The organism is Kaistia terrae (assembly GCF_026344005.1).
GTDB lineage: Bacteria > Pseudomonadota > Alphaproteobacteria > Rhizobiales > Kaistiaceae > Kaistia > Kaistia terrae.
On sequence record NZ_JAPKNH010000001.1, the window covers coordinates 55,146 to 169,891 of the forward strand.

Sequence of the window (114,746 nt, forward strand, 5' to 3'; positions counted from 1 at the left end):
TGCCGTCGCCAGTCTTCCTCGTCGTTCGCGGCGCTTTGCGCGACAAGAATACGTTCTGCTGCAAGGACTTGCGGGATGGGTGCTGCGGCCAGCGTCGCCAGGGCGAGCGCCAAAAGTCCGATCCGATGCATGCTCATGGCAGCCTCCCGAGGGGCAGTCGCAGGAATGGCAGATGGGCTGTTGTGAACCGATGCCTACGGAGCCGCTATGACCAGCTTCACGATGTCTTTCGCGGCGGCGAGCTTTTCGATGACCGCCTTGCGGTCGGCCTCGCTCATGCTTGCCTCGCCGATCCTGAGCTTGAACAGGCCGCCGGCGCGGGGGCCGTCGATGATGGACCCGCCTACCGAGGCGATGGTTTGCTCGATCTGGGCCGCTTTTGCCTCCGGCTGGAAGGCGATCAGCAGGACGGCGCCGGCGGGGTTAACAGCCCCCGGTCCGGAGGCGGTTTGGTAGCCTTCCGTTAACCCACGGTCGGCCACCAGCCCACCGAGCGCGCCGCCAAGCACGAGCATGACGAGGGCGGCGGCGGCAGCGGACAATCCGAGCTGCGACGGGGATAGAGCGGCGATCTGCTCCCCAAGCCTGCCGAACAGGCCGGCGAGGAAGGACGGACGGGTGGAAGGCGCGGTTTTGCCGATCTCGGCGAACAGCTTTTCGGCCATGCGCGACGAGGGCAGGGGCAAGGCTTCGGCGCTCTCGATCGCCGCGATCCGCTCGCCTTCGATCCGTTTCAGATGCGCGCGCAAGAGCGGGTCGGCAGCGAGCGCCGCCTCGACCTCGATTGCCTCTTCGGCTGAAAGTTTGCCGGTGGCGTACCAGGGTAGCAGTGCCTCGATGCGTCCGGGCTCGTCCGTGTCTGGCTTCGTCATCATGGCCACCCTCTATCCAGTCCGGCTTCCCGGCAGAGTTCCGAAAGCCGCTTGCGGGCATGGAACACGCGGGTCTTCACCGTATTTTCCGGTATGCCGACAATGCGGCTGACGTCCTCGATCGACTGTTCCTGGTAGTAGACGAGGTCGATCACCTCGCGGTGCTCGCGCGAAAGCCTGTCGATGCAGGCCCGCAGGACACCGGCCTTGTCGGACTTTTGCAGCGTGACTTCCGGCGTATCGTCCTGGTCCTCGATCGTCTCGGCGAATTCGTCGTCGAGCGGGGCTTCGGTGCGCCGCCGCAGTGCCGAATAGGCCTTGAAGCGGGCGATCGACAAAAGCCAGGTGGTGACGCTGGCGCGGCCCTCGAACCGGGCCGCCTGACGCCAGACGTCGAGAAAGACCTCGGTGACGATGTCTTCCGCGATATCCTCGCGCCGGACGAGCCGCAAGACGAACCGATGGACGCGCATGTTATGCGCGGTGAACAAAGCCCGCATCGCGGCCTGGTCGCCCTTGGCGATCCGGGCCAGGTGCTGTTCGTCTTGGCTGCCGAGCATTGGAGGCCCCGTCCATCCCGCCATCTGACCGGGGAGGGTGGCGGGTTGCCGCGCCCCGGTCAACTCTCGTGGCGGTTGCCAGGCGGAGGCGGGATTGGCGCCCGTCGCCGCCTGGCTTGATCCGAGCATCGCTGCGATCACTCGCAGACCACGACCCGCTTCCAGACCCGGCCGACGCCGGGGACGAAGACACGCTTGCGGACCTTGTAGCATTCCTGGCTGGCGCCGACGAAAGCGGGGATGCCGATGTAGATGCCGCCGCCCCAGCGCGGGCCGCCCCAGCCGCCATGACCACCATGGCCGCCGTGCCCACCATGTCCGCCGTGGCCGCCGCCGTGACCGCCGCCATGGCCACCACCATGCCCGCCATGGCCGCCGCTGAAGCCGCCAGGTCCGCCGAAGCCGGGGCCGGCATTGGCGCTGCTCGTCGTGGCGAGCGAGGCGACGGAGAACGTTGCGATTGCCAGCGCTGCGACGGTGGCGGTGGTGCGGATCGTCTTGAGAATGGTCATCTTGTTTCTCCCTCTGGAACCTTTGGGACTGCCCTTTGCGGCCCCGATGACCATTGGTCGCGGCGAGACGGGAAAAGGTTCACGCGGTTCGACGATTTTTTCGGAGTTTTTTTGAATCCACCCGAAAACCGCAATTTCGCTGCGATTTTCCGCTTCGTTCGGCGTTGGGGCTTGACCGGGTCGCCCGTATCTTCAACGTGGGCGTCCACTCTTCATCGAGAGCGGCGACATGGCGCCTCGCGCCGCCGACCGCCGCTTCCGAGCAAAACCGACAATCGAGATTCACAGGTCTTCTGGATGTCTTCTTCCGAAACGATTGCAGCCTCGGCTCCCGGCGCTGGCGAACAACTCTCGACGCGAGTTGCCTTTTTCATCGCCGGTTTCGGCATGGCCGCCTGGGCGCCGCTGGTGCCCTTCGCCAAGGCGCGCGCCGGGCTGGACGATGGCATGTTGGGATTGCTGCTGCTCTGCCTCGGGGCCGGCTCGCTCGTTTCCATGCCGCTGTCGGGCGCTCTCGCGGCCCGCTTCGGCTGCCGTCGCATGATCGTTGCCGGCGCGACGATGCTGTGCATCGCGCTGCCTTTGCTCGCCAGCGTTTCCAGCTTCGGCCTGCTAATCCCGGCGCTGCTCTTGTTCGGCGCGGGCGTCGGCCTGGTCGATTGCGTCGTCAATATCCAGGCGGTGATCGTCGAGCGCGCCAGCGGCCGCACGATGATGTCCGGCTTCCATGGGCTGTTCAGCGTCGGCGGCATAGCGGGGGCGGGCGGCGTCAGCGCCATGCTGGCCCTCGGTGCCTCGCCCTTCGCGGCGGCTCTGGTCGTTGTCGCGGTGGTCGCGGCGGCGCTGGCCTTCGCCGCGCCGAACCTGCTGCCCTATGCCAGCCAGGGCAGCGGTCCGGCCTTTGCCGTGCCGCATGGCATCGTGCTGTTCATCGGTGCGCTGTGCTTCATCGTCTTCCTGACGGAAGGCGCGGTGCTCGACTGGAGCGCCGTGTTCCTCAGCTCCGTGCGCGGCGTCGATCCGAGCCATGCCGGGCTTGCCTACACGGCCTTCGCCATCACCATGACCATCGGTCGCTTGACGGGCGACCGGATCGTCCGCGTCGTCGGGCAAAATCGCATTGTCGTCTTCGGCGGCCTTTGCGCGGCGATCGGCCTCGCCATCGCGACGCTGGTGCCGTTCTGGGAGGCGTCATTGCTGGGATATGCGCTCGTGGGCGCCGGCTGCTCCAACGTCGTTCCTGTGCTCTACAGCGCGATTGGGCGGCAGAAGGTGATGCCGGAGCATATCGCGATCCCGGCCGTCACCACGCTTGGCTACGCCGGCATTCTGGTGGGCCCGGCGGCGATCGGATTCGTCGCGCAGGTCACCAGCCTGTCGGTGGCATTCCTCATTGTGGCTGTGTTGCTGGTCGGCGTTGCCGCCAGCAGCCGCTGGCTGCGCTAAAGCGTCTTCAAGCGAAACGGGTATCGGTTCGCTTGAAGAAAATCAGCCGATCAGCTCTTCGTCGACGTTGAGCACGGCGGCGATGGCGGCGCGTTCCTCGGGCATCAGGTCGCTGCCGCGTTCGGCCAGCATGATGATGATCAGGTCGACGCCGGACTGTTCCGAGAGTTCCCAGCAGGTCAGGCTGCGCCAGTGGCGTAGCGCCGCGAGGGCGGACGTGCCATTGGCAACGTCTGTCATGACCCCATCCGGCAGATAGCCATACGAAACGCGTCCGATTGTATGGGACGGGCTTAAGGCTGCGTTATGCGAGTGAGTTGGCATGGAAAAGCACCTCCTGCCTTTCCCAATGCGTGATCCGGGCTTTGGATCCATCCATCGTTAAGATCTTGTTTACCACGATGCGAAGCGGTGCTTTCTGGCCAGGCCTCATGGCGCATGGCCAGCAAGCGGGGCGGGCGGCCGAAGCGCTATCCCGCCCAATTCAGCGTGATGGCGGCGAGCACGAGATAGCGCCCCACCTTGGCTGTCGTCACCAGGGCCAGGAACACCGGCATCGGCTCGCGCAGGACGCCGGCGATGACCGTCAGCGGGTCGCCCACGATCGGCATCCAGCTTAGCAGCAGCGACCACTTGCCATAGCGGCGATACCAGCCTTCCGCCCGCGCCAGCCCGTCCGGACCGACGGGAAACCAGCGCCGGGATTGGAATTGCGCGATCCCGCGTCCCAGATACCAGTTGATCACCGAGCCCAGCACATTGCCGATGCTAGCCACCAGCACCAGCCAGAAGGGCGAATAATCCGCCAGGAGAAGGCCGACCAGCGCGGCCTCCGATTGCATCGGCAGGATGGTCGCGGCGGCGAGGGCGGCCAGGAAAAGACCGGCATAGACGGCGAGATCCGTCATGCGGCGCGCCGATCGGTGCCGGGCCATGAGGGCAGGATCGGCAGCGGGGCGATCCATGCATTCGATCCGAAAAACTTGGGCGCTAAAGTTTTCGTTTTGTATTCTTCAGAGTAAGTATGGTTGGCTTCCAATATATCCTCATTGGCGAAAATGCCGTGTGCTGGATGCTCTCGGTGGACTTTGGCCGAGAAAGCTCTGTTTGGGCAGAAATCCCGGCTTCTCATTTTCGCCACAAAATGGACGGATTTCCTTACATTTCTGCCGTATTTATCGACGCATTCCTTCCTAGGGTGCCGCTCCCGGCAACGAATCTGCCGTTTTGGCGTTGTCGATCCGGGTTCCGCGTCGGTCATGTCGATTCAAGCTGAGGCTGTGTCCAATGCACAACAGTAATCTGGATTGACTGTGATATACGTCGCTTAACATATTCGAAATGGAGTTCCCCCCAAATGAACGCTCTTCGCCTTGCTACCCTGATCTCGGCTTCGGCCCTCGCCCTCGGCGTTACCGCTGCCCAGGCTGCTGATCTCACCTACGAGCCCGCTCCCGCTCCGATCGTCGAAGCTGCCCCGGCTGCCTTCAACTGGACCGGCTTCTACCTCGGCGTCCACGCTGGCGCAGCGCTGCTCGATGGCGACTACAATGACGTCGACTTCGGCGGCTTCAGCGGTGACAACACCGGCTTCATCGGTGGCGTCCAGGCTGGTTACAACTGGCAGTTCGACAACATCGTCATCGGCGCCCAGACCGACTTCGCCTACACCTCGGCCAAGATCTCGGACGACGCGTTCGGCGCCGAGAACAAGCTTGAGTGGCTCGGCAGCACGACCGCTCGCGTCGGTTATGCCTTCGACAACTTCCTCGTCTACGGCAAGGGCGGTGTCGCTTACGGCCAGTCCAAGATCGACGACGCTGTCCTGTCCGTGAACGACTCGCAGTGGCACGTTGGTTGGACCGCTGGCGTCGGCGCTGAATACGCCTTCACCCAGAACATCACCGGCCTGCTCGAGTACAACTACGTTGACCTCGGCTCGCAGGATTACTTTAACGACGCCGTCAGCGCAGACCTGACGACCAACGTCATCAAGGCCGGCCTGAACTACAAGTTCTAATCGGCTCTAGAGCACGAGTTGGAGAAGGCGGCCCATTGGGTCGCCTTTTTCGTTTGGGACTTTGACGGAAACGGCGGAGCTCGGCGGTTTGCCGCGCCGATGTTCGGGCGCGGTGTGTGTCGTAGGGGCAACGGTATTCCAGCAGGGCTTCTGCTAGGGTCTTTGCAACAATAGATATGGAGTTCCCCCCGTGAACCTTCGTCTTTTCGCATTGGCTTCCGCTTCGGTCCTGGCGCTCGGCGTTGTCGGCGCCCAGGCAGCCGACCTGACCTACGAGCCCGCTCCCGTCGTCGAGGCGGCGCCGGCCGTCTTCAACTGGACCGGCTTCTATCTCGGCGTCCATGCCGGCGCTGCGCTGGTTGATGGCGACTACAGCTTTGACGGCTTCGGCTTCAGCGATGACAACACCGGCTTCATCGGTGGCGTCCAGGCCGGCTACAACTGGCAGTTCGACAACATCGTCATCGGTGCGCAGACGGACTTCGCCTACACCTCGGCCAAGCTTTCGGACGACGCGATCCCCGCCGAGAACAAGCTTGAGTGGCTCGGCAGCACGACGGCTCGCATCGGCTACGCCTTCGACAACTTCCTCGTCTACGGCAAGGGCGGTGTCGCTTACGGCCAGTCCAAGATCGACGATATCGACTTCGCCAACGACTCGCAGTGGCATGTCGGTTGGACCGCTGGCGTCGGCGCTGAATACGCCTTCACCCAGAACCTCACCGGCCTTCTCGAGTACAACTACGTCGACCTCGGCTCGCAGGATTACTTCGATGATTTCGTCAGCGCAGACCTGACGACCAACGTCATCAAGGCCGGCCTGAACTACAAGTTCTAATCGGCTTCGAAGTACGGTTTGGAGAAGGCGGCCCGTCGGGTCGCCTTTTTCGTTTCGGGCTCCGACGAAGAGGGGGGCTGAGGTTTTGCCGTCCCGATGAGCGGACGCTCCGATTCAGACTTCGGGTGTGTCGTTCGAGCCACGGTATTTCATCCGGACGTCTGCTAAGAGTCCCATAGCATTTGATATGGAGTTCCCCCGTGAACATTCGTCTTTTCGCACTGGCTTCCGCTTCGGTCCTGGCTCTCGGCGTCGTCGGCGCCCAGGCAGCTGACCTGACCTACGAACCCGCTCCCGTCGTCGAGGCAGCACCGGCTGCCTTCAACTGGACCGGCTTCTACCTCGGCGTGCACGCCGGCGCCGCGCTGTTCGATGGCGACTACAACTACGGCGGCTACCAGCCGAGCGACGACAACACCGGCTTCATCGGTGGCGTCCAGGCTGGCTACAACTGGCAGTTCGACAACATCGTTATCGGCGCCCAGACCGACTTCGCCTACACCTCGGCCAAGATCTCGGACGACTTTGTCGGCGCCGAGAACAAGCTGAACTGGCTCGGCAGCACGACCGCTCGCGTCGGTTATGCGTTCGACAACCTGCTCGTCTACGGCAAGGGCGGTGTCGCTTACGGTCAGTCGAAGATCGAGACCGTCGGCTTCGGCGACGATTCGCAGTGGCATGTCGGCTGGACCGCTGGCGTCGGCGCTGAATACGCCTTCACCCAGAACATCACCGGCCTGCTCGAGTACAACTACGTCGACCTCGGCTCGCAGGATTACAGCTTCGCAGGCAATAACGCTGCCAGCGCGGACCTGACGACCAACGTCATCAAGGCCGGCCTGAACTACAAGTTCTAATCGGCTCCAAGGCACGATTTGGAAAAGGCGGCCCATCGGGCCGCCTTTTTTCGTTTTGGGCCTCCGGCGGTGACGGCGGACCTCCGCGGCTCCGCCGTGCTGACGAGCGCTCAGTCTCTCCGTTCGCGCTATTGGTGTGTCCCCTGAGCAACGGTATTTCCGTCGGACCTCTGCTAGAACTGCCTTAGCAATTCATATGGAGTTCCCCGTGAACATTCGTCTTTTCGCACTGGCTTCCGCTTCGGTCCTGGCGCTCGGCGTCGTCGGCGCCCAGGCTGCTGATCTGACCTATGAGGCTGCTCCCGTCGCTGCGGCTCCGGCTGCCTTCAACTGGACCGGCTTCTACCTCGGCGTGCATGCCGGCGCAGCGATCACCGATTTCGAGTTCAGCTCGCCGCAGAACCTCGGCCCGGACTTCAGCGACAACAACACCGGCTTCCTCGGTGGCGTCCAGGCTGGCTACAACTGGCAGTTCGACAACATCGTCGTCGGCCTCCAGACCGACTTCGCCTACACCTCGGCAAAGGTATCGCTCGGCGACATCGGCGCGGGCGAAGTCGAGCAGAAGCTCGAATGGCTCGGTAGCACGACGGCTCGCATCGGCTATGCCTTCGATAACCTGCTTGTCTACGGCAAGGGCGGTGTCGCTTACGGCCAGTCCAAGTTTGAACTCCCCGTCGGCGGTGGCCTCTCGCTGCAGGATTCGCAGTGGCACACCGGTTGGACGGCTGGCGTCGGCGCCGAATACGCCTTCACCCAGAACCTCACTGGCCTGATCGAGTATAACTACGTCGACCTCGGCTCGCAGGACTACAACTTCCTGTTTGCCAATGCCGACGTCGACCTGACCAGCAACGTCATCAAGGCCGGCCTGAACTACAAGTTCTGATCGGCTCTGCAGTACGATTTGGAAAAGGCGGCCCAGTGGGCCGCCTTTTTCGTTTGTTGGACCCGGCTGGGAGTCCGAGAAGCCTGGTTTCCGCCGGCAGGCCAGGCCCGCCGGCGGAGGTAAGGTTCAGGTTGGCGGGACCGGGATGCCGCTGATGGTCAGCGTTGCTGCGGCAGCCTGCTGCAGCAAGGCGGCCTTCACGAGTGCCGGCTTCTCATAGGTCTTCTTCATCGTATTCCCCGTATGATTGCGTATGACGCAGCGTATTGTGGCATTGGCCCAACCTTGCCGTCGAGGGTACCGGCGCAACACACCCAGGCTATCCACGGTTGCTCCAGGGGAGATCGAAGGCGGAAACGCGTTGTCCTTGACCGGCGCCGAGCCCTTGCCTGCCAACGGATGCCGGATTTTGCGTGAAAAGGTTGCTCGCCAAGCCGTGCAACAGTATCCCTCTTGTCGACAAGAGGGATGTTGAGATGACGAAAAAGCCAGAGGTCAGCCGATCCACGGAGCGCAAGCGCGGTTCGGGCGTGAAAATGGTTTACGATCTGCTGCGCGACGAGATCCTTGATCTCGTCCTTTCTCCCGGCAGTCCGATCGATGAGGTCCAGCTCGCGGAACGGTTCAACATGTCCCGGACCCCGATCCGGGAGGCCCTGGTGCGGCTCGCGGGGGAGGGGCTGATCCAAACCCTTCCCAATCGCTCGACCATGGTGTCGAACATCGATTATCTCAACGTCTCGCCCTATTTCGACGCCATGGTATTGATGTACCGCGCAACGACGAGGTTGGCGGCGGAGAACCATCGCGAGTCGGATCTGGCGGCGATCCGCGGCCACCAGGCGGCGTTCGCGGCGGCGGTGCAGGCGCAGGATGCCCTCGCAATGATCGCGACCAATGCCGCCTTCCATTCGGCCATCGCCGAGGCCGGGCGCAATCCGTATTTCCTCGCCCTGTTCAACCGCATCCTCGATGAGGGGCGCCGTTTCCTGCGTCTCTACTATCAGTCCTATGAGGATCGGCTGCCGCAGCGTTTCGTCGATGAGCACGAAGCCATGATCGACGCGATCGTCGCGCGGGACGCGGATACCGCGGAGCAATTGGCAAGGGCCCATGCCAACCAGATCGTCGATCAGATCCGGAGCCTCCTGATCAGCGAGCGCCGTCTGGAGATCGCGCTTTAGGCGTTGTGGATTTTTTGTCGACAAACAGTATACAACGCGATATAAGGGGCGTCGACGGTAGGTTCGATGCCTTCGTAGGGCTGCGATCCTGCCATTCCGATCGGCAAAGCAGAGGAGTCCGATATGAAGGCCCAAATTTTTTCCGGTGTCATTCCCGCGTTGATGACTCCATGCAAGGACGACCGTAGCCCGGATTTCGACGGGCTCGTCCGCAAGGCCAAGGAACTGATCGCCGCCGGCATGTCGGCCGTCGTCTATTGCGGTTCGATGGGTGATTGGCCGCTGCTGACGAACGCCCAGCGCATGGAAGGCGTCGAGCGCCTGGTCGGCGCCGGCATCCCGGTCATCGTCGGGACCGGTGCGGTCAATTCGGCATCCGCCGTCGCCCTTGCGGCCCACGCCCAGAAGGTTGGCGCGAAGGGCTTGATGGTGATCCCGCGCGTGCTCTCTCGCGCCTCGGTCGTCGCGGCCCAGAAGGCGCATTTCAAAGCGATTCTTGCCGCTGCGCCCGACCTGCCGGCCGTGATCTACAACAGCCCCTATTATGGCTTTGCCACCCGCGCCGACCTGTTCTTCGCCCTGCGCGCCGAACATCCCAATCTCGTCGGCTTCAAGGAATTCGGCGGCCCGGACGACATGCGCTATGCGGCGGAAAACATCACCAGCCGTGATGATGGTGTCTCGCTGATGGCCGGCGTTGATACGGCCGTGTTCCATGGCTTCGTCAATTGCGGCGCGACCGGCGCGATCACCGGCATCGGCAACGTCCTGCCGAAGGAAGTCATTCACCTGTGCAAGCTGGCGCAGGCGGCGGCTACCGGTGATGTCGACGCGCGCCAGCGTGCGCTGGAACTCGAGCAGGCTCTGGCCGTGCTGTCCTCGTTCGACGAGGGCCCGGAGCTGGTCCTCTACTTCAAGTACATGCTGGTGCTGAAGGGCGACAAGGAATTCACGCTGAACTTCAACGAGGATGACGTTCTGTCGGACAGCCAGCGCAACTATGTCGAAGCGCAGCTGAAGCTCTTCAGCACATGGTATGCCGAGTGGAGCAAGCTTCCCGGCGCCGTCCAGAAGTATGCGGCCTGATCGCGCTTTAACGACAACGAACAAAAAGAGGCCCCGCGATGAGCGGGGCCTTTTTCATTTCGGCGGATGACGAGCGGGACTTTATGCGACGGCGTCGAGGCCGAGCGCCAGCAGCCTGTCGAGTTGCTCGAACTCGGATGCGGTGAGCAAAATGTCTTCCGCTTCTGACTTCGCGCGCGCCTCGAAGCGTCGCTGCGAGGGCAGCCTGGCCCCTTGCCCGACGATCGCCTCGAACAGGGTTTCGGCGCGGGCGAAGGGATCGCCGGGGCGTCCGGCAGCGAACTTCTCCGGCGAGAAGGCGAGGATGAGTTCGCCATGCGGGGGGACCAGAGTCGTGCTGCCCAAGGCTTCGAGGGCTTCCGGGCTGGTCAAGTCGCCGATCATGATGCCTGCGAGCAGTTCGATCATCGTGCCGATCGCCGAGCCCTTGTGGCCGCCGAACGGCAGCATGGCGCCGGCGAGCGCGGCATCGGGGTTGGTCGTCGGCTGCCCCGCCGCGTCGATCGCCCATCCTTCGGGCAGTGGCTTGCCGGCCCGTCGATGCAGCTCGATTTCGCCGCGCGCGGCGACGGAGGTCGCAAAGTCGAAGACGTAGGGCGGCTTGTCCCGGCGCGGCCAGCCAAAGGCGAAGGGGTTGGTGCCAAGCAAGGGCTTGTTGCCGCCCATCGGCGCCACGGACGAATAGCTTGGACACATGACGATGCCGGCCAGTCCGTGCTCCGTCAGGGCCTCGACCTCGGGCCAGAGCGCCGAGAAATGGGTGCAGTCATTGATCACGAGCGCGGCCAGCCCATAGGCGCGGGCGCGCTCGATCACGTGGGGCAGCCCGAGTTCGAAAGCCGAATTGGCGAAGCCGCCCTTCGCATTCACCTTCACGATCGCAGATGCTTCCTGCACCAGCAGTTCCGGCACGGCGTCCGGCCGTACCTTGCCGGCCTTCATCGTCCGCAAGGCGCCCTCGATCCGATAGATGCCGTGCGATTTGCAGGCGTCCCGTTCGCCGGCCACGATCACCCGCGCCACGGCGCCTGCCTGTACCGCATTCAAGCCAGCCTTGCGGAAGATCGCCTCCACGCGGTCGTTCAGTTCCTGAATCGTCAAACGGCGACTGTCTGTCATTTCCTGCCCTTCCTGGCCATGCGTACCGACACGCACCGCGAGCCGATAGATAGAATACAAAAAGTATACAAACGGTCGGAAAGTTCAATCGAATGCTTTTGCCCGCCAGCCCCAGGGCGGGGCCGCCGAAATCGGGGGCCGCCAAATCGGATCTGGACGCCTTGCCGCGGGGGGAGCGCCAGATGTGCCAAACCGGCTTTGGCTGGCGTGTCGACGGTGCCCCCGACTCTCCAATTTCGTGAACATTTGCGGAAGGTTAGGCGGGATCGGCGTGATCGTACTGTATACATAGTGTATTTTCTGGTTGATTTGATGCTGAAATCCGCAATAGTGGGGTCGTACCGTGAGAAACACGGACCAAGATAGGGAAAGAGTGTCAGATGAGGATCACCACTGCTGCATTCGGCCTTATGGCCGCCATTACAATGGTCAGCACAGCTCAGGCTGACAAACTGGATGACATCGTTGGTTCGGGAACACTGCGTTGCGCCGTCGTGCTCGACTTCCCGCCCATGGGTTCGCGCGATGCCAGCAACAATCCGGTCGGTTTTGATGTCGATTACTGCAACGATCTTGCCAAGGCGCTCGGCGTCACGGCCGAAATCGTCGAGACACCCTTTCCCGAACGTATTCCGGCTCTGATGTCCGGTCGCGTCGATGTCGGTGTCGCTTCGACCTCCGACACGCTGGAGCGCGCCAGGACGGTCGGGATGACGATCCCCTATTTCGCCTTCGAAATGGCCGTGACCGCCAACGAGAAGACGGGCATCAAGTCGTTCGAGGACATGAAGGGCAAGGTCGTCGGTGCGACCGCCGGCACATTCGAAGCCATCGCGCTTGAGAAGCAGGTCAAGGCATGGGGCGGCGGCGAGTTCCGTCCTTACCAGACACAGGCTGACGTCTTCCTTGCCCTGAGCCAGGGCCAGCTCGACGCCACGGTTTCGACCTCGACGGTCGCCCAGGCCAATGTGAAGACCGGCAAGTTTCCCGGCATCGCCGTGGTCGGCAAGGCGCCCTTCGACATCGACTATGTCGCGCTTTTCACCAACCGCGAAGAATACGGCCTGATCAACTTCCTCAACCTGTTCATCAACCAGCAGGTTCGCACCGGCCGTTACGCCGAGCTCTACGAGAAGTGGGTTGGCGGCGATCTGCCGTCGCTCACCGTCAACGGCGTCTATCGCTGATCTGACCGTTTCACCGGTGGCGCTGACCTTGGGTTCGCGCCACCGATCCACGCGAGAGGTGAAGCGGCATGTTCAAATACTCCTTCCAATGGAACCAGGCCCTCAAGGCGCTGCCGCAGATGCTGGACGGCGCCCTGGTCACGATGCAGATCGCGCTGCTGTCGATGGCGATCGGCCTCGTCGTCGCGATCATTCTCACCTTGTTTCGCCTGTCCGGCAGTCGCCTGCTTCGCGGGTTCGCCGTGGCCTGGGTCGAGATTGCGCGCAACACGCCGGCGCTGTTCCAGATCTACATGGCGCATTTCGGACTGGGTAGCTTCGGCATCCACCTCAGTCCGTTCACCTCGCTTCTGGCCGGTATCGCCTTCAACAATGCGGGCTATCTGGCCGAGAATTTCCGGGGCGCCCTCAAGGCTATCCCCGATACGCAGGCTCGTGCTGGCCGGTCGCTCGGCATGACCTCGCTGCAGGCATTCCGGTTGATCGTCGTGCCGCAGATGCTTCGCATCGCCTTCCTGCCGATTACCAACCAGATGGTCTGGGCCATCCTGATGACCTCGCTCGGCGTCACGGTGGGCATGAATACCGACCTTGCCGGCGTCACGCAGGCGTTGAACGCCCGGACTTTCCGTACCTTCGAATTCTTCGCCCTGGCCGCGGTGATCTATTACCTGATCGCCAAGGTGGTCACCCTGGCAGCCAGGCTGATTGCCTCGCGCCTGTTCCGTTATTGAGAGGGGAGAGCCATGTTCGACACGTCCCTTTCATGGGGTGATATCGTCTTCCTGGCGCAAGGCGCCGGCATGACGCTCGCGGTCACGGCGGTCTCCGTCATCGCCGGAACCATTCTTGGCATCTTTTGCGGTGTGATCCGCGTCCAGCTCGGGCCTTATTGGTCGATACCGCTGACCTTTGTGCTCGACATCTTCCGCTCTGTGCCTCTGCTGATCCAGCTCGTCCTCGCCAATGCGTTCCAGTCGATCGCGAAGCTTGGCTGGCCTCCCTTCACCACCTCCTGCGTGGTGCTGTCGCTCTATACCGCCGCCTATTGCACCGAGATCGTCCGTGGCGGCATCGACGCCGTTCCGCTGACGACGCGCCGGGCAGGGCGTTCCCTCGGTCTGAGCTGGTGGCAGGACATGCGCTTCATCGTGGCCCCGCTCGCCACGCGCGTCTCGCTGCCATCGTGGATCGGCCTCACGCTCGGCGTCATGAAGGACTCCGCGCTGGTGCTCTGGCTCGGCCTGATCGAACTCCTGCGCGCCTCGCAGATCCTGGTCACCCGGCTGCAGGAACCGCTGTTCATCCTGCTGATCTGCGGCGCGATCTACTTCCTCATCAGCTTCCCCATCGCCCGGCTCGGTGGCTATCTCGAAAAACGGTGGTCCCCCAATGATTGAGATTGAGAGTGTCCACAAATCCTTCGGCAAACTCGAAGTGCTGAAGGGGATCAACCTCACCGTGAACAAGGGCGAGGTCGTCAGCATCATCGGCGGCTCCGGCTCGGGAAAATCGACGCTTCTGACCTGTATCAACGGTCTGGAGCCGATCAACTCCGGCAAGATCAAGATCGATGGCACCGAGGTTCACGCCAAAAGCACGGACCTCAACAAGCTGCGCCAGAAGATCGGCATCGTGTTCCAGCAATGGAACGCCTTTCCGCACCTGACGGTTCTGGAAAACGTGATGCTCGCGCCCCGCAAGGTGCTCGGCATGGCCAAGAGCGATGCCGAGGCGATCGCCGTCAAGAACCTCACCCATGTCGGGTTGGCCGAGAAATTGTCGGTCTATCCAAACCGCATGTCCGGCGGCCAGCAGCAGCGCATGGCGATCGCCCGCGCGTTGGCGATGTCGCCGAAATACATGCTGTTCGACGAGGTGACCTCGGCGCTTGATCCCATGCTCGTCGGCGAAGTTCTCGATACCCTCAAGATGCTGGCGGAAGAGGGCATGACGATGATCTGCGTCACGCACGAAATGGCTTTCGCGCGCGACGTTTCCGACCGGGTGGCCTTCTTCCACCAGGGCGTCATGGCCGAGATCGGCACGCCGGAGCAGCTTTTCGGCGCTCCGCAAAATCCGGAAACTCAGAAATTCCTGGCCAGCATCCGGTGAGTTCCGATCTCGATGTCATCATTGTCGGCGCCGGCGTCGTCGGGCTTTCGGCCGCCATCGCCGCGCAGGCGCGCGGACTTTCCGTCACGGTCATCGATCGTGACGGCCCGGCCTCGGGCGCCTCGGCGGGCAATGCCGGCGCCTTCGCCTTCACCGATATCCTGCCGCTCGCTTCGCCCGGTATCCTGAAGAAGGCGCCGAAATGGCTGCTGGATCCGCTGGGCCCACTGTCGATCCCACCGGCCTATGCCCTCGGAATCGCGCCCTGGATGTTCCAGTTCTGGCGGGCCTGTTCTCCGGCCCGCGTCGCCGGATCGACCGCCGCGCAAACGGCGCTGATGGATCTGTCGAAGGCCGAACTCGAACCCTTCCTGCGCCAGACCGGCACGCTGCCCATGCTGCGCAAGGACGGCAATCTGCAGGTCTATGAGGGCGCGTCCGAGTTCAAGGCGTCGCTCGAAGGCTGGGCTGCGCGGGAAGCGCACGGCATCGAATTTCACCACCTCGACGCATCCGGCATGGCCGAGATCCAGCCCGGCCTCGCGCCGCGCTTCAGCCACGGCACGTTTACGCCCGGCTGGTTTTCCATTGCCGATCCAAAGCTCTATACGCTGGCGCTGGCCGAGGATTTTTGCGCAAAGGGCGGCCGGATCGAGCGCGCCGAGATCGTCGAATTGCGGCCTTCCGACGTCGGTGTCGAAGTTCTGGCCAGCGATGGCAGCGTCCGGCGCAGCCGGAATGTCGTCGTCGCGGCTGGGGCGTTTTCGCACAGGATCACGCGGACGCTGGGCGAGCCGATCCCGCTCGAAACCGAACGCGGCTACAACACGACGCTGCCGCCAGGCGCGTTCGATCTGCGCATGCAGGTCACCTTCGGCGGCCACGGCTTCGTCGTCAGCCGCCTCTCGACCGGCATCCGCGTCGGCGGGGCTGTCGAGCTTGGCGGACTGAAGCTGCCGCCGAACTTCCGCCGGTCGGAGGCCATGCTGAAGAAGGCGCAGGCTTTCCTGCCGGGGTTGAAGCCCGCGGGTGGCACGCAATGGATGGGCTTCCGTCCGTCGCTGCCCGACAGCTTGCCGGCGATCGGCCGTTCCCGCGCCACGTCGAGGGTTGTCTACGCATTTGGTCATGGCCATCTTGGCCTCACGCAATCGGCCGGCACCGCCCGGATCGTCGCCGATCTCCTGACCGGCCAGACGCCGGCCATCGACATATCGTCCTTCTCGCCACAACGTTTCCGATAGGGAGGCCCCCGTGGCCAATCACACTTTCTCCTGCATCGATGGGCACACATGCGGCAATCCCGTCCGCCTCGTTTCGGGTGGCGGTCCGCGCCTCGAAGGCGCCAACATGCTGGAAAAACGGGCGCATTTCCTGCGCGAGTTCGACTGGATCCGCACCGGGCTGATGTTTGAGCCGCGCGGCCATGACATGATGTCGGGCTCGATCCTCTATCCGCCGACGCGGCCGGATTGCGATGTGGCGGTGCTGTTCATCGAGACCTCCGGCTGCCTGCCGATGTGCGGTCACGGCACCATCGGCACCATCACGATGGGCATCGAGAACGGCCTGATCACCCCGCGCGAACCCGGCAAGCTGTCGATCGATACCCCTGCCGGCAAGGTCGACATCACCTACCGCCAGGAAGGCCGCTTCGTCGAGGAAGTGCGCCTTACCAACGTTCCCGGTTTCCTCCATGCCGAGGGCCTGACGGCCGAGGTCGAGGGCCTGGGCGAGATCGTGGTCGATGTCGCCTATGGCGGCAACTTCTACGCCATTGTCGAGCCGCAGAAGAATTTTCGCGATATCGCCGATCACACGGCCGGCGAACTGATCGGATGGAGCCCGAAGCTCCGGGCCGCGCTGAACGCGAAATACGAATTCGTCCATCCCGAGCATCCGCAGATCCAGGGCCTGAGCCACATCCAGTGGACCGGCCAGGCGACGCAGGCCGAAGCCCATGCCCGCAACGCCGTGTTCTATGGCGAGAAGGCGATCGATCGGTCGCCCTGCGGCACCGGCACCTCGGCGCGCATGGCGCAGCTCGCCGCCAAGGGCAAGCTGAAGGTCGGCGACGACTTCGTGCATGAATCGATCATCGGCTCACTGTTCAAGGGCCGGGTCGAGGCGGCGACGAAAGTCGCGGGTCGCGACGCGATCATCCCCTCGATCGCGGGCTGGGCGCGGATGACCGGCATCAACACCATCTTCATCGACGATCGCGATCCCTTCGCGCACGGCTTCGTGGTGAAGTGAGGCAAGCTATGGCCGCGCGCAGCATTCTGGGCGGCGTCGCCCACGGACCCGTCATCGTCGCCGGCGAGGCGCTGAGCTTCTGGGGCGGGGTCGATCCCGCCACGGGCAAGGTGATCGACGTGCATCACCCGCTTCATGGCGTATGCCTGACCGACAGCATCCTGTTGATGCCGTCGAGCCGGGGCTCCTGCACCGGCTCAGGCGTTCTGCTGGACCTCGCGCTGACCGGGCGGGCGCCGGCCGCGCTGGTGTTTTCGGAAGCCGAGGACGTGCTGACCCTCGGCGCGCTGATCGCGTCGGAACTGTTCGGCAAACGGCTGCCGGTACTGCGCCTGGCGCCCGAGGCTTTCGCGGCGCTGTCGCAGGCGAAAACCGCTACGATCAGCGATACGGCGATCGAGGCCGATGGATTGCAGCTGGCGGTCAGCCCGGCCGCCTCCGCCGCGCTCGACCTCACCGAGGCGGATCGCGCCATGCTTGACGGGCGCGAAGGCCTGGCCGTGCAACTGGCCATGCGGATCATCTGCGCCATGGCAGCCCAGCAGGGCGCGACGGGTCTGGTGGATGTCACGCAGGCCCATATCGATGGCTGCATCTATGCCAGCCCCGCCAACCTGACCTTCGCCGAAAAGATCGCCGACATGGGTGCGCGCGTGCGCGTCCCGACCACGATGAACGCCATATCCGTCGATCGCGCCAATTGGCGCGAGCAGGGCGTGCCTGCCTCGTTCGGCGACCCGGCCGCGCGTCTGGCCGATGCCTATGTCCGCATGGGCTGCCGGCCGACCTTCACCTGCTCGCCCTACCTGCTCGACAGCGCCCCCGGCGCCGGCGAGACCATCGCCTGGGCCGAGTCCAACGCGGTGATCTTCGCCAATACCGTGCTCGGCGCGCGGACGGCGAAGCACCCCGATTTCCTCGATCTCTGCATCGCGCTGACCGGGCGCGCGCCGCTCTCCGGCGTCTATCTCGATATCCATCGCAAGGCTCGCCGGGTCATCGATGTCGAACTGCCCGACGCGGTGGATGATGCCTTCTGGCCGCTGATTGGCTATCTCGCCGGCCGCGCCGCGCCCGACCGGATCCCGCTCCTGCGCGGCCTCGCCTCGGCCCATCCCTCTCGCGACGACCTGAAAGCGCTCTGCGCCGCCTTCGGCACCACGTCCGCCGCGCCGATGCTGCATGTCGAGGGCGTGACGCCCGAGGCAGAGGGAGCCGCCGCAGCGGATACCGACCGCATGGTCATCACCCGCGCGGACATGGCCGCCGCCTGGCAGCTGTTGAACGAGGGGCCGGAGGCGGTCGAACTCGTCGCCATCGGCAGTCCGCATGCCTCGATTGCCGAATGCCGCGCGTTGGCCGTGGCGCTTGGCGGCCGCAAGCGCCACAAGGATGTCGCGGTCATCGTCACGGCGGGGCATCAGGTCATCGCGGAAGCGCGCGACGACGGCACGCTCGGCCTGCTGGCGGAGAGCGGCGTGCAGGTGCTGCCCGACCTTTGCTGGTGCTCGATTTCCGAACCGGTTTTCCCGACGCGGACCCGGGCCTTGATCACGAATTCCGGCAAATACGCCCATTACGGCCCCGGTCTTTCCGGCCGCGCCGTGCGCTTCGGCAGCCTTGCCGAGTGCGTGAGCGCCGCCCTGACCGGACTGGCCCCCAAAACTCTACCCGACTGGCTTTCCTGAGGTATCCCGATGCGCTCGACCAAAGTCGTTCATGTGATCTCGGCTCATGCGGAAGGGGAGGTCGGCGACGTGATCGTCGGCGGTGTTTCGCCGCCGCCGGGCGATACGATCTGGGAACAGAGCCGGTGGATCGTGCGCGACCAGACGCTGCGCAATTTCGTGCTGAACGAGCCGCGCGGCGGCGTGTTCCGCCATGTCAATCTGCTGGTGCCGCCGAAGCATCCCGAAGCGGATGCGGCCTTCATCATCATGGAGCCGGAAGATACGCCGCCCATGTCGGGCTCCAATTCGATCTGCGTTGCCACGGTGCTGCTGGATAGCGGCATCCTGCCGATGCAGGAGCCGATTACGGAGATCACGCTGGAGGCGCCTGGCGGCCTGGTCCGTGTCCGGGCCGAATGCCGAAACGGCAAGGCCGAACGCATTTTCGTCCGCAACCTGCCGAGCTTCGCCGACCTGCTGGATGCAAAGCTGGAAGTGGAAGGGCTCGGCACGCTGACCGTCGACACCGCCTATGGCGGCGACAGCTTCGTCATCGTCGATGCGGCGGCGCTGGGCTTTTCGCTGAAGGCGGACGAGGCGCAGGATCTGGCGCAACTCGGCGTGCGCATCACCAACGCCGCCAATGCCGCGCTAAAGTTCCACCACCCCGACAATCCCGACTGGCGACATTTCTCCTTCTGTCTCTTCGCCGGTCCGGTCGAACGCACGGCAGAGGGGCTTCGCGCCGGCGCTGCCGTGGCGATCCAGCCCGGCAAGGTCGACCGCTCGCCCACCGGCACGGCGCTATCGGCGCGGATGGCCGTGCTGCATGCGCGCGGTGAGATGGTGGAGGGGGAAACGCTGACGGCGGTCTCGATCATCGGCTCGACGTTTACGGGCCGTATCCTCGGCACGACCGAGGTTGGCGGCCGCCCTGCGGTTCTGCCGGAAATTTCCGGGCGCGCCTGGATCACCGGCACCCACCAGCACATGCTCGACCCATCCGACCCATGGCCGTCGGGCTACAGGCTGGCTGACACCTGGCCCATGAAAAAATAGGCCTGCAACTTTTGTCGGAAGTGCACCGCTGATTCATCGGATCGGATAGTTCGAGCGTTCGTGGATGTGCGGACGCATCACGTCGCGAGTGCTTCGGCTGGGCGCGTGCCCTTCGCCGTTGCATCTGAAACCGCCGTGCGGTCATCTTTTTTATCGGAACGGCGCCATCGCGATCCGGAGTAAGATCGATATGCTTTGAAACGCCACTTCACCTCTCCCTGAGGCAGAGGTGAAAAGTCGGATTCGAGCCAGATGTTTCTGGCTCCAGACCAAAGGGCAGGGCCTCCTATTGCTGACTTTTCGGTTCATCCCACCCAAAGAGCTTGATCTCGGCACGACACAACCGGCTTACTCGTTGGATCTGGGCCTTTGAAAGACCTGTGACGGTATCGGAGGCGGTGCGGTGGCCAGTCTTGTGGCGCGGAAGATCGTCGACCGATATCGGAAGCCCAAGAAACTGCGCCACCTCGCCCAGTTCGCTTTTGAGGCGTCCATAATCCAAAACTTGGTCGGCGACCACCGCTCCGCCAGCATCGGCATATATCGGGAGATTCGACCAGAACTCGACCAGGGGATCGTCTTCCCCGTTCTCTAGCTTGTCGAGAAATTGATCAAAGGAGATCTCTCTACCGAGTCGATGTTGTCTCCAGGACCATAGCGAGATCAATCGATCCCATGGTTGTCGCTCTATGCTGAATTTGAAGTATTGCTTCCAGACTCGTTCTCCGACATGTCGACGAACATCCAGGGCGCTTGCGTGCTCTCCGAGCCGGAGCACTGGGCGAAAGAAACGCAGCAGTTTCTTGGCTGGACGTTCGAGTATTGGAAAGCGGGTCGTCGCGTGTGGTGTGCCCAGAACGGGCAGGTTGGCTCCCCAATTCTGCCTGCTCGTTGCCACGAAATCCATTTGACCAAGTTGAGGAATCAACCAGCCCTCAACAGAGGTGCCGGCGGTCTTTCGTGACTTCAGGAAGATGAACTCATGCTTGTGAGATACGATTGTCATTGCGACAGCAGAAGTATGAGTGGGACTTCTTTTGGAAACCTCCCACGTAGGGAGACGTCCGTCAATTGACGCACCAGGCCGTCACTGCTCCAGCATGGTAGCCTTCAGGGGAGGGCGAACGGCGCGGCGTTCTAGCAGGGCCCGCGTCCCGCTTCGGCGCCGTAGTCTTGGGGTTAAGACATGCCGGGGGGGGCAGGTGGCGCCGTGCCGCCAGCATGAAGCGATAGAGACCTGGCCCCTATGGCCCCTGGTGCGGCTGAGCCCAAGGGTCGATGGCCAGCCTCGCCCGTGTCGGTCCTATCGCTCGCGCTCGCGGTGTGGCCACGACGCCAGTTGACGAGGCGCTTCGTCGCGAAAGCCGGCCGCTGACACCGCTCTGCGGTATTGCGGCAAAGATTGCCCGCCATAATCAGCCGGCCGCTGCCATACGGTGGTGGCGGAGTCGTTTTTGTGCGTTCCCACCCATCCGAAAATCTGGGCCACCAGAACAGCCTCCCGCTACGATCCGGAACTGGAGTTTGGAGCGGTCATGGTTCGTGGGGGAGAAGCCTAGAAACAGAGACAATCTCGGGCTCGATCTTGGGCCCATGGTTCCGCCCCGGTGGGGGTAACTCAGATTTCTCAATGTTCTCGGGAAGATCGATGGTCGGAGTGGCAGGATTTGAACCTGCGACCCCCTCGTCCCGAACGAGGTGCGCTACCAGGCTGCGCTACACTCCGTGACCGCCGATGAGCCGGGTTATAGACAGAGGATTCGGTAGCCGCAAGGGGTGTTGTGCAGGTCTTGAACGACCCTGTGGATGACGGATGAAGAGGGCTGTTGATGACGGGGGTGGTGGACCGTTGCGGGCGGGCTCCCAACCGTCTATAGGACGGTCGCTGCGGTGTCTTCGGACCCGCCTGCTGGGGCGTCGCCAAGTGGTAAGGCAGCGGTTTTTGGTACCGCCATTCGGAGGTTCGAATCCTCCCGCCCCAGCCAGCGCATAAAACCGAAGAATCAACGACTTCTAGGCATATCGATCGTTGCTACGATCGATATGCAAAGGCCATCCCGAAGTTTTGGCTCCCGGCTGGCCGCCTGCTTCTATGCGCTTGGATGTTGAACGGGAACTGTAGCCTCCATCGGGCGCGTGGGCTGCTGTTGAAGTGCGGTAGCGGTTTGCGGCTATCACGCAGGCAGCCTGACTTAGTTTCCCGCCGCAATGTCGTGGGAGTTCAGCCAGGCGACGACGTGTCAGAAATGACGACGGTTTGGCCTTCAGATGGGAAAATTTGAGTGGCGTCTCGTCGCCATCGACTATTGGCCGGAGACATCTTGCGACGCCGGTCTCCTAAGGCTGACGCCGTTGTGCATCTTTTGAAGCAACCAGACCATAGATGCTTTCGTCATAAATTAGGCCACCTTATCGACTGTGCGTCAAATTTGCTTCAGCTCGGCGGTCGATTGCGAGCGCTGCTGCGCCAATGAATGCGAAAGCTCAGCCCTGTTGACCCGGCCGGCCTGCGAAAGATGGTTTGCCAGGCGGGGCGAAGCGGGAATTTTTTGCCTTATCAACTGTGGTCGCCCCGTTGCCCTTGGGGCGCCTAGGCCCGTTGGGTGGATGGTGCTATGTCATTCAGCCGGTCATTCTCTCGCTCTCTCCAGGCTAGAACTTCTCGTAAGGTTACCATGCCACTGCCAGGCAAAGTACGAAATGAAGCGCTCGGGGGCTTTCCTCGGTCATCGCAATCTGGACGACGCTGGTATGTCGCCGCGTCTCAACCGGGGCGCGAAGATGTAGCTCTTCTAAATTTGGGTCGTCAGGGCTTCGTCTCCTGGTTGCCTCGGCAGCGGCGCATGGTGCGACATGCGCGCAAAGCCTTTGAGAAATCAGTAGCTTTTTTCCCGGGATATATTTTTGTCTCATTGGACCTTGCAGCCGATCGTTGGCATCCGATCAACTCAACCATAGGCGTTCGATCGCTGATCATGCAGGGGGGGCGGCCAATGGCATGCCCGTCCGGGTTGATCGAAGGGATGCAAATTCTCGCAGATTCGTCAGGTGTAATGAATGAGCAGCAGATGTTGGCTGAGGGTAGCCAAGTGCGCGTGCTCGTAGGTCCCTTCGCTGAAATGATCGGTACGCTTACCCGGGCTGAGGGAGCTGGTCGCGTGCGTGTACTCCTTGATCTGATGCAAACTCAGGTTGCCATTCAGATGGATGCCCGTGATCTGACCGCATCCTACTGAGGCATGATCGAGAATCATGCCTCACCGCAACTTCGCGCAAATTTTGGTTTAGAAATTCACTTGATTTAATCATCTTGATAAGTGATGACTATCATCTGCTCGCGCGTGTTTCACCCGCGAGTGCGGTAGCTATGTGCCAACTCACCGATATCGACGTACGAAGCGAAGCGCTGTGTAATTTGCTGCGCTGCGTGTGATGCGTGTTTTTGTGACGCTCGCGGAATTTCGCGTTCGCTGGAGCGGTGAAATTTCTACGCTACTGCCCGCGACGATCGGAAAGATTTGGCGCGACGTTGCCAGTCGTATTTTCAGGGGGAATTCTTGGATCTGAACCACGCCAAAATCGCGGTGATTGGACTCGGCTATGTCGGCCTGCCACTAGCGCTTGCGTTTGGAAAATCGCGCGACGTCATAGGTTTTGATATCGATGCGGGCCGGAGTGATGCACTGCGTCGTGGCCATGACGCCAACCCTCGAAGCTACCGCCACGGAATTGGCTGAAGCCAAGGGGCTTCAGTTTACGAGCGAAATTGATTCTCTCAGGCAGTGTGGTGTCTTCATTGTCACGGTTCCGACCCCGATCGATCGGGCGAACCGACCCGATCTTGGGCCCCTCATTCGAGCATCCGAAGCGGTCGGACAGGTCGTTTCGGCTGGCGCTGTCGTGATCTTCGAGTCCACCGTATATCCTGTCTGCACAGAGGAAGTATGTGCGCCGATCATCGAGCGTTGCTCGGGCCTCAAACTGAACGAGGGCTTTTCCTCGGCTACTCGCCGGAGCGCATCAATCCAGGCGACAAGGCGCACCGGCCCCAGACGATCGTGAAAGTGACCAGTGGCTCGACGCCGGCGGCTGCCAATGCGGTCAATGAGCTATATGTATCAATCGTAGAGGCCGGGACCCATAGAGCCAGCAGCATCGCCGTTGCGGAAGCGGCCAAGGTGATCGAAAACACCCAGCGTGACCTCAATATTGCGCTAATGAACGAAATTTCAATCATCTTTGGCAAGCTCGGCATCGATACAAACGAAGTACTGGAAGCTGCGGGGACAAAGTGGAATTTCCTGCGCTTTTCGCCGGGCCTGGTCGGTGGGCACTGCATTGGCGTGGACCCCTATTACCTCACGCATAAGGCGCAGGAGCTTGGCTATCATCCCGAGGTCATCCTTGCCGGGCGGCGGATCAACGATGCTATGGGCCAGCACGCTGCGGATCAGACGGCTCGCCTGATGATGCAAAAAGGTATTCCGGTGGTCGGGAGTCGCATTCTCGTTATGGGTGCCGCCCTCAAGGAAAACTGCCCAGATATTCGAAATTCGAAGGTGGCCGACATTGTCGCCCGACTTAGGGAATACAACGCCGAGATTGACATCTGGGACCAATGGGTCTCGCCCGAGGATTGCTCCAGAACCCTTGGTATCACCAGTACCATTCACCGGCCCAGCAAGGCTTATGACGGCGTTGTCGTCGCCGTGGGCCATCGCGAGTTCCACGAGCTCGGTGATGAAGGCATTATGGCTCTTACGAAAGACAATTCGGTGATCTACGACGTCAAGGGCATCTATTCCCGATCGATCACGGATGGCCGCTTCTGATGAAAGTCCTGGTAACCGGCAGCGCAGGCTTCATCGGCTTCCATGTTGCCAAGCGCCTGCTTGAGCGCGGCGACGAGGTCGTCGGCTTCGACGTCGTGAATGACTACTACGACCCGGCCCTGAAGGAAATGCGGCTAGCGAAGCTGCAGGAGACCAGCCGGCAGACCAATTCGGGCTTCCACTTCGTCCGCGCCAACCTCGCGGATCGCTCCACGATCGAGCGCTGCTTCGGCGACCATAAGTTCGACCGCGTGATTCATCTCGCGGCCCAGGCCGGCGTTCGCTACAGCCTCGAAAACCCCCACGCCTATGTCGAAAGCAATATCGTCGGCTTCACTAACATCCTCGAGGCTTGCCGGCATGCCGAGGTCGCGCATCTGACCTATGCCAGCACATCCAGCGTCTACGGCGCCAATACCGACATGCCCTTCTCGGAGAGCAAGGGCGTCGATCATCCGCTGCAGTTCTACGCCGCGACGAAGCGCGCCAACGAGTTGATGGCGCATTCCTACAGCCACCTATTCCGGTTGCCGACCACGGGGCTGCGCTTCTTCACGGTCTATGGTCCCTGGGGCAGGCCGGACATGGCGCTCTTCCTGTTCACCAAGAGCATCCTTGCCGGTGAGCCGATCCGCCTGTTCAACAATGGCAACCACACGCGCGATTTCACCTATGTCGGCGACATCGCCGAGGGCGTCATTCGCGCCAGCGACCAGCCCGCGGCTCCCAATCCTGCTTGGGACAGCGATGCGCCCGATCCGGCCACCAGCAACGCCCCGTACCGGATCTTCAACATCGGCAACAACGATCCGGTGAAGCTGACAGAATATGTCGGCGCACTGGAGGAGGCGCTCGGCCTCAAGGCGACCATCGAACTGCTGCCGCTGCAGCCTGGCGACGTGCCGGACACCTTCGCTGACGTTTCCGCCCTGCAGGCCGCCGTCGGCTACAAGCCGGCGACGCCGGTGCGTGAAGGCGTCCGCGCCTTCGTCGATTGGTACCTTTCCTACTACGAGGGTGGCGTGCGCCCGTGAAGTCCCGCTCCATGATCGGCGCGCTGCGCGAAATTTTCGCGCATGTCTCGCCGCAGCGTCGCCGCCAGCTCTTTCCCGTGCTGGCGCTGATGTTGGCCGGCGCCCTGGCCGAGCTGGTGTCGATTGGCGCCATCCTGCCCTTCCTGGTGCTTGTCGCCGATCCGCAAAAAGCGATGGCCGTCGGCCCGTTGCGCAGCGTGGTGGAAAGCATCGGGCTCGACACGCCGGCCCGCGTCGTGACCGCGGCGGCGATCGTGTTCGCGCTCTCGGCCGTCGTGGCCGGAGCCGTCCGGCTGCTGTTAGTCTGGATTAGCCAGCGCTATGTCTTCGGCATCGCCAAGGAGCTCGGCGTCGCTGTCTACAGCCGCACGCTGCACCAGCCCTATGCTTATCACGCCGGCCAAAACAGCAGTGATACGCTGGCGGCGATCAACAAGGCGCAGCTCGTCAGTACGCAATTGCTCGTGCCGCTGATGCAGGCGGTCAGCGCCACCGTCATTGCGATCTTCATCCTCGCCGGCCTGCTGTTCATCGATCCGGTTGTGGCGCTCGGCTCGGGCCTCGGCTTCGGCGCGATCTACCTGCTGGTCATCGTGACGACGCGGCGCGTGATGCGGCGTAATGGCCGCATCATCGCAAAGGCGCAGGGCGAGCGGCTGCAGGCGGCGGGAGAGGGGCTTGGTGGCATCCGCGACGTCCTGCTCGATCGCTCGCAGGAGGTCTTCATTCAGCGTTTCGAGGAAGTCGAGGCGCGGTTGCGCACGGCCCAGGCGACCAACAATTTTCTAGCCCAGACTCCGCGCTTCATCGTCGAGGGGCTGGGGGTGGTTTTGATCGCAGGCTTGGCGCTGCTGCTCAGCTTTCGTGATGGCGGCCTTATCGCGGCGATCCCACTGCTCGGTGCTCTGGCTCTTGGCGCGCAGCGCCTGGTGCCACTGATGCAGCAGATCTATTCCGGCTGGGCGATGGCGCTGACCAACGGCACGATGCTCCATGACATCCTCGATATCCTGCGCTTGCCGAATGCGCCGCAATTCGAAGCGCCGCGCGACGGCGACAAGCTGCCCTTCGGCCGCGAGATCGTGCTGGAGTGTGTCGGCTTTCGCTATCCGTCCGCAGGTCGGCCGGCGCTGGAGAATGTCAGCCTCACTATCCCAAAGGGCGCTCGCGTCGGCATCGTCGGCAAGACCGGCAGCGGCAAGTCGACCCTGATGGACCTCGTCCTTGGCCTGCTATCGCCGAGCCAGGGGCGGATCCTCGTCGACGGCGTGCAAATCATTGATCCCAACCGCATCGCCTGGCAGGCGCAGATCGCCCATGTGCCTCAGGCGATCTATCTCGCCGATGCGACGGTCGCCGAAAACATCGCCTTCGGCGTGCCGAAGCACGCAATCGACCGGGCCCGCGTCGAAAGCGCCGCGCGGCAGGCGGAGTTGATGGACGTCATCAAGCGCCTGCCCGAGGGCTTTGATACCTTCGTCGGCGAACGCGGAATCCGCCTCTCCGGCGGCCAGCGCCAGCGCATCGGTATCGCGCGGGCGCTGTACAAGCAGGCGACGGTGTTGGTGTTCGATGAAGCGACGAGCGCGCTGGACAACGAGACGGAAGATGGAATCATGCAATCAATCGCGCGAATTGGCGACGATATTACGGTTTTTATCATCGCCCATCGATTGAATACAATCAGAGAAGCGACGATCCGCATCGATCTCGACCGTATTGGCAGTACCTGAGGGTGGCCATGACCAGGTATTTGCTTATTGGGTATTACGGATTCCGAAATTTCGGGGATGATTTGTTCAATGAAGCCTTAGTTGACCTCATTCAAAGACGATTTCCGGGATCGAATATTACCATCGCTTGCTCGAGTAGTATTATTTCGAAAGGTGTATCATTTGTTTCGCCAAGATGGGGGCGCTTCTGGCGGTCTGAAACAGTTCCTGCTGCGATTTTTCGGAATGTTGTCCTAGCTTATCTTGTTACCAGATCGGATGTCGTAATCATTGGCGGCGGGTCGCTGTTTCAATCTGCAAGGCCGTTTGACCGGCTTCCACTTTTGATCCGGTTTGCCAAAGCTCTCGGGCGCAAGGTCTTGGCGATTGGCGTATCCGTAGGCCCGCCAAAGCCTGGTGAAGAACTGCGCGTCGCGAAGCTTGTTAGAGGCCTTGATAGGGTTGGAGTGCGCGACGGCGCCTCTTGGGACTTCTGCGTCAGGAACAGTGTTACTTCCCGCGTGTTCACGCACGATCTGGCGATGGGATACATCTCCCCTCGCAATCATAGAAAAGGTCGGACACTGGGGGTGGCGCTTCATGGCGACCGCTATAGCGGGCAGTTCAAATCAGCGATCCTGAGGTTGGTTGGGCAGTACGACGACATCGTCCTGTTTTCGCTCGATGCGGGTTCGAGTGAGTGGGTTCACAATTGTATAGTAGATATCGCCTCCTTTCATTCCGCTGCAAAGTGTAGCGTCGTAGAATACATGGGAGATACGGGCGAGGTACTGAATGGCCTGGCGGAGTGCTCCTTGGTTGCAACTTCTAAACTTCATGGGGCGATCGCTTCATGGGCGTTGGGCGTGCCATTCCTCTTGGACGAATATCATCCAAAGTGTTCGGCCTTTCTCTCAGAAATCAATTGGTCAAACGATTTCGAGGCAGTCCCGGCACTTCTCTATGAGAAATGGGAGGATGAGGTGTCGCGTCCAGCCCCTGATGTCGTCAGGTTAGTTCAATCCGAGTTCCTTGGCGTTAAGTAGATATCATGGACTTCACTATTGTCATAACTACATTCAATCGCGCCCACCTAGTTTCCAGGGCAATACGGTCTGCCCTTGTCTGGTATACGCCTGAAATGACCATAGTAGTCGTTGACGACGCCTCGGAAGACGAAACTCAGAGTGTTATCCTTCAGTTGTTTGAGAAGGAAATCCGAAATGGCGTGATTGAATATGTGCGCCTCCCAGTTAATCTCGGAGCCTCCGGGGCCAAGAATGCCGGGGTCGAGAAGAGTAAAGGGGAATGGGTAGTTATACTCGACTCGGATGATGAGCTGATTCCAAACGCATTCGAGGTAGTTTCAAGAACTATCATAAAGCATGCCGGTGATGACGGAGTTTTTTTTCGGAGTATTGATGGCCAGACGGGGGAAAAGGTTGGTCCCCCGCAGAGCCCTATCTACCTCGGCCCGAAGGAAATATTTTCGCCCGGCTTGCCAGGAGAAACCTTACTCGTAGCAAAGCGGGCGACGCATTTGCGTTTTCCGTTTCCTGTCGAGCTCAGGGGGTGCGAAAGCCTGGCGTTCCGTAGCATGGCCGTGGGCGGGTTACGGCTAAGGCTGACCGACACGCCTGCACGAATCTACCATCAACCGAGCTTTGGCAGGCTGTCGGTTGGGGCCGGATTTCGATCGAGATACAAGTACATAGCGGTCTATCATTGGAGGAGTGCAGGCTTCTGGAGACATGCTGGTCTGAAGCACGCGGCTATTTCTTCAGCAAAGTCCGTAGTTTACGCACTGCTGTATGCCTCATGGAGACTAGATTCGTTTTGGCAGAGTAGGAGGTCCAGTGATCCAAAGGGCACCTAATCGGCCGAACGCTGCGCTCTGGATTGGTGTTTCACTATTTCTCCTCGCCGTTCTTGTCACAGCGTTCACCACGGATCTCCAGGAAAAGATAAATTCTGATATCTATTCGGATCTCTATCGATATCAGGTCGCGTTTGGGCAGATAGGCCAGTCTGGGCTCATCAATTATATTGCAACGATGCGATATGAGCCACTCTATTTGGGTAGTACTTGGGTATTCAATTGGTTGGATTTGCCGCTAACATCATTCGTTTTCTTTGTTAAAATATGTCTTGCGTGGGCGTATTACGCATTTTGTCTGCATCTGAATCGACGACCGATCGTATCAATGTTTGTGGCGGCGGCTTTAGTGATGTCGCCGCTTTTTGCTTCGTTTACGGAGAATATAATTCGGCAAGGATCCGCCTTCGCGGTCTTCTTGTACTTCTGTATTCTCTGGATCGAAGGCCGCCGGGCGGCAGCACTGGTGCTCTCACTGGTGGCCGTGTCGCTTCACTTGAGTGCGATTGTCTGGATCGGGGCGATGATCGCCGCCCTGCCGATTGCCAGAAGGTTCAAGTTTTCGACGTTGCTCGGATTTCAAATCCTTATCCTAATTGTTTATATGACTAACGTCATGGTTGGGCTGACTCCTTATCTGTCCTATATCTTGTCTTTAGTCGGATCCGATTATTATCGCTATGCCGAGTTCGGAGCAGCAACGCCCCCTAGCTATAACGTTGGATTTAAGATTAGTTTCTTTCTCGCATCATGCGCATTACTCACTGGGTTTGTCCTGAATCGTTCTAGAGGGAATTGGAGTAGCTCACTGGCCCAATTGTTCGTGTTCTCTCTCGTTATGACGTTCCTGTATGTTTGCGCCAGCGGTGTGCCCTTTTACGATCGCATAGCGACGCCGGCGTGGGCCCTTATCCCCGCGGTCTGGGGTGGGTTGCTGCTGCGACCTTGGACACGACACCCCGCTCTCCGCTCTTTTGAGCGTTTTCCAGTTCCACGTACGGTTAGGTCATGACTTTGCCCCGCAGATTAGTGTCTCGACTGGATGTGACCTCACAGCCAGCATTCGGTCTTGATGAAAGGACGGCGTGGCGGATACTACATGTGATTTCCGCTCCAGGCGGGGGCGGCGCTGAGCTTTTAGTTCGCGAATTGAATAGAATGTTACGTCTCAGGGGGATTTCAAGTGAAGTGGTCTATCTCACCAACCCCCAAGGCGTGCCGCTGGAGCCCGGAGAGGTATCATTGGATGCCGACTCGCCTCGATCGGCGATAGCTTGCGCGCGATTGGTAAAGTACTTGGGGGGGGTGGACCTCAGGGAATATATCGTCCATGCTCATTTGACTTGGCCAATATACTTCACGGCGCTTATTCTTCTGTTTAGGCGAAGGCGCGCGGTCGTGACGGAGCATAATACTCATAATCGAAGAAGAAATATTCCTGGAATGAGATGGGTCGAGCGTATCGTCTATGGACGGTACTCTCGCATATTCTGCATATCGGACGGTGTCCGGGAGAGCCTCGCAGGCTGGCTGGCGCAGCCGGCGTTGGAGCAGCGTCTGCGTTTGGCACGAAACGGCGGTCGAATTTTGACTTTCCAATCGGATCGGCGCAGAGAGATTGATCGACTGCGCATCGTTTCCGTCGGCTCCCTGACGCACAAGAAGGGCTTCGATCTCGCCCTCAATGCGATCGCTACAATCAAGGACAGTGTTTCTTCCTACTGTATAGTTGGGGAAGGGCCGCTTAGAGCTGCTTTGCAGGACCATGCGAAGCAACTGGGTCTCAGCGATATCGTCAGATTTGTCGGCTGGCAGGAAGATCCGACTACTTTTTACCACGAGGCCGATATCGCGCTCATTCCCTCGCGATGGGAGGGATTCGGGGTGGTGGCTGTGGAGGCGCTTTCGACGGGTTTGCCGATTGTAGCTTCAGACACCCCTGGACTTCGGGAGGTCGTGGAAGCAGGACCGGCCAACATTCTGGTTGATACGACGAATGCCGAAGGGATGGCGACCGCAATTCTCGAGTTGAGGGAACGAATTGGTTCCGGGGTGACTTTGCCTGGCGGTCAGAGAGTCGCGGCAGAACGGCATTCGTTGGACAGCATGGCGGATAGTTACATCGCAGAATATGCACGGATAGCATAAGTAGATTATATGTCTGACGTAATGAACAAGTCTAGGTCTTCCGAGTCAATAGATTCTGACCTTCGACCCTCGGGCATTCGGCGAGTCGCGATCTTGGCGTCGTCGCCTCAATCTTTGATTACTTTCCGAGGGAATCTAATATCGGCTCTTTCGACGAGAGGTCTCGACGTAATCGCGACTGCCCCTCTGATGGACAACAAAGTTATAGATGGCTTGTCGTTTCTAGGGGCAAGAGCGATAGGCTTGAACCTGTCACGGACAGGGTTCAATCCGTTCGCAGACCTTCAAGCCCTGATGCAGTATCGTCAGATGTTCTTGGACAACGAGGTCGATGTTGTCATTCCCTACACAATCAAGCCGGTTATCTGGGGGACTCTGGCGGCCAGGCGTACCGGTGTTATTCGTGTGGTCCCGATGATCACTGGGCTTGGCTATCCATTTTCAAATGGGTACGAGCCAAGGCGCCTTATCGCTCGGTTCTTCGCCTGCGTACTGTATCGGCTGGCGTTCTCGAGAGCAAACGTTGTGCTCTTTCAGAATCCGGATGACATGGCGTTGTTCCGAAAGTGGCGAATACTGCCTGGGAAAATGCCTGCGGCGGTGATCAACGGTTCGGGAGTGGACCTTGTCGAGTTCTCTCCGGTGCCGATGCCGATCCGGCCCGGCTTTCTGATGATTGCACGCCTTCTCCGGGACAAAGGCGTCCATGAATTGGCTGCCGCGGCGAAGTTGCTCAAAGCGCAGTACCCGGATATTGCGGTCAGGCTCGTTGGTAGCCTGGACGAGTCTCCCAACGGTATTCGTCAGTCGGAGTTGGAAGATATCACCGGATGCGGTGTCGAGTATCTCGGCCGACTTGACGATGTTCGGCCGGCGATCGCTGAGAACAGTGTCTATGTTCTGCCATCCTATTATCGCGAGGGGACGCCGCGCTCGACGCTGGAGGCGATGGCGATGGGACGGGCGGTGGTGACCACCGACGCGCCGGGCTGTCGCGAGACGGTGGTGGAGGGCGTAAACGGCTTCCTCGTGCCGCCGCGCGACGCTGTCGCACTCGCCGCCGCGATGGAAAAGTTCATCCGCGATCCCGGTCTCGCGGCGCGCATGGGCTCGGAATCGCGGCGAATTGCCGAAGAGAAATACGACGTCAACCTCGTTAATGCGGAGATCATGCGACATGCGGGCCTATAGGCAAAGTTCAGGCGCGCGGACGTGCTGAAGCGCATTTTCGATATCGCGGTGGCCTTTGCCGCTCTCGTAATTCTTGCGCCCGTGCTTCTTTTGGTCGGTTGCCTCGTCCATCTGAAGCTGGGCAGTCCGTTTCTATTCGAGCAGATGCGACCCGGCCGCGACGGGCGTCCGTTCCGGATGTTGAAGTTCCGCACCATGCTGGATGCGACCGACGCGCAGGGCCGGCCTTTGCCGGACCAGGAGCGGCTGACGTCGTTCGGTCGGCTGCTGCGCTCGAGCAGCCTCGATGAACTGCCGGAACTCTGGAATGTGCTCAATGGTGATATGAGCCTGGTCGGTCCGCGCCCGCTGCTGATGGACTACCTGCCGCTTTATTCACCCGAGCAGGCGCGGCGGCACGAGTTGCGCCCCGGTATCACCGGCTGGGCGCAGGTGAACGGCCGCAATGCGCTGAGCTGGGACGAGAAATTCGCACTCGATGCCTGGTATGTCGACAACCGCAGCTTTGGTCTCGATGTGAAGATCCTCTGCATGACGATCGCCAAGGTGTTGCGTCGGGACGGCATCAGCGCCGCCGGCGAGGCGACCATGACCCCCTTCGAGGGGCAGAAGACTACATGAAGGCTACAGTAGGGTGGATAATTCATTGAATCGTTTGGCAATTTACGGCAGCAGTGGGTTCGCGAGGGAAGTGCTTCCGTTGGTGCGACAACAGCAGGGGGGGCCGTTGGACGTCGTCTTTGTCGACGATGACGTGTCGCTATGGGGGACAGAAGTGGCCGGCATCCCGGTCGTTCCGTTCGAGAAGGCGGTCAGCGAAGATAGGAGTTTCACGCTTGCGATTGCGGACTCCGCTGCTCGCAGGAGGCTGGCGTCTCGATGCGAGGCGAGTGGTGTGAGCTTCTTCGATGTGCAGGCTAAGTCTGCAGCATCTTTTGATCGAGTTGATGTCGGTATCGGTTTGATTGCGTGTGCGAATGTCGTTCTGACATCGGATATAAGAATCGGGTCGCACTTCCACGCAAACATATACTCATACGTTGCGCACGACTGCATCATTGGTGACTATGTTACCTTTGCTCCGCGCGTAAATTGCAATGGAAATGTTCATATTCATGATGGCGCCTATATTGGAACCGCCGCGATCCTCAAGCAGGGCCGTCCAGGAAAGCCGTTGATAATCGGTGCTGGTGCGGTGGTTGGAATGGGCGCCGTAGTCACAAAAGATGTCGAAGCCGGAAGTGTGGTCGTCGGCAATCCGGCTCGCGTCCTTGCAAAGTAGCGGTTCGCGGCGCAACAACAGGTAGAGCCTTGCTCAATACATCCTTCTCCCCCTGGCCTTCCTTCGCTGTCGAGGAGGGCGATCTCGTGCGCGACGTGCTCTTGTCCAATCGGGTCAACTACTGGACTGGCGAGCATGGGCGGCGGTTCGAGCAGGAGTTCGCGGACTGGTGCGGCAGCCGGCATGCCGTCGTGGTCGCCAATGGCACGGTGGCGATCGACTTAGCTTGGATCGCGCTCGGAATCCGGCCCGGCGACGAGATCGTTGTGACTTCTCGGACGTTCCTTGCCTCCGCTTCTTCGATCGTCAATGCCGGCGCGGTTCCTGTTTTCGCGGATGTCGATCCGGACAGCCAGAACATCACGGCCGCAACGGTCGAGCGGGTTCTGACCTCGCGCACCAGAGCTATTCTCGCCGTGCATCTGGCTGGTTGGCCCTGCGAGATGGACGGATTGCGACAACTGGCGACGGCGCGCGGACTTTACCTGGTCGAAGATTGCGCCCAGGCGCATGGCGCGCGCTATCAGGGCAAACCAGTCGGCACGCTCGGCGACATCGCCGCATGGTCGTTCTGCCAGGACAAGATCATGACCACTGCCGGCGAGGGTGGCATGGTGACCACCGACAATCCGGAATGGTGGTCGCGCATGTGGTCCTACAAGGATCATGGAAAATCCTTTGAAGCCGTCTATCAGCGCGAGCACTCGCCCGGCTTTCGCTGGTTGCACGAAAGCTTCGGCACGAATTGGCGGCTGCCTGAAATCCAGTCCGCTATCGGCCGGTTTCAGCTGAAGCAGATGGATGCGTGGCACGCCGCACGAACGAGGAATGCGGAAGCGATCCTGGACGCCGCGCGGTCATCGGCGGTGTTGCGTGTCCCGGTCATGCCGAACCATATCGAGCACGGCTGGTACAAGTGCTACGCCTTCGTGCGTCCCGAGCGCCTGAGCGCGGATTGGTCGCGCGACCGGATCATCGCCGAGATCGTGGCGCGCGGCGTGCCCTGCTATTCGGGGGCGTGCTCGGAGATCTATCGCGAGAAGGCGTTTGACGGGACTGGCTGGCGCCCGACGCAGCCATTGCCCGTCGCAAGGGAACTCGGCGAAACCAGTCTGATGTTTCTGGTCCATCCGACGTTGACCGCGGACGAGATTGAAAAGACCCGCTCCACGATCCTTGAGGTCAGCGACCTGTCGTTGCGCTAGGTCGCGCGGCGACTGCCTAGGCTTCGTCGGATGAATCTTAGTCCCGCAAATTCATAGTGTCGCGCACGTTTCCCGAAAGAGTGGCGCTCGCCCAGGCGGCGATCGTCACCGCGGCAAGTCCTGATATCGATCTGGCGCCGGTCGCCTATCCACCTTCCGTAAAAATCCATTCATATGGATCACTCGCATGGCGCGGTTTCGCGCCAGAGGTCGAATAGTGTCTCGAATACAAGCATTGCGTCCCCTTGATTTTTTGCATGAGCGGGCGCGTGGCCTGTCTCGTCCACAAAAGCAGTTGATCATCGCGGCGATGGATCTGGTTCTGATCGGCGTTTCGTTGTGGGCGGCGTCCGCGGTTCGGCTGGGTGGGGTTTGGCCTGACGAAGTATGGGGGGAGGGGTGGCCGCTGCTGGTGGTGCTGCCGCCGATCGGCGTCGCGCTGTTCCATGGACTGGGGCTTTATCGGTTCGTGCTGCGTTCGCTGGGCCGGCATGACGTCATCCGGATCGCGCAGGCGAGCTTCATGCTGTCCCTGATCCTGGCGGCGTTCGGCTTCTTTGATTTCGGACTGTTCCTGCCGCGCTCCACGCCGATCATCTTCGGGCTGCTGCTGGCCTTCTTGATGGTGATCGGCCGCGGCGCTGCCAGGAGTTACTATCAGCTGCTGCGAGAGCGCGGCTTCCAGAAGCGCCCCGTCATCGTATATGGCGCCGGCGAGAGCGGCCTCCAATTGGTGGCCGCGCTGCATGCTGGACGCGAGTTCCGGCCAGTCGCCTACCTCGACGACGACAAGGACCTGCAGGGACGGTTCATCGCCGGAAGGCGGGTCCATGCACCTGGCGATGTCGATGCGTTATCGAAGAGATTCGCCGCGACCGACGTATTCCTGGCGCTGCCTTCCATCTCGCGGGCACGGCGGAAGGAGATTGTTAGCTTTCTGTCGCAGCGACCCGTCAGGGTTCAGACCATTCCCTCTATGGTTGAGCTGGCGGCGGGCTTCGAGAATATCGACCGGCTTCGGGAAGTAGGTGTCCAGGAACTGCTCAATCGCGATGCGGTCGATCCAGTGAGCGCCTTGTTCTCCTCCGTTCGCGGTAAGTCCGTGATGGTGACGGGGGCCGGCGGATCGATCGGCTCGGAACTGTGCCGGCAGATACTAGCGATGCAACCGTTGCGGATCGTGCTGTTCGAGATGTCCGAGGCAGCGCTCTACTCGACGGAGATCGAGCTGCGCGAGTTGGCGGCGGAGGTGGATGTCGAGCTCGTGGCGACCCTGGGCTCCGTCTGCGATGAGGCTCGGCTCCACCAGATCGTGCTGGGCTATGACGTCGAGACAATCTACCACGCCGCCGCCTACAAGCACGTGCCTCTGGTCGAGGCGAACCCGCTAGAGGGTATCCGCAACAATATCTTGGGGACTCGGGCGGTGGCGCGGATCGCCGCCATCTGCGGGGTCGACCGGGTGATCCTGGTCTCTACGGACAAGGCGGTGCGGCCGACCAGCGTCATGGGCGCAACCAAGCGGCTGGCCGAGATGGTGCTCCAGCATGCGCAGGCGCAAACGGCCGAGACCATTTACTGCATGGTGCGCTTCGGGAACGTGATGGGGTCGTCGGGCTCGGTCATCCCGCTGTTCCAGAAGCAGATCGCCGCGGGAGGGCCGGTGACTGTGACCCATCCCGAGGTCATCCGCTATTTCATGACGATTCCCGAGGCCGCGCAGCTAGTTGTACAGGCTGGCAGCCTCGGCAAGGGCGGTGACGTGTTTTTGCTCGACATGGGCACCCCGGTTGCGATTCTCGACCTGGCAAAGCGGATGATTCACCTGTCCGGGCTAGAGGTTAAAGATGCCGAGACGCCGCAAGGCGACATCGAGATCGCCTTCACGGGCTTACGTCCTGGCGAGAAGCTGTTCGAGGAACTGCTGGTCTCGGGCGATGTGCTTTCGACATCACATCCAAAGATAATGCGGTCGATGGACGGGCCGACGGATTTTCACGATCTTGATGCCGCTCTGATCGAACTTGAGAATGCGGTTCGCGATCACGACATCCAGGGCGCACTACGTGTCTTGCAACGTACTGTCGAGGGATTTGAGTCGGAGTATATTCCGCCTGAATTGCCGACTCAGTTGATTGGCATCATGTTAAGCGATACACAGGCCGCATAGTCGCGGGCATTATTTGAGAAAAATACACTAGATCGCAAAATTTATATTTTAGATTTGCGGACTGAATAGGATTTTATCCGTTACAAATTGTGAATAATCTTACGACTGTTCACTGTTTTTGTGCCGCTTGATCGTAAAAGTTGTTCCGCCTGGATTTGGACCGCTCTTGATTTGCGGACTTTAGGTTGCTAGTCTGAAATTGAATGCGCTGGCTTGTAATAAGCTGGTCATACTGTTGAGAGGGTTACCGATGTCTGCAGCAAGGCTTATCGCCTCGGGCATGATCGCCATGGCGGCTGTTTCGGGAATTTCGGTTTCTGGTGCGCAGGCGCTGACCGCGGGTGATTGCGGGTGCTTCGCGGCCTCTACGGCTCAGGCCGCTATTCTGACGTCGGCGAGCGGGCGCGTCGTGGTGTCCGGCAGTGCGGCTCCCCGGATCGGTGTTTCTGGCCAGAAGCTGTTTGTTGGAGAGCGTGTCGCCGTCGGTGCGAACGGTGCCGCCAAGGTTTCTATCGGGTCGTGCGGCCTCGCAGTTCAGTCCGGACAGGAACTGCTCCTGCAACGGGTTCAGGGTGGGGTTTGCGCGTCCGTGCCGGGTGGTGCTGTCGCTCCGGGTCTTGCCGCCAAGTCGAGCATCCCGACGGTCCCGTTGGTCATTGGTGGGACAGCTTTGGTGGCCGGAGCGGTCGCGCTTGCGGTCTCGTCCGGTGAGGATTCTCCCGCCAGTCCCTGATAGTCATTGGACCTGACGAGATTTATTTGTATCTGGTGGTGTATTGGCGGGCTTGAGTCTCGACTGGCCGGGGCTTAGCCTGTGATTGATCTTCATACTCATATTCTCCCAGCCTGCGATGATGGCTCGCCAGATCTGGCGACCTCTATCGCGATGGCGCGCATGGCTGTCGCCGATGGCATCCGTGTGATGGCGTGCACGCCGCACATCATGCCCGGCCTCTATCACAATGATGGTGAGGGTATTTCGCGCCGGACCGATGCCTTGCAGGCTGCGCTCGATGAGGCTGGCGTTGATTTGCGGCTCGTGACGGGCGCGGATATCCACATCGTCCCGGATCTGGCGCAGAAACTAACGACGGGTTTCGCGCCGACGCTGGCGGGGACGCGCTATTTCCTGCTGGAGCCGCCGCACCACGTCCTGCCGCCGCGGTTTGCCGAGTTCGTGCAGAAGTTGATCTCGGCCGGATACACGCCGATCCTTACCCATCCCGAGCGGCTTACCTGGATGCAGGCCCATTACGGCATCCTCGAGCGGGTCAACGCGATGGGCGCGTTGCTCCAGATTACCGCCGGCTCGGTGACCGGCAATTTCGGCGCTTCGGCGCAGAAGTTGGCGGAGCGGATGCTGGGCGAGGGGAGGGTCGATCTCTTTGCGAGCGACGCGCACAACCTGAAAGGCCGCCCGCCGGTTCTGTCCAGGGCCTTCGCGGCCGTCGAGGCTTCGCTCGGATTGGCAGAGGCTAACCGGATGTTTGTCGAGACGCCCGGGCGCATTCTCGCCAACGAACGGGTCGAACCCGTAGGCCAGACACAGTCCGGCAGGGGATCCATGCAGAAGCGGCCAAGCGGCCTTCGTCGTCTCCTGGGTAATTCGATGCGACACTTTTTGGGAGATCGGCGCCATGAAGGCTAGACCGCGAGTTAGACGTTACGGAGTCATCGCGGCGGCCGCCTTGCTGGCCGGTTGCACCGTGGGTGGCGCCGAGCGCCCGGCCAGCGGCGTGGCTACACCTGTTACGACGTCGTCATCGACTGGCCAGTACAATGGCGCGTTGCGTCAGGTTGCCGAATTGCCGGCGCCGCCCTCGACGGCGGGAGGCACTGAACAACCCGTTGCCGTTGCAGACACGCTGGAGATATTCGTCTTCCAGGTCCCCGACCTTTCGCGCACCGTCCAGGTCGATAGTACCGGCCGGATCAGCCTGCCATTGGTTGGGGCGCTCTCTGTTGCCGGGAAACCCTTGCGCGCCGTTGAGGCGGAGATTACGCGCGCCTATTCGGCGAATTATCTCCAGAACCCGCAAATCACGGTCGCCGTAAAGGACTCGGTCTCACGACGCGTCACGATCGATGGCGAAGTGGGGCGCTCCGGCGTGTATCCGCTACCGCCAACAGCGTCGCTGCTCGACGCGATCGCCCTTGGTGGTGGCCTGAGCAAAATAGCGGATGAGCACAAGGTGTATGTCTACCGTGACATCAACGGTCAGAAGCTGGTCGCCAACTATGATGTCGGGCAGATCCGGGCGGGACAGCGCGGCGATCCGCGCCTCTATGGCGGCGATGTTGTCGTTGTATTCAGCTCTGGCAGCAAGATTGCGATGCAGAATCTGAAGGAAGCCTTGGGCGTGGCGACACCAATTGCGCGTCTTGCGATTCCATAGCGCCATGCCGCCAATTCTGAATTTACGGGGCCAGATCTATGCATGACCGGCGTACCATGGCCTTGGATCGCGATGGTGCCGCGAACCTGCCTGCCAATGATTTCTATAATGGCCCTGGATATGGGCAGCGCCTGTATGGCTACCCGGAAGCGGAGGAGCCCGCAGGCATCGACCCGCTCCGGCTGCTGTTCTATATCGTCGAATATCGCTGGCTGATTGCTATCCTGCTCGCGGTAGGCCTGGTCTCCGGACTAACCATCACGATGATGCAGACGCCAAAGTATCAGGCGACGGCGCGACTTGAAGTGCAGATTCCATCGGCACGCGTGTTCCAGGATATGGAACTCGTCTCCGAGTCTTCCGACATCCGGGCCTTCCTGACGGCTCGCGAACGATTGAAGAGCCGTGCCTTGGCGCAGCGCGTCGTGCTCGGGTTGGGCCTGTCTGAGCGGACGGCCTTTCTGTTCCCTGCGCCCGATTTCGCCATCGGCAATATTTTCCGTCGTGCTTTTGGGGCTAGTGCTTCGGAGGCGTTGGATGATTATGCGCCGGAGGAACGCGAGGAAATTGCGATCAATCGGATTGTCGACAATCTTGCTGTCGATCTCGTTACCAACACGAGCCTGCTGTCCATCAATTATCGAGACCAGGATCGTCGCACGGCGCAAGAGGTAGCCAACCAGATCGCCCAGAGCTACATCGACCAGCGCGTCGACCAAACCGGTGCGACGTCGGAACTGGCGCGGCAATTTATCCAGGATCAGGTCGGTCAGGTTAAAACCAAGCTGCAGAGATCCGAGCAAGAACTGGTCGACTACGCTAAGGAAGCCGGCATCACGGTCACCGGCTCGGAAGGTTCATTGATCGAAAATAGTATGCAAGCGATCAATGCCGCGCTCTCGAAGGCCGTCGAAGACCGTCTTAGTCAAGAGCGACTGGTTCAGCAGATCAACGCGGGCCGCGGGGCGAGCCTTGAACAGGTTCTGGTCAGCGAGGGACTGCAGAAATTGCGGGGTGAGATCGCTGCGCGTAGTGCCGAATATCAGCAAAAACTAGGAACCTTCAAGCCCGGCTTTCCCGAAATGCAGCAACTTCAGGCGCAGATCAGGGAACTGCGCAAGCAATATGACGACGGTGTTGCCATCATAACGGATGGTGTCCGGCTAAAGCTCGACGATGCGACCGCCGAAGAGGCCGATCTGAAGCAAAAGTTAGCCGAGATGCAGGCCGAGCAGGCCACGTATCAAGATAAAAATATACGTTATACGATACTAAAGCGTGAGGTTGACTCGGATCGAGCGCAGTACCAGAGCCTGATTGGGAAGTTAAGCGACGCGAACATTACATCGGAACTGCGTCAGCAGAACGCGGTTATTGTTGATTTGGCACCGCTGCCACGGTTCCCGGTCTCTCCGAGGCTTTCGATCAACCTGGCAATCGCTATCATGCTATTCGCGGCTATGGCCGCTACGATTATCTATGTCCTTGAGCTGCTCAACAATACATTCGTCAATCCCGATCAGGTCGAGAAGGAACTGCAGTTGCCTGTCATGGGCATTCTGCCTGAGGTGGATGCGGAGCTTTTGGCCGAGAGCATCGCGGATCCGACCTCCGGATTGTCGGAAGCCTATCGGAGCCTGCGGACCGCCCTTCAGTTTTCCGGCACTGACGGGGCTCCCAAGACGCTTGTGATCACATCGTCGGAACCGTCCGAAGGAAAATCGACCACCGTCTTCAAATTGGCCAAGGATTTCGGCGTGCTCGGCCAAAAAGTCCTGGTCATTGACGGAGATCTCCGCAAACCAAATGTGCATCGTCAGTTTAGTATCGACAACACACTCGGGCTGAGCAATCTGCTGACAAACACGGTGCGCGCTGAGGAATTGTCAACCGTGGTGCGGCAGACCAAGGAAGAGAACGTCTGGGCAATCACGTCCGGAACCATTCCGCCCAATCCGGCCGATTTGCTGTCGTCGCAGCGCATGGCCCAGTTAATCGAGAGGATGTCGCAGCGCTTCGATTTGGTGCTGATCGATGCGCCGCCTGTGGTCGGCCTATCGGACGCGCCGATCCTCTCGCGTCTCGCTCAGGGTACATTGCTCGTCGTTTGTGCCAACAAGGTCACTCGGAAGTCCGCCAAGAATGCGCTGAAGAGGCTGAAGTCCGCCGGGGCGCAGGTCGTAGGGGCGGCCCTTTCCAGGTTCAGCGTCGGCAAGTTCGACTACAGCTATGCTTATCGATACATGAACTATCACTATTACAACTATGGCGGAGAGACGCCGAAGCTGGAGGGGCAGAGTGGCGACAGCAAGTCTGAAACGCAACAACCGGCCCATCGCCATCGCAATTTGGTCGGCCGCGCTCGTGTTGTCCTTGCTCGTCTTGGTCGAAGGCTTAAGCCGGTCGGTTGAAACCTCGGCGCCGCAGTCCGCACTACGGCTTAACCCCTTGAATGCTGATGCGCGTGTCGCGTCTCTCTCGAGCGCCCTCAATGGGCAGGATGAGCCCCAACCGGACCCTGCGGCGCTGGTCGATGATGCGAAGCGCGGCTTGTGGCTCGCGCCCGTGGATGCGCGTTTCCTGTCCTTGCTTGGCGAGGTGCGTCAACGCCAGGGGGACCGCGCGGCCGCCGAGCAGCTCTTCGCCTCGGCACATCGGGTCTCGCCAACGGAGTTGCACGCCCTTAGCCAATTGATACTGGCGGCCGGTGATCGTGGCGACGTTGTAGAGGCCGTGGGCCTGCTGGACGTGATGCTGCGTCGCTGGCCGAGTGAGCTCAAGGGGATAGAGTCGGCGCTGCCGGGACTACTGGCTAGTCCGGAAGGGCACCAAGCTGTCCTCGATGTTCTCCAGGCGGCTCCGCCTTGGCGCACTCGCTTCCTGGCTGCGCTGGCGCGAAGCGATGCAGGCCTGCCCTTGGCTTCGAGCCTTCTCCTGAACCTCTCTGATTCCGCGGCCTTCCCAACGCCCGGCGAAATTAGCACCGTCGTCAACGGCTTCCTGCGTGCCAAGCGTTATGACGATGCACATAGGCTGTTTCTACTGACCTTGTCTGATGCGGATTTCGGCCGTACCGGATTGGTGCATAATGGCCGCTTCGATGCCGCCGCCAGCCCATCGCCCTTCAATTGGCAGTTTGCCTCGACCTCGGCCGCAGAGGTCCGGTTCGATGGAGCGCCACCTTATGCTGGGGCAGGGGTCCGCTTTCTCAACAAGCCGGCGCGCGACATCCGCCTTCGCCAGACCGTCCTGCTCGGCCCGGGCCGTTACCGGCTCGCCGCTGAGACATCCGCCGTCAGCCTGGTCGTGCCGCGCGGTCTCTACTGGTCCGTCCGCTGCCTGACGCCGAGCCGCGAGATCGCCCGCATCGATGTCGATCCCGGGACCTATCGCGATCGCCAGATCTCGACAGAATTCGAGGTCGACGACTGCGCGGCGCAAAGCGTCGAACTGCGTTCCGGTCTCGTCGCGGATAGCTGGGTCTACCGTTATTCCGGTCGCGCCACCTTCCACAGCCTGGGCATTGAGAGAATCGACCGTGCAGCGTCTGGCAACTGATTGGCGCAAATATGCGCTGGGCACCGTAATGGTGCTGGCGATGATGCTCGGTGGAGGAGCCGCCTCGGGTCTTTGGACGGATTCTGCCCTCGAGGCGATTATCTTGCTGGTGTCGGCGAGTGTGCTGGCGGATCAAAACGGCGAGCCGATCGACAAGCGCGTGGTCTGGCTGGTGGGGGCCGTTTCATTCGTGGTGCTGTTGCAACTAATCCCCCTGCCGACCCTCCTATCCGAGGCCGTCCGCCCAGACCTCTTGGTTCGCACATCTGACGGCCGCCTTGGATTTTCTCCGATCAGCACAGATCTGGGGCGGACGCTGGGGTGCCTGCTCTATGTCTCGGCGCTGGCGTTTCTATTTCTTGCCATGCTCCGGATCCGGGGCGAGTGCCTGCACGGCCTGCTACCGTTCTTTTTGACAGGCGTGGCGCTCAATCTGGTGGTAGCCGCTATTCAATATGGCGCTTCCTCGCGGGTCGAGATTGCGACCGCATTGCCCTTCACGGTTACGGCCGGTGTCTTCGCCAACCGCAACCACCTTGCCTCGCTGCTCTATGCCTCCTTGCCATTCCTGATCTATCTGGCAACTTTTCGTGGCAAGGGAATCCTGGCCGGTATCGCAATGCTCTGCGTTCTATTGATCCTGCTCGCCGCGGGCTCGCGGGCGGGAGCTTTGATCGGCATTGCGGTCATGGTGCTATCGACTCTGTTCCTCAGCCTTCGTTCCCGGGTTGGGCTTGGAGCAATCGCTGGGCTAGTTGCCAGCCTTGGCGTCTACGCCATGGGCTCCTGGACGCTTCTCGAGACCCGGGGCATCGAAGATCTGAGCCGCATGCAAATGGCGCTCACGACCCTCGAAGGGATCGCTGACAATTGGTTTCTCGGCGTCGGCTTCGGGACGTTTGCGCGGGCGTATCCAATCTACCAGGACACATCTGAGATCTTCCGGAGCTACGTGAACCACGCGCACAACGATTTCCTGGAGCTGGCTTTTGAGGGGGGACTGCTGTCAGCCGGTCTCCTGCTCACCTACATCGCGCTAGTCGTCTGGCAGGTTGCCTCGGTTCGCTACAATTTGTTCCAGAAGGCTGCGGCGCTAAGCATTCTCTTCATTCTGGTGCATTCGGTCGTCGACTACCCCCTGAGAACGTTGGCTGTCGCGGTGCCGTTTATCTATTTCAACGCGCTGCTCTTCCACCTTGGTATCCGTCCCAAGGACCGGAAATCAGTTCGTCGAGTCCGGGTTCGCCACAACGGTCGGGAGATCCAGGTACCGATCGAGGCGCCGTAATGGGCATTTCGAGCATTCACGAAACCGGGTGTCGCTCGGGGGAGGGGACGTGACCATCTCCCTCGGACTAAACCGGCCGGGCAAGCGACACGCAGGATCAGGCGGGGGCGTCTTGGTCGGCGCGTATGCGGGCCCAATCATAAGCTAATTTTGCCAGACAACGGGCGCAACGATTCCTCCCCTACGTGCCCATAGGCCCGGAGGCGGCGTGGATCCCGGACCTCGCCAATGACCACCTCCTGCTCGGCGCGCTCGGCTTCTTCGTCGGCGCTGTGCTCTCCATGCGCGAGAGCCGATTGGGCCCGCGGCAGAGGCCTTCTTGGCGTGCAACTGTCGTGATACTCTCGCCCCGGCTGCACTCTCGGCCTTCTTCTCTGCATTCCAGACGATGTTCCAGATTTGGGTCGCACCTCCGATGTCGCCGGCACAATCCGGTGCGTTTGCGCGGGTGGTCCCTAGAGCCGGTGACAGGAGGCGGGCATGGATGATCTTCAGGCGGAAGTTCTCGTGGTCGGGGCAGGGCCGGTCGGGCTGACACTGGCGGCGGAGCTGGCGCGGCATGGCGTGCGCGCCCGCATCATCGACAAGAGCGCGGCGCCATCCCCTTTCTGCCGGGCGATCGGCGTCACGCCGCGCTCCCTCGAAGTGTTCGAGGACATGGGGATCGCGCGCACGCTGATCGATGCCGGGGTCTGGCTTACCGGAACGCGGGTTGCCATGTCGGGCGGTCCGGCGCGCGACGTGCTGCACGATTTCTCCGATCTGCCCTATTCGTCGCTCGGCGTGCCGCAATATGCGACCGAGGCAATTCTCGCCGCGCATCTCGCAACCTTCGGCGTCGCCATCGAGCGCGGCACCGCGCTCGCCAGTCTCGATTTCACCGAGGGCGGCATCGAGGTCGGGCTCGACACGCCCGGGGGACCGTCGACCGGCCGTTATCGCTATGTGGTCGGCTGCGACGGCGCGCACAGCGCCGTGCGCAAGGCGCTCGGCATCGGTTTCGAGGGCGACGCCTTTCCGATGGAATTCATGCTCGGCGACGTCCACATCGACTGGGATTTGCCGCGCGGCCTCGCCATGCGCGCCATGCGCCTCGTCGAAAACGATGCGCCGGATTTCCTTATCGCCATCCCGCTGCCGGACCACGGCCGCTACCGCGTCTCGATGCTGGCGCCAAACGCCGGCTCCCCCGCCACCGCCGAGGATGGCGTCGAGCACGGCATCCAGACCGACAGGCCCGGCGCGACGCTGGATGAATTGCAGGCCGTTGCCGACAGGCTGTTGCCGGAGCCGGCGACCTTCTCCGACATGCGCTGGTCCTCGACCTTCCGCATCAGCATGCGGCTGGCCGGGCGCTACCGCGTCGGCGATGCGTTCATCGCGGGCGACGCCGCCCACATCCACCCACCGACAGGCGGGCAGGGCATGAACACCGGCATCCAGGACGCCTACAACCTTGCCTGGAAACTGGCGCTGGTGGCGGGAGGCAAGGCCTCGGCCGGCCTGCTCGACAGCTACGAGGCCGAGCGCCGGCCTGTGGCCGTCGATGTCGTGGCGCGAACCACCGAACAGACCGTCAATTTCGGCCGCGACCGCACGCCGCCCAATCGCCTGCAGGACACGCAGGTGCTGATTTCCTATCGCGACGGGCCGCTGAGCCTTTCGGCCGGCGAGGGAAGCGTCCAGGCCGGCGACCGGGTTCCCGATGCGCACGGCCTGCGCCGCTTCGGCTTCGGCTACCCGCTCCGGCTGTTCGACCTGCTGCGCGGGCCGAGCTTCGTCCTGCTGGTGGCAGTGGGCGAGGGTGATCTCGAAAAAGCCGAGGCCGCGGCGGCGGAATTCGAGGCGGCTTGGCCCGGGCTGGTGCGCGTCGTCGCCGTCACGGCGGAACTCTCGGATGCGCAGCCCGTCGGCGTCGAATGGGTGCATGACGCCGAGGGCAACTTCAAGGCCGCCTTCGGCCCGGCGACCGGCGTCGCCTGGCTGATCCGGCCCGACAAATATGTCGGCTATCACGCCGGCTCCTGGTCGACCGATGGCGTGCTCGACTATCTCCGCAACACGATCGGCCTGACCCGATAGCGCGGATCATGCCGCGCCGGCGCGCCATTCGCTGGGCGACTGGCCGACGAATTTCTTGAAGGCGCGGCTGAAGGCGGCTTCGGAATCATAGCCGATCTCCTGCGCCACCGCCGCGACCTTTGAGCCGCGCTCGGCGAGCCGCCGGGCCGCCATCTGCATGCGCCATTGGGTCAGGTACTGGATCGGCGGACAGCCGACCAGTTGCGTGAAGCGCTCCGCCAGCGCCGAGCGCGAGGCGCCGGCGGCGGAGGCGAGTTCCTCCAGCGTCCAGGCGTGCGCCGGATCGGCATGCAGCAGCGACAGCGCCCGCCCGACCAGGGGATCGCGCAATCCGGCGAGCCAGCCGGTCCGGTCGGCGCCGAGCTCGTCCATGTGCTGGCGCACGACCTCGAGGAACATCAGCTCGGAGAGACGGTTCAAAATGCTCTGGCTGCCGGGGCGTTTGTTCTCGGCTTCCGCTGTGGCCAAGCGGATGAACTCGCCGAGCCGGCCGTCCGGCGTGCCGGCCGAGCGGCCGAACCGCATGAAGCGGGGCAGGGCGGCCAGCAGCGGATTGAACGGGCGCGCATCGCAGCTGAAGAAGCCGCAGACCAGATGCGTCTCGACCGGGCCCTCGTTGCCGGTCGTCAGCACGAAGGGCAGCATCGACTCGTCCTCGGGACGCCGGCGCAGGTCCCATCTCGGTTCGGCGCGCATGCCAGGGCGGCTCGAGAGCGCATGCGGATCGCCCTGCGGCATGACGGCGATGTCGCCCTCGCAAAGTTCGACGGGCTCGAAATCGCCGCGATCGACGATCGAGATCCAGCAAGAGCCGCGCGTGACGACGTGATATTCGATCGTGTGCTGGGCGCCGGGCATAACGAGCCCGCCGATCCGCTGTGTCGGCGGCGCCTCCGCCACCCAGGGCGAGCGGGCCGAGACGTCATAGAACACGGCGCCGGTGAGCCGGATGGCCGAAAGCACGTCCGAAAGGACGTCGATCTTGTCGTCGACACTCATGAGCGACACCGAAAAGGCCGCAGTCACGCCAATTTCCAGATGCGGGCCGAACGTCCGCCGGACCGCCGCGAGCGGCGCCGCGCGATACGGTCCTGGTCGCAGCTTCCTGACGTAAGGTCATCCGAGAATAGCAGGTCTGGACGCTCGGGCAAGAAATCCGGCGGATGGATCATTCTGCCGCTGCGTTAACTGGGGTACCCAATGCGCCGCCTCAGGGACATCGTGTCGGGCAGACAAGCGCGGCAAGGCGCGAGCAGCCTCAGTCGGGTTGGCATGATCCCGGGCAGCGGACAGGACGTCCGCTTCGGCTCATCGGTGCCCTCATAACGCTACCGATTTCCAAGGTGTCGCCGGGTGACCGGCGGCGCAACCGCGCTTCACATCACCCGTCACGGCCGCCAGGCGCGGCCGATCGAACGCTCGACAACGCGCCATCGGCGCCAAACCGTCCAGGAGACGAGCATGTCCATGACCACGATTGCAAGCGAAGCCATGAATCCCGCCACTGCCGCCGCCGCCGCGATGGCCGCGGCCCCCGATCTCGCCGCGTTGAAGGCGAAACAGCAGGCGACCTGGTCGTCCGGCGATTATGCCGTCGTCGGCACGACCCTGCAGATCGTCGGCGAAGCCCTCGCCGAGGCGATGGACCTGCGCTCGGGGATGCATGTCCTCGACGTCGCCGCCGGCAACGGCAACGCGACGCTCGCCGCCGCCCGGCGCTGGTGCGACGTCACCTCGACCGATTATGTCGACGCATTGCTGGCGCTGGGCCGGAAGCGCGCCGACGCGGAGGGGCTCGCCGTCACCTTCCGCCATGCCGACGCCGAGAACCTGCCGTTCGAGGACAACGCCTTCGACGCGGTGATGTCGACCTTCGGCGTGATGTTCTCCGCCGACCACGACCGCGCCGCGGCGGAAATGATCCGCGTCTGCCGTCCGGGCGGCAAGATCGGCATGGCCAACTGGATGCCGGAAGGCTTCATCGGCCAGATGTTCAAGACGATCGGCAAGCATGTCGCGCCGCCGCCGGGCGCGAAATCGCCGGCGCTCTGGGGCACCCGGTCGCGGATCGACGAAATGTTCGGAGCCTCGGCCCGCGTCATCGCCGCCGAGCCGCGCGTCTTCCATTTCCGTTACCGTTCGGCGGCGCATTTCCTCGACATCTTCCGCCGCTTTTACGGCCCGACGCTGAAGGCCTTTGGCGCGCTGGACGAGGCCGGCCAGAAGGCGCTGGCCGAGGACGTGACGGCGTTGATCGCCCGCTTCAACCAGGCCGAGGACGGCACGCTGGTGGTGCCCTCGGACTACCTCGAGATCGTCATCACCAAGCGCTGAGCGCCTGAGGACGATCGCAATCCATCGATAGCCGGCTGAAACGGCGTCGCGGTCCCAACCCGCGACGCCGCTTTTATGTGACCGAGGAAGCCGCGATCTGAGGTGAACTTTCGCCGGGAACTGCACTAAGATCCTGGTTTGCCGGCGCCGCCCTACGGCGCCGTGGAACGGAGACGAGCCATGGCGGAAGCGGAGACGGGCAAGACGGCGACCGAGGGCGAGATCGGGATCCTGCAGCGGCGGCGGATCGAGGCGGCGATCATCGCGCCGATCTATGCCGGCATGGTGCGCGAGATCGGCGAGGCGAAGGCGCAGGCGATTCTTGACGCCGCGATCAGCCAGGCGGCGATCGATACCGGCCGCGCCTTTGCCGAGCGGACCGAGGGCGGCACCAGCCTGCTAACCTTCCAGGAACTGCAATCGCTCTGGACCAAGGATGATGCACTTCAGATCGACGTGGTGCGGGCGACCGATACGCATTTCGACTACAACGTCCATCGTTGCCGCTATGCCGAGAGCTATCGCGAGATGGGGCTGGGCTCGATCGGCCATCTGCTCTCCTGCAATCGCGACAGCGTCTTCTGCCAGGGCTATGACCCGCGCATCACGCTGGAGCGCACCCAGACGCTGATGGAAGGCGCCGAGCATTGTGACTTCCGCTACACGTTTCACCCGGACGGTGCCGCCGACGCGACGCCCTGACGCAAGATCCATTCGGGTGGAATCGGGCCTCTGACCTCTCCCTGAGGGAGACCTTCGCATAACAACGTCCTCAACATGTTGAGGGTGGAGTGGGCGAAGTTCGCATGAGCGGGCTGCGCAACATGCCGTTCAAAAGACTGTTGCCAGCGGCCGCATCATCTCCTATGAATGTTATGTTATAACATAACACATACGGAGTATCCCGATGCGGACCCAACGCCTTCTCCTCGCCTCTGCCGCCCTGCTTTTCGGCTGCGTCACCGCTTCCGCGCATGGCATCTGGACGGCGGAACGCTGGGGCGAGACTGGCATCGTCTATGGCCATGGCGCCGAGGACGGCGCCTATGATCCGGCCAAGGTCAAGGCCGTGCGCGCCATCGACAAGGCGGGCAAGGTGGTCGACGCCAAGGCGATTGCCGGCGACAAACGGGCCGTGATCGAGGCGGCGGACGATGCCGCGATCCTGCTCGTCGATTTCAGCAACGGTTTCTATTCGAAGGGCGCGGACGGCAAATGGGTCGCCAAGCCGAAGGACGAGGTTCCAGGCGCGACGGAGGCGGGTGACAACTGGAAGCACAACGTCACTATCCGCCATCTGCATGGCGACGTCGTGCCCGCCTTGCCGGCGCAGCCGTTGCAGATCGTGCCGCTGGCAAACCCGACCGAGCTTGCCGCCGGCGCACTGTTCAAGGTGCGCGTGCTCTATGACGGAAAGCCGCTCGCCGGCGTCGCCATCACGCCGGACTACGTCAACGCGTCGGAGGCGAGCCTCGGCAAGACGGATGCCGATGGCGTCGCCGAGGTGCTGATCCGCAACGAGGGACTGAACGTCATCGCCGTCTCGCATGCGGCGCCGTTCGCGGACTTGAGCAAGGCCGACACGGTCAATCACTTCGCAACGCTCTCCTTCGTCAACGGCCACCACGAAGACTGATGCCGTCCGGCCGGGGCGCTCCGCTCCCGGCCGGATCCGCCACGCCATTCCCTCACCATGGATCTGCCTATGTCCGCGTCCCGTCCCGACGATGCCCGCCTGCCTGTCACCGTGCTTTCCGGCTTTCTCGGCGCCGGCAAGACCACGCTCTTGAACCACATCCTCAACAATCGCGAAGGCCGCCGGGTCGCCGTCATCGTCAACGACATGAGCGAGGTGAACATCGACGCGGCGCTGGTGCGCGACGGCGGCGCCAACCTCTCGCGCACCGATGAGCGGCTGGTCGAAATGTCGAATGGCTGCATCTGCTGCACGCTGCGCGACGACCTGCTCGCCGAAGTCCGCGCGCTCGCGGCCGAGGGGCGGTTCGATTATCTGCTGATCGAGGGCACCGGCATCGCCGAACCGCTGCCGATCGCCGCCACGTTTGATTTTCGCGACGAGGAAGGCCTGTCGCTGGCCGATGTCGCCCGCCTCGACACCATGGTGACGGTGGTCGATGCGGTGAACCTGCTCAAGGACTATTCGAGCCTCGACTTCCTGTGTGATCGCGGCGAGACGGCGGGCGAGGGCGACGAGCGGACTCTGGTCGATTTGCTCGTCGACCAGATCGAGTTCGCCGACGTCGTCGTCATCAACAAGACCGGCGATGTCGCGGATGGCGAGCGCGATCTCGTCACGACCATCGTCAAGGCGCTCAATTCCGACGCGCGCATCGTCTTTGCCAGCTTCGGCCGCGTCGCGATCGACGAGGTGCTCGGCACCGGCCTGTTCGATTATGACAAGGCGCAGGAGCATCCGCTCTGGTTCAAGGAGCTCAACGGTTTTCGCGATCATGTGCCGGAGACAGAGGAGTATGGCGTATCGAGCTTCGTCTACCGGGCGAGGCGGCCGTTTCATCCGGCCCGATTTCAGTCGTTTCTCGACACGACCTGGCCGGGGCTCATCCGTGCGAAGGGCCTGTTCTGGCTGGCGACGCGGCCGGAATGGGTCGGAGACATGAGCCTTGCCGGCGCGCTCTGCCGCACCGGGCCGATGGGCTTCTGGTGGGCCGCCGTACCGAAGGAACGCTGGCCGAACGATCCCGACTGGACCTCGATGCTCCGCCGCAACTGGGCGCCGGTCTGGGGCGATCGCCGGCAGGAACTGGTCTTCATCGGCACGAAACTCGACGAGGCGGCGATCCGCGCTGCGCTGGACGAATGCCTTGTCGGGCCGTCCGAACCCGCCCGCTTTGATCTGGGTTCCTTCAGCACGCTGCCGGATCCGTTTCCGGTTTGGCAGCGCGGGCAGGCGGCGTAAGCGTGCGCCTGTTCAATCCGTTCGCGCCGCGCGATTCCGCCGTGAATGCCGTGGCTTCGGCCCGGATCAAAGATTGGACCCGCGCGGCGCTCGGGCTCGATGACGGGGTGCGCGTGCTGGTGCATGAACTCGCCTGTTCGCGACCAAACTGTCCGCCGCGTGAAACGGTGATCCTGGTTGTGCCGGTGGATGCCCCGCCGTTCAAGATCGCCCTGCACAAGACGATGCAGGAACTGACCGAGGTGGAATTGTCGCTCGCTTGGGGCGGGCATGGGCCGCCCCCTTAGGATGGCTTGGCTGTGGCGGGTTGAACCCGGATCAGCCTCGCCGGCCGGCGCTTCGTTGCTCGCGTGCTGCTATTTTCTAGCGCTCGGCCGCCTCGCGGATTGCCGCGGTGAGCACCTGGAAAACGCGATCGTCCAGGCTTTGCGATACGTTGAAGCGCATATAGCTGCCGGCCGATTGCGCGACGCTGAAGGCGTTGCCGGGCGCCAGCACGACATGGTGCGCCAGCGCCGCTTTGGCGACGTCGGACGAGTCAATCCCGTCCGGCAGCTTGCACCACAGGAACATGCCGGCTTGCGGTTCCAGCCACGGCACGATGCCGATGTTCCGGAGGCGTCCGCCCACCTTCACCATGGCGCGGGAAAGCCGCTGGCGCAGGCCATCCAGATGTTTTCGGTAGCTGCCGTCGCGCAGAACGCTGAGCGTCAGTTCGGCATTGAGCCGTCCGCCGCCGAAGGTGGTGGCGATCTTCAGATCGACCAGGCCGTCGATCCAGTCCGGCCGCGCCGCGATGAAGCCGCAACGGGCCGAGGCCGAGAGTGTTTTCGAGAAGCTGCCGATCTGGATGACCCTCTCCAACCCGTCGAAAGCGGCGAGGCGCGGGGCAGCGGTCGTCTCGAAATCGGCGAAGATGTCGTCCTCGATGATGGTCAGGGCAAACTGGTCGGCAAGCTTCAGCAGCCGATGCGCCACCACCGGCGACAGGGTTGCCCCGGTCGGATTGTGGATGGCGGAATTGGTGATGTAGAGGCGGTGCCGGCGTTCGGCGCAGACCTTGGCGAACAGGTCGATGTCGGGCCCGGTCGGCGTGTAGGGCACGCTGACGATGGTGACGCGATGGGCCCGCAGCAGCGCCTGGAAATTGAAATAGCACGGGTCGTCGACCAGGACGACGTCGCCCGGCTCGACCAGGAAACGGCAGAGCAGGTCGATGCTCTGCGTGCCCGATTCCGTCAGAAGGATCTGCTGCGGCGAGACCTCGACGCCCTTGTCGGCGAGGCGCCGGCCGATCAGCTGGCGCAGCGGCGCGAGGCCGAGCGGGGTTCCGTAATCGGTCAGCGACGCGCCGTCGGCGCGCGACAGGGTTCGCAGCGCGCGGCGAAGGCTTTCCTCCGGCAACCAATCGGGCGGCATCCAGCCGCAGCCGGGCTTGAGGTCGCTATCGGCGGCGTCGAGCGATTGGCGCGACACCCAGAGCGGGTCGATGGCGCGGTCGCGCTTCGGGCCGATTTCTGACAGCGACAAGGGCGCGGTCTGGCTGGCGACATAGAAGCCGGAGCCCGGACGCGACAGGATCAGCCCTTCGGCGACGAGGCGCTCATAGGCCTCGACCACGGTTGAATTCGACACGGAGAGGTTTCGCGCCAGCGCGCGGATCGACGGCAGCTTGGCGCCGGCCAGCAGGCTGCGATTGGCGATGCGCTGCCGGATCGTGGCCATCACCTGGCTCGTGAGCGTGTCGCCCCTGGCGTCGATCGTCATCCGTACGGTTCCCGGTGCCATAACAGTTTGTTCCAACTGTATCGTTCTGTCTCTAGCAAGAAACCGTCCTGGAGGCGATAGAGCCGCTGAAACCCTGTTGGGCGCGACATGGATTGAGACGAGATGGACAAGACGACGAGCGGTTGGATCAGCGGCTTTATCGGTGTGGTGATCTTCAGCGGTTCGCTGCCGGCGACCCGCCTGGCGGTGATGCAGTTCGATCCCGTATTCCTGACGGTCGCGCGCGCCGCGATCGCCGGCATTCTGGCGCTCGCCTTGCTCCTGGTCTTTCAGCAGAAGCGCCCGGAAAAATCCGATCTTGTCTCGCTGTCCATCGTGGCCGGCGGCGTCGTGCTTGGCTTTCCACTTTTGACCGCGCTGGCGCTGCAACACGTGACTTCGGCGCATTCGATCGTTTTCATCGGCCTGCTGCCGCTGGCAACCGCGATCTTCGGCGTTCTTCGCGGTGGCGAACGGCCGAAGCCGGCCTTCTGGATCTTCTCGTTGCTGGGCAGCGCCGCCGTTGCCGGTTTTGCGCTGGCGCAAGGGCTGGCGGCGTCGCCTCAGGGCGACCTGCTGATGCTGGCGGCGGTTATCGTCTGCGGCCTCGGCTATGCCGAAGGCGCCAAGCTCTCGCGCACCATCGGCGGCTGGCAGGTCATCTCCTGGGCGCTGGTGCTCTCTTTGCCGATCATGCTGGCCGTGTCGGCCGTCTATCTCCCGGCGAGCTTTTCCGGCATCGGTGCGCCGGCCTGGCTGGGGCTCGCTTATGTGTCGCTCTTCAGCATGCTGATCGGCTTCGTGTTCTGGTATCGCGGGTTGGCGCTCGGCGGGATTGCCGCCGTCGGCCAGTTGCAGTTGCTGCAGCCATTCTTCGGGCTGGCCCTGGCGGCCTGGCTGCTGCACGAGCCTGTCAGCTGGATGATGCTGGTCGTGACGGTCGCCGTCATCGCCTGCGTCGCGGGAGCCCGGCGCTTCGCCCGCTAGGGCCAGATCCATCTGGGTCGATTCCGACTTTTCACCTCTCCCTGAGGGAGAGGTCGGCTCGAAAAGCCGGGTGAGGGTTTAGGGAACCATCCGAAGCGGCCGTAAACCCTCACCCGCCGGCCTTTGGCCGTCGACCTCTCCCTCAGGGAGAGGTGAAGAAGGATGGTTCAAAGAAGATCTCGAGGGTGAGGGGACGATCATGGACAGCTTGTTCACCGAAGCGCTTGTTTCGGGGCGAGGGCGAGTGGCCTACTTGGGTTGGAACGAGCGCGCTGGATTGCGCTCCCCAGCAACGGGAGATCCTCATGTCGAACGGCATCCACCACGTCACCGCCATTTCCGGCCCCGCCCGCCGCAACCTGACCTTCTATGCCGGCGTCCTCGGTTTGCGTCTTGTCAAGAAGACCGTCAATTTCGACGATCCGCGCACCTATCACCTCTATTATGGTGACGAGGCCGGGCGTCCGGGCACGATCCTGACCTTCTTCCCCTGGGAGAATGCGCCGGCCGGGCAGGTTGGCCGCGGCGAAACCTTCGAGACGGCGTTTCGCGTGCCGGCAAGCGCCATTGGCTTCTGGACGCAGCGTCTTCTGGAAAAGGGCGTCGCGCATGAAACGCCGACGCGCCGGTTCGGCGAGCCCGTACTCGTCTTCCGCGATCCGGACGGCGTCCGGCTGGCGCTGATCGGCGTTGCCGGCGCGGAGGCGGAGTTGGCTCAGGGCGCGGGCGACATACCGGCGGAAGCGGCCATTCGCGGCTTCCATTCCGTGACCCTGCTTGTCGACGACGCGCGGCCGACCGGCGCGATCCTCGGCGATGTGTTCGGGTTTGCGGATGCGGGCGGCGAAGACGCGACCACGCGCTACCGGGTTGAAGGTGCGGCCGAGGGCGGCATCGTCGATCTCCGGGTCGTCTCCGGTTTCCCGCGTGGAAATCTCGGCGTCGGCACGGTGCATCACGTCGCGTTCCGCGCCGCCGATGACGCGGAGCAGGCGGTGATGGTGCGCAAGCTGATCGAAAACCACGGCCTGCGACCGACGAGCCAGAAGAACCGGGACTATTTCCGCTCGGTCTACTTCCGCGAGCCGAACGGCGTGCTGTTCGAGATCGCCACCGACGTTCCCGGCTTCGCCGTGGACGAGCCGGCGACGAGCCTCGGCCAACAGCTCAAGCTGCCGGCCTTCCTCGAGCCGAGGCGGGCGGAACTCGAAGGGATTTTGCCGGAACTCGCCTGAGCCGGTTCAGCGCCAAGAAAAAGCCCGCGCGGAGCGATCCGCGCGGGCTTCGTTTTTTCTGTCGCCTCAGGGGCGGAAAGACATCAGGCGTCGATGTCGATGTCCTTGGTTTCCTTGCCGAGCAGCAGCGCGATCAGAGTCAGCACGCCCATGGCCGACAGGTAGATGCCGACCCAGAACGGGCTGCCGCCGCCATAGCTCCACAGCGCCACGGCAATGAACGGCGCCACAGCCGCGCCGAGGATGGACGAGACATTGTAGGAAATGCCCGAGCCGGTATAGCGCACATTGGCCGGGAACAATTCCGGCAGCAGCGCGCCCATCGGGCCGAAGGTCATGCCCATCAGCGTGAAGCCGAGGATCAGCCAGGCCATCACGCCAAACGTGCCGGCGGACAGGATCGGCACCCAGAGCAGGCCGAACAGGATGATGCCGAGCGTGACGCAGATCAGCGTCCGGCGACGGCCCCAACGTTCGGCCCAGGGGCCGGAGGCGAGCGTGAAGATGCCGAAGAACACGACGCCGACGATCATCATCAGCACGAAGGTGCGATAATCATAGCCGAGGCCCGTCAGCGCGCCGTCGGTCGCCGCGCGGCCATAGCTGAGCGAGAAGGTCGTCATCAGGTAGAACAGAACATAGGTCGCCAGCATGTAGAACGTGCCGAGGATCAGTTCCCGCCAATGCAGCTGGAAGGCGGCGACCAGCGGCACCTTCTGGACCTTGCCGGTCTCGACCGTCTTCTCGAAGGCGTTGCTTTCGACCAGGTTCAAGCGGACCCAGAGGCCGATGATGACCATCACGGCGGAGAACAGGAACGGAATGCGCCAGCCCCATTCGAGGAAGGCGGTCGACGGCCGCGACGGATCGTCGGAAGGCAGCAGCGCCGCGATGATCAGGAACAGGCCGTTGGCGATGATGAAGCCGAGCGGAGCGCCGAGCTGCGGGAAGGTGCCGAAGATGGCGCGCTTTCCGGGGGGCGCGTTTTCCGTGGCGACCAGCGCCGCGCCGCTCCATTCGCCGCCGAGCGCAAAGCCCTGCGCCAGGCGGAGGATCACCAGCATCGCCGGGGCGAGCCAGCCGACCATCGCATAGGTCGGCAGCAGGCCGATCAGGAAGGTCGCGATGCCCATGGTGAGCAGCGCGCCGACCAGCGTCAGCTTGCGGCCGCGCTTGTCGCCCAGATGGCCGAAATAGATCGCGCCGAGCGGGCGGGCGACCATCGCGGCGCCGAAGACGGCGAACGAGGCCAGCAACGCCGTCGTGTCATTGCCGGTCGGGAAGAACAGGTGCGGGAACACCAGCACCGCCGCCGTGGCATAGACGTAGAAATCGTAGAATTCGATGGTTGTGCCGACAAGGCTGGCCAGGAGAACGCGCGAGCGCGAATTGGCTGGCGCGGCGCTCCTGCCTGTCATGGCTTGGGTGGTCGATGACATTGAAAAGAGGCTCCACGGGGACGCGCAGCAGCAACGGGCAGCGTCCTTCGTCCGAAGCGGGCTGATGGGGAGCTGGTCGTCGCGGTCGCGGCGAAAGTCGCCGTGTTCTGTGCGTCAGGATACGATGTTGTGCGTATAGCCGAGCTTTCGACCGATTGCACCCCATGAAACGCCGTTTTTGAAGCGATTGTGTCGTTGCGGCCGCCCGGCGCATCGTCTCGGGGCGGTTCTGGCAAGTCGACGCGCGAAGCGGTGTTCGCGCGTCGAAGTTGTATGGCTCGCCACGAGCGGCCCTATTGGGGAGCGGTTTGCGCGGCTTACTTGTCAGCCATGCGCTTCAGGCGGTCGAGCACTTCGGCGACGACAATGTTCGGCGGCGGCTGGCGGGTTCCGCCCTTGAGGTTGCTCGGCACATTGAGCCGCACCTTGACGGCTTCGATGTCGACATCCTTGGCGCCGGGGATCGAGGCGACAAAGGCCATGATCGCCGTCATGCCGGCATCGATGTTGCGCATGGCGTGATTGATCTCGTCGATCAAAGCCTTGGTATTCGTGTCCATTCGCCGTTCTCCTTGAATAGGCGCGGCTTGATCCCATGAATTGGCGAAGCTGTCGAATCCGGCGGCGGGCGGCTGGGTCCGCAGGATCGGCGGCGCCGCCGAGCGCATCACGGAATCGAGGACGACGCCGTTCCGGAATCCGTCGGTGAAAGTCCATGCCGGTTATGACCGGGCGCGCGTTCGGGGTGCGGATCGGCGATGCGCAGCTCGCGGATTCGGCTGGATTGGCTTCACCGTGGGCAGTTGGGCGTGCCCGGTCCGACGCCGGAAAGCTGTCTTTCTGGTGGACGCAGCGCCAGGGAAGATTGCCCAGCGATACAAACAAACACGGCACCCATATCTTCCGCTGGCATGTCGGCAGCGCTCGTCTATAGAGAGACATGTCATGCGTTCTGCCGTCGCGGAATTCCGGGGCGAACCGCGACGCTGGATTTCATATTGGGGGATTGAGATGATCAAGGGATTCACGCGCTGGGTGCAGCCCTCGCTTGTCGCCGCTGCGCTTGTGTTCGGCGCGCCGGCGCTGGCCTCGGCTCAGGAACAGGGCGGGGATGTTCCTGTCCTCGGCGCCAACAAGGCAGCCGCCGCGGCCGCGCCGAGCTGGCTCAGCACCTGTCAGGGCCCCGGCCGTGCCGCCGAGCTCGAATGCCAGATGGAGCAGCGCGCCGTTATCTCCGGCTCGGGTCAGCTCATCGGCTCGGTCACGATCCGCGTCCCGTCGCAGACGCGCAAGCCTGTCCTGATGGTTCGCGGTCCGCTCGGCCTTTCGCTGGCAAGCGGCGTCACGATCGACGTCGATGACGCCTCGCCGCTGGCCCTGCCGCTGCAGACCTGCGACGCGGGCGGCTGCTACGCCGGCGCGCCGATCACCGACGAGCTGCTGAACGCCATGTTCAAGGGCCAGAAGCTCAACGTGACGTTTGAAAACCTCAGCAAGGAGCCGATCAAGCTGCCGATGTCGCTCACGGGCTTCTCGGCCACCTACGGCAAGATCAAGTAGTCCGGAACAGCGGATCGGGGGGCTCGTAACGCCCCCCGGCACGCAACGCGACTATCAGGGGTTGAGCGGCTGCGGGGGCAGGGGCGCCAGACGATGCGCGATGCATTTGATGACGAGGATAAGGGCGGACGGCCGGTTCTCTGGACGATTTTCGCCGTGCTGGTCGTGGCGTCGATCATCGCGGTCGGGCTGACATGGCGCAACCGGGGCTTCGACAACATGCTGGCGATGGTCGGCATCGACAGGAGCGTCAGCGATGCCGCGCCGGTAATCCACGCCGCCGATGTCGGCGCACCGTCGGTCGATGTCGGTGAACGGATCGGCGACTGGTTCGTGACGTGCGACCAGGCGACGAAGCGTTGCGCGCTGACGCAGACCAACCGGCAGGCGGGTCTGCCGTCAGCGTCATGGCGGATCGAGCGGACGGCGGCCGGTGACCTGATCGGGGTCTGGACCCTGCCGACCGGGGTCATGATTGGTCGCGGGATGCAACTGGCGCTCGATGGCGGCACACCGAGCGTGGTTCCCTATGATTCCTGCGCGAAATCCTCTTGCGAGGTGCGCGCCAAGCTCGGGCCGGATTTCGTCGACTTGATGCGGGCGGCGGCAAGGACCGGCGCGACGGTGACGCTCAAGGGGGGCTCCACCCAGAGCTATGAATTCAGCCATGACGGGCTGACGGCGGGCCTAGCCCGGCTGACGGCTGCCGCGCAGGGCTAGCCTTTCACCGTTTCCTGAAACGGCGCTTCGCGCGAACCGCCCGACGCTCCGTGCGCAACGGTGAGTGGCCTATCGCGTGCTGATTCCTGAGCACGCACGCGCTAGTTGACGTTACGGCATGTCGTCGTCAGCATGGTGCCGCAGCGTCCCGTTGGCTTTTTGCCGGCCGGAGAGTTGCGCGGGCGCGGCGGGCGGCGGATCGGGATGAACGGCAATCCGGTTTTCTTGTTTCGGTGGCCCGTGCTGGCGGCGCTGGCCCTGATGCTGGCGAACGATGTGCTGGGCGGTCCGTTGCGCTATGGCCTGTCGACGCTTGGCCTCGTTGGCCTTTCCTATGCGCCATTCCTGGTCGCCGCCGGCGTGATCGCGACCTATTCGCTCGCCAGTCTCGGCGCCCTGCGCTTTGATCCCGTCGCCATCGCGATACTGCTGCTGTCGGCCGTCTGGATTCCCTATGCGTTGTTGCTCGGCCTGCCTTCGGCGCAGGTCGCCTTCGGCTTCTACACCTGGATGCCGTGCTTTCTCGGCATGGTGGCGGTCGCGGTAGGCGCGCGGGCGGAGGCTTTGCGAATGATCGCGCTGGTCTGGGGCGTCGCGGTGCTGGGCGTTCTCGTCAATGCGGTCTGGCGCTTTCCCTGGGTCGGAGAAAGCTATGAAATCCTCGGTATTCAGGCCGAATTCGCGCGCGAATGGCAGGCGTTCGGTGTCGAACGATTGCCGGGCTTTTCACGCGCCAGCTTCACCGCCGCCAATCAGATCGCTATTGGCGGGGCGCTTCTGCTCGCTGGAGGTCTGGCGCGAAGATGGAAGATACTTGTCTGGCTCCTGTCGGTCGCGGCGATCGCCCTGACGACGTCGAAAGCGCCGCTGGCGGTCATGCTCATCGCGCCGCTCTGCCTCGCTTATTATGACCGGGTCGAGGGCCGTGCTGGCTATCGCTTCAGCCAGATGGTCCTGGTTGGCCTGCTCGCGGTGGCGATCGGGCTGCCGGTCGCGGCCTTGCTCGGATTTCGCTTTGGCGAGACCGGACATGTCGCCTTCCTGTCGCTCGGCTCTGTGGGGGTGCGCATGGACGAGATGTGGCCGCGCGCCTATGCGCTGCTGGATCCGCTTTGGCCGCGTCTGGCGCTCGGTGTCGGCTTTGGCGGCATAGGCGCGGGGCAGGCCTATTTCGATCCGGAGCAGTTCAGTCCGGGCGACAATCTGTTTGTCTTTCTCTACGTGACATTTGGAACCGGCTCGCTCCTGTTCCTCGCGGCGTTCTTGAAGGCGAACGCCCGGCTGTTTCGCGCCGCGCCGGCGGCGCACCGCGACTTTTTCCTGGTCTCGATCCTCGTCCTGGTGCTGGGCGCGATGGCCAATGTCGTCGAGTCGGTGCTTTCCGGTTTTCTGCTTGGCATGCTGTTCGGCAAGGCGCTGGATCCACGCGCGGCGATTGCGGAGGCGACGGCGCGCCTGCCGGTCAAAAATCATGGCCGGCGGATCGTCGCGCCGGTGCGGGTCTGAGTGCGATGCGCATCCTCGTCCTCAGCGCGCTCTATCCACCCGACAGTCGCGGCGGCGCGGAAAATTCGGCCGCCAACCTGACCCGCTGGCTGGCCGGGCAGGGGCATGAGATGGCGGTGCTGACGACCGCTGCATCGCGCGACGAGGAGTTGCACGGCGTTGAGCAGGACGGCGTCCGCATCTGGCGACTGCGCACGCCGCATGTCTATCCGCTCCGCGAGGCGCCCCATGCGGCGCGCTGGAAAAAGCCGATCTGGCATGCGCAGGATCATGTGGATCCACGCAACCGACGAGCGGTCGCAAGGGTCCTCGACGCCTTCCGGCCGGATTTCGTCAATATCCATTTCATCCAGGGCATTGGCTACAACGCGCTGAGCGAGATCGCCGCCCGCCACCTGCCCACGCTGTTCGTGCTGCATGATCTCGGCCTCGCCTGCATGCGAATGTCGATGTTCCGCAAGGATGCCAGCTGCAAGGCCCAGTGCATCGGTTGCCGAGCTTCCAGTTTCTATAAGGCAGGGTTGATCCGTCGCTTCGAGAGGATCGGCTTCTGCTCGCCCTCGCGCGCCAACCTGACGGCTTTGGCAGCGCTTTTTCCGATCGGGCGCTATCCCCATACCAGCATCCCCAACCCGAATTTCTATCCGCTGCCACAGGGGGAGCGGGCCCCGTCCGATCGGCTGCGGCTGCTCTATGTCGGCCGGCTCCATCGCAGCAAGGGCGTCGAAGGGCTGCTCGACGTGGCAGCCACATTGGCGGAAACGCAGCATTTTTCCCTGACGATCGTCGGCGACGGGCCGGAGGGGGAGCGGTTGCGCCGCCGATATGGCGACGCCGAATGGCTCCATTTCCTGGGCCATGTGCCGGAAAGCGAGGTTGGAGATCTCATGCACGACGCGGATCTCCTCTGCGTACCGTCGATCTGGCGCGAAAATTGGCCGGGCGTGGCGGTGCGGGCGCTGGAGATGGGGTTGCCGGTACTGGGCAGCCGGATCGGCGGTCTGCCGGAGTTGATCGATCCGGGCGTCACCGGCGATCTGGTCGAGCCGGGCGACCGCGCGGCCTGGATCGAGGCCCTGCGGCGCGTACTCGTCGATCCAGCCGAGGTGGCGCGCTGGCGGCGAAATGCCGAGGCATTGCGCGGACGTTTCGATCAAAATCGTCTGGGGGAGCGGATGCTGGCGTTCATGGCGACGATCGCGGGCCATCCTGTTGCGGTGCAGAATCGTGCCGAACAGGCCCTCGACGCGGGATAGAACTCGCCCTCACACTGGCGCGCCCGCGCACTCCCCATCGTGGTCAAGAATGCGGGCCGGGATGCCGACGGCGGTATTCCCGGAAGGGATATCCGCGAGAACGACGGCATTGGCGCCAATGGTGACATGGTCGCCGAGGGTGATGGCGCCGAGAATCTTCGCGCCGGCGCAAAGCTGGCAATAATCGCCGAGGCTCGGCGCGCCGGCGATGTCGGGATGATGCCGGCCGAGGGTGACCTGCTGGAAGATCGTGGCGTAGCTGCCGACAATTACCCCGTCGCCAACGACGATGCCGGTCGGATGCGGCATGTACAGCCCGCCGCCAAAGCGCGCGGTAGGCGCGATATGGCAACTGGTCCAGATTGTCGTCGCGTACCAGAGCAGCCGCCGCAACGGCCGGCCAATGAGCGGTAGTCGGCCCAACGCTTCCTGCAGCCGCAGCGACAGCGCCAGCTGGAAGCCGGGCTCCAGCAGAGCGAGACGGAGCAGCAGAAGCAAACCCGCCGGACGGCCCCTGGCCCGCGCCCAGACGTCGAGATCCTGGCCGAGCTTGTTGGCCATGGGCAAAGGAACCGGGCGAACGGAAAGGTCAGGCGCGGTCATGATGCGCCGCCGACTTGGCAAACGGGCCGGATTTCGCGCTGCACCGCGTCCGGGCCGCGAGGCCCTGTCATCGGCCAAGCTGCCGAAGGCCGGAAGTGCAGGTCGCCTTGCCGCATGGATGCCCCCGCATCGCTACGTCATGGCAAGTCTGGACGGTAAACTCGTTGCCGGCAATGCCTGTGTCGCGCGGCGCGTCAGACGGCTTCATCCTGCCGGGTCAGGCTGGCGGCGCTGAAGGTTCGGACGAAATTGGCGACGGCCCCGGCGGGCATTGCCTGGGCGATCAGATATCCCTGGATGATCGAGCAATCCAGGGCGACGACCGCATCGAGCTGGACCTGCGTTTCGACACCCTCGGCGATGATCTCGAGATCGAGAGCGTCGGCCAGCTCGATGATCGAGCGCACGATCGCCCGCGTCTTCGGATCATGCTCGAGATCCCGGATGAAGGAGCGGTCAATCTTCAAACTGTCGACGGGCAGGCTGCGCAGATGGCTGAGCGAGGCGTAGCCGGTGCCGAAATCGTCGAGGGCAAGCGAGAAGCCGAGCCGTCGAAGCTCGGTGAGAGTCGCCGCGATGCGTTCCGCGTCGCGCGATAAAATCGTGGTTTCGGTTACTTCGATGGTGAGCTGCGAACTGGTCAGGCCATTCTGGATGAGCCGGGTATGCAGGTCTTCGGCGAAGCTTGGATGGCGCAGATCGAACGCCGTGACATTCATGTTCACCCGCGTGTGCAGGCCGAGCTTTCCCCAGGCGGAGAGGTCGTTGATGACGCTCTGGATCATCGTCTTCGTCAGCGCCTGGGCGATATCCGGCTCGTCGAAGGTTTCGGCGAAGGTGGCCGGCATCAACGTCCCGCGTTCGGGATGCAGCCAGCGGGCAAGCGCCTCAAAGCCGATCAGCTTGCCTGTGCGCATGTCGAGCAGGGGCTGGTAGAATGGAACGATCTGGCCCGCGTCGAGGGCCAGCCGCAACGCCTTGAGCAAGGTGTACCGGCGTTCCGCATCGTCGCGCATCGTCGGCGCGAAGAAGACGGTGCGGCCGCGCCCGGCGCGCTTGGCGCGGTAGACCGCGATGTCGGCATCGGCCATCAACTCGCCCGAACTGCGTCCATCATTGGGGAAGACAGCCACGCCGGCGCTCAGGCTGATCGGAACATCCTGCTGCTTGACGGCGAAAGGGCGGGCAACGGCCTCCATCATCCGCTTGACGGCGGCGGCCGCGTCCTGGGTGTCCTGGGCGTTGGTCAGCACGACGGCGAACTCGTCGCCGCCCAGCCGGCCGATCACGTCGGATTTGCGGATCGTGGTTCGCAAGCGGCTCGAAACCTCGCGCAGAACCATGTCGCCGGCGTCGTGGCCAAGGCTGTCGTTGATGTCCTTGAAGTGGTCGAGATCGATGATGCAGAGCGCTGCCCGTCGCTTGGCGCGCTTCATCTGCTTCAGCTTTTCCTCGAACCGCTTTTCGAAGTAACTGCGATTGGGGAGCCCGGTCAGCCCGTCATGGTGTGCCAAATGGACGAGTTCGGCTTCCAGCGCGCGATTGCGGGTGATTTCCTCGCGCAGATCGTTCGTCGTGCGCTCCAGCGAGGCATAACTCGCCATCAGGTCGACGGCGCGGGCCTCGAGCAGCTCGTTGGCGTGCAGCAGCTCCTTGTGCTGAGCCTCGATTGCGCGGGTTGCGGCCAGGGTCGGGCCGATGTCGACGTCGGTGACGGTCAATCCCTCGCCATGCGGCGCCAGGCGCAACTGGCGATCGACGATCTTGCCGTCCTGGGGATAGCTTGCGTCGAAGATGTCGGGCAATTGGCTCTCGATGGAGCGGATGAGCCGATCCATCATGCCGCTCGTTTCGGCGAAGGGCCAGACGTCCAGCACTTGCGCGCCGATCAGTGCGTCGGCATGGGTGTTGAGCCGGCGGGCCGATTCCGCGTTGGCGGCGACGAGCGAAAAATTGACGACGGCGCCTTCGCTGTCGCGGATGGCGTTCAGGACGGTAATCGCGTCGGCGCTGATGTTGAAGACGGATCGCAGGACGTTGGTCGCATCTTCTCGCGGCCGGACGTAGCATAAGAGGCAATCGGTGTCGCCGGATCGCACGGGAAGCATCAGCCGCTCGGTGATGCCGACACTGGTGGCGCCGACATTGTTGTGCAGCGCCAGCGCGGGAAGGCGAGAACGCAGAACCTCGAGATAGGTCGCGCGGAACGTGCGCGCGCCGACATTATGTATATCTTCCAGTAATTTACCGGTCGGATCGTGTCCGAATACGGAGACGATGTTGCGGCCGACCTGTTCGTAGATCAGCGATTCTCCGCGGACGCGCATGACCATTATGCGTTCGGCGAGGGGGCTAGCCAGCACATGCTCGAAATGCCGGATGTCCGGGATGTCGCCACGATTTACCGCTGACCAAACGGCATAGAGATCACGGACGTCACTGAAATCAGTGGTCTGCTCTATATCGTGCGAACGGATGTCCACAAAGCTCTTCAAACCGGAGGCCTTCCTAGGTGAACACCTGGACGGAAGCTATAACACCTGTCCTTACAACCGATTAAGTGACTTTGCCGTCAGCTGCAATCGCTGCGATATGCAGTTTTCCCAGTAATCCTGAAATTGCAGCCATTTTTTGGACACAAGTTGAGGCAGCGCCGATTTCCGCGAAAAGGCCTCGCTCGGGCGCGTGGCAATGCGGGGGCTGGGGTGTCCGGGGCGGTCTCGCCGATCGATGGAAATATCGATCCAGTCTGGGCTGGACCGCGCGCCGATGAGCGCGCGGCAGGTTAATTTCGCTGATTGCCAAAGTGCGCAATCGCTTCGACTGGGCAGAATTTGTCCAGACCTGGGATCGATCAGGACGCCTTTGCCAATGTGGGAGCCGGATTGCGGCGGATCTTGCGGGCGGCGCGCTCGGCCGCGACGACGTCGGAGAAAATTCGCCCCTCGAGCGTAGCGAATGTGCCTTCGAGGGCGTGAAACGCAAAGGATCGGCTGCCGGACCGGATCAGGATTCCGGCGGCCTGGTCATCAATCTCGATGATGTAGTTGTCGAACACGGAAGTTCTCCTTTCGCCGCCTGAAACCTTGCGATGCAAGGTTCGGGCCGCGATCGTTATGTGTCGTAGCGTGAGCTGCGAACCGGAAGCGAGGTCCGGCGCGCATCAATGTCGGAAGTCAGTGGACGTTCCCGGTGACGCGACACATTTCGGCTTGCTGGAGAGGCTTACGCAGCGGGGCATTTGCTTTCGGCATCGGAAATCTCCGTCTTGGACTCCAGAGCCACGAACCCGTCGTGACGCTTTAGCGTTTGGTGTCGCGGCGCAAGCTGCTGTTCAAATCACCGCGGCATCGCGTGGGATGCGATGCCCATATGGGGCCGACAGCCCGGCTTGTACCAGCCAAGCATTTCCATTTTTTGACAGTCGGCGAGGATGCCATTCCGATGCCGTGTGCCTGGAGGGAATCTGGCCTGATTCCTGAGGTCGCGACGAGAGCGGCAAGCCCGACAGGGGCGAAAAATGCACCGTGCATCGCCTGCCGACCGGGCCCGGGCGATTGACAAGATCGGCGTCTTGCAAGTTCTTGGGGCGCGCCAGAATTCTTGGGTGCGTCGGCGTTTTTGGGCGCAGCATTGCGGTCCGGGGGGAGAACACATGGCCTGCTACATCGGCATCGACATCGGCACATCGGCGGTCAAGGCGCTGCTGCTCGACGAAAACCAGGCTGTGCTGGCGGAGACGGATGTGGCGCTGCCGATTGCTCGGCCGCATCCGCTCTGGTCCGAGCAGGATCCCGAGGACTGGTGGCGGGCGACGGAAAAGGCGCTTGGTGCGCTGAAGGAAGCCGCGCCGGCAGCCTATGCCTCGACGGCGGCGATCGGCCTTTCCGGGCAGATGCATGGCGCCGTGCTCATGGATAAGGCAGATCGTGTCCTGCGGCCGGCAATCTTGTGGAATGACGGCCGCAGCCATGCCGAATGCGCGGCGCTCGAACAGCGGGTGCCGGATCTCGGCCGCATCACCGGCGTGCCGGCTATGCCCGGCTTCACCGCGCCAAAGCTGCTTTGGGTGGCGCGGCACGAGCCGGAGACCTTCGCCGAGGTCGCGCATGTGCTGCTGCCCAAGGACTATGTCCGCTTCCGCCTGACCGGCGAGTATGTTTCGGAAATGTCGGACGCCGCCGGCACGCTCTGGCTGGACGAGGCCGAGCGGCGCTGGTCGCCGGATGTCGTCGCCGCCACGGGGCTCGATCCCGACGTCATGCCGCGCCTGGTCGAGGGATCGGACGCCGCCGGCACGCTTTCCGCTGCCACGGCTGCCTCGCTCGGGCTCGATCCCAAGGTCATCGTCGCGGGCGGGGCAGGGGATGCCGCTGCCGGTGGCATCGGCATCGGCGCGATCGACGAGGGCGATGCCTTCATCTCGCTCGGCACGTCGGGCCAGTATTTCGTCGTCAACGAGACCTATCGGCCGTATCCGGCCGCCTATGTCCACACGTTCGCTCATGCGCTGCCGGGACGCTGGTTCCAGATGGCCGCGATGCTGAATGGCGCCAGCGCGCTGGCCTGGGCGGCGCAACTGGTCGGCGAGGCGGATATCGGCAAGCTGCTCGCCCGTGTCGAGGCGACGCCAGCGAAGAACAGCGATCTCCTGTTCCTGCCCTATCTCGCCGGCGAGCGCACGCCGCATAACGATCCCTATGCGCGCGGCGTGTTCTTCGGGCTCGATCCGGCGACCGAGACGACCGATCTCGTCCGCGCGGTGCTGGAAGGCGTCGCCTTCTCCTTCGCCGATGCGCAGGCAGCGCTCGCCACCGCCGGCACCCGGCCGACGCGGATGGGCGCGATCGGTGGCGGCGCCAAGAGCCCGCTCTGGATGAAGATGTTCGCCGACGTGCTCGGCGTGCAGATCGTCCTGCATGAGGGCGGCGCCAAGGGGCCGGCCTTTGGCGCGGCGCGCCTGGCGATCCTGGCGGCAACCGGCGGTAGCGCGGCTGCAATCTGTACGGCGCCGCCGATCAACGCCACCATCGATGCCGATCCCGCCGCGACGGAGCGCTACGCCGAGAAAATCGAGCGCTTCCGCCGTCTATACAAGGTTCTCAAGCCGGAATTCGCCCCGCGCTGAGCGGTGCGTCAGGACGGGCGGCCGGCCGCAAAATAGCGGGCCGGCGTGACGCCGAGTTCGCGCCGGAACATGGCGATGAAGGCGCTCAGGCTGTCATAGCCGACATCGAGCGCGACATGGGTGATGGGGTTTCCGGCGGCGATCAGTTCCAGCGCGCGGATCAGGCAGGCGCGCTGGCGCCAGGCGGAAAAGCTCATTCCGGTTTCGTCGATGAAGCGGCGCGTTAGCGTCCTCGGCGCGATACCCGCCCATCTGCCCCATCCGGCGAGGTCCGTTTTCGCGGCGGGGTCGTCGGCGATGGCGCGCGCGATCCGGCGGGCGCGCGGGTCGCGTGGGAGCGGCAGGCTCAGCGGCATCGGCGTCAGGGCGGCGATCTCGTCGAGGATGACGCGGGCGAGGTTGATCTGCGGCGGGCCCAGCTCCCGCTTATCCGGCCAGTTGGCGGCTTTCCGTACCGCCTGCTTCAGGAACGGCGACAGCGCGCCAACGAGAACCGTATCGGGCAGGCCGGCGCAGGCGCTCGGCGCGATATAGATGGACCAACCGGCAAACGGCCCATGCGATCGCGCGCCATGCGGCAGGCCGGGCGGAATCCAGATCGCGTAATCCGGCGGCACGACGAAGTTCGCCGTCTCGCTCACCAGCGACAGCAGGCCGGTATTCGAGCCGAAAAGCTGGCCGCGCGCATGCTGATGCTGGCCGGACTGGACTGCAACGCCGCGCAGATCGGCCACGGCATAGAGCAATGGACCATCCTCGGCATGCGGGATGTCGAGATCGATCGATGAGGCTTGGTTGGCGTCCACGCGACAGAACTTGGCATGGACCCGCAAGCCACGCCAGATCGCGGGGCGTAAATCTCCGGCATCGCTGAACGGAGACCTCCCATGCGTGCAGAAGACATTCTCCCCGATGACGTCGATACCGGCGAATTTGCCAGCACGGTGATCCGCAAGGGCACCGTCGCAGCCTTCCTCGCCAACGCCGCGACCTTCTCGGATCCGGGCGCCGCCTCGGCCGCGAGGGCGATCGCCGAACATCACATCCTCGAAGCCGTGCCGGCGCTGCGGGCGCTTGGCCTGTTCGACGTCATGGAGGTGCGGGACCCGAACCTTCGCCACTGGATCGCGGACTGGACCGGCGTGGGGCGGAGCGAAGGATGATGCTGAATTGCGATGAGTTTCCGCTGGTCTATGTCGAGGATCACGACCACCACGCTTCCGCGCCCGGCGAGCCGTCCTGGCAGGACGAGCTGGAGACGCTGCTGGGTCGGAACCGACCGTTCGTGATCCTCTTCGACGCGCCGCAAAAGGACGAGCATGAGGAGAGCCAGGAGGAACGGCGCGAGAAGGCGATCTGGTTCAAGAGGAACCGCGCCCGGCTGATGTCGCTCTGTGCCGGCGCCATGGTCATCGAAAGCAACGGCCCGACGCCGATGCCGATCCGCCTTGCCGCGCAAGCTGTCGGCAAGGCGCTCGGGCTAGAATTCAGATTTGTTGGTGACGATCGCGCCGCCAGGGAAGCAGCCACTCGTCTTCTTTCAACCAAGGCCCTTGGTTCGGATTGAAGGCCGGCATCAAATCGAAGAAATAGCGACCTTGCATCGCCGCAAAAGCAAGAAATCACATGCCGCGATGCAAGGTCGAATGCGCCTTGACTTGCCTGCCGTTACGCCAATTAACTGTATCAGGTTAAATTAATGGGCGGTCAACGTCCTGCCTGGGGAGGCGTGTTTTGGAGAGGGCCGGCATCGGTCGCGGGAGCAATTCCGCGCAGCTTCGCCGCTACAATGAACGGCTCGTCCTGCAGCGGCTGCGCCGCGCCGGCGAGGCCTCCAAGGCCGATCTCGCCCGTGCTGCCGACCTCACCAACACCGCCATTGGCGGCATCATCCGCAAGCTCGATGATCTCGGCCTGATCGAGGCCGTCGGCAAGCGCCATGATGGCGGCCGTGGCCAGCCGGCGACCATGCTGCGGCTGAACCCGAAGGGCGCTTATGGCATCGGCGTTCGTCTCGACCGCCGCTCGATCGAGACGATCCTAATCGATTTCGACGGCACGCCGCTGGCGCGTCGCTCCTATGACATGGTGCTGCCGGAGCCGGACGAGGCGCTGGCCATGGTCGCGCGCGACGTTCAGGTTCTCCTGGAGCGGCTGGATCCGCAGGCGCGCGAGCGTTTCGCCGGCATCGGGCTGGCGCTGCCCTACAATCTCGGCGCGTGGCTGCGCCGGCTCGACCTGCCGCCCGAAATCTTTCGCCGCTGGGACGATTTCGATTTCGCCTCCCGGCTGGAGGAGGCGACCGGTCTTCCCGTCTTCAGCGAGAATGATGGCAACGCCGCCGCCATCGCCGAGCTGTTCTATGGCCTCGGCCGCCGCGTCGACGATTTCCTCTATCTGTTCATCGGCCCAGCGATCGGCGGCGGGATCGTCGTCAAGGGCGATTGCCTGCGCGGCAGCACCGGCAATGCCGGCGATGTCGCCGTGATCGCGGTGGCGCCCAGCCGGCTGGGGTCTTCGCCCAGATCGGATGATGGGCGCGAACTGCTGATCACCCGGGCGTCGCTCAACGCACTGGGGCGGCATTTGCAGGCACGCGGTGTCGCCGTCACCTCTCCGGCCGACATGCAGGCGGCCTTCGCCGCCGGTCATCCGGCCGTGCAGGAGTGGATCGAGGACGCGGTCGAGGCGCTGGCGCCGGCGATCTGGTCGGCGATCGCGCTGCTCGACGTGCCGCTGATCGTCGTCGATGCCGACATTGACGGCGGCCTGGTCGATGCGCTGATCCGGCGGCTTGCCGTGGCGCTGGACGAGCATGCGCCGGAAGCGCGCCGGCCGCCGCGCATCGTGCATGGCACGCTCGGCCGCGACGCCGGCGCCATCGGCGCGGCCAGCCTGCCGATGTTCTTCAATTTCTCGCCCCGCGCCTCGATCCTGACGGGCGACGACGACAACGAATTCGAGACCGGCCCCGCGCGATACGCCGGTCTCGCATGAAATTCTCGGGAGGAACCGGGAGCGTCGCGGAGAAGCTGGTCGCTTCGCAGGCGCAGAACAAGAATAGACCAGGGAGGGACTGAACATGCTCAAGAAGCTCATGCTCGCCGCCAGCATTCTGGCGGTGTCGGTTGCGCCGGTGCTGGCCGACGAGGTCATCGGCCTGATCACCAAGACGGAGACCAACCCCTTCTTCGTCAAGATGCGGGAAGGCGCGCAGGCGAAGGCCAAGGAACTCGGCGTCACGCTCATCACCGCCGCCGGTAAATATGACGGCGACAATGATGGCCAGGTGGCTGCGATCGAGAACCTGATCGCCGCCGGCGCCAAGGGCTTTGCAATCGTGCCGTCGGATTCGAAGGCCATCGTGCCGACGATCCAGAAGGCGCGTGACGCCGGCCTCAAGGTCATCGTGCTCGACACGCCGCTTGACCCGATGAACGCCGCCGACGCCACCTTCGCCACCGACAACCGCAAGGCCGGCCAGTTGATCGGCCAGTGGGCCAAGGGCACGCTGGGCGACAAGGCCAAGGACGCCAAGATCGTCTTCCTCGACCTCGCCACCAACCAGCCGACGGTCGACTTCCTGCGCGACCAGGGCTTCATGCAGGGCTTCGGCATCGACGTGAAGGACCCGAACAAGTACGGCGACGAGGACGATCCGCGCATCTGCACGCATGAAATCAGCCAGGGCGACCAGGAAAAGGGTCGTACCGCGATGGAGAACGCGCTGCAGAAATGCCCGGACGTGAACGTCGTCTACACGATCAACGAGCCGGCTGCCGCCGGTGCGTGGGAAGCGCTGAAGGCGGTCGGCAAGGATGACGGCAGCGTGCTGCTCGTCTCGATCGACGGCGGTTGCCCGGGCGTCAAGAACGTCCAGGCCGGCACGCTCGGCGCCACCTCGCAGCAATATCCGCTGAAGATGGCGGCAATGGCGCTTGAGGCGATCCATGCCGGCAAGATCCCGGAAATCGATCCGGCCGTCGGCTTCCTCGATACCGGCGCACAGCTGATCACCGCCAAGCCGGTCGATGGCGTGCCGTCGATCTCGGTCGAGGAAGGCCTGAAGCTCTGCTGGGGCTGAGGACATCCGCGCCGCCCTCGGGCGGCCGGATATGCGTCATGACATGGGAGCGCTCCGGCGCTCCCAAACTGCCCTAATGGGTGGGAGCGCCTCAGGCGCTCTCACGAATTGGCGCCGGGGAGGTTGGCCATATGAGTGACAATGCAACGGGTTCGGCTGCGGCCGAACGTGGGTTGGCCGAAGCCGAACCGGGCGGCGTTGCCAGCTTCGACAATGCGGACCGTGGACCCATCCGGCGGCTGCAGGAGATCCTGCATCAATACCCGACCAGTATTCCTTTCATCGTCCTGTTGATCGGCGTCGTGATCTTCTCGTTCGCCGCGCCGGGCAAATTCCTGGCGCCGTTCAATTTTTCTCTGATCCTCCAGCAGGTGACGATCATCGCGATCCTCGGCGTCGCTCAGACGCTGATCATCCTGACAGCCGGCATCGACCTCTCCGTCGGCGTCATCATGATCCTTGCTTCCGTGGTGATGGGACGCACGGCCGTCGTTTATGGCGTGCCGGTGGAGATCGCTTTTCCGCTCGGCCTGCTGGCGGGTCTCGCCTGCGGCTTCGTCAACGGTCTCATCGTCACCAAGCTGCGCCTGCCGCCCTTCATCGTGACGCTCGGTACCTGGAGCATCTTCGGCGCCCTCAATGTCTGGTATTCGAAGAGCGAGACGATCCGCCAGGCCGACATGCAGGAGAGCGCGCCCTTCCTGCAATGGACCGGCACGATCTTCAAACCCTATGACTTCTTCGCGCGGATGGGGCTCGATCTCGGCTTCCTGAAGGGATGGGTGCTGAACTACGGCTCGATCGTCATGCTCCTCGTCGCGGCCGTGATCTGGTACGTCCTGAACAAGACGGCGTTCGGCCGCCACGTCTACGCCTCGGGCGATGATCCGGATGCGGCGCGCCTCGCCGGTATCAACACCGATCGCACGCTGATCGGCGTCTATGCGCTGGCCGGCTTCATCTGCGCCATCGCCGCCTGGGTTCTGATCGGCCGCATCGGCGGCGTCAGCCCGCAGGCAGGCCAGACCGCCAACCTCGATTCCATCACCGCCGTGGTGATCGGCGGCACCAGCCTGTTCGGTGGCCGCGGCTCGATCGTCGGCACGCTGGTCGGCGCGTTGATCGTGGGCGTGTTCCGCAACGGCCTCGCGCTCTCCGGCCTCGAACTGCTCTGGCAGGATTTCGCCGTCGGCGTGCTGATCATCGTCGCCGTCACCATCGACCAGTGGATCCGGAAGATTTCATCATGACCCATGAAGCTGGAACCACTCATGTTGCGGGATACGCACCCGCCGCCGCGCTCGCGCCGGACACGATGGTCGTGCCGGCGCTCCAGGCTCGCGGGCTCAACAAGCGATATGGCCGCGTCGTCGCCCTCGACAATGCCGATTTCGACCTGATGCCGAACGAGATTCTCGCCGTCATCGGCGACAATGGCGCCGGCAAGTCGACCCTGATCAAGGCCCTGACCGGGGCGGTCAGTCCTGATCATGGCGAGATCTGGCTGAACGGCGAGCCGGTCGCCTTCAAGAGCCCGATCGAGGCGCGTAATCTCGGCATCGAGACGGTGTACCAGAACCTCGCTTTGTCGCCCGCCTTGTCGATCGCCGACAACATGTTCCTCGGCCGCGAGAAACGGCGCGAGGATTTCTTCGGCCGCATGTTCCGGACCCTCGACAAGACCTACATGCAGAAGATGGCGCGGCAGAAACTGACCGAACTCGGCCTTCTGACGATCCAGAACATCAACCAGCCGGTCGAGACGCTATCGGGCGGCCAGCGCCAGGGCGTCGCGGTGGCGCGCGCCGCCGCCTTCGGCAGCCGGGTCGTCATCATGGACGAGCCGACGGCAGCCCTCGGCGTCAAGGAATCGCGAAAAGTGCTGGAGACGATCCTCAGGCTGAAGGAGCGCGGACTGCCGATCGTGCTGATCAGCCACAACATGCCACACGTGTTCGAGGTGGCCGATCGCATCCATATTCACCGCCTCGGCAAGCGCATCGCGGTGATCAACCCGAAGCGGCACACCATGTCGGACGCCGTTGCCATCATGACGGGCGCGATGGCGCCACCGGCGGACGAAGCGGCCTAATCGGAGCGCTTTCCGTTCGCGCCCGCCTTCGGCTATCTTCCCGACCGCGAGCGCGAACGGATTTTCATGCGATTCTTCGGCAGGCCTGTCTACTTCCTGACTGTCGCAGCGTTCCTGGCGGGCGCCGCGCTCTTGCGCGTGGCAGATCCGTTTCCCGTCCAGGCCATACGCCTGCTCGCCTTCGACCTCTACCAGCGCATGGCGCCGGCCGAGGCGCTGCCGGAACATCCCGTCCTCATCGTCGATATCGACGATGCCTCGTTGAAAGCGGTCGGCCAATGGCCCTGGCCGCGCACCGTTCTGGCCGAGCTGACCCGAAAGCTGGGGGAGGCGGGGGCGGCCTCGATCGCCTTCGACGTGCTGTTCTCCGAGCCCGACCAGAGCTCGCCGGAACAGGTGATCAAGCGACTGTCGCCGGAGCAGGCGACGCTGGTTGCCGCCTCGATCGGCGACGCGCCGACGCATGACGCCGCCTTCGCCGAGGCCCTGGCGGCGACCCCATCCGTGCTCGGCCTGTCGCTCTCTGGCGGCGGTTCGCCGCTGCCGCCCCTGAACGCCGGCTTTGCCACGGCCGGCGACGATCCGCGTCCGTTCATCCCGAATTTTTCCGGCGCGATTGCCAATGTCGCGGCGCTCGACACGGCGGCGAAGGGGCTCGGCTCGATCAACTGGCTTCAGGATCGCGACCAGATCGTCCGCCGCGTTCCGCTGGTGCTGCGGGTCGGCGATGCGCTGGTGCCGTCGCTGGCGGCCGAGGCGCTGCGGGTCGCGCAGGACGCCGGCTCCTATATTCTGAAGGCGTCCAACGCCAGCGGCGAAGAAGCCTTCGGCCGCAAGACCGGGCTCAACCATGTGCGCATCGGAGCGCTGGTCGTGCCGACCGACGCGGATGGCGGCATCTGGCTGCGTTTCCGGCCGAGCGATCCGCAAAGCTTCGTTCCCGCCAAGGATGTGCTCGATGGCAGCATCCCGGCCCATCTGATGGAGGGGCGGATCGTGCTGGTCGGCACCTCGGCGGCGGGTCTGCTCGATCTGCGTGCCACGCCGCTCGATTCCGCCGTCCCCGGCGTCGAGATCCACGCCCAGGTGATCGAGCATGTGCTGACCGGCCGATCGCTGACCCGGCCGGATTTTGCCAGCGGGCTGGAGATTGCCGGCATTGTCGGCCTTGGCCTGCTGCTGGCGCTGATCCTGCCGAATGTCTCGGCCGGGGCCGCCGCGATCCTCGGCGTGCTGGCAATCGGTGGCATCGTGGTCGGCGGATTTCTCGCCTTTGACCGGGCCGGGTGGCTGTTCGATCCGTTCTATCCCGCGCTCGCCATCGCGCTGCTGGTGTTGGGGTCCGTGCTCTACACCTTCCGCCAGGCCGAGCGCGCCCGCGCCGGCATCCGCCGCGCGTTCCAGTATTACGTGTCGCCCGACGTGGTCGACGAGATCATCGCCGATCCGACGCGGCTTGAGCTCGGCGGCGAAGTGCGCGAGCTGACGCTGCTGTTCTGCGACGTCCGCAATTTCACGACCTTGGCGGAAGGGATGACCGCGACGGAACTGACCCGGTTCCTCAACGAATTGATGACGCCGCTTTCGAACATCATCCTGAAGCATCGCGGCACGATCGACAAATATATGGGCGACGCCGTGATGGCGTTCTGGAACGCGCCGCTCGACGATCCCGACCATGCGCGTCACGCGCTGGACGCGGCCGAGGCGATGATGGCGGCCATGGAGGGATTGAACGCAACCTGGCAGAGCGAGGCCGCCGCGCGCGGTCGCGCCATGCCGGAGGTGCGGATCGGCATCGGCATCAATACCGGCCCTTGCTGCGTCGGCAATCTCGGCACCGCCCAGCGCTTCGACTATTCGGCGATCGGCGATGAGGTCAATATCGCCAGCCGGCTGGAGCAGCTGACCAAGGAATACGGCCTCGGCGCCATCGTCGGCGAGTCGACCGTGCGGGCGGCTGGATCGGCGGGGCTGGTCGAGATCGACCGCATCCAGGTGCGCGGCCGCAGCGGGCACAATCGCATCTTCACCCTGGTTCCGCCCGATGCGGAGCCCGACTTCCTGGAGGCGCAGCGCGCCTTCGCCGCGACATTGCCGGAATTCGATCCGACGATCTGGAGGACGGCGCTTTACCGCGCCAAATCCGCAGCGCCGGCGCGGTTTGCCACCTACTATCACGTTATGCTGGAGCGACTTTCCGCGCGGGGCGGGCTCGGAGGAGCACCATCGCCCCACATCACGATCGACCTGTGACCGACGTCACATTCCACTCGCTGCAATTCTGACAGATTCAACCAGCGCCCGGCTCACATAGCGAAGCCGGCGGCATTTCGGAGGTAGTGTTGATCGATCCGACGCTCGCACCGATTGCTGCCTTGGCGGTGTTTCAGCTCAAGCATGTCATCTGCGACTATTTCCTGCAGACGACCAACCAGATCCTCAACAAGGGACTTTACGGCCATCCCGCCGGCCTGATCCACGCCGGCGTTCACGCGGTCGGCTCCGCGCCGGTCTTCCTTATCTATCCGACGATATGGCCGATCGCGCTGCTGATCCTGGCGCTGGAATTCGTCGCCCACTACCACATCGACTGGCTGAAGAACGACATCAGCGCCCGCTATGGCTGGGAGCCGAAGGACAAGCAGTATTGGTGGGCGATGGGACTCGACCAGCTGGCGCATCAGGCGACCTATCTGGCGATGACGCTGGCGCTGGTCCTGGTAAACCGATAGGCGACCGCGCTCAGAAGCGCGTGACGACCCGGGCCGTGAAAATGTGGTTCTCGAATTCGGCCTCGGTGTCGTTCGACTCGTTCCACTGGAAGCGATAGTCGAAGGCCAGATCGGTCTGCATGCCGAGCGCGCGGTTGAAGACGGCGCTCAGAAGCGGTTCGATCAGCACGTCATCACGCTTCTCGCCATTCGCCGCCAGCAGGTCGGTGTAGAGCGTCTGGGTGACATCGACGCCGCCGCCCAGCGTCAGCCAGTCGGCGACCTTGTTGAAATACTCGAAGCGCGCGCCCCAGGACACATAGGCGCCGGGCTTGATGTCGTCGGGGCCGAAGCTGACACTGGTGATGTTGAGGCCGCCAATATCGCTCCAGCGCCCATGCGGCGTGAAGACGAAGGCGTCGCCCTGGTCCAGGACGTCCGGCGACACCCAGCGCCCGACGATGTCGGCATAGAATCCGTCTGTCGAGAAAGACTGGTCGCCAAAGCTGCGATAGCCGCCGCGCACGCGCAGCAACTGGTAGGCCCCCTGCAAGGAGCCTTCGAACTGCATGCCGGCGATCGCCTCGGAGTAGTAATAGGCGTTGTCGAGGAACGACACGCCGCCACCGGCGAACGGATTGACGGTCAGATTGGTCGCGACCGGAACAAGGGGGCCGGTGACGCCGCCGAGATAGCCGTAGTCGAGCTCGCTAACATCGCTGAAATATTCGGCGTTGCCGGTCAGCAGCGTGCGCCAGCGCGTGTCGCCAAAGAGCCGTTCGTCCTCGATCCGGCCGCCGGCATAGGCCTTCAGCGAGCCTTCGAAGTCATCATGGCGCTGCAGTGGGTTGGTCTCGTAGCCGAGGCCCGTCTCGAGCGTGATCAGCGTTGTTTCCGGCTGCAACTGGCGGCGTATGCGCGCCAGGGCAGCCTGCGCCTCGGCGTTGTCGGGATTCTGCAACAACACGCGCTCATAGGTCGCCAAGGCCTTGCGTGGTTGGCCGACGGCTTCCGCGAGGCGGGCATATTCCATGTTGGCGGCGGTATCGGTCGGGTCGGCGATGACCTGCTTGTAGGCCTCGGCCAGCGCGAGGGCGTCGGCTCGATCCACCGCATGCGCGCTCGTTCCGTCCAAGCCGGCGGTCAATGCAACGAGTGCAACCGTCAGAAGACCACGCCTCACGCCCGGACGCTCCCCGATAAGCCAAACTTGGTAAACGATAAGTTCCAGGGCCTGCCGCCGCAACCGGCATGCACCATCGGTTGCGACTTTGCGGACGAACGGTGCAGATTGGTCACGATATTGGTAAAAGCAGCGTGCTTTGGACGACGACACCACCCGTCTGGCCGGTTGGCCTTGGTTTGTCGGGCGATGAGTGTCAAAATCCGCCCCTGTTCAGCAGGCTTGCAATCCGGGAGCCCATCATGCGCATCGGCCGTTTCTTCAGGTCCGCCGTGGCTATCCTGGCGTTCACCGCGCTGGCTGCCGGGGGCGCTTCCGCCGCTGACACCACGATCGGCCGCGCCGGCGCCGTCCACAACAAGGTCGACGGCGTTGTTCGCGGCGCTGCGCGCCCGCTCGCCGTGCGCGATCCCATTATCCAGAATCAGCAGGTTCGCACCGGCGTCGATTCCACCGCGCAGCTTCTGTTCCTCGACGAGACCAGCCTCAATGTCGGCCCGGGCTCCGACATCACGCTCGATCGGTTTGTCTATGATCCGGGCAGCTCGAAGAACGATATCGCGCTCCGGGCCACCAAGGGCATCTTCCGCTTCGTTTCCGGTTCGTCGGATCCGCGCAGCTATCACCTGAAGACGCCGGTGGCGACCATCGGCGTGCGTGGCACCATTTATGACACCATCGTCGGCCCCAACGAATCCGTCATCGTGCTGGTCGAAGGAAAGTTGGTCATCACGCTGCCCGGCGGTCGCCAGGTGACGCTTGATCGCCCGGGCAAAGTCTTGCGCATCAAGAAGGGCGGCACGGTCGAAGGTCCCTTGACCTGGGACGGCACGCTGATCCGTGTCACCGGCGTCGTGCCCTATCCGCTATATGGCGACAGCTTCTTGCCTTATCCGGAGAAGTTGCGCGCCCAGGATGGCCGCACCGACATTGTGAATGACCTGAGAGCTCGCGATATTCCGGCTGATATCCGTCCGCCGACCAACCCCTGCGATGACCGCCTCTGCTGCGGCGGCGCGGGCCAAAGGCACAATGGCTGCTAGCCGAGAGCCGGCTGGAAGCGGCTAGCGCCCGAACAATCGCCGCATGGCCCCGACGATTTCGTCGGTGCGAATGCCGAGGATGCGGGTCGCGTGCTCGTCGTCGGCGATCTCTTCCAACTCCGCCCGGCGTTTGGCCAGGAAGGCGCCGAAGCGATCGACCAGTTCCGGTGAGTGCGTCAGCACGTTTTCCAGCGCGACCTTGGTGATTTCGACGACGCGGGTCGGCTCGACGCTGGTGACGGTCGCGGCGCGGCGCGCGCCGGTCATCAGGGACATCTCGCCGAAAATGTCGCCGGGACCGAGCATGGCGACCTCGCGATTGGCATGGCGCGTGCCGGCGACCGTGACGTCGACCTTGCCATCGACGATGACGAACATCGAGACACCGAAGTCGCCTTCCGCCATCAGGATGCGGTCCTTGCCGACGTCGTAGATCTTGCTTCGTGCGGCGAGGTCATCGAGCTGCCGGTCCGAGAGGACGTCGGCAAACAGGCTCGTCCGGCCGAGAACGTCGCGCGTTTCCATATCAGACCGTCTCCGTTGCGGAGGGAAGTGTGGGTCTTCCTTCCTCCCGTCGTCAAGGTCCGGTCTCGGTTAACCTCAGCGGACGTTGAAGACGATCGGTACGCTGAGATCGAGCTGCGACATGCCGTCCGGCATGCGCGGGAAGGGCGATGCCTTGCGAACCGCCGACAGAGCGGCATCGTCGAGCATCGGATTGCCGGTGCTGCTCGCCAGAACGATATTCCTCGCAGCGCCCGAGGTCGTGATCGTGAAGCGGACATGGGCGCGGCCGGAAATGCCGAGGCGGCGCGCCTTGCTGGGCATCTGGGTCGCACGCACGATCTTCGCGCGGACTTTGCCCTGGTAGTTGGAATTGGCGGCGGCGCCGAAGCCGGACTCGCGCGAGCGTCCGATGCCATTGTCGCGGGCCTTGGAGTCACGGCTGGCAACCGAAGCGCCGCGATCGCTGTCTGCCTCGGCATCGCCTCGGCGCGGCGCCTGGGCCTTCTGCTTCTTTTCAGCCTTCTCGGCCTTTTCGCGCGCCGGCTTGCGGGTCGGCTCGGCCTTCTCGGCAAGCTTCTTCTCAACCGGCCTGGGCGCTTCGCGCAGCGCCTCGACGGGCTTGGTTTCTTCCTGCTTTTCGACAGGCGTCACCTCGACCGGCTTGGCCTCGGGCAGGGGAACCAGCTCTTCCGGAACGATCTCCTGGGGAGCGGGCGTTTCCACCGGCTTGATCGCCGTCAGCACCGCGGTCTGCATCGGCTTTTCGATCGGGCGCTCGACCGGCGTCGCCTCGGCTGCCGAGGTGGCGGCGGGCAGCGTCTCCGGCGTGGCGCTGACGGTCGGTGCGACGGCGGTCAGTGTCTCGGTCGGGACGATCTCCGACAACTCGGTCGAGGGCGCGGCGGGGAGGTCGCTCTCGATGGGCGTCGCCGAGATATCGGCGGCCAGCGCCGGGGCGATGGCGCTCGGCTGGGTCTCTGCCAACTCCGAAACAGCCGGGGCCTCGACGGCTTGCGTCTCGGCCGGCGCAACGGCGGTCTCGGTCGGTTGCGTCGGTTGCGTCGGTTCGGTTTCGGTGAGCGAGGGGGCGAGGGCGGCCAGTTCGGTCGGCTCGACGGCCGGGGCAATCTCGGTGTCGAGCGCCGTCTTGAGCTCTTCGCTGGCGAGATTTTCGATGGCGACGTCGGATCCCAGCGTCGCGTCGATCGACCCTTCGATCGAGCTTCCCGCACCGCTGCCGGCTTCGATCGCTTGATTGGGGTCCGGCGTGAACGCTGCCACGACGGCGCCGTGTGCTGCGATCGACAGGACAAGTGCCCCAACCCAGGAAGCGCGCCGAACCATGAATCTACCCTCGTCGTATCAAGCCGGGACTACTGCCGGGATCAATTCTCGAAGCGCATGTCGGTGCGCGTTGCGACCTTGATGCTCTCGGCACAGGAGCCTGGCGTGAGGCCGGCGCCGGTGCATTCCTTGACGTCGTTGACGAGGATGCGAGCGATCGACGGGCAGGCTGTTTCGGGGATGTCGAACTGGCGGACGCGGCTCTTGCCGGCGGGCACCTTGGCGGTGCGGACGACGACGAAGCGGTTCACCCGGCCGTCCTGCTCGAACAGCACAAGCTCCAGCGCCATGTCGTCGATATTGGCCTCGAGGCCGTTGTCGATGACGAAGCTGAGGCGGCAGGCCTTGTTGTTGGCCTCGGCACCGTTGAGCTCAATGGAGATGGTCCGGGGCGCGTCCTGCGCCTGTGCGGCGGAGGCCGTTGCCATCAGAACCAACGCCGCGCCTGTCGCGCCGCGCAGAAGACCGGCGCGCTTGCCGCCACTCGAAACTGCCATGTTCCACCCCGTCATCCGAAGGAAGCTGGCGAGCCATCTCAGAGCGTCGCCACATGTGCAGGTATTAAAATATGATGCTGAAAGTCAACTATAAATTGCGCAGCGGCGCCGCTCAGGAGGGCTGAGCGGCGAACGAGGCGGTGGCAATCGGGTGCATTGCCTCGATGCCGAGATCGAGCAGGCCGCGCAACTGGCCGCGATCCTTTGCGACGTCGGCGATCGTGTAGCTGTCGAGAACGGCGAAGAAGGCCTGGAGCGCTTCGCTCAGAATCTTGTTCACGCCGCACGAATCGACCAGCGGGCAATCGCGATTGGTCGTGTCGAAGCAGTCGGTGAGGAAGAAATTGCTCTCGGTCGCCCGCACGACGTCGCCGATCGAAATCTCGATGGCGGGTCGGGCAAGCCGGATGCCGCCATTGCGGCCGCGAATGGTCTCGACGAATCCGCTCTCGACGAGGACGTGCATGATCTTGAAGAGATGCAGCTCGGAGATGCTGTAGGTGGATGCGATATCCTTGATCCGGCTATTGCTGCCCGGATTGGCGGCGCAATAGAGCAGGATGCGGATCGAATAGCTGGTCTGTTGGGTCAGGCGCATGGCGTCCCTCGTTTAACCCCGCCCGAGCCACGCGCAGGAATCGAGCGCAGTTCGAGTGGTCATTAATACCTTCTCTTTAAAGTCTTGTTTTCCAGAGTTCAACCGAATCGACGCGTTGCGGCCGTTTGGCGGTCATTTTGACGGCTGTCGTGATGAGGATTTGGGTGGGATTCGCGACAGGGAGCGGCCGGATTGAGCCGTTTCGGCACGAAAAAGCCCGGAAGGCGAACCTCCCGGGCTTCACACGCTGCCAGGCAGCGAACGCGCATGAGACGTCCCGGAAGGCGAGCCCTCCGGAGGTGTCGCTAGATCAGCGAGCCGTTAACGATTGCCTTGCCCGTCTTGTCGAACAGGTGGACCGTCTCGGGAGCCACGATGATGCGGACCTTGTCGCCCGAACGCTCGCCGGCAAGGCCATCGGCCTTGACGACGGTCGGCTCGTCGCCGTCAACGTCGATATAGAGCATGGTCTCGCCGCCCAGATGCTCGGACAGCGATACGGTGCCGGGGATGCCGCCGGTGTCGCCCGGGGAGATCGTGAGATGCTCCGGGCGAACGCCGAGGGTCATCGGGCCGGGGGTGATCGTGGCGCCGCGCGTCGGTACCGCCAGCGTCGAACCGCCGGGGAGGGCGACGATGGCCGAGCCGCCCGTCACTTCCGTGACGTTGACCTTGAACAGGTTCATCTTCGGGCTGCCGATGAAGGTGGCGACGAAGATGTTGTTCGGGCGGTGATAGAGCTCGAGCGGAGAACCGACCTGCTCGATGCGGCCGGCGCTGAGCACGACGATCTTGTCAGCCATGGTCATGGCTTCGACCTGATCGTGGGTGACGTAGATCATCGTCGCCTTGAGATCATTGTGCAGCTTCGAGATCTCGATGCGCATCTGCACGCGCAGCGCGGCGTCGAGGTTCGACAGCGGCTCGTCGAACAGGAACACGTCCGGTTCGCGCACGATGGCGCGGCCGATGGCAACGCGCTGGCGCTGACCACCGGAGAGCTGGGCCGGACGGCGCTGCAGCAGCTCCGTCAGATGCAGCATCTTGGCGGCCTTTTCGGTGCGCGCCTGGATCTCGGGCTTCGGCATCTTCGCCATCTTCATGCCGAAGCCGATGTTCTCGGCGACGGTCATGTGGGGGTAGAGGGCGTAAGACTGGAACACCATCGAAACGCCGCGTTCGGCAGGCGCCAGGCGGGTTACGTCGCGATCGCCGATACGGACGGTGCCGTCCGTCGTGCCTTCGAGTCCGGCGATCAGACGCAGAAGCGTCGACTTGCCACAACCCGACGGGCCGACGAAGACGCAGAACTCGCCGTCCTTCACTTCGAGATCGACGCCGCGGATGATGGGTACTTCACCAAACGACTTCTGGACTTCGCGCAACGTCAGACTTGCCATTAATCAAACCTCCAACATGGAAACGCAAACGGGCGCAGCCGTCGAGACGGCCGACAATCCCGTCAGCAGGATCATTCCTCCATGCCTACCGTCCACGATCCGGGGGCTTGAGTAAAGTCCCCAAATGCAGCCGCTTCGCGGGGGCGAGGATGATCATTCTGATCACCACCGATGGCGACCGACACTCCTGCCTATTCCGGCCGCAACAACCGCCTTCAAGGCGTTCATTCCCCTGCGGGAGGTGGCGGTCGATGCCATGAAAAAGCGAAATAGCAGGCGTAAAGTGAGGATTGAGGAAATGTTGGCCGTGGAGCCGGCTCACTTCCATCCTGTGCCCGGCTGGCAGCCAGCGGGTGATCGTCGTCTCGGTGGGAGGCGCGATGACGGATGTCATGTTCGCCAGGGCGGGGATGGACCGGCGACCGTCGCCGGCGCGGCGATTCTTTTTTTGTACCGCAGCGACGGATCTGGCGCTGCAGCACGTTGAAGGTGGAAACGAGCCTCATTGACCGGACTCATTATGCCGCTTTGGAAACAGTTACTTCTGTGCGCTGTCGTCGTCATTCTCGCGGCGGGGGGCTGGTATGCCTTTCAGCATCGCGATTCGTTGGGCGGCGGGGCAACTGCGTCTGGTGGTCCGGGCGGCGGACGAACGGGCGGCGGCGGCCCGACGCTGGTGGTGACCGAGGCGGTCGGCAGCGAGGTCGAGAGCGACCAGGTGCGTTCCGTCGGCACGGTGAAAGTGCCGCGCTCGATCCGGATCTATCCGCAGGTATCCGCGATCGTCACCGAGGTGATGTTCAAGGCGGGCGACAAGGTCGTCAAGGATCAGGCGCTTATTCATCTCGACGAGGCCGATCAGCGCGTGGCGCTGGATCTCGCCAATGTCGCCCTCAAGGACGCCCAGTCGGCGCTCGATCGCGCCCAGAAGCTCTCGGCCAGTCGCAATCTCGCGCTCTCGGCGCTCGAGGATGCGCAATCGGTCGAGCGCAAGGCGCAGATCGCCGTGCTCGGCGCGCAGATCGCACTCGATCGCCGGACCATTACCGCTCCCTTTGACGGCGTCGTCGGCCTGAGCGATCTCGCGGTCGGTGATTTCGTCACCTCGTCCACCGTGGTGACCACGCTCGACGATGTCTCGACGCTGCTGGTCTCGTTCGTGGTTCCCGAGCGTTATGCCGGCCGCGTTGCAGAAGGCCAGGCTGTCACGGCGACGGCGGCAAGCCGGCCCGACGCGACGATCAACGGCAAGGTCACATCGATCGATACCCGCATCGACGCAACGGCGCGCACGCTCAAGGTCGAAGCGTCGCTCGATGCTGAAGCCGCCAACGCGATCGGTGTCAAACCGGGCATGTCGGTTGTCGTTTCGCTCGGCTTCGAGGGCCAGACGCGGATGGCGATTTCAGCGCTTTCAATTCAGTGGGACCGCGCCGGCTCCTATATCTGGACGGTTGTTGACGACATCGCCAAGCGCATGCCGATCACGGTGCTGGAGCGCCAGAGCGGGCGCGTGCTCGTCTCGGGCGATCTGAAGGCGGGTGACAAGGTCGTTGTCGAAGGCCTGCAGCGTCTTCGCGAGGGCGCGAAGGTCGCAGAGTTCGCCGCCGCCGCGGTCGGCGCGAAAGCGCCTGCTACCGAAGCGGGGAGCTGACGATGCGTACCGAGGGCCCCAATAATTCACGCGATCCGTCCGGCATGGAGCCGGCTCCGCAGGACACGCACGATCCAATGCCGAAGGAGGGCGCGGTGCCGGGTGGCGTTTCCGCGCTTTCCGTTCGACGTCCCGTTCTGGCGATCGTCGTCAATCTGCTGATCATCATTGCCGGTCTCGCTGCCTATCGCGGCGTCGAGATCCGCGAACTGCCCAATATCGACCAGCCGGTCGTCACGATCACCACCACCTATACCGGCGCCACGCCGGATACGATGGACAAGGAGATCACCAGCATCATCGAGAAGGCGGCCGCCGGTGTCACCGGCTGGACCGATATCCAGTCGCAATCGACCAGTGGCCGCAGCCGTGTGACGGTGCAGTTCTCGGACTCGGTCGACATCAACGTCGCCGCCAATGATCTTCGCGACGCGGTCGGCAACGCTCAGCGCAATCTGCCTGACGACGCCGATCCGCCGACGATTGCCAAGGCGGATACCAATGGCGACGCCATTATGCGCCTCGCCGTCACCTCGCCGACGCAGAAGATCGAAGACCTGACCAAGATGGTCAATGACGTCATCGTCGATCGGCTGAAGGCCGTCGACGGCGTCGCCGACGTCCAGATCAACGGCGACCGCTCCCCCAGTATCAGCATCTATATCGATCCGATGCGGCTCGCCTCGTTCGGGTTGACCGTGGCGGATCTGAAGACGGCGCTTGCCACCGTCGCGCTCGACGTGCCGGCCGGCAATCTGAAGGACACCAACCGCAACATGTTTGTGCGGGCCGACGCCAGCGTGAAGAACGCCGACGACGTCAAGGCGATCCGCGTCCAGGGCGATACGCGCGTCGGCGACGTCGCCGATGTCGTGTTCGGCCCTGCGGTGAAATCCTCCAGCGTGCAGGTGAATGGCCGTGTCGGCGTCGGCCTCGGCATCGTCCGTCAGGCCAGCTCCAATACGCTGGAAATCTCTACCGCGGTGCGCAAGGCGATCACGGAACTGGCCACGACGTTGCCGAAGGACGTCTCTGTCCGCGTCACGTCGGACGATGCCGATTTCATCTCCGGTTCTTTCGAGGAAGTCGAGCGCAGCCTGGTGCTGGCGATCATCATCGTCATCGGCGTGATCTACCTCTTCCTCGGCTCGCTCAAGTCGACGCTGATTCCGGCCGTCACCGTGCCTGTTTCGCTGCTCGGCACGATCGCGGCCATGTATTTGATGGGCTTTTCGCTCAACATCCTGACGCTGCTGGCGCTGGTTCTGGCGACTGGCATGGTGGTGGATGACGCCATCGTCGTGCTCGAAAACATCACCCGCCGCCGTGCCGAAGGCATGGGCGCGCGCGCCGCTGCCGTGCTTGGCGCCAAGCAGGTGTTCTTCGCCGTCATCTCCACCACCGCGACCCTCGTCGCCGTGTTCGTCCCGATCTCCTTCTTCAAGGGCACGGCCGGTCGCCTGTTCTCCGAGTTTGGCTTCGTGCTGGCTTTCGCCGTCACTCTGTCCGGCTTCGTCGCTCTGACGCTGGCGCCGATGATGGCGTCCCGCCTTCTCGGCGAGACGGATCTCGGACATGGCCAGAGCCGAAATCCGCTGAAGCGCGCCATGAACGCGATTGGCGGTTTCGGCCAGCGTCTCTATGAGCGCGTGCTCGATTTCTGCCTTAAGGCGCCCGCCGTCATCGTTCTGATCAGCGTGGTGTTCGCCGGTGGCGCGGTGCTGGCGTTCGAAATGCTGCCTGTGCAGCTGACGCCGCAGGAAGATCGCGGCGCCGTCATGATCGCCATGAACACGCCGCAGGGCTCGACGGTCGATTATACGCAGGGCCAGATGGCGCTGGTGACGCGCGCCGTCGATCCGCTGCTGAAATCGGGCGAGGCGACCAATATCTTCTCGATCGCCGGCAACTGGGGCAGCCCCAGCAATGGCTTCATGATGATTACCCTGGCGCCCTGGGGCGAGCGCTCGCGCAGCCAGGCCGAGATCAGCGCCGAACTGAGCCAGAAGCTGCGCTCCATCCCCGGCGCGGTGATCAATCTGCGTCAAGGCAATAGCCTCGGCATTCGTGGCGGCGGTCAGGGCCTGACCTTCGCCGTGACAGGCGTCGAATATGACAGCATCAGCAAAGCAGCCCTGCAACTGATCGACACGCTTGGCGCCAATCCGGCCTTCTCCAACGTCCAGCTCAATTTCGATCTCAACCAGCCGCAGCTTTCTGTCGATATCGATCGTGATCGCGCCGCCGATCTCGGCATCTCGGTCGCCGACATCGGCACCATTGTCTCGACGCTGCTGGCCGGCGCGGACATGGGCAATTTCTACATCGGCGACGACCAGATCGACATCACGGCGCTGGCTCCGGATGGCATGATCGTCACGCCGAGCGACCTGATGAACGTGCAGGTCCGCACGGGCGGCGGCGCGATGGTGCCGCTCTCCTCGGTGATCTCGGTCAGCGAAGGCGCGACATCGCCGACGCTGGCGCGCCAGTCGCTGCGGCGCGCCGTACCGATCACGGCGACGCTCAGCCCCGGCGTCGATCTCGGCTCCGCGATGGATATCCTGAACGAGGAAGCAGCCAAGCAATTGCCGGCCGGCATGAACATCGTGCTGACGGGCGAGGCGGCGACCCTCAACGAGACGTCGAGCGGTATCCTGCAGACCTTCATGTTCGCCGTGATCATCATCCTTCTGGTGATGGCGGCGCAGTTCGAGAGCTTCGTCTCGGCGGCAATCCTGTTCACCACGGTGCCCTTCGGCATCGCGGCAGGCGTCTACGCCATTCTGCTCTCCGGCGGCTCGCTCAACATCTACACCCAGATCGGGCTTGTCATGCTGGTCGGACTGATGGCGAAGAACGGCATTCTGATCGTCGAATTCGCCAACCAGCTGCGGGACGAGGGGCAGTCGGTCCGGGATTCGATCCGCAACGCCTGTCTGATCCGGCTTCGGCCGGTGCTGATGACGATGATCGCGACGGTCTTGGGCGGCCTGCCGCTGATCCTGACCGGCGGTGCCGGTTCGGAAGCGCGCGCGGCGCTGGGCTGGATCATGGTCGGCGGTCTCGGCGTCTCGGCGCTGGCGACGCTATTCCTCACGCCGGTCTCGTTCCTGCTGCTGGCCGGCTTCTCCAAGCCGCGTATTGCCGAGGAACAGCGTCTGGCGCGCGAGCTCGCCGAAGTCGAGGCGAAGGAAGCTCTTCGACGCGAGGGCAAGTCGCCCGAGGTGGAACCGCTGCCGCGCCCGATCGCCATCGCCGCGGAATAGGGAAAGATTGTCGTGGCTTTGCTACAACCCGACGAGACTCGCCTCAAGGCTGCCACGGCGGTAGCGATACGCTATCGTTTGATCCTTGGCGGCAAGTTCGGCGAAATCGCCGGCGACGAGGATCCGAAAGGTCAGACGCAGATAGTGGCTGGATTGGATGATCCGGGTGATGACAGGGCGATCCGCGCCGACCATGCGCTCATGCAGGCGGTGGCCGACGGAGAGGAAGGCGCGTTTGCACGGCTGATCGGCGCCGAGGCGCCCAAGCTGACGCGCTTTGTTGCCTCCGTGCTTTCGGATCTGTCGGAGGCCGAGGAAGTCGTGCAGGAGGCGCTGCTCCGGCTCTGGAAGCAGGCCGAGGGCTGGGAGCCGAATGCACGCATCGGCACCTTCCTGCATCAGGTCGCCTACCGCATCGCCATCGACCGGCTGCGCCGCCGGCGTCCGCATGTCGATATCGACGGCATGGACGATATTCTCGAGGATGAGAGCCCGACCCCGGAACGGCATCTGTCGCAGATGGATGAGGGGCGCGTTGTGCAGGCGGCGCTCGACCAGCTGTCGGAACGGCAGCGAACCGCCATCGTGCTTGCCCACTTCCAGGAACTTGGCCAGGCCGAGGGGGCGGACATCATGGGGATCGGCGAGCACGCCTATGAATCGCTCCTCGCCCGCGCCAGGCGCCGGCTTCGAAGCCTGCTTGTCAGCAAGGACGGGGACGAACGGCAGGAAGGAAGACGATCATGACCAAGCCATCCGGAGAGGGACGTTTCGAGCTGGCGAATGGTCCGGCCAACCTGCATGACGCCATCGATCGATGGGGCCCGGATCTGGCGCTCTGGCCGGACATGATGCTCGTCCGCCGGGCGCGGGAAGCGCTGCTCGCCGATCGCGATTTCCGCCAGTACCGCGACCGCTCCGTGGCGGAAGCCGCGAGGCTGACACGGGCGGCAAAACTGATCGACCAGCGGATCGCGGAAAGCGGCTCTGTCGAGCGGATTACCAAGAAGCTGCTCGTGGCGACGGGATCGAAGGTGATCCACTGGCGCCGGCGGATCGCGGCGCTCGCCGCCGTGATGGTGGTTTCGGCAGCGCTTGGCAGCGTTTTTGCCGAACTGATGCCGGCCGATGTCGAACAGCCGAGGATTGACGTGGTGCAACTGGATACGTTGGTCTTCGGACCGTCAGAGGCAGATTTTTGATGGCTTTCAAGATCGAACCCAAGACCCGGCGCGCACTTCTCTGGGGCTTGCTGGTTGTCTCGCTGGCCGTCAACGCCTTCTTCGTCGGCGCGACCGTGACGGATCTGGTCCGCTTCCGGCATGGCTCGGAGGACAAGAGCCCGCGCGTCATCCGCACCGAATTGCGCTGGTTGAAGGATCGGCTGTCGCCGGATTCGATCGAAAGCATCGAGAGACAGCTGGACAGTTTGAAGCCGGACATCCTGGTCCGGCTCGACCGGTTGAAGGCGCTGCGGCGGGAGCTGAACAATCTCGTTGCCGCGCCGACGCCCGACAAGGCTGCCATCGACGCCAATTTGCGCAATATCCGCATCGAAGTCGGCGCGATGCAGGAGCAGGTGCAGTCGCGCACCTTCGAAGCACTGCTGAACCTGCCGCCCGAGCAGCGCGCGGTACTGGCCGGGGCGCCGGACTGAGGCAAGCTCCGCCGGCGCAAGCGGCGGGCGCGCCATATCTACCGCTGTCGATTTGGAAAACCAAAGGACCGGTGTAGGCTGCTGCGCGGGCGGCTGGCATCTGCCGTCGTGCGCGCGGTTCGCTCTGCTGCGCGGTGAGGGTGAACGAAAATAGGGACAAGCAGAACGGAAGCTGGTTCCGAAGAAGTCTCTTTGTAAATGCAACGGCTTAGAGCGCTTTAGCGTTTCCGCGAAGCGGTCAGGCTTTCCGCACGAGAGAGGAAATGTCGATGAAGCGTTGTCTCGCCGTTCTGCTCCTATCCGGCCTTCTGGGGACGAGCGCTGTCGCCCAGGCCCCCCCGGCGGATGGCTTTGAAAAGCGTCTGCTCGAAGGTCGCGCCACTGAGGCCGTGATCTGGGGCATGCCGGCGGTCAACGCTGACCTGATGCTTCAGGAGATGCTCGACAAGACATCCGCGAAGCAGAACGACGTCGTCTTCTGGTCCCGTCCGGCCGACTGGAAGAACCAGACGCTGACGCCCAATCCGGATTCTATCTACTTCATGTCGTTCTGGAATGTGAAGGATGGCCCGATCGTCATCGAGGTTCCGCCAGCCACCGGCGGCTCCTTCGCCGGCAATATCGTCAATGCCTGGCAGATGCCGCTTGAGGATGTCGGCCCCGAGGGCGCGGATGCTGGCAAGGGCGGCAAGTATCTGATCCTGCCGCCGGGCTACTCGGAAAAGGTGCCGGAGGGCTATATCGCCCTGCCGTCGGATACGTTCACCGGCTTCGCGCTGCTGCGCTCCAATCTCGCCAGTCATGGCGAGGCGGATATCGCCAAGTCGGTCGCCTATGGCAAGCAGGTCAAGGTCTATCCGCTGGCCAAGGCGGACAATCCGTCCCCGACGCATTTCGCCGACGCCTCGGGCACTCTGTTCGATTCTACGATCCGCTATGACGCGAGCTTCTTCAGGAATCTCGACCGTGTCGTCCAGACGGAGCCCTGGCTGCAGCGCGACCGCGCGATGATCGACCCATTGCGCACGCTCGGCATCGAGAAGGGCAAGGCGTATCAGCCGGACGCCAAGGCCGAGGCGGCGCTGGACGTGGGCGCTCGCGACGCGCAGGCCTGGCTGTCGGCGCAGTATGATGCCGGCTTTCCGGTAATCAATGAAGGAATCCGCTGGTTTCCCGCAGCGCGCGCCGATTTCGCCAAGGCGGTGCAGAACGGCTATGCGGATCCGGATACCTACCCGGTCGATGCGCGGGGCGTGACCTACACGCTCGGCTTCACCGGCATCAAGCGGCTCGGCACCGCGCAGTTCTACCTGATGACCAACAAGGACAAGGACGGCAACGCCTTTGACGGCGCCGCTTCCTATCGGCTGACGGTGCCGGCCGATGCGCCGGTCAAGCAATACTGGTCCGTGACCGTCTATGACCGCGAGACCCACGCGCTGGTGCGCAATCTCGACCGCGCCAGTGTCGCGTCGATCACCAACGGGGTGACGCATAACGCCGATGGCTCGGTCGAGGTCTATTTCGGCCCCAAGGCCCCGGCAGGTAGGGAGGCGAATTGGGTGCCCACGGATCCGAACCGCCAGTTCGAGCTGCTTTTCCGCCTTTATGGTCCGGAGAAGCCGCTGTTCGACAAGACGTGGAAGCTTCCCGACGTCGAGAAGCTCGCCGCGCCGTGAAGCGCCCTGGAATGCGAAAGGGGCCGCGACGTGTCGCGGCGCCTTCTTGTTTTTGAGAAGCGCTGACGGCGCTCCGATCAGCGCGCCGCGGTGAAGCGGTCGGCGTCGGCCTGGGTCAACGGCGCGGGGCGATCCGTGGTGGTCGAAAGCGTGATCACCTTTTCCTGCGCCGCCGCGTCGAGGATCGAGACCATCGCGTCGAGCGCATGCAGGGCGACGCGGCCCGAGCAGCGCGGCTCGCGGTTGTGATCGGCAGCGTCGAGCAGATCCGCCACGCCGAGCATGCGGTAGTTGGCATGCTTGCCGTCTTCCCAATTGGCCTTGCCGAACGGCGCTCCCGAGGTGTCGACCTCGATATAGTCGCCCTTCTCCTTGGAGTAGCGGACGGTGCCGCCGAAGAAGTTCGGGTCGGGCACCAGCATCGTGCCTTCCGAGCCATAAAGCTCGATCGGATTGACGTGGCCGTTCTTCCATACATCCCAGCTCGCGGTCAGCGTGACCTGCGCGCCGGAGACGAAGTGGAGGATGGCGTTGATCGTCGTCGGGGTTCCGACCGGCACGGTCTTGCCCTTGAGCGGACCTTCGGCGGTGACCAGTCGGTCTTCGAAGCCCTTGGTCGCCACGGCGGTCACGGTGCGGATCGGCCCGAGCAGGTTGATCAGCGCCGCGATGTAATAGGGGCCGAGATCGAGGATCGGGCCGCCGCCGGGCTGGAAGAAGAAGCCCGGATTGGGGTGCCACATTTCCATGCCGCGGCTCATCACATGCATGGTGCCGGCGATGACGCGGCCGATCTTGCCTTCATCGAGCAGCAAGCGCGCCGTCTGGCCCGCTCCGCCGAGGAAAGTGTCTGGCGCGCTGCCAAGCTTCAGGCCGCGCGCGTCGGCCTGCGCCACCAGCTTCTTGCCGTCCTCGACGGAAAGCGCGAACGGCTTTTCCGAATAGGCGTGCTTGCCGGCCGAGAGGATCGAATTCGAGACTTCGTAATGCGCCGACGGGATGGTCAGGTTGATGACCGTGTCGATCTCGGAATCCTTGAGCAACGCGTCGATGGTCAGTGCGCTGACGCCGAACTGGTCGGCGCGCGCCTTGGCGGCGTCGGCCACGATGTCGGCGACCGCGACAATCTTGGTGCCGGGAAACAGCGGCGCCAGCTTCAGATAGGCAGCCGAGATATTGCCGGCGCCGATCAGGCCGATCTTGTGAACCTTGGTCATGTCGGGGAAGCCTTTCAGGAAACAAGGGCCTTGATGGCCGCGTAGGAACGCTCGGCGAACAGCTTCCAGTCCGAGGGATTATCGTGCTCGGCGACGAGAATGTTGGCCTTCTTGGCGTTCTGGATATGCGGCCACAGCGCCTTCCAGTCGACGACGCCGTCGCCGACATTGGTCCAGCCGTCATCGACGGTCGTGCCGGCGGGGGCGAGGTCCTTGATGTGGAAGGCGATGGTGTCGTTGGCGAGCTTGTCGATCTCGGCGGCAACATCCTGGCCGGCGCGGGCGACCCAGCCGAGATCGAGCTCGGAGGTGACGCCATTGCCAATCAGATGGTCGATCGGGCGCGAGCCGTCGGCCAGCGTCGCATATTCGAAGTCGTGGTTGTGGTAGCCGAGGCCAAGACCGGCGGTCTTCGCCTTTTCGGCTGCGACAGCGAAGCTCTCATGCAGCTTCTTCCAGCCATCCACGTCGGTCGGGCGCTGCTCGGCGACGAGATAGGGGATGACGATCGTTTCAGCGCCAATGGTCTTGGCGATGTCGATAAAGCGGCTGGTCTCGCCGACGACGCCATCAAGGGGGGCGTGGAAGGTGGGGGTCACGAGGCCGACGGCGTCGACCTTGGCCCGGTAGCCGGCGGCGTCATCGCCATAGAGCGGATAATAGGGTTCGACGGCGTCATAGCCGATCTTGGCCAGACCCTCGAGAATGGTCTCGAGCGGGGGGAAATTGCGGGCGGAATAGAGCTGAAACGAGATCTTGTGCTTCGACATGGGGATGTCTTTCTGGAAACCGTTCGTAGGAAAAGTGCCTTGAACCGCAGGCGGTAGAAACGAGAATCAGAGGCGCGCGCCCGTTGACAGATCGAAGATCGACGCCTGAGCGGGCAGGAAAAAGGCATCGACGGAGGACGGTGTCTCGACATGCGCATCGCCATCGATGCGCACCGAGAAGGTCTTTCCGGCGAGTTCGCCCCAGACCAGACTGTCGGCGCCCATCGGCTCCAGCAGGGTCAGCTTGACCGGCAATACGCTGGCGCCGGGCTCGCGATGTTCGAGGTCGACCTGCTCCGGCCGGACGCCGAGCGTCGCCGGGCGACCATGCTCGGGCGGCGTCTCGAATTCGTAGCCGGTCATGTCGACGAGATGACCGTCCGGCAGCTTGAAGGCGGCCTTGCCATCCGAGACCGACAGGTTGCCTTCGATGAAGTTCATCGAGGGCGAGCCGACGAAGCCGGCGACAAACCGGCTGATCGGCCGGCGATAGATCTCCTTCGGCGAAGCGAGCTGCTGGATCACACCACCATTCATCACGGCGACGCGGTCGGCCAGCGTCAGCGCCTCGATCTGGTCGTGGGTGACATAGATCATGGTCGAGCCAAGCTCTTGGTGCAGGCGCTTCAGTTCGACGCGCAACTCCGTGCGCAGCTTGGCGTCGAGGTTGGAGAGCGGCTCGTCGAACAGGAAGACGTCGACGTCGCGCACCAAGGCGCGGCCGATGGCGACACGCTGGCGCTGGCCGCCCGAAAGCTCGGCTGGCCGGCGTTTCAAGAGCGGCTCGATCTGCAGGATCTTGGCGGCGCGCGCTACTCGCTTGTCGATCTCGTCCTTCGGCACCTTGGCCATCTTCAGGCCGAAGGAGAGGTTTCCCTCCACCGTCATGCGTGGATAGAGCGCGTAGGACTGGAACACCATGCCGATGCCGCGGTCCTTCGGCTCTTCCCAGGTGACGTTCTTGCCGCCGATCCAGATCTGGCCGGCGGAAACGTCGAGCAGGCCGGCGACGGCGTTGAGCAACGTCGACTTGCCGCAGCCGGAGGGCCCGAGCAGGACGATGAACTCACCCTGCTCGATCTCCAGGTCGAGTGTCTTCAGAACCTTGAGGTTGCCGAATTCGATTTCGAGGTCACGAATGGAAACAGTGGCCATGGATCACCCCTTCACGGCGCCGGAAGCGATGCCGCGAACGAACCAGCGCCCGGACACGAAATAAACGAAGAGCGGTACGAGCGCCGTCAGGATGGTCGCTGCCATGTTCACGTTGTACTCCTTCTCTCCGAAGCTCGAATTGACGACATTGTTCAGCTGAACCGTCATCGGGAAGTTCTCGCGGCCGGCAAAGATCAGGCCGAACAGGAAGTCGTTCCAGATGCCGGTGATCTGCAGGATCGCGGCGACGACGATGATCGGCGTCGAGAGCGGCAGCATCAGCCGGATGAAGATCGCCCAGAACCCGCCGCCGTCGACGCGCGCCGCCTTGAACAGGTCGATCGGGATGCCCGCATAGAAATTGCGGAACAGCAGCGTCATCAGCGGCAGGCCGAAGATCGTGTGAACGAACACGACGCCGGGGATCGAATTGTAGAGCGACACCATCGAGAGGATGCGCACCAGGGGATAGAGGAAGACCTGGTAGGGGATGAACGCGCCGAGCAGCAGCACGGCGAACAGGATGTTGGCGCCCTTGGGCCGCCAGAAGGAGAGCGCGTAGCCCGTTACCGATCCGACCGCGATGGAGAGCAGGACGCTCGGCACCAGGATCTTGATCGAGTTCAGCATGCCGACATGGATGCCGTTGCAGTTGAGGCCTGTGCAGGCCTGCGACCATGCCTTGACCCAGGCATCGAAGCTTGGCGAGCCGGGCAGGGCAAACAGATTGCCGAGCCGGATTTCGTCCATCGGCTTCAGCGATGTCACGATCATCACATAGAGCGGGATCAGGAAGAACAGCGCCGAGATGATGAGAAAGGCATAGACGCCGTAGCGGCCGGGGCCGATGCGCTTCGGGCGGGGGCCCGAAGGCTCGATATGCCCGTTTGCGGTGAGAGAAGCCATGATCAGTGCGCGCTCCTCGGCTTGCGGAAGTATTGCACGTAGAGCCAGGGCGCCAGGACGCAGAGGACCGTGATCATCATGACGGTCGAGGCGGCGGTGGCGAGGCCGAGATTCTGGCGCTGGAACAGATATTCGATGACGAACTTGGCCGGCACCTCGGTCGATATGCCCGGGCCACCATTGGTCAGCGCCACCACGAGGTCATAGACCTTCACAACGGCGGTCGCGAGCAGCACCGTCGCCGTCACGAACATCGGCGTCAGGATCGGGATGACGATGTGGACATAGACGCGCCAGGTCGGGATACCGTCGACCTTGGCCGCCTTCCAGAGTTCGCCGTCGACGCCGCGAAGACCTGCCAAAAGGATCGCCATGACGAGCCCCGAGGCCTGCCACATGCCGGCGAGCGCGATGACATAGATCGCCCGGTCGCCGCGCGACAGCCAGTCGAAGGTGAAGCTCTCCCAGCCCCAGTTGCGCACGGTCTGCTGGACGCCGAGCGTCGGGTTCAGTGTCCACTGCCACACAAGGCCGGTCACGATGAACGACAGGGCGTAGGGATAGAGGAAAATCGTGCGGAAGACGCTCTCGGCGCGGATCCGCTGGTCCAGGAACACCGCGAGCAGGAAGCCGAGGATCAGGCAGCCGACGATGAAGATCAGGCCGAATATGGCGAGGTTCTGGACCGATATGATCCAGCGCTCCGAGCCGAACAGCCGCGTATATTGCGAGAAGCCGACATAGTTGGAGACGGGGAAGACCTTCGAACTCGTGAACGAGATCTGGATGGTCCAGATAATCGTTCCGATATAAGCGAAGATCACGATCAGCCAAGCGGGCAGGAGCGCCACCTGGGCCATCCAGAAGCGTAGAAATCGTGGTTTCAAGGTAACGCACTCCGATTGCCAGGCGGCTATGAGCCGCCGTGGACCGGCTCACCGCGACGGTGGCGCCAGACCGAGGAGGAAACCCGGCCGGAAATCCGGCCGGGTCGCTGTCCTGTTACTCAGAGGCGATGATGTCGGCGAACTTCGCCTGCAGGTCGGCCGGCGCCTGCGACGGCGTCGTCCAGAACTGGCCGATGATGTCCTGGATCGAGCCGATCGAGTCCGGCGTCTGCAGGAAGTCGAAGCCGGGAACGGAACCGTTCTCGGTGCCGAGCAGCTTCAAGCCGGCCTGGGCGCAGGCGTCGAGCTTGGAGGTGTCGACATCGCCGCGAACCGGGACGGAGCCCTTCTTCGCGTTGAAGGCGACCTGGGTCTCCGGCGTCAGCATGGTGTGAGCCAACAGTGCCTGGGCCTTCAGGGCGTCGGCATTGTCGGTCTTCGGGAAGACGAACACGTCGCCGCCAACCCAGTAGACCTGGTTGCCGATACCCGGAACGCAGCCGATTTCCTTGCCGGGGGTCAGGCCGGCGGCGATGACTTCGCCCTTGGCCCAGTCGCCCATGAAGTTGAAGCCGGCCTTGCCGGTGACAACGAGGCCGGTAGCCTGATTCCACTGGCGGCCCTGCTGGCCGGCATCGCCATATTCACGCAGCTTGCCGAAGGTTTCGACGACCTTGGCGAACTCGGGCGACTTGACCGCCTCGGCGTTGTTGTCGCCATAGACCTTCATGTAGAGGTCGCGGCCGCCGACGCCGAGCAGGACGTCGTTGAACAGCAGGACCTGCGTCCAGGCATCGCCCGACTGCGCCATCGGAATGACGCCGGCTGCCTTCAGCTTGTCCATGGCGGCGAACAGCTCGTCCCAGGTCTTCGGCGGCTCGATCTTGTTCGCTTCGAGCAGGGCCGTGTTGTACCAGAGCCAGTTGTTCGAGTGGATGTTCACGGGAACGGCGAAGTAATGGCCGTCACGGGTCACTGCCTTCACGAGAACCGGCGAAAGGAACTTGTCCCAGCCATCGGCCTTGGCGACGTCGTCAAGGTTGTTGAGCAAGCCCTGGGCGACGAGATCTTCGAACTGCTTGCCGGTGTTGAACTGCATGGCGGTCGGCGGATTGCCGCCAACGATGCGGTTGATGCCGGCAGCACGTGCTGCTTCGCCGCTGGCGATGGCCGCGTCGACCCACTCGCCGCCCGCTGCGTTGAACTGATCGGCGAACACCTTCACGGCAGCGGACTCGCCGCCGGAGGTCCACCAATGGATGACTTCGGCCTTTTCGGCTGCGACCGACGGGCCGGCCATCAGGGCCACAATGGCAGCGGCTCCGAGCAGTGCCTTCGTAAAGTGCTTCATGCTTCCTCCTCCCAGGGGTTCAGCGCCTTTCCTCAAAGGCGCCAATTCGTGAACGTCCGTCCGATCCGCCGGACTTGAACGCCCGAATTCTTGTAATCGATTACATCTACCGTATACTCCCCAAGCCGGCTGTCAACGCAAAGTTATTTTGCACTGCAAAAGAAAAGAACCGGCGCGGGAAGGGGACAAAGGGTGCGAACACTAGGAACGCCGGAGCCGGAAACGGCCCCCCGGACCGTCACGATTCAGGACGTTGCGCGACGGGCAGGGGTTTCCACCGCCACAGTGAGCCGGGCGATCGCCTTGCCGGAACGCGTCGCCGCGGCAACCCGCGAGGCGGTGTTTTCCGCGATCCGCGAAACCGGCTACACGCCCAACGCCGCCGCCCGTTCGCTGCGCGCCAAATCGACCAAGATGGTGCTGGTGCTGCTGCCGGGCATCGGCAATTCGTTCTTCACGCCGGTGCTGAATGCGCTCGAAGAGGTATTTACGGAAGGCGGGTACGGCGTACTGATTGGCTATACGCGTCAAAGCCGTAGCCGGGAAACGCACTATGCGCGGGTGATCCGGGCAGGGCAGGTGGACGGCGTCCTGGTCGTCACCGGCAATGTGCCGCGCGACGAGGAATTCGTCTCGGTGCCGGACACGGTGCCGGTATCCCTGATGTTTTCGGAAGTCCCCGGCACGGCGCAATTCTCCGTCTTCGACGTCGACAATCGCGGCGCCTCGGCTGATGCCGTGCGCTATCTGATTTCGCAGGGCCATCGCCGCATCGCGCATATCCCCGGCGCCGAGAGCGGGCTGGAGGCGAGGGAGCGGCTGGGCGGATATTGCGATGCAATACGAGAAGTCGGTTTTCCGCTCGATGAGTCGCTGATCTGGCGTGGCGCCAGCAATTTCGATTTTGCTTCCGGCGAGCGGGCGGCGAAGGATTTCTTCGCGCTCGACGACAAGCCGACGGCGGTTTTCGCAGCCGCCGACGAAATCGCGCTCGGGTTCATGCGCGCGCTTAAGAATCGTGGGGTGGGGATTCCATCCGATGTTTCCGTCATCGGCTTCGACGATACGGAATACGCCGTCCACTACGATCCGGCGCTGACCACCATGCGTCAGCCGCGTAACGAGATGGGCCGGCTTGCGGCGCAGGATCTGCTGCGCCGGATGGCGGCGCGGGATGGTGGCATCCCGACCTCGAAGGTGCGGTTGCCCTGCGAACTCGTCGTGCGCGAAAGCGTGCGGGCGGTCGAGTAGGGAGACCCCTTGCCCCAGCCCTCTCCTGCAAGCGGGCGAGGTGGCAGGTTTCACCTAGCCCTCTTGGTGTGCGTCTCCACGAGAAACTGAGGCAACTCAGGCCAAAAAGCCCTCGCCCGCTTGCGGGAGAGGGGTGGGTGAGGGGCTTGCTTCAGGCCATCGCCGCGAAAACTAGCCCGCCAGTTCCTCGCGCAGCATTTCCAGCAACAGCCACTCTTCTTCGGCCGCATCGCGGTCGTTCTGAGCGGCGGTCAGCTTGGCGTTGGCGGTGTCGAACGCCTTGCGGTCGATCGCGAACAGGTTCGGCCGGGCAAGCGTCGCCTCCTGCTTCTTGATCTCGGCGCCAAGCGCCTCGATCTTCGCCGGCAGGGTTTCCAGCGCGTGCTTCTGCTTGAAGGACATCTTGGCCTTCGAGGTCGGTCCCTTGTCGGTCGTGGTCTTCTTTTCGTCCTTGCGCTCGGCCTTGTTGAGGGCTCGCGCAGGGGCGGCGGCGCCGCGCTGGATCAGCATGTCGGAATAGCCGCCGGCATAATCGGTCCAGCGGCCATCGCCCTCCGCCACGATCACCGAGGTGGCGACGCGGTCGAGGAAGTCGCGGTCATGGCTGACCAGCATGATGGTGCCCGGATAATCGTCGAGCAATTCTTCGAGCAGATCGAGCGTCTCGAGGTCGAGATCGTTGGTCGGCTCGTCCAGCACCAGCAGGTTGGACGGGCGGGCAAGCGCCCGCGCCAGCATCAGCCGGCCGCGCTCACCACCGGAAAGGGCGGTGATCGGCGCGCGCGCCTGCTCGGGCGTGAACAGGAAGTCCTTCATGTAGCCGATGACGTGGCGGGATTCGCCGTTGACGATGACGCTGTCGCCCCGGCCCTCGGTCAGCGCATCGGCGAGGCGAAGGCTGGGATCGAGGCTTTCGCGGCGCTGGTCGAGCGTCACCATCTGCAGATTGGTGCCGAGCTTGATGATGCCTGAGTCGGGCGGCAACACGCCGGTCAGGAGGTTCAGCAGCGTCGTCTTGCCGGCGCCGTTCGCGCCGACGAGGCCGATCCGGTCGCCGCGCTGGATGCGGGTCGAGAATTCCCGCACGATCACCCGCTCGCCGAACGACTTGGTGACGTCGATCGCCTCGACCACGGCCTTGCCGGAGAGGTTGCCTTCGCTGGCCTGCAGATTGACGCTGCCCACGGTGCGGCGCTGGTCGCGGCGCTCCTGGCGCAGCCCTTCGAGCTTGCGCAGGCGGCCCATGTTGCGCTTGCGCCTAGCGGTGACGCCGTAGCGAACCCAGTCGATTTCCTGGCTGATCTTGCGATCGAGCCGCTCGCGCTCTTTCTCCTCGTCATGGAGAATGCCGTCGCGCCATTCCTCGAAGGCGCCAAAACCCTGCTCAAGCCGACGCGTCGTGCCGCGATCGAGCCACAGCGTCGCCTTCGACAGGCGCTCCAGGAAGCGGCGATCATGGCTGATGAGAACGAGCGCCGAGCGCATCGACTTCAGCGTCTCTTCCAGCCATTCGATCGCGGGCAGGTCGAGATGGTTGGTCGGCTCGTCGAGCAGCAGGATATCCGGCTCCGGCGCGATGGCGCGCGCGAGGGCCGCGCGGCGTGCTTCGCCGCCCGAAAGCGTGTTCGGCGCTTCCTCGCCCGTCAGCCCCAGCGATTCCATCAGCATGGTGGCGCGATAGGTGTCGTCGCCCGGCCCGAGACCGGCCTCGACATAGGCGCGCACGGTCGCATAGGCGGACAGGTCCGGCTCCTGCGGCAGGTAGCGCAGCGTCGCGCCTGGCTGCACGAAGCGCGTGCCGGAATCGGCCTCGACCGTGCCGGCGGCGATTTTGAGCAGCGTCGACTTGCCCGAGCCGTTGCGGCCGACAAAGCACAGCCGTTCGCCGGCGGAGACCGAGAGCGTCGCGCTTTCGATGAGAGGACGGCCGCCGAAGGTCAGGCGGATGTCCTGGAGGAGAAGCAGAGGAGGAGCCATTCGACGGGATGTAGCGATGACCGAGGGCGGTAGCAAGGCAGATCGCGCAGGCCATGGTGGCGCGCCAGGCTTTCGCCTAAGCTTGCGCCGCCGGCATCCGGGCGCGGGGAGGAAAAACTTGACCTATCGGACATCCGATCCGTCACGGCAGGCAGATCTGGTCGATCTCATGCATGCGGTCGCCTCGCGCGACGAAACGGCATTCAAGCGGCTTTATGACCGGACATCCGCGAAACTTTTCGCGGTGGTCCGCCGTATTGCCATTAGTGAAGCAGCTGCCGAGGAGGCGCTGCAGGAGGCGTGGGTCCGGATCTGGAACCATGCTGACAGATTTGATCCGGCCTTGGCTTCTCCGATCACATGGATGACGACGATTGCCCGTCATGCGGCGATCGACGCGGTTCGCAAGGGGCCAGAACGCGCCTCGGCGACGGCTGTCGTGCTGGACGAGGAGCTGGCGGATAAACTGCCGGCGCCTGGTTCGACGACGGACGGCCTGACCGGACCGCAGTTGCGGCGCTGCCTGGAAGGGCTGGAGCCGGACCGGCGAGGAATGGTGCTGCTGGCCTATAGCTACGGCTATAGCCGGGAAGAGTTGTCGCGACGTTTCGACAAGCCCGTCGCGACGGTGAAGACGATACTGCGGCGAAGCCTGATCGCCTTGAAGGAGTGCCTCGGTGGCCGATAACAACGAGATGGAGGGTCTGGCCGGAGAGTATGTGCTCGGCACGCTCGATCGGCCCGAACGGGACGCGGTTGACGCTCGCAGCGCCAGCGAACCCGCGCTTCGCGCCGCGATCGGCGACTGGGCCGAGCGACTGCAGCCGCTGGCCGATGACGCCGGCGAGCAGGCGCCGCCGCAAAGTCTCTGGACTTCGATCCTCGCCAGCATCCGCAGCGGTGGCTCCGGCGCCCGCGTGCAACTGCTCGAGCGCACCGTGCGTCGTCTGAAGATCGCGACGATCGGCTTCGGTGCCGCGGCGGCCGTGCTCGCCATTGTTGTCGCCAGCGACCGCCTGGTGCCGCCGCCGATGCCCGGCGCAAACTACGTCGCGGTGCTGAACGGGGAGGGTGGGCGACCCGCTTTCGTCGCGTCGGTCGATATCGATACCGGCATGATCCGCCTGCGTCGCGTCGGTGACGCGCCGCCGCCCGACAAAAGCTTTGAACTCTGGCAGGTTCCTGCCAGCGGGCCGACTGTGTCGATGGGCGTTGCCGACAATCTCAGCGACCTGATGCCAATGAACGTATCGCTGAAGCCCGGCGAAAAGCTGGCGATCTCGCTCGAACCGAGAGGCGGCTCGCCGACCGGCCAGGCGACGGGACCGGTCATGTATATCGGTGACCTACTGCCGGCCGAGTGAAGCCGACAATTGACGGAAGGCGGTGGTCGAACCTTTCACCGAAGGGTGAAAGGTTCGAGATCTTGTTCCAGCCGCATTTTCTTCACGCGAACCGGTACCCACCTCGCTCGAAAACGCTCAAGCCACCGCCTTGACGCGCTTTTCGATCCAGGTCGCGAGTCGCTCCAGCGCGGAATCAAGGATGGAGTCCTGCTTGGAGAAGCAGAAGCGCACGAAGGTCGAGGGCGCGTTGCCGTCATAGAAGGCAGAGACCGGAACGGCTGTCACGCCCGCTTCCACGGTCATGCGCTGGCAGACCTCGACATCGCTCGCGGCAAGGCCGAGCGGCGCGATATCGGCGGTGACGAAATAGGTGCCGTCGCACGGCACGACGCCAAAGCCGAGACGCGCCAGTCCCGAAGCAAGGCGGTCGCGCTTCTTCGCCAGGTCACCGGCGAGGCCGGCGTAATACGCATCTTCCTTGGCCAAGCCATAGGCCACGGCCGTCTGAAGCGCAGCCGGCGTCGTGAAGGTGGTGAACTGGTGCGCCTTGGCGATCGGGTCGAGCAGTCGCGGCGTCGCCGTGACATAGCCGACCTTCCAGCCGGTCAGCGAAAAGGTCTTGCCGGCCGAGCCGATGCGGACGGTGCGCTCGCGCATGCCCGGCAGCGTCATGAGCGGGATATGCTCACGGTCATCAAAAATGATGTGCTCATACACCTCGTCGCAGATCGCATAGGCGTCGAAGCGCACGCACAGCTCCGCGATCAATCCCAGCTCTTCGCGGGTAAAAACCTTGGCGGCGGGGTTCATCGGATTGTTGAGCAACACCGCCTTGGTCTTGTCGGAGAAGGCGGCGGCGAGTTCGTCGGCGTCGAGCTTCCAGTGCGGCGGCGTCACGCGCACGAGCTTCGCAATACCGCCCGCCCGGCGTACCAGCGGCAGATAGCAGTCATAGAGCGGCTCGATGAGCACAATCTCGTCGCCCGGCTCGATCAGCGAGGTGATGATATCGGCGAGCGCTTCCGTGGCGCCGGAGGTGACCAGAACCTCGGTCTTCCAGTCGACATCGAGATCGTAGAAGCGCTTGTTGGCCGCGGCCACAGCCTGGCGCAGCGCCGGCACGCCCATCATCGGTGGGTACTGGTTCGGCCCGGCGATCAGCGCCTCGGCCGCCATCCGGCGCACGTCCTCCGGTCCGTCGACATCGGGAAACCCCTGGCCGAGATTGATGGAGCCGTGTTCGATCGCAAGCCGCGACATCACCTCGAAGATGGTGGTCGGAAGGCCGGTATAGACGGGATTGGTCGGTTTCATCAGGTACTCCACTCGGCGCGGGAGATTATGGCGCGCGTCTCGCCCGCGCAAGCAATGGCGTGCCTTCGATACACCGCGTCGCAGGTGGGATTCTCTCAGGCCCGCTTCCGCCGACGTCGACGGGCGAGATTTTTCTTCGATCACCTGAAACCGTTTCCGTGTAGCTCCGTATAAGGTAGCAGAAGGACGTTTCGGACAAAATCACGACAAGCTTGGAATTGGCTTCGGATCGAAGGCGCACGGAAACACGTGTGGTTTCAGTCGACGATATAGCTTTGCCGAATTCCAGTTTGCTTGGGTGTCTGATGCGTGACTTCGAAAATTAGATCTGGTTTGGCGTTTGGGATGATCCCGACGTTACAGGAGGAAGTCTAATGTCTCGTTTTGCCAATATCGTCCGTGCAGCTGCTGTCGCTACCATTGCCTTCGGCGGCGTTGCCACCGTCGCAACCCCCAGCTTTGCCAAGACCGTGATGGTCGGCGGCGCGGCGATGTATCCCAACAAGAACATCATCGAGAACGCGGTCAACTCCAAGGATCACACGACGCTGGTCGCAGCCGTCAAGGCAGCCGGTCTTGTCGACACGCTGTCGGGCGCCGGTCCGTTCACCGTCTTCGCACCGACCAACGAGGCCTTCGCCAAGCTGCCGAAGGGCACCGTCGAGACGCTGCTCGAGCCCGCCAACAAGGACAAGCTGACCGCCGTCCTGACCTATCACGTCGTACCGGGCAAGCTCTCTGCCGCCGATATCATGGCCGCCGCGAAGAAGATGAACGGCATGGCGGAATACAAGACCGTGCAGGGCGAGTCGCTCAAGATCCAGGTCGACGGCAAGAAGGTCTGGGTCATCGACTCCAAGGGTGACAAGGCGCAGGTCACGATTGCCGACGTCAACCAGTCGAACGGCGTGATCCACGTCATCAACGCCGTCCTGATCCCGTAATTGTGCAAACGGAACCCGGCCGCAAGGCCGGGTTCCTCTCTGCTCTCTGATGGTCCGATCGGAGGCGAAAAAAAATCTGCAGCGGCCGAAACTTTCGATCCACCGGCTGCGTAACTCGATAACAAGGTTGGCGATCTTGTCTCCGGCCTCCCGGCAGGCTTGTCGACCTAACCGCGCGCGGATCGTTTCGGCGATGTGCGCACCGGCGCCGTTCCGGAGGCCGCCCCGCCCACCGGAACGGCGGCCGGCATTGTCAAGTTGCTCTTCGAATGACCACGTTTCGCGGACGCCCTGGCGTCGCCGACCGTTGCCGCATCGGCAAAGTCGGAATCGCGGAATTGATAGGCATCGATCCAGCGCAAATCGGAAGTCGCCCAGTCGATCAGGGTTGCCGATGCAGACAAAAGTCCCCGGGCCAATTGCTTGAATGGCCTCAAGAGCTCCCGGCGCAATTTCTTGATGCCCCGGAGTTTGCCCGGCGGCCTGTCGCGCCCGACGGCCAGCACCTTGTCGCGTGCCTCGACCAGGCTGCTTTTCAACGCGTCCAGCTTTGGCCCACGCCGGACGCTATCCTGGATCCCGGGAGCGGGGAGCATCTGATAGATCGTCAGGCTATCGGCCAACCCATTCTGGTTGTCAAATATCAGGACGTCGATGCTCTCTTCGTATTTCGCCATCCGCGATAGGACGCGTCGGCAAAACTCTCTGGAGACGACGTAAAATCCGGTGCCAAGGTGGGTCGAGTAGATCCTGAACAACTTGCGGTCACCGACAATGTTCAGGCCGTTCCTGTTGATCCGGATCCTTCCGCTATCGTTGACGGTGTAGCAGCCGGTTTCCAGCTTGACGACATCGGCATCCGGCGGAATCCAAGCATCGCTGCAAAGATAATCCCTCACATTTCCGGCGAGATGCAGATCGTCCTCCAGGATGGCTGCGTAGCGATCTTCTCCTGCGGCGATCAGTTCAAGGCAATGCCGATGGCTCAGGAAGCAGGCCAGTTCGCCCCGGGTGAGGGCGGACCATCGGTCTGGCTTCGGCGCCACGAGTTCCTGAAACTCAGCGTCCGAGATGGCTTCCTTGTCCACTGCCGCGACGCGCACGAATTCGACGCCAACCCGATTCAATAGCGTGGTCATGTACTGAAGGCGCTGTGGCGCGCGATCCAGATTAATCAGGTAGCATTTCAATTATGGTGCCCGTTCGGAAGTTTACGCAGCCCTTGCGTCGTGGAAACTCTTGGTCCGATCCCGGCTATTAGTCGATCGGACGAGGCGTGTGAACTCTGTTCACTCGCGTCGGTTGTCTTTGGCATCGGCAAGGCATGCCAGGCCCTGTGACATGTCAGCCTAGTAGGTGAGCATCGGCGGCAGATTTTTCGCCTGCTCGATCCAGTCTTCGACGATCTTTTCCGATGGGAGCTGGCGCACGAGCTTCTTCGCCGTGTTGATCTCGACCATCTTGGCGGTCAGATTGTCGGCCCGACGCGTCTTCAATTCCTTGACGGTGTCGACGCCGGCGGCTTCCAGCAGCTCGGAATATTCCTCCGCCACGCCCTTGATGCGCATCAGATCGGCCATGTTGGCCCATTTGAGGATCTTGCTTTCATCAAGACCGGACGTCGCGGCAAGCGCCTTTCGACCCTTCGGATCTTTCGCCTGCTCAAGAAGAGCGCCGGTCGTGCGGACTCCCACGGCAATCAGCTTTTCTGCGAAGACAGGACCGATGCCTTCGATATCCTTGATCGGGTAAGACATTCTCGAACTCTCCTGAGCGAATCCCAAGTGTTAGAAGTCTAGATCGGGATGTTCGCCCGTGCGTTGCGCGATGGCAAGTCGTGTCGTCGCGTGGGCCGCGCGACGGTAGATTGCACGGAACGAATTGGGTTCTATAAGGTCGCAAGAGCCCTTCGATCCACGGAGCGGCGGCGCCAGAGGAATGTGTCGATGCCGATGCTGGAAGCGGACAAGATCTATCTCGGGACGAGCGACAAGCCGGAATACCTTCTGCTCGGCCTCGCCAACCGGCATGGACTGGTCACCGGCGCCACCGGCACGGGCAAGACCGTGACGTTGCAGGTGATGGCACAGGGCTTTTCCGACGCCGGTGTCCCGGTGTTCTGCGCCGACGTGAAGGGCGATCTCTCGGGCATCGCCGAGGCGGGCGAGGCGAAGGATTTTCTCCTGAAGCGGGCAGAGGAAATCGGCTTCAAGGACGAATACAAGTTCGGCGCCTGCCCGACGATCTTCTGGGATCTGTTCGGCCAGCAGGGTCACCCGATCCGCACCACGGTGAGCGAGATGGGGCCGCTGCTTCTGGCGCGGTTGATGAACCTCAATGATACGCAAGAGGGCGTGCTGACCATCGCCTTCCGCGTCGCCGATGAGGAAGGCCTGCTGCTGCTGGACCTCAAGGATCTGCGCGCCATGCTCGGCTTCATGGCCGAGAACGCCGATCGCATCCAGGCGAAATACGGCAACGTCACCAAGGCTTCGGTCGGCGCGATCCAGCGCCAGCTGCTTGTTTTGGAAAACCAGGGAGGCGATTCGTTCTTCGGCGAACCAGCGTTGAACATCGCCGATTTGATGCGCACGACGACGGACGGTCGCGGCATGGTCAACGTGCTCGCCGCCGACAAGCTGATGAATTCGCCGCGCCTTTACGCCACCTTCCTGCTCTGGCTGCTGTCGGAGCTGTTCGAGGTGCTGCCGGAAGTCGGCGATCCGACCAAGCCGCGCCTGGTCTTCTTCTTTGATGAAGCGCATTTGCTGTTCGACGAGGCGCCGAAGGCGTTGCTCGAAAAGGTCGAGCAGGTGGTGAAGCTGATCCGCTCGAAGGGCGTCGGCGTCTATTTCGTCACCCAGAACCCGCTCGACGTGCCGGACAGCGTGCTGTCGCAGCTGGGCAATCGCGTCCAGCACGCGCTGCGCGCCTACACGCCGCGCGACCAGAAGGCGGTCAAGGTCGCGGCCGATACGTTCCGGCCCAATCCCGCCTTCAAGACGATGGATGTGATCACCCAGCTGGCCGTCGGCGAGGCGCTGGTCTCGACGCTGGAGCCGAAGGGCGTGCCCAGCATCGTCGCGCGGACCTTCATCCGTCCGCCGTCCTCGCGCATCGGCCCGGTGACAGAGGCCGAGCGCCGCCAGATCATCGCCACGAGCCCGATCGGCATCGCCTATGACAAGACCATCGATCGCGAGTCGGCCTATGAGATCCTCGGCCGCCAGGTGGCGGCCAACGCTCCGGCTGAGCCCGATGCCAGCGCACCGCCGACGGCGAGCGGCTTCGATATCGGCGGCATTCTTGGTTCGCTACTCGGCACCGACAAGAAGCGCGGCGAGCGCTTCACCGCAACCCAGCGCGTCGCGCGTGACGTGACGCGCACCGTCACAAACCGAGTGGCGGGGGATATGGCTGCCAGTATCGGCAAGAGCGTCGCCGGCTCGATCGGCGGCTCGGTCGGCCGCTCCATCGTGCGCGGCGTGCTTGGCAGCATCCTGCGCACACGCTGATCGCCGACGACGGACACAAAAAAATCCCCGGAGCGAAACTCCGGGGATTTTCTTTATTCGCGAGACAAACGCTGTCCGATCAGGCGGCGGCGCGCAGGCCTTCAGCCTCGAGCGCCTGCTGGACCGCCGGACGGGCGGCGACGCGGTCGAAATAGGCGTCCAGCTTGGAGCCGACGTCGAACTTGAAGCTCTTGGCCCAGCGCAGCACCGTGAACAGATAGCCATCGGCCACGCTGAAATTCTCGCCCATCAGGTAGGGCTTGTCGCCCAGTGCTTCGGTCAGATAGGCGAAGCGCAGCGTCAGGCGTTCCTTGACGCTCTTCTTGGCTTCCTCATTCGTCGCCGGGTTGAACAGCGGGCTGAAGCCCTTGTGCAGCTCGGTCGAGATGAAGGCGAGCCAATCCATCAGCTGGTAGCGCTCGCGGGTGCCGAAGGCGGGGGCAAGGCCGGACTTCGGCACGAGATCGGCGATCATCTGGACGATGACCGGGCCCTCGGTGACGATGCTGCCGTCTTCAAGCTCCAGCGCGGGAACATAGCCCTTCGGATTGATTGCCTTGAAGTCGCCGCCGCTCTCGGTTGCCTTGTCGCGCAGGTCCACCTTGACGATGTCGAAAGGCAGGCCGGCTTCGCGCAGGGCGATATGGGGCGAGAGCGAACACGCGCCCGGAGCGTAGAAGAGCTTCATCAATCACATCCTAGGGGAGAGGCCGTCACGGACGGCGGGAATGGTTTGGACGGCGGGAATGGTTTGTCGTCTCGACTTGATCTGTAAGGTGGGTATTCCACCGATGCCACGCAATGCGGCGAATTGTGCTCACTCCGTCAACAAGCGCTTGCCTTTTCTTTTGTGGGCCTTGAGCGTATCAGGACCGTTTATCGCGCGTGCCTGCGCGCTCGTTTCCCCTGGAGCCCGCTCGTGTCCGATCGCCTCGCCGACGTTCTCGCCCATATCGATGCCGACATCGAAAACAGCCTCGAAAGGCTGTTCAAGCTCATCCGCGTCGAGAGCATTTCGACCGATCCCGCCTATGCCGGCGCCTGTCGCGAAGCAGCCGACATGATCGCCGCCGATCTTGCTTCGATCGGCTTCGACGCCAGCGCGCGTCCGACCGCCGGTCACCCGATGGTCGTCGGCCACCAGGACGGCGGCAAGGGTCCGCGCGCCCTGTTCTATGGCCATTACGACGTGCAGCCGGTCGACCCGCTGGAGCTTTGGGAAACCGCGCCGTTCGAGCCGCGCATCGTTACCGCCGCCGACGGCACCAAGCAGATCGTCGCCCGTGGCACCTCGGACGACAAGGGCCAGTTGATGACCTTCATCGAGGCGTTCCGCGCCTGGAAGGCCGTCACCGGCACGCTGCCGATCCCCGTCTCGATCCTGCTCGAGGGGGAGGAGGAGTCCGGCGGGCCAAGCCTCGTGCCGTTCATGCAGGCCAACAAGGACGAACTGGCCGCTGATTTCGCCTTTGTCTGCGACACCAACATGTGGAACGCCAATACGCCGGCGGTCACCACCATGCTGCGCGGTCTGGTCGGCGAAGAGATCACCATCACCGCCGCATCGCGCGACCTGCATTCGGGCATGTATGGCGGCGCCGCCCGCAACCCGATCCACGTTCTCGTCTCGATCCTCGACGGCCTGCGTGACGAGAACGGCCGCGTCACGCTGCCGGGCTTCTATGACGGCGTCGGCGAGATCCCCGACAGCACCCGCCAGCAGTGGCAGTCGCTCGGCTTCGATCCGGAAGCGTTCCTCGGCGAAGTCGGCCTTTCGATTCCCGCCGGCGAGACCGACCGCAGCGTGCTGGAGAAGATCTGGGCGCGGCCGACCTGCGAGGTCAACGGCATCTCGGGCGGCTATACCGGCAAGGGCTTCAAGACGGTGATCGCCTCGCAGGCCTTCGCCAAGGTCTCGTTCCGCCTCGTCGACAAGCAGGATCCCGACAAGATCCGCGCCGCCTTCCGCGCCTATGTCCAGTCGAAGTTGCCGGCCGATTGCACCGTCGAATTCACCCAGCATGGCGGCTCGCCGGGCATCCGCCTGTCGGCTGATAACCCGGCGCTGGTGAAGACCCGCGCGGCGCTGACCGACGAGTGGGGCAATGAGTGCATGGTCGTCGGCTCCGGCGGTTCAATTCCTGTCGCCGGCGACTTCAAGACCGTGCTCGGCCTCGACGCACTGATGGTCGGCTTCGCACAGGAAAACGACCGCATCCATTCGCCGAACGAGAAATACAATCTCTCCAGCTTCCATGGCGGCATCCGCTCCTGGGCGCGTATTCTTTCAGCGCTGTCCGAGGAGGTCGCTTCGTGAAGATCTGCGTTTTCTGCGGTTCGAGCGCCGGCTATCGGCCGGAATATCGCGATGCGGCGATGGCATTGGGACGCGCCATCGCGGATCGCGGTGCGGCGCTGGTCTATGGCGGCTCGAAGGTCGGGCTGATGGGCGCGGTCGCCGATGCGGCGCTGCTGGCCGGCGGCGAGGTGATCGGGGTGATCCCCGAGGCGCTGCGCGACAAGGAAATCGCCCATATCGGCCTGACGCAGCTGCATGTCGTCAGTTCGATGCATGAGCGCAAGCAGCTCATGGCCGACCTTTCGACCGGTTTCGTCGCGCTGCCGGGCGGGCTCGGCACGCTGGAGGAATTGTTCGAGATCTGGACCTGGGGCCAGCTCGGCTACCACAAGAAGCCGGTCGGCCTGCTCGACGTCGCCAATTTCTACGAGAAGCTCGACGCCTTCCTCGATCACACCGTCGATGCCGGCTTCGTCCGCGCCGAGCACCGCGACATGCTGATCGTCGACGACAATCCGGTCACGCTGCTCGACCGCTATGAGAACTACCAGCCGGTGGCGCTGGCCAAATGGATCGGCCCGACGGAGCGCTGAACCGCGTCAGGACAAAAGCCGCGCCCGCCGTTCGGTCAAGTAGGACCGGACGGCCGGGTCGGTTGCGAGCCTTATCGCGCGGTCATAGGCCTCGATAGCTTCGCCATGCGCATCGGTACGCGAAAGCAGATCCGCCCGCACCGCCCAGAACGGCTGGTAGGTCTCGACGCGGGCCGCATCGATTTCGGCCAGGAGCGCCAGCCCGGCCCTGACGCCATGCGCTTCCGCTGTTGCGGCCGCCCGGCTGACGGCGACGCCCAGACGTGGGGCACTGCGAAACAGCTTTTCGTAGAGCGCGGCGATGGTCGCGCGATCCGGCGCGCCGGTCAGCCGATGTCCGACATGGGCAGACTGAATCGCCGCCTCGAACTGGTACCGTCCCGGCTGCCCGAACGCCGCGGCGCGGGCTAGCGTCGTCTCTGCCTCGGCAAGCCGCGTTCGCGACCACAGTGCAGCATCCTGCTTGGAAAGCGGCACATAGGCCCCGTCGCGCGCGCGACGAGCGTCTTTGCGCGCGTCGAGATGCAGCATCAGCGCCAGCAGGCCGAACGCTTCGGGTTCCTGCGGCATCCGTTCCGTCAATGTCCGTCCGAGCCAGAGGGCCTCGGCGGCGAGATCGTGGCGCTGGAGATCATTGTGCGCCCCATCCCATCCGCTGTTGAAGGTCGCATAGATCGCGGCGAGCACCGGCTCCAGCCGACCGGGGAGTTCGTGCGTTTCGGGCAGTTCGAAGCCGATGCCGGCGTCGCGGATCTTCACCTTGGCGCGGGTCAGCCGCCGCCCCATCGCATCCGGCGACACCACGAAGGCGGCGGCGATGCGGGCGGCGTTGAGGCCGAGCACGCTCTGCAGCATCAGCGGCGCATGAATGCCGGGATCAATCGCTGGATGGGCGCAGACGAACAGCAGCTTCAGCCGCTCGTCCGGGAAGCGCGGCGCCGCGAGATCGACTTCTCCGACAAGATCGGTAAGGAGAGCGAGCGAGCGCGACAACGCAGCGTCGGTCGCCGACCGCCGCGTTCGGTCGATCAGGCGCCGCCGCGCGACGGCCAGCAACCAGGCCTCGGGCCGTTCCGGGATGCCTTGCTCGGGCCACTGCTCCAGCGCGGCGACAATCGCGTCGGCGAGCCCGTCCTCGGCCGCCTCGATGTCACGGCCGCGAGCGGAAAGAATGGCGACGAGCCGGCCGTAGCTCTCGCGAACCGCTTGCTCGACGCGTCCTGTCGCCATCAACGATCTCGCAACTTTGCCGGGATCCCTACATCTGCGGCAGCGTCGGCCGGATTTCAACGCCGCCGAACGGCGCGCAGGGCGCCTTGGCGGCCCAGGCGAGCGCCGCGTCGATGTCCGCCACTTCGATCACGAAGAAGCCGGCCAGTTGCTCCTTCGCATCGGCAAACGGTCCGTCCTGGACCTGGTTCTGGCCGTCACGGATACGCAACGACGTCGCGGTCTCCGGTCCGAGCAGGCCTTCTCCGCCACGCACGATGCCGGAAGCGCTGATGTCGTCGACATAGGCCTTCCAGGCGCCCCAATAGGCTTCCGTTTCCGCGTTGTGATCCCGCGTCGTGAACTGCATCTCGGTTTCGTAGAAGAACAAGGCGTATTGCATGGATATCTCTGTGCGGTTCGAGAAGCGGGACCATTCCCGTTCTTCACGACAATGTCGCGGGGCCATCGACGATTCGGACAAGCTGGGGGAAAAAAGTTCAGGGCTTCGTCGCTGAAGCCACCGGAGGCACCTGCTTCAGATATTCGCCAATCGCCTCCCGGTCCTCGGCCGTCAGCTTCGCCATGTTGCGCACGACTTCGGCCATCGTGCCGCCGAGCGAATCGAACTCCGGCGTGAAGCCGGTATCGAGCGCGTTGGCGATGTCGTCGGCGCTCCAGTCGCCGAGCCCGCCGGAGGTGATGTCAGGAACCTTGCCCTTGCCGGATGGGTCCGGTGCGCCGCCGAGCGAGCGGTCCATCTCCAGCCCGCCCAATGCCGTGCGCGGCGTGTGGCATTCGTTGCAGTGGCCCGGACCCTCGACGAGATAGGCGCCGTGATTGACAGCCTCGCTCTTGGCCGGATCGGGCGTGAAGGTCTTGCCGTCGAGATAGAGCCATTTCCAGAGTCCGATGCCGCGCCGGATCGAGAACGGGAAGGGCAGGTCATGCGGCTGGTTGGCAGTGGCGTCCGCCGGCAGCGTGTCGAGATAGGCCTTTAGATCGAGGAGATCCGGCACGGTCATCCGCTGGTAGGACGTGTAGGGGAAGGCCGGATAGAGATGGCTGCCGTCCGGCGCGAGGCCGCGTTTCATCGCGTTGACGAAATCGAGCGTGCTCCAGTTGCCTATGCCATGCGTCTTGTCGGGCGAAAGGTTGGGCGCGTGGAAGGTGCCGAACGGGGAGGCTATCGCCACCCCGCCGGAAAGTTTCAGCAGATCGTCGCCGGCCGCACCCGGCGCGGCGTGACAGGATGCGCAGCCACCGGCCCAGAACAGCCGCTCGCCCTTGGCCGCGTCACCCGGCTTGTCGGGCAGCACGGCGGCGCTGAGCGGCTGCGGCGCGGTCATGAACCAGAAGGCCGCCGCAGAAACGGCTGCGACGGCGACGACGGCGAGGGCAGCGGAGCGCACCCGCACGGTCAGGATTTCTTGACGCGGAATTTCTCGTGGCAGCTCTGGCAGCTGGCGCCGACTTCGCCGGCCGATGCCTTGATGGCGTCGAGCCCGCCCGCAGCGGCGGCAGCGCCGGCGGTGGCGGCCGCTCCCATCTTCGCGGCGATGGCCTCGAAGCCGGCCTTGTCCTGCCAGATCGCCGGGGAGGCGGTGGTCTTGCCCTGGTCGGATCCTTCCGGGAACAGGGTCGGGAAGGTCTTCATGTCGGCAGCGATCTTTTCGAACGCCGCCTGGGCAGCCGCGGCGTCATAGGGGGTCTTGCCCTGCACCATCTGGAAGATCGTCTTGGCGGCGCCGGCATTGTCCTTCATCAGCGCCTGGCGCTGGGCGATGACGTCGTCGGCGCCATGGGCAAGGCCCGCGGCTCCCAGCGTCAGGGCCAGTCCGGCCAGTATGATCTTGAATCGCATCGACAATCCTCCGTTGTGGTGTTCGGAATCATTCTAACTGTCGCGACGAACGATGACAGGGGCAAGTCGGAAGGCGTTGCGGTCACGCAAATATGATCGCCTTTCCAGCGTCTTCGCGCATGTCGCTTTGCGGGGCCGGGCGCGGATCGAAAACCGCATACCTTTGATTGTGCATCCGGGCGGAGACGAGTTGCCGGACGACCCGGCGCTGCCTATGTTGCGTTCGGAACCTTCCCGCCGGGGCGTCGTTTTTCTGACGTGCCCCAAACCCACCGACATGGTCGATAGGAGTCTCCCATGGCTTTCGAACTTCCGCCGCTGCCGTATGACTACGAAGCGCTCGGTCCCTTCATGTCGAAGGAAACCCTCGAGTACCATCACGACAAGCATCACCAGGCCTATGTCACCAACGGCAACAATCTGCTGAAGGACTCGGGCCTCGAGGGCAAGAGCCTGGAAGAGATCGTCAAGGAGAGCTACGGCAAGAATGCCGGCCTCTTCAACAATGCC

The 114,746-nt window shown here is 63.4% G+C and carries 107 protein-coding genes, 2 tRNA genes and 1 pseudogene (2 of these 110 cut by a window edge); 71 read left to right on the forward strand and 39 right to left on the reverse strand.

What is annotated here, in order from left to right:
• The 4 genes from OSH12_RS00275 to OSH12_RS00290 form a co-directional block, all read right to left on the reverse strand.
• Positions 1-137, reverse strand: the 5' portion of a protein-coding gene (locus tag OSH12_RS00275; RefSeq protein ID WP_266341501.1) for a S8 family peptidase. The gene continues 1,396 nt to the left of window position 1, outside the view; the window shows 137 of its 1,533 coding nt (coding positions 1-137); it begins with the start codon at positions 135-137; its stop codon lies off the left edge, out of view.
• A 57-nt stretch (positions 138-194) separates the two neighbouring features.
• Positions 195-875, reverse strand: coding sequence for a hypothetical protein (locus tag OSH12_RS00280; protein WP_266341502.1), 681 nt, complete (start codon positions 873-875; stop codon positions 195-197).
• Complete coding sequence (locus OSH12_RS00285; RefSeq protein ID WP_266341503.1) at positions 872-1,432, reverse strand: sigma-70 family RNA polymerase sigma factor; 561 nt, start codon at positions 1,430-1,432, stop codon at positions 872-874. The genes OSH12_RS00280 and OSH12_RS00285 overlap by 4 nt, the downstream gene beginning before the upstream one ends.
• A 137-nt stretch (positions 1,433-1,569) precedes the next feature.
• Complete coding sequence (locus tag OSH12_RS00290; RefSeq protein WP_266341504.1) at positions 1,570-1,944, reverse strand: hypothetical protein; 375 nt, start codon at positions 1,942-1,944, stop codon at positions 1,570-1,572.
• 297 nt (positions 1,945-2,241) lie between these two features.
• Here OSH12_RS00290 and OSH12_RS00295 point away from each other — a divergent pair, with 297 nt between their 5' ends.
• On the forward strand, positions 2,242-3,390 hold the full coding sequence (locus OSH12_RS00295) for an MFS transporter (protein WP_266341505.1): 1,149 nt from the start codon (positions 2,242-2,244) through the stop codon (positions 3,388-3,390).
• Positions 3,391-3,432: 42 nt separating this feature from the next.
• On the opposite strand, the gene OSH12_RS00300 is transcribed toward OSH12_RS00295, so the two are convergent.
• The 3 genes from OSH12_RS00300 to OSH12_RS00310 form a co-directional block, all read right to left on the reverse strand.
• Entirely contained in the window at positions 3,433-3,630 is a 198-nt protein-coding gene (locus tag OSH12_RS00300; RefSeq protein WP_266341506.1) for a hypothetical protein, read from the reverse strand.
• A 230-nt stretch (positions 3,631-3,860) separates the two neighbouring features.
• Positions 3,861-4,298 (reverse strand): YqaA family protein, encoded by a 438-nt coding sequence (locus tag OSH12_RS00305; RefSeq protein WP_266341507.1) that lies wholly within the window; start codon positions 4,296-4,298, stop codon positions 3,861-3,863.
• Positions 4,295-4,651, reverse strand: a complete 357-nt coding sequence (locus OSH12_RS00310) for a hypothetical protein (protein WP_266341508.1) — start codon at positions 4,649-4,651, stop codon at positions 4,295-4,297. Before OSH12_RS00310 ends, OSH12_RS00305 begins: the two co-directional genes overlap by 4 nt.
• Before the next feature lie 96 nt (positions 4,652-4,747).
• On the opposite strand from OSH12_RS00310, the gene OSH12_RS00315 reads away from it, so the two are divergent.
• From OSH12_RS00315 to OSH12_RS00340, 6 genes are all read left to right on the forward strand, one after another.
• Positions 4,748-5,410: an outer membrane protein gene (locus OSH12_RS00315; RefSeq protein ID WP_266341509.1), complete on the forward strand. Its 663-nt coding sequence runs from the start codon at positions 4,748-4,750 to the stop codon at positions 5,408-5,410.
• Between the two features lie 190 nt (positions 5,411-5,600).
• Positions 5,601-6,248 carry an outer membrane protein gene (locus OSH12_RS00320; protein ID WP_266341510.1) on the forward strand — a complete coding sequence of 216 codons (648 nt, stop codon included), beginning with the start codon at positions 5,601-5,603 and terminating at the stop codon, positions 6,246-6,248.
• Positions 6,249-6,448: 200 nt separating this feature from the next.
• Entirely contained in the window at positions 6,449-7,105 is a 657-nt protein-coding gene (locus tag OSH12_RS00325; protein WP_266341511.1) for an outer membrane protein, read from the forward strand.
• A gap of 208 nt (positions 7,106-7,313) precedes the next feature.
• Entirely contained in the window at positions 7,314-7,994 is a 681-nt protein-coding gene (locus OSH12_RS00330; protein WP_266341512.1) for an outer membrane protein, read from the forward strand.
• Positions 7,995-8,470: 476 nt separating this feature from the next.
• Positions 8,471-9,178 (forward strand): GntR family transcriptional regulator, encoded by a 708-nt coding sequence (locus OSH12_RS00335; protein ID WP_266342410.1) that lies wholly within the window; start codon positions 8,471-8,473, stop codon positions 9,176-9,178.
• Between the two features lie 123 nt (positions 9,179-9,301).
• Positions 9,302-10,264 carry a dihydrodipicolinate synthase family protein gene (locus OSH12_RS00340; protein ID WP_266341513.1) on the forward strand — a complete coding sequence of 321 codons (963 nt, stop codon included), beginning with the start codon at positions 9,302-9,304 and terminating at the stop codon, positions 10,262-10,264.
• Positions 10,265-10,345: 81 nt separating this feature from the next.
• On the opposite strand, the gene OSH12_RS00345 is transcribed toward OSH12_RS00340, so the two are convergent.
• Positions 10,346-11,383: an Ldh family oxidoreductase gene (locus OSH12_RS00345; RefSeq protein WP_266341514.1), complete on the reverse strand. Its 1,038-nt coding sequence runs from the start codon at positions 11,381-11,383 to the stop codon at positions 10,346-10,348.
• Between the two features lie 380 nt (positions 11,384-11,763).
• On the opposite strand from OSH12_RS00345, the gene OSH12_RS00350 reads away from it, so the two are divergent.
• From OSH12_RS00350 to OSH12_RS00385, 8 genes are all read left to right on the forward strand, one after another.
• Positions 11,764-12,570 carry an ABC transporter substrate-binding protein gene (locus OSH12_RS00350; protein WP_266341515.1) on the forward strand — a complete coding sequence of 269 codons (807 nt, stop codon included), beginning with the start codon at positions 11,764-11,766 and terminating at the stop codon, positions 12,568-12,570.
• Between the two features lie 68 nt (positions 12,571-12,638).
• Positions 12,639-13,304 carry an amino acid ABC transporter permease gene (locus tag OSH12_RS00355; RefSeq protein WP_266341516.1) on the forward strand — a complete coding sequence of 222 codons (666 nt, stop codon included), beginning with the start codon at positions 12,639-12,641 and terminating at the stop codon, positions 13,302-13,304.
• Positions 13,305-13,316: 12 nt separating this feature from the next.
• Entirely contained in the window at positions 13,317-13,970 is a 654-nt protein-coding gene (locus OSH12_RS00360) for an amino acid ABC transporter permease (RefSeq protein WP_266341517.1), read from the forward strand.
• Positions 13,963-14,685, forward strand: coding sequence for an amino acid ABC transporter ATP-binding protein (locus OSH12_RS00365; RefSeq protein ID WP_266341518.1), 723 nt, complete (start codon positions 13,963-13,965; stop codon positions 14,683-14,685). Before OSH12_RS00360 ends, OSH12_RS00365 begins: the two co-directional genes overlap by 8 nt.
• Complete coding sequence (locus tag OSH12_RS00370; protein ID WP_266341519.1) at positions 14,682-15,929, forward strand: NAD(P)/FAD-dependent oxidoreductase; 1,248 nt, start codon at positions 14,682-14,684, stop codon at positions 15,927-15,929. Before OSH12_RS00365 ends, OSH12_RS00370 begins: the two co-directional genes overlap by 4 nt.
• Before the next feature lie 10 nt (positions 15,930-15,939).
• On the forward strand, positions 15,940-16,941 hold the full coding sequence (locus OSH12_RS00375; RefSeq protein WP_266341520.1) for a 4-hydroxyproline epimerase: 1,002 nt from the start codon (positions 15,940-15,942) through the stop codon (positions 16,939-16,941).
• An 8-nt stretch (positions 16,942-16,949) separates the two neighbouring features.
• Positions 16,950-18,629, forward strand: a complete 1,680-nt coding sequence (lhpI, locus tag OSH12_RS00380; protein WP_266341521.1) for a cis-3-hydroxy-L-proline dehydratase — start codon at positions 16,950-16,952, stop codon at positions 18,627-18,629.
• 9 nt (positions 18,630-18,638) lie between these two features.
• Positions 18,639-19,670 carry a trans-3-hydroxy-L-proline dehydratase gene (locus tag OSH12_RS00385; RefSeq protein WP_266341522.1) on the forward strand — a complete coding sequence of 344 codons (1,032 nt, stop codon included), beginning with the start codon at positions 18,639-18,641 and terminating at the stop codon, positions 19,668-19,670.
• A gap of 286 nt (positions 19,671-19,956) precedes the next feature.
• Here OSH12_RS00385 and OSH12_RS00390 read toward each other — a convergent pair whose 3' ends face one another.
• Both OSH12_RS00390 and OSH12_RS00395 read right to left on the reverse strand, forming a co-directional pair.
• Complete coding sequence (locus OSH12_RS00390; RefSeq protein ID WP_266341523.1) at positions 19,957-20,676, reverse strand: sulfotransferase family 2 domain-containing protein; 720 nt, start codon at positions 20,674-20,676, stop codon at positions 19,957-19,959.
• Positions 20,677-21,319: 643 nt separating this feature from the next.
• A tRNA-Pro gene (locus OSH12_RS00395) sits at positions 21,320-21,396 on the reverse strand.
• A gap of 184 nt (positions 21,397-21,580) precedes the next feature.
• Between OSH12_RS00395 and OSH12_RS00400 the strand changes: the two genes are divergently transcribed.
• The 21 genes and pseudogenes from OSH12_RS00400 to OSH12_RS00500 all read left to right on the forward strand — a co-directional run bounded on the left by OSH12_RS00400 (position 21,581) and on the right by OSH12_RS00500 (position 46,444).
• A tRNA-Gln gene (locus OSH12_RS00400) sits at positions 21,581-21,655 on the forward strand.
• Positions 21,656-22,345: 690 nt separating this feature from the next.
• Complete coding sequence (locus OSH12_RS00405; protein WP_266341524.1) at positions 22,346-22,906, forward strand: transcription termination/antitermination NusG family protein; 561 nt, start codon at positions 22,346-22,348, stop codon at positions 22,904-22,906.
• Between the two features lie 327 nt (positions 22,907-23,233).
• A pseudogene (locus OSH12_RS00410) lies at positions 23,234-24,502 on the forward strand (nucleotide sugar dehydrogenase).
• A complete protein-coding gene (locus OSH12_RS00415; protein WP_266341525.1) occupies positions 24,502-25,536 on the forward strand; it encodes an NAD-dependent epimerase in 1,035 nt (344 codons plus the stop codon). The pseudogene OSH12_RS00410 and the gene OSH12_RS00415 overlap by 1 nt, the downstream one beginning before the upstream one ends.
• Positions 25,533-27,269, forward strand: a complete 1,737-nt coding sequence (locus tag OSH12_RS00420) for an ABC transporter ATP-binding protein (RefSeq protein ID WP_266341526.1) — start codon at positions 25,533-25,535, stop codon at positions 27,267-27,269. The genes OSH12_RS00415 and OSH12_RS00420 overlap by 4 nt, the downstream gene beginning before the upstream one ends.
• Positions 27,270-27,277: 8 nt before the next feature.
• Complete coding sequence (locus tag OSH12_RS00425; protein ID WP_266341527.1) at positions 27,278-28,294, forward strand: polysaccharide pyruvyl transferase family protein; 1,017 nt, start codon at positions 27,278-27,280, stop codon at positions 28,292-28,294.
• A 5-nt stretch (positions 28,295-28,299) separates the two neighbouring features.
• Positions 28,300-29,124 (forward strand): glycosyltransferase family 2 protein, encoded by an 825-nt coding sequence (locus tag OSH12_RS00430; protein ID WP_266341528.1) that lies wholly within the window; start codon positions 28,300-28,302, stop codon positions 29,122-29,124.
• Positions 29,105-30,136, forward strand: a complete 1,032-nt coding sequence (locus OSH12_RS00435) for an EpsG family protein (protein ID WP_266341529.1) — start codon at positions 29,105-29,107, stop codon at positions 30,134-30,136. The genes OSH12_RS00430 and OSH12_RS00435 overlap by 20 nt, the downstream gene beginning before the upstream one ends.
• Positions 30,133-31,272 (forward strand): glycosyltransferase family 4 protein, encoded by a 1,140-nt coding sequence (locus OSH12_RS00440; protein WP_266341530.1) that lies wholly within the window; start codon positions 30,133-30,135, stop codon positions 31,270-31,272. Before OSH12_RS00435 ends, OSH12_RS00440 begins: the two co-directional genes overlap by 4 nt.
• Positions 31,273-31,293: 21 nt before the next feature.
• Positions 31,294-32,463, forward strand: coding sequence for a glycosyltransferase family 4 protein (locus OSH12_RS00445; protein WP_266342411.1), 1,170 nt, complete (start codon positions 31,294-31,296; stop codon positions 32,461-32,463).
• A 24-nt stretch (positions 32,464-32,487) separates the two neighbouring features.
• Positions 32,488-33,084, forward strand: a complete 597-nt coding sequence (locus OSH12_RS00450) for a sugar transferase (RefSeq protein ID WP_323180602.1) — start codon at positions 32,488-32,490, stop codon at positions 33,082-33,084.
• A gap of 13 nt (positions 33,085-33,097) precedes the next feature.
• Positions 33,098-33,745: a NeuD/PglB/VioB family sugar acetyltransferase gene (locus OSH12_RS00455; RefSeq protein ID WP_266341532.1), complete on the forward strand. Its 648-nt coding sequence runs from the start codon at positions 33,098-33,100 to the stop codon at positions 33,743-33,745.
• 29 nt (positions 33,746-33,774) lie between these two features.
• A complete protein-coding gene (locus OSH12_RS00460) occupies positions 33,775-34,950 on the forward strand; it encodes a DegT/DnrJ/EryC1/StrS family aminotransferase (RefSeq protein WP_266341533.1) in 1,176 nt (391 codons plus the stop codon).
• Positions 34,951-35,185: 235 nt separating this feature from the next.
• Positions 35,186-37,120: a polysaccharide biosynthesis protein gene (locus tag OSH12_RS00465; RefSeq protein ID WP_266341534.1), complete on the forward strand. Its 1,935-nt coding sequence runs from the start codon at positions 35,186-35,188 to the stop codon at positions 37,118-37,120.
• A 250-nt stretch (positions 37,121-37,370) separates the two neighbouring features.
• Positions 37,371-37,853: a hypothetical protein gene (locus OSH12_RS00470; protein ID WP_266341535.1), complete on the forward strand. Its 483-nt coding sequence runs from the start codon at positions 37,371-37,373 to the stop codon at positions 37,851-37,853.
• Between the two features lie 81 nt (positions 37,854-37,934).
• Positions 37,935-38,768 carry a tyrosine-protein phosphatase gene (locus tag OSH12_RS00475; RefSeq protein ID WP_266341536.1) on the forward strand — a complete coding sequence of 278 codons (834 nt, stop codon included), beginning with the start codon at positions 37,935-37,937 and terminating at the stop codon, positions 38,766-38,768.
• Positions 38,758-39,516, forward strand: a complete 759-nt coding sequence (locus OSH12_RS00480; RefSeq protein ID WP_266341537.1) for a polysaccharide biosynthesis/export family protein — start codon at positions 38,758-38,760, stop codon at positions 39,514-39,516. Before OSH12_RS00475 ends, OSH12_RS00480 begins: the two co-directional genes overlap by 11 nt.
• A gap of 56 nt (positions 39,517-39,572) precedes the next feature.
• Positions 39,573-41,927 (forward strand): GumC family protein, encoded by a 2,355-nt coding sequence (locus tag OSH12_RS00485; protein ID WP_266341538.1) that lies wholly within the window; start codon positions 39,573-39,575, stop codon positions 41,925-41,927.
• Positions 41,815-43,074: a tetratricopeptide repeat protein gene (locus OSH12_RS00490; RefSeq protein WP_266341539.1), complete on the forward strand. Its 1,260-nt coding sequence runs from the start codon at positions 41,815-41,817 to the stop codon at positions 43,072-43,074. The genes OSH12_RS00485 and OSH12_RS00490 overlap by 113 nt, the downstream gene beginning before the upstream one ends.
• The gene (locus tag OSH12_RS00495) at positions 43,055-44,362 is read left to right on the forward strand and encodes an O-antigen ligase family protein (RefSeq protein ID WP_266341540.1); all 1,308 of its coding nucleotides are present in this window, start codon (positions 43,055-43,057) and stop codon (positions 44,360-44,362) included. The genes OSH12_RS00490 and OSH12_RS00495 overlap by 20 nt, the downstream gene beginning before the upstream one ends.
• Before the next feature lie 480 nt (positions 44,363-44,842).
• A complete protein-coding gene (locus OSH12_RS00500) occupies positions 44,843-46,444 on the forward strand; it encodes an FAD-dependent monooxygenase (protein ID WP_266341541.1) in 1,602 nt (533 codons plus the stop codon).
• Positions 46,445-46,450: 6 nt separating this feature from the next.
• Here the strand turns inward: OSH12_RS00500 and OSH12_RS00505 are convergent, their stop codons facing one another.
• Positions 46,451-47,443 carry an AraC family transcriptional regulator gene (locus OSH12_RS00505; protein ID WP_417448654.1) on the reverse strand — a complete coding sequence of 331 codons (993 nt, stop codon included), beginning with the start codon at positions 47,441-47,443 and terminating at the stop codon, positions 46,451-46,453.
• Positions 47,444-47,911: 468 nt separating this feature from the next.
• Here OSH12_RS00505 and OSH12_RS00510 point away from each other — a divergent pair, with 468 nt between their 5' ends.
• From OSH12_RS00510 to OSH12_RS00530, 5 genes are all read left to right on the forward strand, one after another.
• A complete protein-coding gene (locus OSH12_RS00510) occupies positions 47,912-48,778 on the forward strand; it encodes a class I SAM-dependent methyltransferase (protein ID WP_380224347.1) in 867 nt (288 codons plus the stop codon).
• A gap of 180 nt (positions 48,779-48,958) precedes the next feature.
• Positions 48,959-49,480, forward strand: a complete 522-nt coding sequence (locus OSH12_RS00515) for an L-2-amino-thiazoline-4-carboxylic acid hydrolase (protein WP_266341543.1) — start codon at positions 48,959-48,961, stop codon at positions 49,478-49,480.
• 205 nt (positions 49,481-49,685) lie between these two features.
• Positions 49,686-50,414, forward strand: a complete 729-nt coding sequence (locus OSH12_RS00520; protein ID WP_266341544.1) for a DUF4198 domain-containing protein — start codon at positions 49,686-49,688, stop codon at positions 50,412-50,414.
• 69 nt (positions 50,415-50,483) lie between these two features.
• Entirely contained in the window at positions 50,484-51,716 is a 1,233-nt protein-coding gene (zigA, locus tag OSH12_RS00525) for a zinc metallochaperone GTPase ZigA (RefSeq protein ID WP_266341545.1), read from the forward strand.
• 2 nt (positions 51,717-51,718) lie between these two features.
• Complete coding sequence (locus OSH12_RS00530; RefSeq protein ID WP_266341546.1) at positions 51,719-52,003, forward strand: hypothetical protein; 285 nt, start codon at positions 51,719-51,721, stop codon at positions 52,001-52,003.
• 76 nt (positions 52,004-52,079) lie between these two features.
• Here OSH12_RS00530 and OSH12_RS00535 read toward each other — a convergent pair whose 3' ends face one another.
• Entirely contained in the window at positions 52,080-53,483 is a 1,404-nt protein-coding gene (locus OSH12_RS00535; RefSeq protein ID WP_266341547.1) for an aminotransferase-like domain-containing protein, read from the reverse strand.
• A 123-nt stretch (positions 53,484-53,606) separates the two neighbouring features.
• Between OSH12_RS00535 and OSH12_RS00540 the strand changes: the two genes are divergently transcribed.
• Together OSH12_RS00540 and OSH12_RS00545 are read left to right on the forward strand one after the other, a co-directional pair.
• Complete coding sequence (locus tag OSH12_RS00540; RefSeq protein WP_266341548.1) at positions 53,607-54,470, forward strand: DMT family transporter; 864 nt, start codon at positions 53,607-53,609, stop codon at positions 54,468-54,470.
• A 305-nt stretch (positions 54,471-54,775) separates the two neighbouring features.
• Positions 54,776-55,705 (forward strand): ring-cleaving dioxygenase, encoded by a 930-nt coding sequence (locus OSH12_RS00545; RefSeq protein WP_266341549.1) that lies wholly within the window; start codon positions 54,776-54,778, stop codon positions 55,703-55,705.
• An 83-nt stretch (positions 55,706-55,788) separates the two neighbouring features.
• On the opposite strand, the gene OSH12_RS00550 is transcribed toward OSH12_RS00545, so the two are convergent.
• Positions 55,789-57,144: an MFS transporter gene (locus OSH12_RS00550; RefSeq protein WP_266341550.1), complete on the reverse strand. Its 1,356-nt coding sequence runs from the start codon at positions 57,142-57,144 to the stop codon at positions 55,789-55,791.
• Between the two features lie 317 nt (positions 57,145-57,461).
• The gene (locus OSH12_RS00555; protein ID WP_266341551.1) at positions 57,462-57,704 is read right to left on the reverse strand and encodes a hypothetical protein; all 243 of its coding nucleotides are present in this window, start codon (positions 57,702-57,704) and stop codon (positions 57,462-57,464) included.
• 451 nt (positions 57,705-58,155) lie between these two features.
• On the opposite strand from OSH12_RS00555, the gene OSH12_RS00560 reads away from it, so the two are divergent.
• From OSH12_RS00560 to OSH12_RS00575, 4 genes are all read left to right on the forward strand, one after another.
• Positions 58,156-58,704, forward strand: coding sequence for an invasion associated locus B family protein (locus OSH12_RS00560; protein WP_266341552.1), 549 nt, complete (start codon positions 58,156-58,158; stop codon positions 58,702-58,704).
• 93 nt (positions 58,705-58,797) lie between these two features.
• Complete coding sequence (locus OSH12_RS00565; protein ID WP_266341553.1) at positions 58,798-59,424, forward strand: invasion associated locus B family protein; 627 nt, start codon at positions 58,798-58,800, stop codon at positions 59,422-59,424.
• 105 nt (positions 59,425-59,529) lie between these two features.
• Positions 59,530-60,930 carry a hypothetical protein gene (locus tag OSH12_RS00570; protein ID WP_266341554.1) on the forward strand — a complete coding sequence of 467 codons (1,401 nt, stop codon included), beginning with the start codon at positions 59,530-59,532 and terminating at the stop codon, positions 60,928-60,930.
• Positions 60,931-60,935: 5 nt separating this feature from the next.
• Entirely contained in the window at positions 60,936-62,186 is a 1,251-nt protein-coding gene (locus OSH12_RS00575; protein ID WP_266341555.1) for a glycosyltransferase family 4 protein, read from the forward strand.
• 9 nt (positions 62,187-62,195) lie between these two features.
• Here OSH12_RS00575 and OSH12_RS00580 read toward each other — a convergent pair whose 3' ends face one another.
• The 3 genes from OSH12_RS00580 to OSH12_RS00590 all read right to left on the reverse strand — a co-directional run bounded on the left by OSH12_RS00580 (position 62,196) and on the right by OSH12_RS00590 (position 65,847).
• Positions 62,196-62,789: a serine O-acetyltransferase gene (locus tag OSH12_RS00580; RefSeq protein WP_266341556.1), complete on the reverse strand. Its 594-nt coding sequence runs from the start codon at positions 62,787-62,789 to the stop codon at positions 62,196-62,198.
• Between the two features lie 194 nt (positions 62,790-62,983).
• Positions 62,984-65,284 (reverse strand): putative bifunctional diguanylate cyclase/phosphodiesterase, encoded by a 2,301-nt coding sequence (locus tag OSH12_RS00585; RefSeq protein WP_266341557.1) that lies wholly within the window; start codon positions 65,282-65,284, stop codon positions 62,984-62,986.
• A gap of 359 nt (positions 65,285-65,643) precedes the next feature.
• Entirely contained in the window at positions 65,644-65,847 is a 204-nt protein-coding gene (locus tag OSH12_RS00590) for a hypothetical protein (protein ID WP_266341558.1), read from the reverse strand.
• Between the two features lie 597 nt (positions 65,848-66,444).
• Between OSH12_RS00590 and xylB the strand changes: the two genes are divergently transcribed.
• Positions 66,445-67,917, forward strand: coding sequence for a xylulokinase (xylB, locus tag OSH12_RS00595; protein ID WP_266341559.1), 1,473 nt, complete (start codon positions 66,445-66,447; stop codon positions 67,915-67,917).
• 8 nt (positions 67,918-67,925) lie between these two features.
• On the opposite strand, the gene OSH12_RS00600 is transcribed toward xylB, so the two are convergent.
• The gene (locus tag OSH12_RS00600) at positions 67,926-68,723 is read right to left on the reverse strand and encodes an AraC family transcriptional regulator (RefSeq protein ID WP_266341560.1); all 798 of its coding nucleotides are present in this window, start codon (positions 68,721-68,723) and stop codon (positions 67,926-67,928) included.
• 81 nt (positions 68,724-68,804) lie between these two features.
• Here OSH12_RS00600 and OSH12_RS00605 point away from each other — a divergent pair, with 81 nt between their 5' ends.
• The 8 genes from OSH12_RS00605 to OSH12_RS00640 all read left to right on the forward strand — a co-directional run bounded on the left by OSH12_RS00605 (position 68,805) and on the right by OSH12_RS00640 (position 76,828).
• The gene (locus OSH12_RS00605) at positions 68,805-69,080 is read left to right on the forward strand and encodes a hypothetical protein (protein ID WP_266341561.1); all 276 of its coding nucleotides are present in this window, start codon (positions 68,805-68,807) and stop codon (positions 69,078-69,080) included.
• Positions 69,077-69,484: a hypothetical protein gene (locus OSH12_RS00610; protein WP_266341562.1), complete on the forward strand. Its 408-nt coding sequence runs from the start codon at positions 69,077-69,079 to the stop codon at positions 69,482-69,484. The genes OSH12_RS00605 and OSH12_RS00610 overlap by 4 nt, the downstream gene beginning before the upstream one ends.
• 167 nt (positions 69,485-69,651) lie before the next feature.
• Entirely contained in the window at positions 69,652-70,914 is a 1,263-nt protein-coding gene (locus OSH12_RS00615) for an ROK family transcriptional regulator (RefSeq protein ID WP_266341563.1), read from the forward strand.
• An 85-nt stretch (positions 70,915-70,999) separates the two neighbouring features.
• Positions 71,000-72,001, forward strand: coding sequence for a sugar ABC transporter substrate-binding protein (locus OSH12_RS00620; protein WP_266341564.1), 1,002 nt, complete (start codon positions 71,000-71,002; stop codon positions 71,999-72,001).
• 131 nt (positions 72,002-72,132) lie between these two features.
• Positions 72,133-73,251, forward strand: coding sequence for an ABC transporter permease (locus tag OSH12_RS00625; protein WP_266341565.1), 1,119 nt, complete (start codon positions 72,133-72,135; stop codon positions 73,249-73,251).
• 65 nt (positions 73,252-73,316) lie between these two features.
• Entirely contained in the window at positions 73,317-74,093 is a 777-nt protein-coding gene (locus OSH12_RS00630) for an ATP-binding cassette domain-containing protein (protein WP_266342413.1), read from the forward strand.
• Between the two features lie 66 nt (positions 74,094-74,159).
• Positions 74,160-76,349, forward strand: coding sequence for a CHASE2 domain-containing protein (locus OSH12_RS00635; protein ID WP_266341566.1), 2,190 nt, complete (start codon positions 74,160-74,162; stop codon positions 76,347-76,349).
• Between the two features lie 89 nt (positions 76,350-76,438).
• Positions 76,439-76,828: a DUF3307 domain-containing protein gene (locus OSH12_RS00640; RefSeq protein WP_266341567.1), complete on the forward strand. Its 390-nt coding sequence runs from the start codon at positions 76,439-76,441 to the stop codon at positions 76,826-76,828.
• Positions 76,829-76,838: 10 nt separating this feature from the next.
• Here the strand turns inward: OSH12_RS00640 and OSH12_RS00645 are convergent, their stop codons facing one another.
• Complete coding sequence (locus OSH12_RS00645; RefSeq protein ID WP_266341568.1) at positions 76,839-77,918, reverse strand: tetratricopeptide repeat protein; 1,080 nt, start codon at positions 77,916-77,918, stop codon at positions 76,839-76,841.
• Positions 77,919-78,232: 314 nt separating this feature from the next.
• On the opposite strand from OSH12_RS00645, the gene OSH12_RS00650 reads away from it, so the two are divergent.
• Positions 78,233-79,033, forward strand: coding sequence for a FecR family protein (locus OSH12_RS00650; RefSeq protein ID WP_266341569.1), 801 nt, complete (start codon positions 78,233-78,235; stop codon positions 79,031-79,033).
• A 21-nt stretch (positions 79,034-79,054) separates the two neighbouring features.
• Here OSH12_RS00650 and OSH12_RS00655 read toward each other — a convergent pair whose 3' ends face one another.
• The 5 genes from OSH12_RS00655 to OSH12_RS00675 form a co-directional block, all read right to left on the reverse strand.
• Positions 79,055-79,558 (reverse strand): Crp/Fnr family transcriptional regulator, encoded by a 504-nt coding sequence (locus OSH12_RS00655; protein ID WP_266341570.1) that lies wholly within the window; start codon positions 79,556-79,558, stop codon positions 79,055-79,057.
• A 75-nt stretch (positions 79,559-79,633) separates the two neighbouring features.
• Complete coding sequence (locus OSH12_RS00660; protein WP_266341571.1) at positions 79,634-80,884, reverse strand: energy transducer TonB; 1,251 nt, start codon at positions 80,882-80,884, stop codon at positions 79,634-79,636.
• 41 nt (positions 80,885-80,925) lie between these two features.
• Positions 80,926-81,381, reverse strand: coding sequence for a hypothetical protein (locus OSH12_RS00665; protein ID WP_266341572.1), 456 nt, complete (start codon positions 81,379-81,381; stop codon positions 80,926-80,928).
• A gap of 112 nt (positions 81,382-81,493) precedes the next feature.
• Positions 81,494-81,979, reverse strand: coding sequence for an iron-responsive transcriptional regulator RirA (gene rirA, locus OSH12_RS00670; RefSeq protein WP_266341573.1), 486 nt, complete (start codon positions 81,977-81,979; stop codon positions 81,494-81,496).
• Positions 81,980-82,284: 305 nt separating this feature from the next.
• Positions 82,285-83,379: an ABC transporter ATP-binding protein gene (locus OSH12_RS00675; protein WP_266341574.1), complete on the reverse strand. Its 1,095-nt coding sequence runs from the start codon at positions 83,377-83,379 to the stop codon at positions 82,285-82,287.
• A 505-nt stretch (positions 83,380-83,884) separates the two neighbouring features.
• On the opposite strand from OSH12_RS00675, the gene OSH12_RS00680 reads away from it, so the two are divergent.
• The 6 genes from OSH12_RS00680 to OSH12_RS00705 all read left to right on the forward strand — a co-directional run bounded on the left by OSH12_RS00680 (position 83,885) and on the right by OSH12_RS00705 (position 91,638).
• On the forward strand, positions 83,885-85,033 hold the full coding sequence (locus OSH12_RS00680; RefSeq protein ID WP_266341575.1) for an efflux RND transporter periplasmic adaptor subunit: 1,149 nt from the start codon (positions 83,885-83,887) through the stop codon (positions 85,031-85,033).
• A 77-nt stretch (positions 85,034-85,110) separates the two neighbouring features.
• Positions 85,111-88,302, forward strand: a complete 3,192-nt coding sequence (locus tag OSH12_RS00685) for an efflux RND transporter permease subunit (protein ID WP_266342414.1) — start codon at positions 85,111-85,113, stop codon at positions 88,300-88,302.
• A 12-nt stretch (positions 88,303-88,314) separates the two neighbouring features.
• Positions 88,315-89,049, forward strand: a complete 735-nt coding sequence (locus OSH12_RS00690; RefSeq protein ID WP_266341576.1) for a sigma-70 family RNA polymerase sigma factor — start codon at positions 88,315-88,317, stop codon at positions 89,047-89,049.
• Positions 89,046-89,504: a hypothetical protein gene (locus OSH12_RS00695; RefSeq protein WP_266341577.1), complete on the forward strand. Its 459-nt coding sequence runs from the start codon at positions 89,046-89,048 to the stop codon at positions 89,502-89,504. The genes OSH12_RS00690 and OSH12_RS00695 overlap by 4 nt, the downstream gene beginning before the upstream one ends.
• The gene (locus tag OSH12_RS00700; protein ID WP_266341578.1) at positions 89,504-89,959 is read left to right on the forward strand and encodes a periplasmic heavy metal sensor; all 456 of its coding nucleotides are present in this window, start codon (positions 89,504-89,506) and stop codon (positions 89,957-89,959) included. The genes OSH12_RS00695 and OSH12_RS00700 overlap by 1 nt, the downstream gene beginning before the upstream one ends.
• 269 nt (positions 89,960-90,228) lie before the next feature.
• Complete coding sequence (locus OSH12_RS00705) at positions 90,229-91,638, forward strand: DUF1254 domain-containing protein (protein ID WP_266341579.1); 1,410 nt, start codon at positions 90,229-90,231, stop codon at positions 91,636-91,638.
• A 77-nt stretch (positions 91,639-91,715) separates the two neighbouring features.
• On the opposite strand, the gene OSH12_RS00710 is transcribed toward OSH12_RS00705, so the two are convergent.
• From OSH12_RS00710 to OSH12_RS00735, 6 genes are all read right to left on the reverse strand, one after another.
• Positions 91,716-92,855, reverse strand: coding sequence for a Gfo/Idh/MocA family protein (locus tag OSH12_RS00710; RefSeq protein WP_266341580.1), 1,140 nt, complete (start codon positions 92,853-92,855; stop codon positions 91,716-91,718).
• Positions 92,856-92,869: 14 nt separating this feature from the next.
• A complete protein-coding gene (locus OSH12_RS00715) occupies positions 92,870-93,625 on the reverse strand; it encodes a sugar phosphate isomerase/epimerase family protein (RefSeq protein ID WP_266341581.1) in 756 nt (251 codons plus the stop codon).
• A 66-nt stretch (positions 93,626-93,691) separates the two neighbouring features.
• Entirely contained in the window at positions 93,692-94,780 is a 1,089-nt protein-coding gene (locus tag OSH12_RS00720) for an ABC transporter ATP-binding protein (RefSeq protein ID WP_266341582.1), read from the reverse strand.
• A gap of 3 nt (positions 94,781-94,783) precedes the next feature.
• The gene (locus tag OSH12_RS00725; protein ID WP_266341583.1) at positions 94,784-95,686 is read right to left on the reverse strand and encodes a carbohydrate ABC transporter permease; all 903 of its coding nucleotides are present in this window, start codon (positions 95,684-95,686) and stop codon (positions 94,784-94,786) included.
• A gap of 2 nt (positions 95,687-95,688) precedes the next feature.
• Positions 95,689-96,573 (reverse strand): carbohydrate ABC transporter permease, encoded by an 885-nt coding sequence (locus OSH12_RS00730; RefSeq protein WP_266341584.1) that lies wholly within the window; start codon positions 96,571-96,573, stop codon positions 95,689-95,691.
• Positions 96,574-96,688: 115 nt separating this feature from the next.
• Positions 96,689-97,924: an ABC transporter substrate-binding protein gene (locus tag OSH12_RS00735; RefSeq protein ID WP_266341585.1), complete on the reverse strand. Its 1,236-nt coding sequence runs from the start codon at positions 97,922-97,924 to the stop codon at positions 96,689-96,691.
• Between the two features lie 192 nt (positions 97,925-98,116).
• On the opposite strand from OSH12_RS00735, the gene OSH12_RS00740 reads away from it, so the two are divergent.
• Positions 98,117-99,175: a LacI family DNA-binding transcriptional regulator gene (locus OSH12_RS00740; RefSeq protein ID WP_266341586.1), complete on the forward strand. Its 1,059-nt coding sequence runs from the start codon at positions 98,117-98,119 to the stop codon at positions 99,173-99,175.
• A 171-nt stretch (positions 99,176-99,346) separates the two neighbouring features.
• Here OSH12_RS00740 and OSH12_RS00745 read toward each other — a convergent pair whose 3' ends face one another.
• A complete protein-coding gene (locus OSH12_RS00745; protein WP_266341587.1) occupies positions 99,347-101,152 on the reverse strand; it encodes an ABC-F family ATP-binding cassette domain-containing protein in 1,806 nt (601 codons plus the stop codon).
• Positions 101,153-101,321: 169 nt separating this feature from the next.
• On the opposite strand from OSH12_RS00745, the gene OSH12_RS00750 reads away from it, so the two are divergent.
• Complete coding sequence (locus OSH12_RS00750; protein ID WP_266342415.1) at positions 101,322-101,840, forward strand: sigma-70 family RNA polymerase sigma factor; 519 nt, start codon at positions 101,322-101,324, stop codon at positions 101,838-101,840.
• Complete coding sequence (locus OSH12_RS00755; protein ID WP_266341588.1) at positions 101,830-102,516, forward strand: anti-sigma factor; 687 nt, start codon at positions 101,830-101,832, stop codon at positions 102,514-102,516. The genes OSH12_RS00750 and OSH12_RS00755 overlap by 11 nt, the downstream gene beginning before the upstream one ends.
• A gap of 117 nt (positions 102,517-102,633) precedes the next feature.
• Here OSH12_RS00755 and OSH12_RS00760 read toward each other — a convergent pair whose 3' ends face one another.
• Positions 102,634-103,812, reverse strand: coding sequence for an aminotransferase (locus OSH12_RS00760; RefSeq protein WP_266341589.1), 1,179 nt, complete (start codon positions 103,810-103,812; stop codon positions 102,634-102,636).
• A 374-nt stretch (positions 103,813-104,186) separates the two neighbouring features.
• Between OSH12_RS00760 and OSH12_RS00765 the strand changes: the two genes are divergently transcribed.
• Positions 104,187-104,756 carry a fasciclin domain-containing protein gene (locus tag OSH12_RS00765; protein ID WP_266341590.1) on the forward strand — a complete coding sequence of 190 codons (570 nt, stop codon included), beginning with the start codon at positions 104,187-104,189 and terminating at the stop codon, positions 104,754-104,756.
• A gap of 167 nt (positions 104,757-104,923) precedes the next feature.
• On the opposite strand, the gene OSH12_RS00770 is transcribed toward OSH12_RS00765, so the two are convergent.
• Together OSH12_RS00770 and OSH12_RS00775 are read right to left on the reverse strand one after the other, a co-directional pair.
• Entirely contained in the window at positions 104,924-105,946 is a 1,023-nt protein-coding gene (locus OSH12_RS00770; protein WP_266341591.1) for a glycosyltransferase family 25 protein, read from the reverse strand.
• A gap of 159 nt (positions 105,947-106,105) precedes the next feature.
• Positions 106,106-106,513 carry a DUF4332 domain-containing protein gene (locus OSH12_RS00775; protein WP_266341592.1) on the reverse strand — a complete coding sequence of 136 codons (408 nt, stop codon included), beginning with the start codon at positions 106,511-106,513 and terminating at the stop codon, positions 106,106-106,108.
• 195 nt (positions 106,514-106,708) lie between these two features.
• Between OSH12_RS00775 and OSH12_RS00780 the strand changes: the two genes are divergently transcribed.
• Entirely contained in the window at positions 106,709-108,271 is a 1,563-nt protein-coding gene (locus tag OSH12_RS00780; RefSeq protein ID WP_266342416.1) for a helicase HerA-like C-terminal domain-containing protein, read from the forward strand.
• Positions 108,272-108,350: 79 nt separating this feature from the next.
• On the opposite strand, the gene gstA is transcribed toward OSH12_RS00780, so the two are convergent.
• The gene (gstA, locus tag OSH12_RS00785; RefSeq protein ID WP_266341593.1) at positions 108,351-108,959 is read right to left on the reverse strand and encodes a glutathione transferase GstA; all 609 of its coding nucleotides are present in this window, start codon (positions 108,957-108,959) and stop codon (positions 108,351-108,353) included.
• Positions 108,960-109,190: 231 nt separating this feature from the next.
• Here gstA and OSH12_RS00790 point away from each other — a divergent pair, with 231 nt between their 5' ends.
• Positions 109,191-110,588 (forward strand): M20/M25/M40 family metallo-hydrolase, encoded by a 1,398-nt coding sequence (locus OSH12_RS00790; protein WP_266341594.1) that lies wholly within the window; start codon positions 109,191-109,193, stop codon positions 110,586-110,588.
• A complete protein-coding gene (locus OSH12_RS00795) occupies positions 110,585-111,163 on the forward strand; it encodes an LOG family protein (protein ID WP_266341595.1) in 579 nt (192 codons plus the stop codon). The genes OSH12_RS00790 and OSH12_RS00795 overlap by 4 nt, the downstream gene beginning before the upstream one ends.
• A 6-nt stretch (positions 111,164-111,169) precedes the next feature.
• On the opposite strand, the gene OSH12_RS00800 is transcribed toward OSH12_RS00795, so the two are convergent.
• The 4 genes from OSH12_RS00800 to OSH12_RS00815 all read right to left on the reverse strand — a co-directional run bounded on the left by OSH12_RS00800 (position 111,170) and on the right by OSH12_RS00815 (position 114,236).
• Positions 111,170-112,393, reverse strand: coding sequence for an RNA polymerase sigma factor (locus tag OSH12_RS00800; RefSeq protein ID WP_266341596.1), 1,224 nt, complete (start codon positions 112,391-112,393; stop codon positions 111,170-111,172).
• 28 nt (positions 112,394-112,421) lie between these two features.
• Positions 112,422-112,775, reverse strand: a complete 354-nt coding sequence (locus OSH12_RS00805) for a YciI family protein (protein ID WP_266341597.1) — start codon at positions 112,773-112,775, stop codon at positions 112,422-112,424.
• Between the two features lie 97 nt (positions 112,776-112,872).
• On the reverse strand, positions 112,873-113,790 hold the full coding sequence (locus tag OSH12_RS00810) for a cytochrome c (RefSeq protein ID WP_266341598.1): 918 nt from the start codon (positions 113,788-113,790) through the stop codon (positions 112,873-112,875).
• A 2-nt stretch (positions 113,791-113,792) separates the two neighbouring features.
• The gene (locus OSH12_RS00815; RefSeq protein WP_266341599.1) at positions 113,793-114,236 is read right to left on the reverse strand and encodes a c-type cytochrome; all 444 of its coding nucleotides are present in this window, start codon (positions 114,234-114,236) and stop codon (positions 113,793-113,795) included.
• 297 nt (positions 114,237-114,533) lie between these two features.
• Between OSH12_RS00815 and OSH12_RS00820 the strand changes: the two genes are divergently transcribed.
• Positions 114,534-114,746, forward strand: partial view of a superoxide dismutase gene (locus OSH12_RS00820; RefSeq protein WP_266341600.1) — the beginning only. It continues 390 nt past the right edge of the window; the window shows 213 of its 603 coding nt (coding positions 1-213); its start codon is at positions 114,534-114,536; its stop codon lies beyond the right edge, outside the window.

Excerpts from the sequence above, each read along its gene's own strand:
- OSH12_RS00485 (WP_266341538.1), top strand. The coding sequence starts at position 39,573 with ATGGCCTTGGATCGCGATGGTGCCGCGAACCTGCCTGCCAATGATTTC.
- xylB (WP_266341559.1), top strand. The coding sequence starts at position 66,445 with ATGGCCTGCTACATCGGCATCGACATCGGCACATCGGCGGTCAAGGCG.
- OSH12_RS00440 (WP_266341530.1), top strand. The coding sequence starts at position 30,133 with ATGACTTTGCCCCGCAGATTAGTGTCTCGACTGGATGTGACCTCACAG.
- OSH12_RS00415 (WP_266341525.1), top strand. The coding sequence starts at position 24,502 with ATGAAAGTCCTGGTAACCGGCAGCGCAGGCTTCATCGGCTTCCATGTT.
- OSH12_RS00780 (WP_266342416.1), top strand. The coding sequence starts at position 106,709 with ATGCTGGAAGCGGACAAGATCTATCTCGGGACGAGCGACAAGCCGGAA.
- zigA (WP_266341545.1), top strand. The coding sequence starts at position 50,484 with ATGTCCGCGTCCCGTCCCGACGATGCCCGCCTGCCTGTCACCGTGCTT.
- OSH12_RS00665 (WP_266341572.1), bottom strand. The coding sequence starts at position 81,381 with ATGGCAGTTTCGAGTGGCGGCAAGCGCGCCGGTCTTCTGCGCGGCGCG.
- OSH12_RS00505 (WP_417448654.1), bottom strand. The coding sequence starts at position 47,443 with ATGAGTGTCGACGACAAGATCGACGTCCTTTCGGACGTGCTTTCGGCC.
- OSH12_RS00760 (WP_266341589.1), bottom strand. The coding sequence starts at position 103,812 with ATGAAACCGACCAATCCCGTCTATACCGGCCTTCCGACCACCATCTTC.
- OSH12_RS00540 (WP_266341548.1), top strand. The coding sequence starts at position 53,607 with ATGGACAAGACGACGAGCGGTTGGATCAGCGGCTTTATCGGTGTGGTG.
- OSH12_RS00425 (WP_266341527.1), top strand. The coding sequence starts at position 27,278 with ATGACCAGGTATTTGCTTATTGGGTATTACGGATTCCGAAATTTCGGG.
- OSH12_RS00280 (WP_266341502.1), bottom strand. The coding sequence starts at position 875 with ATGATGACGAAGCCAGACACGGACGAGCCCGGACGCATCGAGGCACTG.
- OSH12_RS00470 (WP_266341535.1), top strand. The coding sequence starts at position 37,371 with ATGTCTGCAGCAAGGCTTATCGCCTCGGGCATGATCGCCATGGCGGCT.
- OSH12_RS00565 (WP_266341553.1), top strand. The coding sequence starts at position 58,798 with ATGCGCGATGCATTTGATGACGAGGATAAGGGCGGACGGCCGGTTCTC.
- OSH12_RS00735 (WP_266341585.1), bottom strand. The coding sequence starts at position 97,924 with ATGAAGCACTTTACGAAGGCACTGCTCGGAGCCGCTGCCATTGTGGCC.
- OSH12_RS00720 (WP_266341582.1), bottom strand. The coding sequence starts at position 94,780 with ATGGCCACTGTTTCCATTCGTGACCTCGAAATCGAATTCGGCAACCTC.
- OSH12_RS00445 (WP_266342411.1), top strand. The coding sequence starts at position 31,294 with ATGAACAAGTCTAGGTCTTCCGAGTCAATAGATTCTGACCTTCGACCC.
- OSH12_RS00635 (WP_266341566.1), top strand. The coding sequence starts at position 74,160 with ATGCGATTCTTCGGCAGGCCTGTCTACTTCCTGACTGTCGCAGCGTTC.
- OSH12_RS00285 (WP_266341503.1), bottom strand. The coding sequence starts at position 1,432 with ATGCTCGGCAGCCAAGACGAACAGCACCTGGCCCGGATCGCCAAGGGC.
- OSH12_RS00430 (WP_266341528.1), top strand. The coding sequence starts at position 28,300 with ATGGACTTCACTATTGTCATAACTACATTCAATCGCGCCCACCTAGTT.
- OSH12_RS00620 (WP_266341564.1), top strand. The coding sequence starts at position 71,000 with ATGCTCAAGAAGCTCATGCTCGCCGCCAGCATTCTGGCGGTGTCGGTT.
- OSH12_RS00335 (WP_266342410.1), top strand. The coding sequence starts at position 8,471 with ATGACGAAAAAGCCAGAGGTCAGCCGATCCACGGAGCGCAAGCGCGGT.
- OSH12_RS00805 (WP_266341597.1), bottom strand. The coding sequence starts at position 112,775 with ATGCAATACGCCTTGTTCTTCTACGAAACCGAGATGCAGTTCACGACG.
- OSH12_RS00750 (WP_266342415.1), top strand. The coding sequence starts at position 101,322 with ATGCATGCGGTCGCCTCGCGCGACGAAACGGCATTCAAGCGGCTTTAT.
- OSH12_RS00815 (WP_266341599.1), bottom strand. The coding sequence starts at position 114,236 with ATGCGATTCAAGATCATACTGGCCGGACTGGCCCTGACGCTGGGAGCC.
- OSH12_RS00605 (WP_266341561.1), top strand. The coding sequence starts at position 68,805 with ATGCGTGCAGAAGACATTCTCCCCGATGACGTCGATACCGGCGAATTT.
- OSH12_RS00345 (WP_266341514.1), bottom strand. The coding sequence starts at position 11,383 with ATGACAGACAGTCGCCGTTTGACGATTCAGGAACTGAACGACCGCGTG.
- OSH12_RS00295 (WP_266341505.1), top strand. The coding sequence starts at position 2,242 with ATGTCTTCTTCCGAAACGATTGCAGCCTCGGCTCCCGGCGCTGGCGAA.
- OSH12_RS00315 (WP_266341509.1), top strand. The coding sequence starts at position 4,748 with ATGAACGCTCTTCGCCTTGCTACCCTGATCTCGGCTTCGGCCCTCGCC.
- OSH12_RS00390 (WP_266341523.1), bottom strand. The coding sequence starts at position 20,676 with ATGACAATCGTATCTCACAAGCATGAGTTCATCTTCCTGAAGTCACGA.
- OSH12_RS00480 (WP_266341537.1), top strand. The coding sequence starts at position 38,758 with ATGAAGGCTAGACCGCGAGTTAGACGTTACGGAGTCATCGCGGCGGCC.
- OSH12_RS00290 (WP_266341504.1), bottom strand. The coding sequence starts at position 1,944 with ATGACCATTCTCAAGACGATCCGCACCACCGCCACCGTCGCAGCGCTG.
- OSH12_RS00675 (WP_266341574.1), bottom strand. The coding sequence starts at position 83,379 with ATGGCAAGTCTGACGTTGCGCGAAGTCCAGAAGTCGTTTGGTGAAGTA.
- OSH12_RS00500 (WP_266341541.1), top strand. The coding sequence starts at position 44,843 with ATGGATGATCTTCAGGCGGAAGTTCTCGTGGTCGGGGCAGGGCCGGTC.
- OSH12_RS00515 (WP_266341543.1), top strand. The coding sequence starts at position 48,959 with ATGGCGGAAGCGGAGACGGGCAAGACGGCGACCGAGGGCGAGATCGGG.
- OSH12_RS00305 (WP_266341507.1), bottom strand. The coding sequence starts at position 4,298 with ATGACGGATCTCGCCGTCTATGCCGGTCTTTTCCTGGCCGCCCTCGCC.
- OSH12_RS00575 (WP_266341555.1), top strand. The coding sequence starts at position 60,936 with ATGCGCATCCTCGTCCTCAGCGCGCTCTATCCACCCGACAGTCGCGGC.
- OSH12_RS00365 (WP_266341518.1), top strand. The coding sequence starts at position 13,963 with ATGATTGAGATTGAGAGTGTCCACAAATCCTTCGGCAAACTCGAAGTG.
- rirA (WP_266341573.1), bottom strand. The coding sequence starts at position 81,979 with ATGCGCCTGACCCAACAGACCAGCTATTCGATCCGCATCCTGCTCTAT.
- OSH12_RS00550 (WP_266341550.1), bottom strand. The coding sequence starts at position 57,144 with ATGTCATCGACCACCCAAGCCATGACAGGCAGGAGCGCCGCGCCAGCC.
- OSH12_RS00625 (WP_266341565.1), top strand. The coding sequence starts at position 72,133 with ATGAGTGACAATGCAACGGGTTCGGCTGCGGCCGAACGTGGGTTGGCC.
- OSH12_RS00310 (WP_266341508.1), bottom strand. The coding sequence starts at position 4,651 with ATGACCGACGCGGAACCCGGATCGACAACGCCAAAACGGCAGATTCGT.
- gstA (WP_266341593.1), bottom strand. The coding sequence starts at position 108,959 with ATGAAGCTCTTCTACGCTCCGGGCGCGTGTTCGCTCTCGCCCCATATC.
- OSH12_RS00555 (WP_266341551.1), bottom strand. The coding sequence starts at position 57,704 with ATGGACACGAATACCAAGGCTTTGATCGACGAGATCAATCACGCCATG.
- OSH12_RS00775 (WP_266341592.1), bottom strand. The coding sequence starts at position 106,513 with ATGTCTTACCCGATCAAGGATATCGAAGGCATCGGTCCTGTCTTCGCA.
- OSH12_RS00725 (WP_266341583.1), bottom strand. The coding sequence starts at position 95,686 with ATGGCTTCTCTCACCGCAAACGGGCATATCGAGCCTTCGGGCCCCCGC.
- OSH12_RS00300 (WP_266341506.1), bottom strand. The coding sequence starts at position 3,630 with ATGACAGACGTTGCCAATGGCACGTCCGCCCTCGCGGCGCTACGCCAC.
- OSH12_RS00520 (WP_266341544.1), top strand. The coding sequence starts at position 49,686 with ATGCGGACCCAACGCCTTCTCCTCGCCTCTGCCGCCCTGCTTTTCGGC.
- OSH12_RS00560 (WP_266341552.1), top strand. The coding sequence starts at position 58,156 with ATGATCAAGGGATTCACGCGCTGGGTGCAGCCCTCGCTTGTCGCCGCT.
- OSH12_RS00685 (WP_266342414.1), top strand. The coding sequence starts at position 85,111 with ATGCCGAAGGAGGGCGCGGTGCCGGGTGGCGTTTCCGCGCTTTCCGTT.
- OSH12_RS00765 (WP_266341590.1), top strand. The coding sequence starts at position 104,187 with ATGTCTCGTTTTGCCAATATCGTCCGTGCAGCTGCTGTCGCTACCATT.
- lhpI (WP_266341521.1), top strand. The coding sequence starts at position 16,950 with ATGGCCGCGCGCAGCATTCTGGGCGGCGTCGCCCACGGACCCGTCATC.
- OSH12_RS00700 (WP_266341578.1), top strand. The coding sequence starts at position 89,504 with ATGGCTTTCAAGATCGAACCCAAGACCCGGCGCGCACTTCTCTGGGGC.
- OSH12_RS00385 (WP_266341522.1), top strand. The coding sequence starts at position 18,639 with ATGCGCTCGACCAAAGTCGTTCATGTGATCTCGGCTCATGCGGAAGGG.
- OSH12_RS00715 (WP_266341581.1), bottom strand. The coding sequence starts at position 93,625 with ATGTCGAAGCACAAGATCTCGTTTCAGCTCTATTCCGCCCGCAATTTC.
- OSH12_RS00650 (WP_266341569.1), top strand. The coding sequence starts at position 78,233 with ATGCGCATCGGCCGTTTCTTCAGGTCCGCCGTGGCTATCCTGGCGTTC.
- OSH12_RS00710 (WP_266341580.1), bottom strand. The coding sequence starts at position 92,855 with ATGACCAAGGTTCACAAGATCGGCCTGATCGGCGCCGGCAATATCTCG.
- OSH12_RS00510 (WP_380224347.1), top strand. The coding sequence starts at position 47,912 with ATGACCACGATTGCAAGCGAAGCCATGAATCCCGCCACTGCCGCCGCC.
- OSH12_RS00745 (WP_266341587.1), bottom strand. The coding sequence starts at position 101,152 with ATGGCTCCTCCTCTGCTTCTCCTCCAGGACATCCGCCTGACCTTCGGC.
- OSH12_RS00350 (WP_266341515.1), top strand. The coding sequence starts at position 11,764 with ATGAGGATCACCACTGCTGCATTCGGCCTTATGGCCGCCATTACAATG.
- OSH12_RS00630 (WP_266342413.1), top strand. The coding sequence starts at position 73,317 with ATGGTCGTGCCGGCGCTCCAGGCTCGCGGGCTCAACAAGCGATATGGC.
- OSH12_RS00545 (WP_266341549.1), top strand. The coding sequence starts at position 54,776 with ATGTCGAACGGCATCCACCACGTCACCGCCATTTCCGGCCCCGCCCGC.
- OSH12_RS00360 (WP_266341517.1), top strand. The coding sequence starts at position 13,317 with ATGTTCGACACGTCCCTTTCATGGGGTGATATCGTCTTCCTGGCGCAA.
- OSH12_RS00660 (WP_266341571.1), bottom strand. The coding sequence starts at position 80,884 with ATGGTTCGGCGCGCTTCCTGGGTTGGGGCACTTGTCCTGTCGATCGCA.
- OSH12_RS00580 (WP_266341556.1), bottom strand. The coding sequence starts at position 62,789 with ATGACCGCGCCTGACCTTTCCGTTCGCCCGGTTCCTTTGCCCATGGCC.
- OSH12_RS00355 (WP_266341516.1), top strand. The coding sequence starts at position 12,639 with ATGTTCAAATACTCCTTCCAATGGAACCAGGCCCTCAAGGCGCTGCCG.
- OSH12_RS00535 (WP_266341547.1), bottom strand. The coding sequence starts at position 53,483 with ATGACGATCGACGCCAGGGGCGACACGCTCACGAGCCAGGTGATGGCC.
- OSH12_RS00655 (WP_266341570.1), bottom strand. The coding sequence starts at position 79,558 with ATGGAAACGCGCGACGTTCTCGGCCGGACGAGCCTGTTTGCCGACGTC.
- OSH12_RS00800 (WP_266341596.1), bottom strand. The coding sequence starts at position 112,393 with ATGGCGACAGGACGCGTCGAGCAAGCGGTTCGCGAGAGCTACGGCCGG.
- OSH12_RS00340 (WP_266341513.1), top strand. The coding sequence starts at position 9,302 with ATGAAGGCCCAAATTTTTTCCGGTGTCATTCCCGCGTTGATGACTCCA.
- OSH12_RS00695 (WP_266341577.1), top strand. The coding sequence starts at position 89,046 with ATGACCAAGCCATCCGGAGAGGGACGTTTCGAGCTGGCGAATGGTCCG.
- OSH12_RS00610 (WP_266341562.1), top strand. The coding sequence starts at position 69,077 with ATGATGCTGAATTGCGATGAGTTTCCGCTGGTCTATGTCGAGGATCAC.
- OSH12_RS00405 (WP_266341524.1), top strand. The coding sequence starts at position 22,346 with ATGCCACTGCCAGGCAAAGTACGAAATGAAGCGCTCGGGGGCTTTCCT.
- OSH12_RS00705 (WP_266341579.1), top strand. The coding sequence starts at position 90,229 with ATGAAGCGTTGTCTCGCCGTTCTGCTCCTATCCGGCCTTCTGGGGACG.